The sequence below is a fragment of the Acinetobacter sp. YH16032 genome, assembly GCF_013417345.1.
Classification (GTDB): domain Bacteria; phylum Pseudomonadota; class Gammaproteobacteria; order Pseudomonadales; family Moraxellaceae; genus Acinetobacter.
This window is the reverse complement of sequence record NZ_VPEE01000006.1, coordinates 1-111,796: the sequence shown is the minus strand read 5'-3', so window position 1 is coordinate 111,796 and position 111,796 is coordinate 1. Positions and strand designations below refer to the sequence as shown.

Here is a 111,796-nt window from a genome sequence, read left to right as displayed (position 1 = left end):
CTCGCTGCCACAATCCTTGTTTAAAATGACGCTAAAAAACCTCTGGATGTATTGATGTCATGGCCTGAATCAATCAAGCCAAGACACTTAAAACTTAACGATCATCTTCACGGATAGAAGATGGGTGGCGATTTAACGCCATTACTTCGATATTCATATATGGGTAAAGCGGAAGACCTTGTAAAATTGAATGAAGCTCTTCATTGCTTTCCACATCAAAAATACTGATGTTTGAATACTGACCTGTGATTCGCCAGATATGACGCCACTTGCCTTGTTGCTGTAACTCTTGCGAATACGCCTTTTCAACAGCTTTAATCTCATTCGCTTTTTCAACTGGCATATCCAGTGGGATGTTCACATCCATTCGTACATGAAACAGCATGTCTCACTCCTGATGTATCACGTCGCTTATTTGCGGCGAAGGTTGTCAATCTTGTCTAAATCCAACTCAATACCTAAACCATTGCCTTGAGGCAGATGTAATTCGAAATCACGATATTGAAGCGGGGTCTTTAAAATTTCGTCAGTCAACAGCAATGGACCAAACAATTCAGTGCCATATGCCAAATTCTCAAAGGTCGAGAACAAATGTGCAGAAGCGATGGTGCCAACAGAACCTTCAAGCATCGTGCCACCATACAGATCTACACCAGCGAGGTTTGCAATGGTTGCTACATCACGACCTTCGAGTAGGCCACCAGACTGAGCAACTTTTACAGCAAACACAGAAGCAGCATTACGCTTCGCTAAACGATAAGCTGTACTTGGACCCATCAATGACTCATCCGCCATAATGGCAATATCAAAACGACGAGTTAAACGCTCCATGGCATCAATATTGTCAATCGCACATGGCTGTTCAATTAGATCCACACCGCCATCTTGCAGAAGCTGAATACCTTTGATCGCTTCTAACTCAGACCAAGCACGGTTCACATCGACACGGATAGAAATATCAGCACCTAACGCTTTTTTGATGGTGAGAACATGCTCAACATCTGCTTCTACAGCACGAGAACCAATTTTTAATTTAAAGAAGTTATGACGCTTAGCTTCGATCATCTTTTTCGCTTCAGCGATATCTTTATCCGTATCACCAGAAGCCAACACCCAAAGCACAGGGACGCTGTCACGCAGACGGCCACCTAGCACTTCAGACAGAGGCAAGCCTAAACGTTGAGCTTGAATATCGAGTAAAGCAGTTTGAATGGCACATTTTGCAAAACGGTTGCCATTAATATTCTTCTTCAACACTTGCATAATTTGAGCAACGTTGAGATCAGTAAAAGTTTTGAGTAGTGGAGCAAAATAAGTATCGATATTGGTTTTGATACTTTCAGGGCTTTCTTCACCATAGCCTAAGCCACCGATGGTGGTTGCTTCGCCCCAACCAATGAAACCATCCGAAGTTTCGATTTTAATGAGGACTAAGGTTTGAGTTTGCATCGTTGCGACCGCCATCTTGTGTGGGCGGATCGTCGGGATTTCAACGAGCAAGGTTTCAATATTTTTGTACATGCAGCAATATATTCCATTAATATATGCTAAATACCTTATTTGAAATAAAGTATTGAAAATAGAGGTTAAGTAGTATATTAAAATACTAAAAAAGTATGGATTAAGGAAATTTCAATGGAATTAAGAACATTAAAGTATTTTGCTACTGTGGTCGAAGAAAAAAGTATTACAAAAGCTGCTGAGAAGTTATGTATCGCACAACCACCACTTACACGACAAATCAAAAACTTAGAGTCAGAGTTAGGTGTCGTATTATTTGAAAGAGGCATGAGACCGATCAAAACAACTGAAGTTGGAGAGTTTTTTTACCAATATGCTGTACAGATACTGACCTTAACAGCACATGCTAAATCGATGGTAAATCGATATAAAGTGACAGATACTACGGTACGAATTGGATATGTTGGTTCGCTTTTTTATTGGAAATTACCTGAGATTATTGATTATTTAAGAAAGCATATTGCAAATATAAAAGTTGAATTGGTGGAATGCGGAACCAGGGATCAGGTAGAAGCTTTGAAATTGGGAAAAATTGATATTGGGTTTGGTCGATTAGGAATTAGTGATCCTTCAATAAAAAGAATAGTGATCGAAAGAGAGCAACTTTTTTTAGCAGTGCACAAAGATCATACGTTAGTGACCCAAAATGTTAAGGAAGTACATTTATCACAATTGGTTAACGAACATATTTATATATATCCAAATACTCCTAAACCAAACTTCTCAACTTTTGTTCAAGGAATATTCTCTGAACTTGACTTAATTCCCCAAAATCTGATCGAGACGAGAGAAATCCATATGGCATTGGGGATGGTGTCATCTGGTGAGGGGGGGTGTATTATTCCAAAGAGTGCATGCTCTATAGGTATGAAAAATTTGAAGTTTATACCTATTCTAGATAATGAGGCTGAAAGTCCAATTACAGTTGCCTATAGAAGTATCGATAATAATGAATACATCAAACAAATATTAGATTATCTAGACGAATTGAAGAGTATGAACTAATTTTTTTAGATTAGATTAATATAAAATATCTATTTATATGTAATATTTAATGGAAAAATAAATAGAATAATAGTGTTAAAAATGATATTTATTTTATAAATCAGCATAAATTGGCATGGATTTGTCATAGGGATAGCGCTGATCTATAAAATATTTAGGATGATTTCGATGGAAAAAATTTCCGAGTTAAAGAGCAATGATGCAAAAAAGAAGGATATTTATGCTTGGTATGTTGTAATACTTTGCATGATTGCATATATATTTTCTTTTATCGATCGTCAAATTTTGGCTTTGATGATTGAACCGATAAAAGCAGATTTGAATTTAACAGACACGCAATTTAGTCTACTCCATGGACTAGCTTTTTCTTTATTTTATGCATTCATGGGGCTGCCGCTGGCTTATATCGCAGATCGATTCTCAAGACCAAAATTAATTGCTGCCGGGATTGTATTTTGGAGCATTGCAACAGCTTTATGTGGTTTAAGTAAGAACTTTATCCAGTTGTTTTTGAGCAGAATGGGTGTAGGAATTGGTGAAGCTGCTTTGTCACCTGCAGCCTATTCAATGTTTAGTGATATGTTTGCAAAAGATAAATTGGGTCGAGCTGTAGCTATTTATTCGATTGGATCTTTTGTTGGTGGGGGAATCGCATTCTTAGTAGGTGGTTTTGTCATTGGATTACTCAAGGACATGTCTCTTATCGCTGTACCCTTATTTGGAATGTTAAAGGCATGGCAAGTGGCGTTTATTTTAGTAGGTTTACCAGGAGTCATTATTGGCATATTGGTACTTTTAACTGTTAAAGATCCTAAGCGTAAAGGGCAGATGGTCGATGCGCAGGGGAACGTGGTAAAAGTAAAGCTTAGTGATACTTTTAAATTTTTGAAAAAGCATAAAAAAACATTTACATGTCATTATTTGGGATTTACTTTTTATGCCATGGCATTGTTTTGCTTAATTAGCTGGACACCTGCATTTTACATACGACATTACAATATGACAGCTACTGAAGTGGGCTATATGTTGGGTGCCGTGTTACTGATTTCAAATACTTTAGGTGTATTTGCGGCTGGTTGGATGAATGATTATTTTATTCAAAAAGGCAGAAAAGATTCGCCTATGTTTGTGGGTGTGATTGGAATCGTAGGTCTGATTATTCCAATGATTTTGTTTTCACAAGTTAATGAATTATGGCTATCAGTTACATTGTTGGTTGTTGCAATGTTTTTCGCTTCTTTCCCAATGCCGATTTCAACAACAGCAATGCAAATGCTTTCGCCAAATCAATTACGTGCCCAAATCTCATCTATCTTTTTACTCATCAGTAATTTGATTGCTTTAGGTATTGGTACCACATTAGTGGCTTTAATTACGGATCGTATTTTTGAAAATCCTTTTATGGTCGGTTCATCGATATCTATCGTTGGTGCAATATCATGCGTATTGTGCTTTGTATTATTGAAAGTGGGTTGTAAAGCCTTCGAAAATAGTTTGCGAGTTGAGTCTAAATAAATCATGTCTGAATAAAATAATGAGGGTACACCTATCATGTATTTATCGAATCTGAAACTTTTAAAGAAATTCAACTTATTGTCTTCAAAAGAATATTTTCAGATTAAAGATGTGATAGGACAATACTTGTGCCCTCATCAATTTGAAGTATTGAATGATGAATCTTTAGAAGTAAAATTAAGTGGGTTTTCATTTGGTCAAGTTGCACTATTTGAATTAAGTTACAATGCTCCAGTTCAAATTAGTTTTGGTGCTGAGTGTCAAAGTTATCTGTTTAGATTTAATTTGGAAGGGGAATGTAAAGTCAAATATGATCATTCAACTTATCAACAACGTCCTGGATTACTTACAGTTTCTCATCCTCATTTTGAAAATAGAATTGAACTCCAAGCCAAATGTAGAAATATCATATTAAAAATTGATCATGAGTTGATCAACACTGTTTTATATCGCTTGTTGGGATATATCCCTCAGAAAAATCTTATTTTCGATAGTGGCATTTCCTATACATCTGAAGAAAGAATTTCAATTTTAGAAACACTGAACTACTTATGCTTTGCATATTCAAATATTGAAAACTGGTGGCAAATTTCTGATAGCTTTAGTTCATATTTGACTGAGTTATTACTGATCAAAATTCCACATAATTTCAGTGAACGAATCGCAGATAAAAAATATCAACTCATCCCAAGTTATATCAAAAATGCAGCTCATTTGATTGAGCAACATTATATGGAAGCAATCTCGATTGAGGAAGTTGCGAGGCTTGTAAAAGTCTCGGTAAGAACGCTTCAAAAGGGATTTAATACCTATTTGAACCAAACGCCTCTCAGTTTCATGACATCAATCAAATTGGACCGAGTTCATCAAGAACTTAAACACACTCAGGTTGATCAGCCTATAATTGATATCTTCAATGCTCATGGTGTAAGAAGCTTTGGACACTTTACTCGGCTTTATAAAAAACGTTATGGATGCACGCCTTCAGAAACCGTGAAACAAAACAAATTAATAGAAATAAATTCGTAATTCGAATAGCAGTGCCGCTTTTTGACGCGAGCAAAAAGAAGAATCTTTCCTACTATCACAATACACAATAAATATGTAGGGGAAGAAAATGAAAATCACGGTTCTTGGCGGTGGACATGGATGTTATGCATCAGCAGTGGAGATGGCGGAAAAAAATCACGAAGTTAAATTATGGCGAAGAGATCGAGATTCACTAAAAGAATTAGCGAAATATGGTGAGCTTACTGTAAAAGACTTTCGTGGCACTAGAACAGTATCTGTTGGGGATGAACATCAAAAAATCCAACTTGAAACTGATTTATCCAAAGCTATTGAAAACGCTGAATTGATTATTATTCCTTTACCCGCAACAAGCCATGAAGATTTATCGATTGAAATAGCACCCTACTTAACATCTGGTCAAGTCGTATTTTTACCCCCAGGTACTTTTGGAACATACCTATTTGCTCAAGCAATGCTTAAAGTTGGAAATAAGTCTGACGTGGCTTTTGCTGAAACGGGTACTTTGCCATATTTAGTAAGAAAACATAGTCCGAATTCTATCGTGATTAGTGTATATGCGACGCGATTGCCTACTGGGGTCTATCCAGCAAAATTAAAAGATCATGCTATTAGAGTATTAAAGCAAGCTTATGACAGCATCGAAACTATAGAGGATGCTTTGAGTGGAGCTTTAATGAATGCAGGACCCATTATTCATCCTCCATTAATTATGCTCAATGCTGCGCCTTTAGAACATTTTGATGTATGGGATATTCATAATGAAGGTACTCAACCTTCAGTGAGGAGAGTAACGAGCTTATTAGATCAAGAGCGAATGAATATTCGTGAAGCATTGGGATACTCGAAACAGCATTTCCCACTCGCAGATCACTACAATAAAGAGGGTGAAGGAGATGAGTGGATGTATGGTAGGGGGGCACATGGTAAGTTGACTGACAGTGGCGATTGGCGCGAGAAAATAGATTTACATTCACATCGGTATATGCTCGAAGACACACGATTAGGCCTGTCATTTATTGTATCGGTTGGTAAGTATGTTGGAGTCAAAACGCCGATTGCTGAAGGGCTTCTGAATATCGCATCATCAATTACTGGTAGGGATTTGTATAGTGAGGGTCGCACTCTTGAAAATTTAGGGTTATTTGATTTAACACAGCAACAATTAAAACACCTATTGAACTCCGGAGAGCAATCTGCATGATTAAAAATATTATTATTGTAGGTGCAGGCAGAATGGGTAATGCGATTGCGATCGCATTCGCATATGCAGGAATTGAGATTGCACTTGTAGACGTAAAAGATCGAAACCCAGCAGAAAAAAATGAATTTCTGCAAAAATGGAATGACAGCCTCGAACAAGAGTTGCATCTCTTAGAACATATCGGGATGTTAGTGAATGATCAATGTAAAGTATTAAAAGAAAGAATTCATTTTTATTTCAAAGATAATCAAACTATTGATTGGAAAAATTGTGAATTAATTATTGAAGGTGTACCTGAAATAATGACTCATAAACAACACTGTTTTCGGTGGTTGGAACCCTTAATTTCTAAAAACTGTATTGTGGCATCAACGACTTCGACCTTTTTGGTCACTGATATAGCAAAATTAATTTCTCATCCAGAACGTATTGTTAATGCGCATTGGCTTAATCCTGGATATTTAATGCCTTTAGTTGAGCTAAGCCGATCAGAGCATACTGCTGATATAGTAGTAGAAAAACTAAAAACATTACTTGAGGCAATTGGTAAAGTCCCTGTGATTTGTAATGCAGTTGCTGGATACATTGTTCCAAGAATTCAAGCATTGGCAATGAATGAAGCAGCGAGAATGGTTGAAGAAAACGTAGCAAGTGCTGAGGATATTGATAAAGCGATTCGTACAGGTTTTGGTTTGCGTTTTTCAGTGTTAGGTATGCTAGAGTTTATCGATTGGGGAGGAGGAGATATTTTGTATCATGCTTCTGAGTATTTGAGAGAAGAACTTGGTGAGCGTTACAAAGCCCCTGATATTATCAAAAAAAATATGAGGGAAAATAGAAATGGTATTAGAGAGCTATCAGGTTTTTACAAATATGAAAGCATGGATATTTATCAATATAAACTAAATGTCATATCAAAATTCGCTGAAAATTTGCGATTTAATCAGCTTATTCCACAATATGAAATTATGAAATAAGCGTTAGTAGGTAAAAAGATTTTAGTCTTTTTACCTATTTGGCATTAAATTGAATATTTTCTTTAATTGTAAATTTAGTGACTCAAGTTCTTGTTCATCAAAAGAATTTAATATACCAGCTAAAGTAACACGATTGATCTGATTAATTTCATCCACAAGACCATATCCTTTTTCAGTGAGCTTCACCATAGAAATCCTTTCATCATGAGGGGATGAGAAAACTTCAACTATACCTTCTTCGACTAATCTATAGATTGCCTTAGTTGCAGTTGTTAATTTGATTGTTGCTAAATTTGCTATTTCAGTGATATTGGCTTCACCGAGAGCATTTGTACTCAAAATGATTTTTCTTTTTGTATTATCGAGACCTATTTTTTTTAAAGATTTATCAATCAATTGGGAATACTTACCATTAACTTGAGATATCCAAAAAAATGGGAAATTTTCCAAACTTTTGGGATCGTTATTTGGCAAATAATTTTCAAAATTTTTTAACATGAGCAGCAATTAAACTTAAAAAAATATAATTGATTATACAAGAAAAAAGACAAAGATTATTTTATTTCAAAATAACTTGACAAATACATTAATTTTTCAGATATTGATGTTGAGTATAAAAATACATGGAAAAGTGAATTGAATATTATATCTAGAAGTCTCTCTTTAGGAGATGGAAAAATTAGAGTCGTGGTTAAAGACTCAATTGATATACAAAATGAAGTGACGACACTTGGAACTCAGGCGCGCAGTGGAGCATGCCCTGCATTTTCACATGCTGAAATTATAAAAAATATACTCAGCAGTGATTGCAAAATTATTGGAAAAACTCATCTTCATGAACTCGCATTCGGTATAACTGGAATAAACAAAAACTTCGGAACACCTTTAAATGTTAAATATCCGCAACTTATTCCTGGAGGCTCTTCCAGTGGTTCGGCTGCAGCTATTGCGGCAGATCTAGCGGACTTCAGTATTGGTACGGATACAGGTGGCTCAATTCGTATGCCAGCCGCTTGCTGTGGAGTGTATGGATTAAAACCTTCATTTGGTCGTGTAAGTCGTGATGGTGTTTGGCCAAAAGATACCACTTTAGACTGCGTCGGACCATTCGCATCAGATATCAACAATCTGATTCTTGCTATGCAGATCATTGATCCTACATTTAACGAAATCCAAATCGATCTACAGCAGATTCAATTAGGAATATTACGTGTCGAAGCGGAATCTGAAATTTGGCGTGTCTTAGATGCTGAGTTAACAAAAATTGATTTACCTCAAAAAAATCTATTCATAGACAATATTGATGAAGCATATCAAGCAGGTATGTCGATCATTAATTACGAAACTTGGGGTGCATATCATGATCTTACTCAAACTGGACTTCTAGCCAATGATGTTCAGCAGCGTTTATTAAAAGCATCTGAAACCACTCAAAAAGATGTAGAAAATGCTGAATTAATAAGAACTCAATTCACAGAGCAGATCAATGATTTACTCAACAATGTTGATGTTTTGATACTGCCGACACTACCTCAATTTCCACCTAAATTAGACGAAGCTGAAAATACTGTTGCTTTCCTCAATTTAACTAAGCTCGTGCGACCATTCAATCTATCGGGCCATCCAGCGCTTACGATTCCATATGAAACATCAAATGGCTTACCTGTCGGTATGCAATTAATTGCTAAGCATGGTGAAGATGAAAAATTGTGTGCTATTGCACAACACATTGTCGATATTACGAAGCATTCACAAGGAGGTGGCAAATGAGCAATTTAGCCAAAGATCAAACAGAGAGCTTGATTGATCTTGAAGAATTATGTCAAGAGATTAGACATCGAGCGTGTTCAGGTGAATTTGACGAACAAGCATACGTGAGTCAAGACATTATTCAAAAACTGAAATCAATTGGGGTATATCGTGCTTTAGTTCCTAAACGTTTCGGTGGTGATGAGGTTTCACCGCGTACGTTTTGTGAACTTATTGAAAGGCTCTCTAAAGCAGATGGATCAGTAGGTTGGGTTGCAAGTTTTGGTATGAGTCCAGCTTATCTTGGGAGTTTACCTGAAGAGACACTTTCCGAACTTTATAAAAATGGTCCAGATATCGTTTTTGCTGGTGGAATTTTTCCACCGCAAGCTGCTCAAGTGACCAATGAGGGTTTAGTTGTAAAAGGCCGTTGGAAATTCTCAAGTGGTTGTAAAGGTGCAGATATCGTTGGTGTAGGCATTGCCCCGATCAAAGATAATGAATCTCATGGCTTACCACGTATGGCTGTTTTACCAGCGCATAAAGCACAAATTGAAATGACGTGGGATACAGTAGGTTTAAAAGGCACAGGTAGTCACGATCTCATTGTCGATAATGTACTTGTACCTGAGCATTGGACTTTTGTTCGGGGTGAGCCATCTAAACTCAGCGAACCATTTTTCAAATATCCATCCCTCTCTTTGGCGACTCAAGTCCTCACCGTAGTCGGAATTGGCGTAGCCTCGGCGTCATTGGAAGAATTTAGAAAATTAGCTCCAGGTAAGTCGTCGATTACTGGAGGTGCAGAAATTGCTAATCGACCTATCACTCAGTACGAATTTGCGAAAGCTGAAGCTGAGTTCCTAGCTGCAAGAACATGGTTCTACAACACCATGGATATTGTATGGGAAGAAGTACTCAACGGGCGAAAACCTGAACCACATTTAATTAGTGATATGCGTCTATCTTGTACACATGCGGCAAGAGTCTGTGCAAAGGTCACCCGCAAAATGCAAATGTTAGCTGGCATGACTGCCATTTATACCAACCATCCATTTAGTCGCTTTGTGAATGACACGAATGTCGTGACACAGCATGCATTTATGGGTGATGCAACTTTACAAAATGCTGGTGCGATGAGCTTTGGGCTTAATCCGACACCTGGATATTTATAAATGACCGAAAAGAAGGAAATCGAAATGGAAGCTAAAAAATCATTACGCGTATTGTTCTGTATGGGGATTAACCAAAACTTCTTTGATGCAGAGCCAGCAGAAGCAAAAGCAGTATGGGCAGCATTTGGTGAAATGTGGAATGGTATCCATGATTTACCTGGCGTTCATGTATACGGCAACTTAGATGATGATCAAAGCATGGTAGGTGCAAGTACGGGTTGGCCTTGGACAACCTATTTATTGGCTGATGTACCTGATATTGAAACAGTTCATGCTGCATGTAATTTATTCCGTACGACTGTGGTCGGAGAAGGTCCATATAAACTTTGGAAGTATTGCAAAGTTGAAGCAAGAGTTGGTCGTGAATTAATTATTCAACGATAAGGATATCGATATGGTCGACTCTAATGAACTCAAAAGCATTCTTCAACGTCTTCAACAGTTGGAAGCGCAGAATCAAATTCGTAATTGCCTAAATCGTTATATGGAAATTTGTGATGAACTTAATCAAAACACAAATTTAGAAGCGCTGATGGATTTATTTGATCGTGAGTGTATTTGGGAGGGGGTAGGGAAAAAATACGCCCAGTCATTTGGTCGGCTTGAGTCTTGGCAGGCAGTATATGACATGTTTAAAACATACACGCTGAAGGACTCGCATTTTGTTATGAATGCACATTTTGTGAATTCTGAACAAATTTATATTGAGGGTGATGTGGCTGTTGGTCACTGGTTGATGTTGCAAACATCAACTTTCAAAACGGGTGCAAGCCACTTGAATGCAGCCAAACTGACAATCCGTTTTAAGCAACAAAATAATGGCATTTGGAAAATCAAACACTTCCAAACAGAAAATATTTTCAGTCGACCAGTAACGCATTGGACCAGTGATGATGAGTTACCAGTACCGCAATCAAATTTAGTCGGTTGAGTTGCATAAACAGTTATAAGGGAATACATGATGAATAGTGCAATACCAGTTCAAAATATTGAAATTGATTACAATGAATTAGTTCAAAGTGACCGAGTGCATACCTCTTTATATAAAGATGCACAAATCTTTGAAGATGAAATGGAAAAAATTTTCTACAGCACTTGGGTTTGGGTTGCTCATGCAAGTGAAATTCCAGATGCTGGTAGTTATAAAACGATTAATATTGGTAAACAACCTGTAGTGGCTGTACGAGATCGTAAGAAAAAAGTCCACGTTTTACTCAACCGCTGTCGCCATCGTGCTGCTACAGTTTGTGAGCATAAAAAAGGCAAAACAAATAGCTTTGTATGTCCATATCATGGTTGGAGTTACGCTTTAGATGGTACATTGCGTGGCGTTCCTTCACCTGAAAGTTATGGCGAATGTTTAGATAAATCTGAATTTCCACTGATCAGCCTACGTGTAGAAGAATATAACGGCATGATCTTTGCGACCTTCAAAGACGATATTGAGCCATTAGAAGACTTTTTAGGTGCTGCGAAAAAGTGGATTGATCTATTCATGAAGCAAGGCGCAGGTTATCCAGTCAAAGTATTAGGTGAGCATCGTTTTACATTCCCAGGTAACTGGAAAATTCAGTTGGAAAATACAACTGACGCGTATCATTTCCCATTGGTTCATAAATCATTCTTAAGTTCTGTAGACGAAAAAACAGAAGAGCTTTTCAACTTTGAAAATCAACCAGGCTATGTTGAAGATCTAGGAAATGGTCACAGCGTGATGGTGATGATTCCAGAACTGGTAGATCTTGATGAAGAGTTGATGGAGCGACCAATCCAAGAGCGTTTTGAAGAACTTGCCCAAGCGCTACGTGAAGAAGGTCTTGAGGAACTTGAAGTTCGTCGAATTTGCCGTGCTGTCGGTGGTTCGGGCTTTAACTTAAATATTTTCCCTAACATTGCATGTTCTATGGCGTTCTTCCGTGTAATGCAACCATTAGCGGTAGATAAAACTGAAATTCACCACTCAGTGATTACGATGGATGGTGGACCACAAATTGCCAACCAATATCGCCTACGTCTACATGAACATTTCCAAGGTCCTTTCGGTTTTGGTACGCCAGATGATGCGGAAGCTTGGGAGCGTGTACAGCATGGTGCAAATGCGGGCAATGATCTTTGGATCATGTTGAACCGTGGTTTACCAGGAGAAGTCAAAACTGAAGATGGTCTGAAGAGTGACGTGAGTGCTGAAACAGGCATGCGTGGCGCTTACCAACAATGGAAAAAGTTGATGACGGCTTAAGGGGAAGAGCATGAAAATTAATTTAAATCTTTTGAACGAAGTAACAGCATTCATTTGGGCTGAAGCTGACATGTTAGATCATTCAGAGTATCAAGCATGGTTAAGTTTATGGAATGAAAATGGCAAATACATCATTCCAATTGATCCATCATTGACAGATTACGAAAACCATTTGAACTATGCATATGACAATCACCACATGCGTCAATTACGTGTAGAGCGTTTAGAAAATGGTGAAGCAATCTCGACAGCTCCTAAGGCCAATACTGTTCGAAGCTTGTCACGTGTGCGAATTATTGAAGAAACTGATCACAAGATAATTTTACGCTGTGCACAAAATTTAAGAGAGTTCCGAAAAGAGAATTTGCGTCATTACACTGCTGATGTGATTTATGAGCTAGTACGTCAAGAGAATGGCGAACTCAAAATAGACCGTAAAATTATCAATCTAGTCAATTCGACAGATACCTTAGCTGGTATCAGTTACATTCTATAGGAGGTGACCATGTCACATGTTGTTTTGGTTACTGGTGCTGCCTCTGGTTTAGGTAATGTGATTGCTGAATATTTTGCTAAACAAGGGCATCAAGTTATTTTAACTGCAAGTACCTTAGAAAAAGCGGAAAGCGCTAAAGCTGCGAGTCAGTATCCATCGCAGATGTATCCCTTAAAACTGGATATATCAGTAGAGCAGGACTTTAGAGATGCAGTGAGTTGGATTGAAACTCATTTCAACAAGTTGGATGTTTTAATCAATAACGCCACAGTAACTAAAGCAACTCCTGTCCTTGAAATCACTGCGAGTGATTTTGATTGGGTGACACAAGTCAACCAACGAGGAACCTTTCAGTCATGCCAAATTATTGGTCAATATATGGCATCTAAAGGCTTTGGTCGAATTATCAACATGGCTTCATTGGCTGGTCAGAATGGTGGTACTGCAACGGGAGCGCATTATGCAGCTTCAAAAGGGGCAATCGTAACTTTGACTAAAATTTTTGCAAAAGAATTTGCCGCTAAAGGTGTGACGGTAAATGCCGTAGCACCAGGACCAATGGAGTCTCCAATAGTACACAGCGTTGTTTCAGATGAAAAAATGGAAGCGTTTATCAATAACATTCCTGTCAAGGCTTTAGGCAGTATGAGTTTTATCGCTGAAACTTGTGCTTTGTTAGCATCCCCACAAGCAGCTTTTGTGACAGGAGCAACATGGGATATTAACGGAGGACTATTTATGCGCTAAGCATTGGCTTAGTCATAAAGGGGAAAACTATGAACGAAAAATACTCCGTAATAGTAAATAAAAGATCAGTAGAAGCGGAAAATGTTGTTGTCTTAGATTTAATTTCAGCAACTGAGTCTCCATTACCTGAAATTGAAGCTGGATCACATATCGATCTATTCCTGCCTAATGGGTTAATCCGTCAGTATTCTCTATGTCAAGATCCTAGTTTAAAAGGTGTTTTTCGACTAGGGATCTTAAAAGACGAAGCATCAAGAGGGGGGTCACTGTCGGCGTTTAATGACATCTTTGAAGGGATGAAACTACAAGTCAGCCATCCTAAAAATTTGTTCCCATTGTTAGATGCATCTCACAGCATTTTAGTTGGTGGTGGTATTGGGATTACACCGTTAATTACCATGGCTTATGATTTATTAAATAACGATAAGTCATTTGAATTGCATTATTGTGCAGCTTCCAAACAAACCGCTGCATTTGTAGATGAAATCAAGCAAGGTCCCTTAGCGAGTTATACAACTTTCCATTTTAAAGATGATGGTGCAAATCATCGTGAATTTTTTGATCACGCAATGAAAGATATTGCCAAAGATTCACATTTATATACCTGTGGTCCTAATGGATTTATGGATTGGATTATTAATCTTGCTGAGTCTAAGGGTTTTAGTTCCGATCAATTACATAAAGAATATTTTCAGGTAGATATTGATTTAGGTGGCGCTAGTTTTGAAGTTGTTGCACAACAAAGTGGTAAAACGATTCAAGTAGCTCCAGAGGAAACTATTCTGCAAGCTTTAGCGCGAGAAGGGATTAAAGTCGAGTTATCGTGCGAACAGGGCGTTTGTGGAACGTGTATGTGTGATGTGCTTGAAGGCGAACCCGATCATCGAGACGTCTACTTTACTGACGAAGAAAAAGAAAGTAATGAGCAGATTTTAGTGTGTTGTTCTCGATCAAAAACACCGAGATTAGTTTTAGATATTTAATAGTTGAATTGCCATCATGGAAGGTCATTTTGGGATTCAGGAGAAGGGAATGAATAGTTATCAAAAATCGGAAGAACAAGCTATTGATCCGATGAAATTCCGCAGAGCACTCGGTAATTTTGCAACTGGGGTTACTATTATTACAGCGCAAAATGCGCAAGGTGAAAAAGTGGGTGTAACTGCCAATAGTTTTAACTCAGTTTCATTAGACCCACCTTTAATCTTGTGGAGTATTGATAAAAAATCGACCAGTTTTGAAGTTTTTAAAAACTCTAGTCATTTTGCAGTCAATATTTTATCTGGATCACAAATCGAGGTATCGAATAAATTTGCTAAACGCAATATTGATAAATTCGAAGGAGCAAACTACCGTTTGGGTGTAGGTAATGCTCCAGTTCTGGAAAATTGCTCTGCTGTTTTTGAATGTGAATTATTTCAAATTGTAGAAGGCGGGGATCACTGGATTATTATTGGAAAGGTCGTTAATTTTCAAGATGAAGGTCGTAGTCCATTAGTATATCACCAGGGTGCGTACTCAGCAGTAACACCACACCCAATGTTAAGAATTAAAGATTCAAATCCGGTCCAAACTGATGATTTGGGTCAACTATATCAAGGTAACTTATATAATAATGTTGCCTATCTCATGAGTCGAGCATTCAAGTTTTATCAAAATGATTACATCCCAAAGCAATTAGTCACAGGTTTTAGAACGAGTGAAGCTCGAATGCTTTTAGTGCTAGGCAGTGGTGCAAGTTCATGCAAAGATGATTTGCCACGTGATATAGCAATGCCTATGCGAGAAATAGAAAGAGCAGCGGAAATCCTTAAGAAAGATGAGCTACTAGTCGAAACAGAAGAATTCTACCAATTAACGGATAAAGGTAAAAAAACCGCACATTATTTATTTGATATAGCTGATGAGCATCAAAATGAAGTATTTGCAAAATACAGTGATCAAGAAAAGAATACTTTTATCACCATTCTAAAAGATATTGCGGGTATTCATTAAATCAAATTGGGCTAAATGTTAGATCATTTGGCCTTTTTTTCAATCTATGAAGATTTAAAAGGGATTTAATTATTAATTAAGGTATATAAATATACTTAAAAGAAAATTGAATTTTCTATGGAATTGGAAAAGAATTGGGTTGAATATATGAAATTTCATATAGCTGAATAGAAAAAATTAAACAGGGTTGAGTGAGAAAATCAGTAAAAAACTAAGGGGAAGTTGAGTGAAAAAGTTACCTACATTTGCAATACTAGCAATTTGCTGTAATACAGCAGTTTATGCGGACTTGGTAAAAGATAGTCAAACGACAATAAATTTAAGAAATTTCTTTATTGATCGAAATAACACAACACAGCCTGATGTTGGTAGTTGGTCACAAGCATTAGGTCTAAAGTTTAGTTCAGGTTATACTAATACACCCGTTCAGGTGGGTTTTGACGTGACTTCAAGTTACGCACTAAGATTATCAAATCATAATGCTGAAAGGTCTGATTCGATCTTACCATTTGATCCCATAAAAAATGAGCAAGAACGTAGTTATAATAAATTTGGTGCAACCTTAAAGCTGAAATATAAAGATTCTGAGCTATTAGTTGGGGAACTTTCGCCAAGAACACCTGTTGCATTTATTGATGATTCACGTCAGTTGGTGACAACATATGCTGGTGCGGCATTTGAAACGAAAGCGATTCAAAATTTAAAATTTTCAGCTGGAAGAATCACTCATATAAACGCGCGTAATGATGATGAGTTTGAAAAACTAAGCTTGTTTGCACCAGGTAAAGCAAGAATAGAAAGTAATGGTTTAAGTTATGTTGGTTTAGACTATAATTTTAGCCCTAAAATTTCAGGCTCTTACTGGTTTGGTCAGCTCGAAGATATTTATAACCAACATTATTTAAATGCAGCATATAACACTCAAATTGGCGACTCTAAAATCAAATTAGATGCACGTTATTTCCATAACAGTGAAGCTGGTGACAAATACTATGGAAACATAGATAGCAAAACATTTGGCGTTCAGGCCAACATTCAAAATGGCTCACATAGTTTTGCTGCAGGTGTTCAAAAAAATTCCGGGGATACCAATTTTCCAACATTTGATGGATTCGCTCCTCAACCTTTCCTACATACTTGGTCAACTTTAGGTTTCATCAAACCTGAAGAACTTACTTATCATGCACTTTATTCTTATGACTTTAAAAATGTTGGTTTGCCGGGTTTAAGAACGACTTTGCGTTATTTATATGGTACGAACATAGAGCGTAATGGCCTACCAGATAATAAAGAAACTGAAGCTAATTTCATTGTCGGCTACACCGTTCCAGAAGGGTCTTTTAAAGGGTTGGGTATAGAATGGAGGTATATCGACACGACTACTAAATATGGTGCAGGAACAACCAATGGTAATGATTTTGTTGAAAATCGAATCATTACTACATATAGCTATAAATTCTAATTACATAAACAGTTAATGGACAAACTGGAGATTATATGATGTTTAAAAAATTATTATTATCAACAAGCTTAATCGCAATTGCCACTTATGCTCAAGCTGATATCACGATTGGAGTTGTGACATCATCATCCGGACCTGTAGCAATGGTAGGTATACCACAAAAAAATACAGTTGCTTTATTACCTAAAAAAATTGGTAATGAAAATGTTCGATATATTTCTCTTGATGATGCGAGTGATCCTACAGCATCTGTCAAAGCTGTCGAGAAACTAATTAAAGAAAACAAAGTTGATGCAATTATTGGTCCTTCTGGTTCACCAAATGCTTCTGCAGTGATAGGGACAATTGCTAAAGCGAAAGTACCTCTTCTTGCACCTGTTGGTACTTCTACGATAGTCATGCCAATGACGGATCAAAAAAAATGGGTGTTTAAGACCACTCAGAATGATGAAATCATCGCAGAAGCGCTTGTGCAAGATATGGTGAAGCGAAAAATTACAACTCTAGGATTTATCGGTACTGCTGATCCGTATGGAGAAAACTGGGGAAAAGTCTTAGCGAATTTAGCAAAGAAAAATGGGATTAAAATCGTTGCTCAAGAATCATTTCAACGTCAAGATACCTCTCTAACTGGTCAAGCGTTAAAACTCATAAGTAAAAAACCACAGGCAATTCTAGTTGCAGCACCAGGCAGTTCAGCAGTGCCTCCACAAACTGCTTTATATGATCGAGGCTATCGAGGGCAAATTTATCAAACGCATGGTGCGGCTTTAGATCAATATTTAAAAATGGGTGGCAAGAAAGTAGAAAATACGATTTTAGCTGCCAGTTTAATGCTTGTTTTAAATGAAGTATCTAATACACATCCTTCTAAGAAAATTGCTACTAAATATATCAATGATTATAAAGCAAAATATAAACAAACACCTGCAACTTTCGGGGCAAATGTGTATGACGCAGGTATTTTGCTTGAAAAAGCTGTACCGACTGCTTTGAAAAAAGCAAAGCCTGGCACCGTGCAATTCCGTGAAGCTCTACGTGATGCATTGGAATCTACAAAAGAAGTCGCAGGAACTCAAGGCGTGTATAACATGAGCCCATCTGATCATAGTGGATTTGACAAGCGTGGGCGTGAAATGATCATTGTTAAAAATGGTCAGTGGAAACTACTGAAGTAAATTTAGCTTTTCATCATAAATAAACTCAGAGCGATATGCATATATCGCTCTAGGTAAATTCATCCTCAAAAAAGGGTAGGAAGATGTTATGGATTTAAATATCGCGTTAATTTTGGGGCAGGATGGTATTACCAGTGGTGCTATTTATGCATTATTAGCGCTATGTATCATTTTAGTTTTTACTGTCACTCGGATATTACTTATTCCATTGGGTGAATTTGCTGTATTTGGTGCATTGACCTTGGCATCCATTCAAGCAGGTATTCCAAGCTTAATAGTTTGGCTGGTAGTTGCGTTTTTTATTGTCAATACAAGTCTGGATTTATACGCTAAATTTTTTAAAAATCAAATATTTAATATCAAAATTTTTATTGCGTCATTGATTTATATTTCTTTGATCGTTATCGCGATGTACACACTACCTTTAGCGACGCTTCCAATGCCAATTCAAGTTTTATTGACTTTGGCTGTGATTACACCGCTTGGTCCTCAAATGTATCGCACTTTTTTTCAACCTTTAGTCGCAGCCAAACCTTTAGTTTTATTGATCGTGTCGATAGCGGTTCATGTGGCATTAGTCGGTTTAGGACTCGTGATATTCGGTCCAAATGGTGCTCAAACACAACCATTTAGTGATAAAAGCTTTGAAATTGGGACTCTTGTTTTAAGCAGTCAAACTTTGATCATTATCGTTTCATTCTTTGTGATGATTTTAGTGCTTTGGTATTTCTTTGAAAAAACACTCTATGGCAAGGCATTGCATGCAACCGCTGTCAATCGAATCGGTGCACAGCTCATGGGTATTTCTCCAATCTTTGCGGGCAAACTGACTTTTGTTTTAGCTACATTTATCGGAACCTTATCAGGCATTTTAATTGCACCGATCACAACCCTGTATTACGACTCAGGATTTATTTTAAGTCTGAAGGGATTTGTAGGGGCAATCATTGGAGGACTAATCAGCTTCCCAGTCGCAGCAATTGGTGCCGTGATTGTTGGTGTTATTGAGTCTTTCTCCATGTTTTGGGCAAGTGATTACAAAGAAATCATCGTCTTTACATTAATTATTCCTTTCTTACTTTGGAAATCACTCACAACTCGTCATGTTGAGGAGGATGAAGAATGAAATCAAAAACTTATTTCTTTATATTTGCGCTAATTGTATTCATCAGCCCATTTTTTTTACCGACCTATCAAGTCACTTTATTGAACTATATTGGTCTAAATGCATTAGTCGTGTTAGGTCTTGTATTGGTGACAGGCGTTGGAGGCATGACTACATTTGGTCAAGCAGCCTTAGTTGGAATTGGCGCATACGCAACAGCTTACTTAACTGTGACTGAGCAATTACCAAGTTTCCTCGCATGGACAGGTGGTAATCCTTGGTTTGGACTTCTGCTCGGAATAGTCATTACAGTCGCATCTGCGATTTTGGTGGGTGGCTTAACACTAAAACTTTCAGGGCATTATCTGCCTTTAGGTACGATCGCTTGGGGCATTTCACTTTATTATTTCTTTTCGACCATTGAAACTTTAGGTGGGCATTCTGGAATTTCGAATATTCCCTCTATCTCTATCGCAGGATTTGCCTTTGATAATGGCAATAAAATGTTCTACCTCATTTGGCTCATTGTATTTATTGCCATTATTTTGACAAAAAATCTTTTAAATTCTCGAGAGGGTCGAGCAATCCGCGCTTTGAAAGGCGGACAAGTAATGGCTGAGTCTATGGGAGTAAATACGTTTAGAGCAAAAATGATCATCTTTGTGATTGCTGCAATTTTTGCATCAATTTCAGGGTGGCTTTATGCACACACGCAAACTTTTATTAACCCGACACCTTTTGGACTCCAAATGGGTATCGACTACTTGTTTATGGCGTTGTTAGGCGGTGTCGGTAGTATTTGGGGTGCAATATTAGGTGCAGGCATATTCACCATGGTACGCCAATGGTTGCAAGATGCTTTGCCTATTATTTTTGGCGGACAAGGTCATTATGAAACAATCGTATTTGGATTAATCATTGTTGTATTGATGCAAAAAGCACCATCAGGGATTTGGTCATTTATTACTAAGTTGATCCCAAATAAATATAAGCCTGTAGATTTATATCCTTCAATCCACCCCATTCCTCAAATGGACAAAGTAGAAAATCAAATCAACAAGGGTGAATTGATATTAGATGCGAAGAACATCACGAAAAAATTTGGTGGCTTGGTTGCGAACAATGAAATGAATCTGAAAATTCACGCTGGAGAGGTTCTCGCTTTAATTGGTCCGAATGGTGCTGGTAAAAGTACCATGTTCAATCAAATATCAGGTGTAGATGTTCCAACAAGTGGTGAAGTTTTATTTAAAGGTAAAAAAATAAATGGCATACCATCCAGAGAAATTGCCAAATTAGGATTAAGTCGCACATTCCAACACGTAAAAATATTGCCTGAAATGACTGTATTAGAAAATACAGCCATAGGTGCACATTTGCGCGGAGAAAAAAGTGTCATCTCATCCATGTTACTTCTTGATCGAGTTGAAGAAAATGAACTTCTCACTGAGGCTAAATATCAACTAGAACGTGTAGGGCTTGGAGAATATTTGTATGTCGAAGCTGGCAGTTTAGCACTCGGGCAGCAACGTATTTTAGAAATTGCACGTGCTTTATGTGCGAACCCAAGCTTATTACTACTTGATGAGCCCGCAGCAGGATTAAGATTTAAAGAGAAACAAGCCTTAGCTGAACTTCTAGCGAAATTACGTGCTGAAGGTATGGCAATTCTCTTGGTCGAGCATGATATGGACTTTGTCATGAATCTCGCAGACCGAATTGTGGTCATGGAGTTCGGTCAAAAAATTGCTGAAGGATTACCAGAAGAAATTCAAAAAAATGAAGCTGTATTGGAAGCTTATTTAGGAGGTGCTGCATGATCACAATGCTTGGAAATCAAGAGGGCACGCCTCTGCTAGAAGTAAATAATTTGAGTGTTGCTTACGGAAAAGTCGAAGCGCTTTCAAATTTTAATATGCGTGTTAATCAAGGCCAAATTGTTTCTGTTGTTGGTCCAAATGGTGCGGGTAAAACAACTTTATTGTCTGCAATTATGGGGGTGCTGGGTTCTAAAGGACACGTCGATTTCGATGGACATGTGGAGCAATGTCCACAGGTTGAGCAAATGGTCATTCGTGGGCTTGGATTAGTGCCTGAAAAACGAGAGTTATTTGGAACAATGTCTATTGAAGACAATCTTATGCTTGGCGCTTTTCAACGCTATCGCCAAAGAGACAAAGAAATTTTCAGCACTTTAGATGAAGTGTATGACATTTTTCCTCGTTTGAAAGAAAGACGATCTCAGCAAGCAGGAACACTTTCTGGTGGTGAACGACAAATGCTTGCAGTGGGTCGTGCACTCATGGCTAAACCTAAATTGTTGATGCTTGATGAGCCGAGTTTGGGATTAGCACCACTCATCACTCGAGAAATTTTTAAGGTCATTGACCAATTAAGAGGACATGGCGTGTCTATCTTGTTAGTTGAGCAGAATGCCAGAGCTGCTTTAAAACTTGCAGATTATGCTTATGTCCTTGAAATGGGAGAACTATCAATGGAAGGAAGGGGCTCTGATTTAGTTGAAGATCCAAGAATCATCGAAAGTTACTTAGGAATTAATAGTAAGCATCAAGACGTATTAGCTATATAGAACATAACAAATCATACGATTTTCAGGGATTTGAATGGATGTCAAAAAAAATTTTGGTATATGGTGCTGGAGCCATAGGCTGTGTAGTTGCTGCTAGATTAACGCTAGCAGGACACCAAGTCACTGTTCTAGCGAGAGGGGAAAAAGTCGAAACGCTAAAGCAAAAAGGGATTCATTTAAAAGATGTACTGGGTGAATTTCAAGTACATCCATCTCGAATTGTGGATACTGAAGAATGCATTGAAAAACAGGATTTTATATTTATAGCAACCAAGTTTAACGCTTTATATGAAATTTCAACTCAGCTGAAGCGTTATATGCATAACGCGACAGTCATCGTGCCGTTAATGAATGGAATACCCTTTTGGTATTTTTACGGTTTAGAGAATAACTCTGAACATTCAAGTATAAATTGTTTAGATCAACAGGGCGTTTTAAATGACCATTTTCCATTAGAACATTTAATTGGCGCTGTCGTATTTATTACAGCGCAAAGTGTCAATGGAAATGAGGTTAAATCAGACAATCCATATTTGTTGATCTTTGGTGAGCCGAGTCATCAAATGACTGAACGATTACATGCGCTTGTTGAATTGTTTGAAAATACAAGTATTGAAGCACGACCCGTAGAGAACATCCGAGATCAAATTTGGACCAAGGTTATGGCTAACTTGAGCTCCAATCCATTATCGGTTGTGGCTGATGCTCCGCTAAGTAAAATTTATGCTGATCAAAATTTAATTCGAATTACTCAACAAATTTTATATGAAGTTCGAGCTGTTGCGGCTTGCTATGGCGCTCGTATCAATATCGACCCAAACACATTTTTAAAGTTAGGTTCAGAGATGGGGGAAACATATACATCAATGTGGCATGACTACAAAAATCATCGCCCTTTAGAGTTAGCACCCATTGCAGAAGCTGTATTTGAATTGGCAGATGCTTATGAATGTCCGATGCCGACATCCAAACTTATATATGAATTAACGGTCTATTTAAGCGAACAAGCCAGAACAAGGAATAATGAAGATGAAAAATAATGTATTGAATGTGTCTGAAGCTGAATGGGCGCTCAGAGTTAAATTAGCGAATTGTTATCACCTTATTGATTATTTTGGTTGGACGGAAACAATTTTTAATCATGTCTCAGCGCGCTTACCAGGAGCTGAACACTATTATTTAGTAAATCCTTTCGGCTTGAACTATACGGAAATCACACCCGAAAATTTATTAAAAGTTGATTTAAACGGTAATAAAGTAATTCATTCTGAATATGATGCCAATCCTGCAGGATTTGCTTTACATAGTGCTGTTCATGGTGCTCGTGATGATATTCGATGTTTAATACATACACATACCACACCAATCAGTGCCATTGCACAAAAGAAAGATGGCTTTAAAAATGACAATTTTTATGGTGCGCAGTTATATGGTCGGGTAGGCTATCATGCCTTTGAAGGCATTACCCTATTCGAAGAAGAAAAACAAAGAATGATCAAAAGTTTAGGTGATCATCACATTCTGGTACTTAGAAATCATGGTGTAGCTGTGGGAGAGAGTACAATTGAAAAAGCTTTTTTCCTACTCTGGACAGTTCAACGAGCCGCAGAAATACAATGCCAAGCGGATTCAATGCGTGGTGACGATTTTGAATTAGATCATATTGTAAAACAGAAGTGTGCAGACTTAACTCAAATGTTAATTCAAGAAAGTGCTTTCGCAGATAAGTTTTTTAATGCGATGGTTCGAAAAATGCAGGAAAACAAACACTAGTTCAGGGATAGATTGCGATGAATACGATATTAAAAGAGAAAATCAGTCATAAGTCGGCATGGGTGGGCAAAGACCTAAAAAATCAGACAGATTGGATTTATTATTTAAGCGAAGAAATGCTTCATGAATTAAGCCAAAATTTGCAATTGATAGAACAACAAGATCTAGAAATTGATCAATTGAATAACACGCATTTAACGATTAATAATTCACAAGTTTTATCTGAATTTAAAAAATATGCCGATGAGCTTGAGAATGGATATGGTTTCTTTCTATTAAAAGGTTTGGATGTCTCTAAATTTAGTGAACGCCAATTGGCGATTATTTACTATTTAATAGGCATGTATATGGGTCAACCCGTTACCCAAAATCCTAAAGGCGATTTATTGGGTAAAGTAGAAAACGTTGGTGATCTTAACAACAAATCAACGCGAGTTTATGAAACAAACGCATATCTCCCTTACCACACTGACTTATCTGACGTAGTTGGATTGCTATCAATTAGAAAAGCAATGAGTGGAGGATTGAGTAGTCTCGTCAGTGCTGCCACAGTCTACAATAGAATTTTAGAAAATTATCCTGAATATCTAGGTTATTATTATCATCCGACTTATTGTGATCATCTTGGTGACTCAGAACCAACACTCACGCCTATATTTAGCTTTTATGACAATAAATTAAGTTGCCGATACTTAAGAGCATATATTGAACTAGGACATGAGCGAAAAGGAATACCTTTATCCAGAGTTCAAGTCGATGCGCTTGATATTTTCGATCAATACATACAAGATCCTGATCTCAGACTAGATATGATGCTTGAACCGGGTGATATGCAGTTCTGTAATAACTATTGTGTAATGCATTCACGATCGTCATTTATAGATGATGAAGACATCTCAAAGCGAAGAAAATTATTAAGATTATGGTTAAAAATGCCTAATGCCCGATCTTTAGCCAAGGATTTCCCAGGTAGAAATGGTATTCAAAAAGTAAATCTTTCTTAAAAAATGCTCAATATTTGACTACAACCTGACTCGGACTTTTAAGTCCGAGTCTTTTTTTTGCGATTACTCAAAAGTTGTAAGACTGAATCTGATTTAGAGATGAGTATAAATAATAATTACGCACTCATCTGATTGATCACCTAAACAATATTCTTTTTTTTGTTAACGCGCTATATGGTTCGTGATTATATCGTCTAACAATATTCACACTTTGAATGAGTTAAGTTAAATCAGCTTCTGGAAGTGAGTTTTCCTCATTCAGCAGTCCTGAACGCATTTTATTAAATTTGAGAGTGATTTCTATTCAAGTAGGGAGAATAATCTGCTCTTCAAACGAAAAATGTTGAAAGCCTAGACCTGACAGGGAATACGTCGTTTATCTTTATTTAATCGGGCATCGGACATGGGTATTCATCATAATGCGGCTTTGGCTTGCAACAAGTAGACTTTGATTATTTTTTTCTACCTTTGATTAGTTTAATCATTATTGACTCTCAGTTGAGAAAAAAGAACTCGAACAGATGTTCGAGTTCTTTTTCTAAAATAAACTAAATATGAGCTTAGATTTTAGAAAATGCTTTATGTAATTTTGCACAAATCACTTCTTATCTGACCATTTCATCTTTTTCTACATCTAGACTTTTCACAAAATGTTTACATCCTGTTTTGAGTAAAATAATAGTCAATAACGCTGAGAATCCACCTACGATTGAAATTGAATAACCCACCATGTTGGTATCCCCGAATACTTTATCGGTAATTAATGCGACTAAAGTTGTTCCAATACCTAAACCAATTAAGCTACTGATTAACAAGAAAATTGCAGAAATTTGAGCTCGTAATTGATTTGGAGCTAAAATTTGCATAGCTGCTGTTGAGGTTGGCATTGGGAAAGATGCAAAGAACATAGCCACTGTAAAAATAGCAACAGATAACCACAGTGAGTCTACTAATGTATAGCTAATAATCGGTAAGATAATTCCTAAACCACCTAAATAACCAGCATACATTGCAGCATCACGTCGACCTTTACTTGTCAGATAGTCAGTTAACCAGCCTGCAAAGAAAACGCCAGATGTGTTTGCGATAAGTAGAATCGTTCCTAACATATAACCTGTTTCAACAGGACTTAGACCAAAGTTACGCATATAAAATGCAGGTGACCAGCTCATGACACAAAACAATGCCATTGCATAGAATGTGAAGCCCATGTAGTGACAAGTAAATGTCTTACTGTGCTTTTTTAAGAATTTAAACGAATCCGTAAATTTAACTTTTACGACATTACCTGAGGCATCGAGTTTTTGTCCTGTTCGTTGCGGATCTCTTACTGTTAAAATAAATAAAAGACCAATAAAAACGCCTGGCAATCCAACGAGAATAAAGGCAACTTGCCAAGCCTTCATCATGCCGAGTAAAGGAATATCAATAAACGTTGCATCTTTTAATAAGCTGATCACATAGCCGCCAACGAGAAAAGCCATCCCTCCACCGATAAAAGAACCAATGGAGTAAATACCAACGGCTTTACCTAATTTGTCTTTACTGAACATATCACTAAACATGGAATATGCTGCGGGTGATAATGCTGCTTCACCAATGCCAATCCCCATTCTTGAAAGAAAAAGTTGAATGAAGTTTTTACTTAGACCACAAGCCGCTGTTGCTAAGCTCCAAAAAATAATGCCAATTGCAATAATTTTTGGTCGGGAAAATCGGTCTGCTAAATAAGCGATAGGCAATCCCATAAATGCGTAAAATAGGGAAAAAGCTAAACCGTGCAATAGACTAAACTGAGTATCAGTTAAATTTAAATCTGCTTTGATCGGTTCAATCATCAAGACTAAAATTTGTCGATCAATATAAGAAAATATATAAGCCAACATACATAGTGTGACTACGTACCAAGCGTATCTCGTATTTTTTTTGACCGAAGCGGGTTCTTCAGCATTTAGAGTATTCTGCATTTTCGTATCCTATATCCTTAAGGGTTTGATTTTTATTCCATTATTTTTTTAGCTAAACTGTGACTAGGTATTCAAATTTAAGCAGCATTAGTCATATATAATGCAAAGTTAAACTCAAATACTTTTTTATCAGCATACTGATAATATTTATGATTTTATAAAAGGGCAATAGGTATGTTTAAAAAAAATACGAATTCACCTGAAATATTTGATAATGAATCGGGTTACCTTGGATTTTTATTAAGAAAGACATCCCATGTATATCGTTTAAAAATGGAGCGTGTACTTGCTGAATATTCAATCACTCCACCACAGTTCACAATTTTGAAAATTATTTTGACTTACCCAGGTTTCACAAATGCGGAAATAGCACGTTTTGCTTCATTAACACCGCAAACAGTAAATTTGATGATCTCAAAATTAGAAAAACAAAATATTCTCTATAAAACTTCTCATTCTACGAATAAGAAAATTCAATTAATTGAGATATCAGATTTAGGGAAAAAACTTATGGAAGATTGTGGTGATGCTATTGATCGTTTAGAAGATTCTCTAGTCGATGGTTTTAGTGAAAGTGAAATAAGAATCGTCAGGAATTGGATGAAAAAAATTAATGAAGAATAATTTTCTAAATTATTTGGTTTTTGAACTTGCATAATTATCAGCACACTGATAATTTTTAAGTGCATTAAAAAAACTGAATGGATTTAGAGGAAAATAAAATGATCAAACCTTATGGTGTAGTAGGATTAGTTCCAACAATATGGGGCACAAGTTGTAGAGCAGATATTATGAAAAATATCTCTCATTTAGAGGAACTTACATCCGGTGCATTATGGTTGAGTTCTTTAGATATTCCAGTAAGACTGTTGGTTCTCCCAGAGGGGGCATTACAGGGCTTCAACGATGAAGCACTCGATGTTGATATTCAAGAATTCTTGGATGATGGTGCGATCGATATACCAGGCCCTGAAACAGATCGTTTAGGTGAGTTAGCTAAAAAACATAATGTTTTTATCATGGCGCAAGCCAAAGCTAAAAATGAGGATTGGCCAGGCATTATGTTTAATGTCGGATTTATTATAAATCCTCAAGGCGAAATTATTTTAAAACACCACAAAATGTCTGCTTTATTGCCATGCGAGCGTTCAGCATCACCTCATGATTTGTATGATGAGTGGGTAAAAAAATATGGTGAAGAGCTTCAATCATTTTGGCCAGTAGTTGATACGGAAATTGGTCGATTGGGCATCATGATGGCAATGGAAGGTAATTTTCCAGAAAATGGTCGAGGCCTAGCGATGAATGGTGCTGAAGTCGTCTATCGTGCATCTTTACCAGCTTCATTTACTGAAAATGATGTATTTGAAATCTCCAATCGTGCTCGTGCTTTAGAAAATAATATGTACGTAGTAGCACCTAATATTGGGGGGATGTATCTTGATGAAAATACATTAGCACCGATCGATTGTGGTGGTGGTCTTTCTATGATTGTGGACCATAAAGGTAAAATAGTGGGTAAACAGCATGATACCAATGGATCTACCTATGTCACTGGTGTAGTTGATATAGAGGCACTTCGTTATCATCGTACACACGCTCAGGTGACCAATTGGATGAAAGATATACGTGCAGAATGCGCACAATTAATTTATAAAAATAATATATATCCTAAAAATTTGTATTTGCAGCAAAAACAGGGACATCACGACGAATATAAAGCGGAAGTGATTGATAAGCAAATTCAGAAGCTTATTGATATGGGTGTCTGGAAAAAAAGCGCATATGATGAGTCTTAATCAATGCACTAGCTTAAAAACCCAATAATGTATTGGGTTTTTTTGGGTTTATATATTTTTTAAATGATCTTTTTTTACATAAATCAAAGCGCCAGAACCACCTGCTTTGATTTCAATACGATGTTGAATCGGAAACCTTATCCACGAACCGGCTGAATAATTTCGTTCATTCATCACCAATTTACCTTTGATAATGAAAATTTCAATACCGTTATGATGTGTTGATTCTAAAACCTGTTGGCTTTCGAGTTTTTCGAGAAAGGTGTCTTCATACTCAGATTGAAATAGTTGGCAAATCTTTCTGTTGTTAAAATAGGTCCAGTTTCGCTCGTCACGAGTATCAATTCGTGTAGCTAATTTTTCTTCTTCAGACATTTGCATGAGTTTCACCAAGATCAGACATCCATCTACGCTCGAGACAATATGTTTAGAAAGGTGAGGATTTCGCATATACCATCCAGATGGATAGTGCTGATGATCATCTTCAGTAAAGGTCCCTTTTAACACTAGAACTTCTTCACCGAAGGGGTGTTGATGCTCTCGGAACTGAGAATTTGAAGGGAACTCAACTAGGCTGGTTGCTCTTGCTTGTTCTAAGCCAACACGATCAAACATCATTCGTTTAACTTCGCCTCTTGGGGATTGAATCCATTGATAATCCTCTGGAGTAATTATTACAGGTTGAGAGAAGTCAGCATTTAATCTCATGCTTTTAGCCTAAAAAAGAGCATTAAAGTAATTAATATTATCAAAAAAAGCGTGAATTTAAGATGAAAACCTGTTCAAGTTCGAGAGTGATTGGGTGTGGAGCAACTTTGACTTTGGTCGGCTAGCTTCTCTTTTCTCTTTCGAATAATTTAATCTAGGTCGACTTTATTTGAGAATCTAAGTCAATAAAAAAAGCCTCAATCTTTCGACTGAAGCTTTTAAAATTTTGGAGCGGGAAACGAGACTCGAACTCGCGACCCCAACCTTGGCAAGGTTGTGCTCTACCAACTGAGCTATTCCCGCAATATGGTGTGAATTATAGTGATTTTGCACACCCTGTCAACACTTCCAAAATTTAATTGATGAATTAATCAGCACGTCGCCATAAAGTTCCTTGACGCGTATCTTCAAGTACAATGCCTTGATCAAGAAGATTTTGGCGAATCTCATCTGCACGTGCAAAGTTTTTCTCTTTCTTGGCATCTTTGCGTTGTTGAATGAGATCTTCAATTTCATCATTACTCAAAGATAAGCTTTCTTGACCAATATCTGATTTTAGGAATTCATCAACATTATGTTGAACAAGACCTAAGATATTGGTCAGATAGCGCAAGGTGGCATAATATATGGCCGCCTGTTCAGCAAGTTCGTCTTTTACGGCACGATTTAATTCTTTATTGATTTCAAAAAGTACGGCAATCGCTTCTGATGTGTTGAAATCATCCCGCATTGCTGCATTAAACTTTTCAACGAGTGCTTCATCGTATTGCGAATTAATTTCGGCACCATATATCTGTTGATATGCTTTAAATGAATGATAAAAACGACTTAATGTGTTTTTAGCTTCTTTAAGCGCAGTATCAGAAAAATTCACAGGGCTACGATAGTGTGATGAAACGATAAAGTAACGAATAACTTCAGGATGGAATTTTTCCATGACATCGCGAATCGTGAAAAAATTGCCTAAAGATTTAGACATTTTTTCACCATCGACATTGATAAAGCCTACGTGCATCCAATAGTTTACATATTGTTCGCCAGTTGCAGCTTCACTTTGTGCGATTTCATTTTCGTGATGGGGGAAGGTTAAGTCAGAACCACCACCATGAATATCAAAATGATTACCAAGGCAACATGTAGACATTGCTGAACATTCGATATGCCAACCTGGACGCCCATTACCCCAAGGTGATTTCCAAGAAGGTTCATTTTCTTTTGCGTGCTTCCATAGCACAAAATCAAAAGGATGTTTCTTTTCAACTTCAACATCGACTCGTTCCGAAGCACCTGCTTGCATGTCTTCGAGTTTACGACCAGATAGACGACCGTATTTTTTAAATTTTTCAACTTCGAAGTACACATCACCGTTTGACGCAGGATACGCAGTGCCATTATTGACCAAAGTACCAATCATATTTTGCATTTGATTAATATACTCTGTCGCACGAGGTGCTTCATCAGGTGCCAAGCATCCTAAATTGGCAGCATCTTCATTCATTGCCTGAATAAAGCGATCAGTGAGTGCTGTAATGCTTTCACCATTTTCATTCGCACGTGCAATAATTTTGTCATCAATGTCAGTAATATTGCGAATATATTTAACTTTCCAACCTTGGCTACGAAGAAAACGAATAATATAGTCAAATGCAACCATAACCCGAGCATGACCGATATGACAGTAGTCGTAAACTGTCATTCCACAGACATACATATCAATATGTCCTTCTTTGCGTGGTACAAACTCAACTTTTTTTCGTTGCTCTGAGTTATATAGAACAAATGGTTGCATAGGTCTTCAAAAAGCTAAAAAAATGGTGGTTCATCTTAACCTAAGGCTTATCTTTCACAAAGTTTTATGCGTAAAAAATCTATGCAAATGAAATTTATACATTTAAGAAAAAGATACTTGCATGCTTATGTTAATATATGAAGAATAATTTTATAATTGAAATTGTGGCTGAATCCAGCCTCAAGGTGCCCAGATTTGAATTCTGAAAATACTACATATCTAATTGATTTTCAAAAGGTTGCAAAAGAAACCTTGGAGATTGAGCGTCAAGCTTTATCGGTACTAACCAGTCAGATTGATGATCGTTTTACCAAAGCATGTCAAATTATCCTGCAGTGCCAAGGTCGTTTAGTGGTCACAGGTATGGGAAAATCTGGTCATATCGGTCGAAAAATGGCTGCAACATTTGCATCAACAGGAACGCCGTCTTTTTTTATGCATCCAGGTGAAGCAGGCCATGGTGATCTCGGGATGTTGGTGCGTGGAGATGTGCTGATCGCGATTTCGAACTCTGGTAAAAGTGATGAAATCATGATGTTAATGCCACTCATCAAACATTTGGGTGTGCCATTGATAACAATTTCAGGTGATGACCGTGGACCAATGCCACAGAACGCTGATGTTGCGCTTACACTTGGTCATATTCAAGAGGCATGCCCATTAGGTTTGGCACCAACTTCAAGCACGACAGCGACTTTAGCTTTAGGTGATGCTTTGGCTGTTGCTTTACTTGAAGCGCGTGGATTTACTGCAAATGATTTTGCCATGTCACATCCAGCTGGTGCACTCGGTAAGCGATTACTGTTGCATGTTAAACATCTGATGCACGTGGGTGACTCTCTACCAAAAGTTTCACCAGATACACCAATGAATAAAGTTTTATACGAAATATCAAACAAACGTCTCGGATTAACCACAATTGTGGATGAAAATGATGTTCTGTTAGGTATATTTACGGATGGTGACTTACGACGTCTCATTGATAAGCAACAAGGTTTTGATGTTAATCTTGCTGTATCAAAGGTTATGATTGAAAATCCTCTAACCATTTCACAAGAAGCAAGAGCGGTTGAAGCGCTAGAGCAAATGAATGCTAAAAAAATCAATCAATTTGTAGTAGTCAATGATGCCAAACAAGTGATTGGTGTGATTAGCATGCACGATTTAATTCAAGCTGGGGTAAATTAATTCATGGCATCTTATGTATTGTTAGAACAAGCACGACATATCGAAGCGTTGGTTTTGGATGTGGATGGTATTCTAAGTGATGGTTTTGTAACGTTGACGAACTCAGGTGATGAAATTAAGTCATTTGATATTCGTGATGGACTTGGGATGAAACTTGTTCAGCAAGCTGGAATTAAAGTTGTCATTATTACAGGTCGCCAAAGCAATATTGTGACAAAGCGTATGAATGATCTAGGTGTAGACTTAGTTTATCAGGGGCGTGAAGACAAAGGGACTGCCTTACAGCAAGCTTGTACGCAACTGGGTTTAAAACCAGAAGATTGCTTGTATATGGGGGATGATTGGCCAGATTTATCAGCTTTTGCGATTGTGGGAATGAAAGTAACAGTGCCAAATGGTCATGTTGAAGTTCGTCGTCGTGCAGACCTTGTAACCCAAGCTTATGGTGGTCGTGGCGCTGTGCGTGAAATTTGTGACATGTTATTGTTGTCAAAAGGGGTTTACCATGAACTTCTTGAAAAATATTTGGCTGTAACGCACTAATACGCAGTTGATATGAACGCTGAATATAGTTGATGATTTATGGATACTAAAGTTTTATATATTACTGCTGTTATTGTCGCTGCTATAAGTGGTGGCTATTATTATTACAGCGGTAAAGGGAAAAAATTAGAGGGTTCATCCGCTCAATCGATGACATATTCAGCAAAGAATATTAATCTTTTGCAAACTGATGAAAAAGGCATGCTTTATGTTAAGGCTACAGTGGATGAGCTGAACCAAGATATGAAACAGAAAACATCAAGCTTGCAGAATTTAAATGCCAGCATGTTTACTAATAATGTAGAAGACGCTACGTTTTATGCTAAACAAGCACATGGTTTCAATGACAATGAGAAGATTGTGTTATCTGGAGATGTTGTTGCAACCAAGCAAGGAGAAATGGGCAAAATGGTTTTTCGAACCGATGCGCTTACAGGATATCCAAAAACAAGAAAGCTTGAAACATCTGAGCAAGTTACTGTACAAACACCAAATGCAGATTTTGTCAGCCAAGGCTTAGAAGCAGATTTGAATGAAGGTCAGTACGATTTTAAAAATATTCGAGGAAAGTATGCACCAAACTAAACCTTCTTATTTATCAGGTTCAAAAATGCTTAAAGCAATAGCAATGGTGGCACTCAGTTCTATTTCTGTTATGGCATTTGCATTGCCAAGTGATCGTAATCAACCCATCATGCTTTTAGCTGATCGTGCGACCTATAATGACAAAACAGGTATAACGACCTATGTGGGGAATGTTTCTGTTGAACAAGGTACTTTCAAGTTAAATGCAGCCTCTATAGTTGCTAATCTCAATGCCAATCGCCAAATTAGCTCAGTAAATGCGTCAGGTTCCCCTGCAAAATTCCAACAGCAATTAGAGTCTAAACGTGGCATTGCACGTGGTGAAGCCTCTAAAATTGTATATAACGCTGATACAGGCATTATTACTTTGTCGGGTAATGCATACTTGTATCAAGATGGCGCAAGTATTCGTGGGAACACTTTGCGTTACAGTATGAATAAGGGTGATATCGAAGTTGTAGGCGGTGGCAGTAGTGGCACAGGCAGTTCGAAAGGTCGTGTACAAATTATCATTCCACCTTCTGCCTCAAAATCATTCTCTGGAGTACGTGATTAATGAGTGTCAATGAATCACAAATCCAAACATTAAAAATTAAACATCTTGCCAAAGTTTATAGTAAACGCTGGGTGGTGAAAGATGTTTCATTTAGCATGCAAAGTGGTCAAATTGTGGGTTTGCTTGGACCGAACGGGGCGGGAAAAACGACAAGCTTTTACATGGTAGTCGGACTGGTTCGAATGGATAAAGGTGAAATTCATTTAGACAATCTTGATCTTTCGGACCTTGCAATGCATGAGCGTGCTCGTCATGGAATTGGTTATTTGCCACAAGAGGCTTCAATTTTTCGTAAATTGAGTATTTCAGATAATATTATGGCGATTCTTGAAACGCGCAAGGATCTTAATAAGCAACAACGCAAAGAGAGACTTCAAGAGTTATTAGAAGACTTTAAAATTACACATATTAAAGATTCATTGGGGATGAGTGTGTCAGGGGGGGAGCGTCGCCGTGCTGAAATCGCTCGAGCATTAGCCGCCGATCCTAAGTTTATGCTCCTTGATGAGCCTTTTGCTGGGGTAGATCCAATTTCTGTAGGTGATATCAAAGACATTATTCGCAATTTAAAAGAACGTGGTATCGGTGTGCTCATTACAGACCATAACGTTCGCGAAACGCTCGCGATTTGTGAGCATGCTTATATTGTCAGCGAAGGATCTGTCATTGCGGAAGGAACACCAGATCAAGTACTTATGGATGAAACTGTCCGTAAAGTTTATTTAGGTAATGATTTCACAGTTTAAAAAAATAGTGTGATATCTATAAAATAATGTTGTTTTATAGATATTTAGACTGTAAATTAACTCAAACAAATCGTAAGTTTACAATTGACGCAGAAATAATATAAAAATCATTGTAGAATACGATTGATTTTATGTGACGTAGTTCACACTTTTTAATAGAGATTACAAGTGGCTAAACATCAATTAAGTCAGAAGGATATGGGGTATATCACGCTGTTTGCGATCAGTTTATGTACGACACAAGTACATGCTGAAGATGCAATCGCTCCTCTAGCAATTGACGATACCCAACGTGCACTATCAGCAGAATTACAAAAACCCAAAATCAATTTTAGTTTGGAAAAAAAGACTGTTGAAGATATACCTGAACAGCTTGAAAAGCCACGTTTTAAATTATTCCAATCGAAATCCAAAATCTCGAAAGAGCAAGTGAAAGAACAGGTTCTTGTTCCTAAAGTTATTGAACAAGTTCCTGATTTAGACGACATAGTCGAAAATGAAATTGCTCAAGTTAACACTACACCTTTATCTAGTTCGCAGTCTCAGAATGAGTCGAAGGAAAAGACTCAAAAGAAATCTTTCTTTGCATTTGTTAAGCGTGAAAAAGCGGCATCTGAACCAAAAGTATTGCTGCCAAAGGTAAAGCAGGATATTGAAGAAGCTTCAGCGTCAAGTGTGCTAAAACCTACTATTTCATCTACTGTACAACCCGCTACTAAAGACACTCGTCAGGTTTTAAAACCGCTTAAACCAAAGATCCAAAATCAACCAACAGAATCTTTAATTGAGGCGCAACACGCAAAATTACTAGAAAATGAAACATCAGGTTCAGAAGACAAAACAGAAAAACCAAAAAGTAAACTCTTTACATTTATTGGGAATATAGGCAAAGATAAAACTAAGCTGGGTGAGGGGCATTACCAAGCTGCTGGCAATGTTTCAAATACAAAAATTTTGACACCGTCTTTACAAAAATCGGTGAGTGAATCTTCATTGAAAGTGTCTAGTACACCAAAACCGAAGATTGTTAATGATCAACAAATTAACAGCCAAAACAACTTGCTACAAGCTCCACCTTCAACTGTAGCGAAAGTTGAACATCGTCAAAGTCTTTTATCTAAAGCCAAAGCTTTTTGGCCTTTTAAATCAGGTTCTCATAATAAGTTAGAAACACAGAATGTAATTGAGCGTCCAAACTTGATCGTTCAGCAACCGACTAGTGCTTTGGCTGTAAATAAACCTACAATTGTTTATTCAAAACCAATAGAGCAGAAAGCGAAAATATCTGAACAATCGCAGTCGATTAAGCCAGTTGTAAATATTAAGCCTAAAGCTGATCAAGTCGTCTCTGAACAAAAATACAATACGGTGAATGCTGAACCTCAAGCAAAGAAAAAATTCAGTTTAACTGCATTAAAATCAAATATGGATCAGTTTTTTAAACCTAAAGCTGATGATGACTTTAGACAAGTTAAGTTAAATGAACTGAGTGATTTTAGCTTTGATCCTAAACAGGTCGAACAATTGCCTGTGATAACGACACAAGCTTCGCCTAGTGCTCCAGCATCTTTGATGCCACTTGTGAATGGTACGGCTGATAAACAAACGTTAAGTTTATACGATGCGATCAAGATCGCAGTAGCTAGACATCCTGAAGTGACACAAAGTGTTTCTTCACTCGCATCACAAAATGCATTTATTGATGTTGCTAAAGCAGGTTATTACCCACAGTTGAGTGCAGGTGTTTCAACTGGAGATATGACTTCAGGAGAAAGAGGGCGTCAATTATTTAATGTCAATGCGACACAACTACTTTTTGACTTTGGTAAACAAAAATCACTAGTGAGTACAGAAGAAGCCAAGTTACAGTTTAGCCAAGCTCAAGTTCTTGTCACAATTGACCAAATTGCTCTTGAAGTGGCTTCTGCCATTGTGAACATTAAGCGATATGAAGAAATTACACGTATTGCACGTGAGCAAATTGCTGGTATATCACGAATCCGAGAAATTGCTAACTTACGTGCAGAGGCAGGTATCAGCAGTCAGGCCGATCCAATTCAAGCGCAATCATATTATGAATCTGCACAATCAAATTTAATTCTGCAAGAAACACAGCTCAATGTATTTAAACAACGTCTTAGAACTTTGATGGGAACAGATATATCAAAATATAACTGGGAAATTCCTGAGAGTTTAATTAAGGCTTCAGATATTTATTCAGAGCCAAAGTTTAACGAAATTCCGAAAATGATGGCTGCCAAAGCTGAAGTTGATGTTGCAGAATTAGAAAAAAAACAAACTCAATTGAGTCGTTATCCTACGTTAAATGTTAAAGGTACATTAAGTCAAGCAGTCAACGGACGTAATCCAAATAACAATCAAGACGATGGAACAGATAGCTCTATTATGCTTGAAGCAAATAGTACTTTCTTCCAAGGTGGTGCAATTAGTTCACGTAGTCGTGCGGCATCGTTTGCAGAAGAAGCTGCTAAAGCAAAAGTAAATGCAATTTATTTAGAAACAATTGATGAAATACGTCGTGCTCAAGAGCAAGTAGAAAATAAACAGCGACAAATGAAAGTATTGATTGATCAACAAGCGACATCAGTCAGTACGAAAGAGTTATATCAAGAACAATATAAACTTGGCACTCGTACAGCTGTTGATCTTTTAAATGCTGAGCAAGCGATTCACCGTTCAAATTCAGATATTGAAACGGCACGTTATGATATTTATGAAAACTTAGTTCAATATATTGCCGCTTCTGGTAAGAGCCGCGATGTATATCAACTTAATAATTTGACCATTCAAGGGGTAGAATTGAAACCATGAATACAAGAATAAATTATCAACCATGGTTACAAGGTGTCCTGACGGTTGCACGTCATTATCGAATTGAAACCTCTGCTGAACGTATTCGCTTAGAACTAAATTGGAATCAGAACCAGTCAGTCGACGACATCTTGGCAATTATGACGCGCCAAGTAGGTTTACATGTCCGTAAAGTGGATTTTAGCCCTGATATTTTAAATCCGTGGCGTTTACCGGTATTGGTCGGATTTAAAGATGGGCAAGTTGGCGTCATTGATCGTGCAGATGCACAAGGTAACGCAAGTGTTCAACTGAGCGGTGATGAAGGGTTAGCACAGACATTTTCAGTAGATACATTATTAGATGTCATCGACTCAGTCTATATTTTAAGACCAGAAACCTCAGTACCTGATGCGCGTATTGACGAATACATTAAACCGTACGAAAAAAATTGGTTTTGGGAAATTGTATTACGCGATTGGAAACGCTATATCGATATTATGTTTGCATCATTGCTTGCAAACGTATTAGCACTCGCGACAATCGTATTCTCGATGAATGTGTATGACCGTGTTATTCCAGCACAATCTATTCCAACCTTGTGGGTGCTGGCAGGTGGTGTATTACTTGCTGCAATCTTTGAATTCGCATTGAAATACTCACGATTAATTCTTTCAGATATGATTGGTAAGCGTGCGGATTTAAGAGTCTCGGATCGGGTCTTTGGTCATGCTTTACGTATTAAAAATAGTGAACGATCTAAATCCACGGGAACGTTTATTTCACAAATTCGTGAACTAGAAGGTGTGCGTGAGCTTGTAACATCTACAACAATTACCGCCTTTGCTGATTTACCATTCTTCTTCCTGTTTCTTGGTATTTTTTGGCTTATTGGTGGCAATCTTTTCTGGGTAATTTTGGTGGTTGTACCGCTGATGATTATTCCAGGGCTTTTGGCGCAAAAAAAATTAGCGCAATTGGCTAAAGAGGGTATGCGTGAGTCATCAATACGAAATGCGATTCTTGTTGAAGCCGTTCAAGGTATTGAAGATATTAAACTGTTACGTGCAGAGTCTCGTTTTCAAAATCAGTGGAATCACATGAATGATGTTTCAGCTTCTATCAGCATGAAACAACGTAAAATAGTAGGCGTATTGAATCTCTGGACTCAAAAATTACAGGGGTTGACCTTTGCAATTGTAGTATTGGTGGGTTGTTTTGCGGTAATGGATGGAGAAATGACCACTGGTGCGTTAGTGGCATGTTCGATTCTATCTTCACGTATGTTAGCGCCAATTGCACAGGTAACTGGTGTTCTTGGTCGTTATCAGCAAGCCAAAACGGCGAAAGAAAGTCTTGATGAATTAATGAGTAAACAGGTTGACCATCCTGAGCGTTCACAATTGATTCAGCGATCAGTACTCAATGGTCATTATGAATTAAATGGTGTGGTCTTTAAATACGGCGAAGAAGATCCTAAACCAAGTGTTGTGATTCCTAAACTTGAAATTAAACCAGGTGAAAAAATTGCGATTCTTGGGCGTAACGGTGCAGGTAAATCGACCATTCTTCAATTACTTTCTGGTATGCAAACCGCAGTTCAAGGTAAAGTTCAATTAGATAATATTGATATTACCTTGTTGGACCCATCGGACGTTCGTCGTGACGTAGGTTTGTTGAATCAAAATGCGCACCTATTCTTTGGTACAGTCAGAGAAAACTTAACGTTAGGTGCACCATTAGCTACCGATGATGATTTATTAAAAGCACTTGCTGTAACCGGTGCACTTAACTTCATTCAAGAAAAGAAAGAAGGATTGGATCATATTATTTTAGAAGGTGGTGTAGGCTTCTCAGGTGGACAGCGTCAGGCACTTTTATTGTCAAGACTACTCATTTGTCAGCCGAATATTCTGTTGTTAGATGAGCCTACAGCTGCGATTGATGATGTATCTGAAAAACAATTAATTGATCATATGAAGAACTGGCTTGGACATCGCACATTGGTTGTGGCAACCCACCGCCGTGCAGTATTAGAGTTAGTGGATCGAATTATCGTGGTGAATGATGGTCGTATCGTTATGGATGGCCCACGTGATCAAATTTTAAATAATTCTGGCCAGCAACAAGCAAATTCAGGGGCTAAATCATGAGCGAAGAATTAAAACAACAACGTTCATTAAAAGTGTCTCAGTTAGAGCCACCATTACCGAAGGTTAGTATTACGATTTGGATTATTGGTCTGGGTTTGCTTGCACTCATTATTTGGGCAGCTATTTTCAAACTTGAAGAAGTTTCTAATGGTACAGGTAAAGTGGTTCCAACTTCTAAAGAACAAGTGATTCAATCTTTAGAGGGCGGGATTCTAACCAAACTTGAAGTTAAAGAAGGTGATATTGTTGAAAAAGGGCAAACCCTTGCTCAACTTGATCCGACACGATTTGCTTCAAATGTGGGTGAATCAGAATCTTTACTACTGTCATCGCAAGCAACAGCTGCGCGTTTACGTGCGGAAGTGAATGGTGGTCCACTGGTATTTCCAGAGTCAGTTCAAAAAATTCCAAAATTGGTTGCTGAAGAAACTCAGCTTTATCGTTCTAGACGTGCCAATATGGAAGAATCTATTGCTGGCTTAACGCAAGCACTTACGTTAGTTCAGCAAGAATTGAGAATGACAGAACCGCTTGTTGCCAAAGGTGCTGCGAGTGAAGTTGAAGTTTTACGTTTAAAACGTCAAGCAAATGAATTGACCAACCAAATTAACGATATTCGTAACCAGTACTATGTGCAGGCACGCGAAGAGTTATCTAAGGCGAGCACTGATGTCGAAACTCAACAACAAGTGATCAAAGGTAAATCTGATAGTCTGAATCGTACAATCTTTAAAGCACCAGTCCGCGGTGTGGTAAAAGAAATTGATGTGATGACTTTGGGTGGTGTTATTCCTCAGAATGGTAAGTTGATGACCATTGTCCCTTTAGATGAACAACTTTTAATTGAGGCGCGAATTTCACCGCGTGATATTGCATTTATTCATCCTGGACAGGAAGCTTTAGTTAAAATCACTGCTTACGATTATTCAATCTACGGTGGCTTGAAAGGAGAGGTAACAGTTATTTCTCCTGATACGCTACGTGATGAAGTTAAACAAGATCAATTCTATTATCGTGTGTATATTCGTACTGATTCAGACAAGCTTTATAACAAAGCTGGGCAAGCTTTCCCAATCACGCCGGGTATGGTATCAACGGTTGATATTAAGACAGGTCAAAAAACGATTCTTGAATACCTGTTGAAACCATTCAATAAGGCGAAAGAAGCGTTACGCGAACGATAATCTCTATTTTTTCAGTCTGTTTAAAACCCAATCAATGATGTTTTGATTGGGTTTTTTAATATGATTGAATCACGCATAATGTATTTGAGTTCAACCTTTGTAATTTACCATGCCATTTACTCTTGCTCAGACTTATATCTATGAAGAAGATATTAAGAAAAGCCGTTTTCAGGCGATCACCGGACCTGTGGAAAATGAACAGGATGTAAAAGAATTTTTAAACCAGTACTTTGATGCCTCGACGACCCATCAATGCTGGGCATGGAAAATTGGGCATCAAGTCCGTTTTAGTGATGATGGAGAACCTTCAGGAACAGCTGGAAGACCCATACTCGCAACGATTGAAGGGAATGAGTTGACTAATATTATTGTATTGGTGAACCGCTGGTATGGTGGTATCAAACTCGGAACTGGAGGCTTGGTACGAGCATACGGAGGTGTAGCAGGGCAATGCTTATTACAGGTCGAAAAAATTGAACTCATCGAAAAGAAATCTGTAAATTTTAAATGTCAATTTAATGAGTGGTCTATTTTTCAATATGAGTTAAATCAACAAAAAATTGAATATATTGAAGAATATGTTGACTCTGGAGTATTGATTACTGCGCGTATGCAAATTCATGAAATTGAGCCGTTTAAACTGAAAATCCAAGATGTGACTCGTGGACGTGAACAATTGAATATAGAGGATGTCGAACGTGACGGAACATGATCCTTTACTCAAGTACCGAGAACAGCATAAACATCGTTTGAATTACATGCCTTGGTTATATTGGTCACTCAAGGCAAAGCATCGTGAATGGGCAGAAGCTTGGCAAAAAGATTATCAAGCCTATTTAATGGATATGGAGACTGTTGAAATTGGAAAAAATTGTTTTATTTCTCCTTTAGCCCATATTTTTGCTGAGCGTGGTCGAAAGATTATTATTGGGGATAATACTTTTATTGCCGCGGATTGTACCTTGCATGGTCCTCTAGAAATTGGGTCTGAAGTCGCCATTAATCATCATTGTATTTTAGATGGTGGACGCGTTGGGATTAAGATTCATGACCAAGTACGGATCGCAGCTTATTGTCATCTTTATGCCTTTGATCATGGCATGAGTTTAGATCAACCTATTTACCAGCAAGCAGTACGCTCACAAGGCATTGAGATTCATCGTGATGTTTGGTTAGGGGCGCATGTGGGCATTAAAGATGGCGTGACCATACATGAACAGGTGATTGTAGGTATGAATAGTATGGTGACTCAAGATATTCAGGCAAGAGAAGTTGTTGCAGGGAATCCAGCTCAATTTATACGAATGCGTGAATAATTCGTAACGCGAAAGATTGAATTAAATTACATAAACCATGTTCATTTGCCCGAAAGCTATGATAGTTTAAAGAAAAGAACAATCAGACATCATGTCAAAGTGAGGCAATCATGAACCGTGTAATTGCGTGTATTGATTCATCCCCATGTATTCATGCCTTAGCTGAAGCAGCAGCCTGGATTGCGGATCGAACTAAACGTGAGTTAGTCCTTTTACAGGTTTTAGATTACTATCCTGCAAGTTATCATCTGGGTGAAATCAGTGGTGTGATTGGATTTGAAAGTAATGCGATGCTCTTAAAAGAGCTCGCGGAATTAGAACAAAAACAAAGTGAATTAGCCTTAGATTATAGTAATAATCTTCTTTCACATATTTCAGAAGTGATCGAAGAAAAATATGGTATTACGCCGATAAAAATTCAAGAAAAAGGCGATTTCCTCGAACAGAGTTTCAATGTTTTAAATGAAAATGACATTGCGATTATTGGTCGAGTAGGTGAGCGCTCTGCAGAAAAACACAAAAGCTTAGGGAGTAATGTAGAGAATTTTATTCGTGGTGCTCGTTGTACGGTTCTAACTGTTGGTGAAACCTTTAAGCCACCAACACGTTTTATTTTCGCCTATGAAGATTCTCAGACTTGTAAAGAGATGATGTATCGTGTTGCTAAAAGTGATTTATTAAGAACACTTCAGTGTCATTTGCTTTATGTGGGTGATCATCCTGAAATTCTTGATATCCCAGCTCAGTATTTACGTGAAGCTGGATTGGATGTGGTTGTTGAATACCGTTTTGGAGATGTCGCTGAGAATATTTTAGATTATCAGCAACAACATCAAATTCAATTAATTGTGCTAGGCGCTTATAGTCGCAGTAAAGTAAAACAATTTTTCTTGGGCAGTATTACGACCAATATATTTAGAAATTCAGTCGTTCCATTGTTGGTTGCGAAATGATCAGTCAGTTTTGATTAATTTTACTTGATAAATATTCGGTCAACTTTACTGGTAGAAGGTGGATAAATTTTTAGAACAGTAGGGTTTTATGGTTTGATTATTTTATAATCTTTTGATTAAAGCTTATGAAAATCAGGTGTTTGCCATAATATTTTATTTTTATCCACAGGAATACAAACAGGAATCGGGGATAACTTTTTCAGGGCTTTAGTGCAAGAAAAAGGAGTATTCAAATTGATGAATACTCCTTTAAGTGATACTAATGACTAGTATTAAGATTTATTTGACAATCGCCAGTGCAAAACCATCATGTCCTTTACTGCCGACGGTTTGTAAGGCTGTACTCGACAATAGTCTAGGATGATTCTGCATAAGGCGGTACATTTCACGAATACCTTCGATGCTTGGTTTGACATTTTTTTCATCCAAAATATCACCAGCGCGAATCACATTATCTAAAAAAATAATGGTACCTGAGCGTGAAAATTTAAGTGATAGTTCTAAATACTCTGGGTAACTTTGTTTATCAGCATCAATAAATATAAAGTCAAATGGCTCAAAATTTTCAGGTAAAGATTTGAGAATATCCGCAGCGCGACCAACTTTTAATTCAACCATTTGCTTTAATTTCGCATTGTCGATATTTTCTTGACCGAGTGCTGCATGTGTATCACGACCCTCGATCGTCAGAATATATCCATCCTCAGGAAGAGCTCTTGCTAGCCACATGGTGCTATAAGCCGCAAAGGTTCCAAGCTCTAACACACGCTTACACTGATTCATTTGAATCAACATTTGTAATAACATGCCTTGGTTAGCAGCAACTGCTAGATGGTCAGGAAAACCCTTATCAGCTGTATTTTGTAGAGTCTGAGTTAAAATTGGATCTTCTGGCATCAGATGAGATTCAATATAAGCATCAATATCTGACCATTGTTGTTGCATAACTGAGTACCTGTAGGGAGTTCAGTGCATTGTAATCGTTTCGAATGAATGTGCAAATTTCTGATGCTTTGATGCTGAAAAATCAGTCAAAAAAAAAGAGGTCAAAGACCTCTTAATTAAATGTGATCATCTAAAATTAGTAATGGCATAAAGATGTATTTCGAGTCAGATCGGGTCCCCAAGTTCGGTAACCTTGAGTATCAATATGTATTTGACCAGTCGCATACAAACCTAAGCCCATATTTAAGCTTTGACCATAATTTTGCCAAAATTGGCACAATTTAAATTTAGAATTTTCGATGAAGGCATAATCTTCAGCCTGAGGAAATTCAGGACCGATTCTGAAATCAATGGCTGAGTTATACAAGTGTCGAGACGAACCTGCGCCACCAGCACACTGATTTAATGGAAGGTCACGATATACAGATGTAACCTCAAAATCAGTTAAAATCCTTGCTGCAACGAGATATTTAAATACCTTCAGTGTCGGTAACTGATTCGACCATAACTCACGGTTCGGAACCATATATTCAGATTTACCACATTTTTGCCAAGCACGTGCTGATTTAAAGAGTTCAAAACTTGGGATAATATTGCCAACATTATTACGTTCTAAGTATTGTTCATATTCTCGTGCTTGAGCTTGGTTATTACCTTGCATCAGCCAAACACGATAAGAATTCGGCATGACTTTTGGTCGCGCTGGACGTTCATAGGTTATTTTTTCTTGTGGAATATATATGCGTTGACCATCATTGGTGACGATTGTTCGTCCTTTTTGAGGGGAGGACGTACATCCAATCAATATCAACGATATTGCACTGATTGAGCACAAGCCCTTCAAAATTAATTTCATTATAAATAAATTTTACTAAAGCAAATAAGTTTCTATTTTATGCTAATTGATTATCAAGAATGCGTATAAATTGCAAATAAATGTACCAATTGGGTATAAAAAAGATCAGCCGAAGCTGATCTCTCATTGGATTATTTTTCTAAATATTGCAATTTATTTGGTTTGCCATTCCATTCTTCACGGTCAGCTGGTTGATCACCAATCTGCGTAATGTTTGGCCATTTTTCTGCAAGTTCAGCATTGAGTTCGATAAAGACTTCTTGACCTTCAGGTAGTTCATCTTCCGAGAAAATGGCATTTGCAGGGCATTCAGGCTCACATAACGCGCAGTCAATACACTCATCTGGATTAATGACTAGAAAGTTTGGACCTTCATAGAAACAGTCAACTGGGCAAACTTCTACGCAGTCTTGATACTTACATTTAATACAATTTTCAGTGACAACAAAGGTCATGGCGTCAGCTACCTAAAAAATATGGTTCTAATAACGAATGCTGTATTTTAGGCAAATTGAACGAAACTAACAATTCCTTTTCTTGATATTTAATATAGGGGATGCTACTAAATCAATAATATTTATGATGAGATCGTACTAATTTGCAAATTCTCAGGCATTCTGCCTCTGATTTCAAAAATCGTGATTAAAAAAAGCCAGCAGATCGCTGGCTTATTGATTGAGTGTGCTTGAACTAAGATTTTTGGAGTAATTGTTTGAGTTGGTAGAGTTGGTCTAAAGCCTGTCTTGGACTTAAGTCATCTACAATAATTTCTGAAAGAAGTTGTTCAACTTGAGAAGGTTGATGAATTTCAACCACATTTTCAACTTCAATAATTTTTTCTACAGGTTCACTATTTGAAAATAAATCTTGAGAGAACAGATCTTTTTGCACAGGTTGAGTTTGCAGTTGGAGTTTCTCCAGTTTTTTAAGTTTAGCTTGAGCCTCTTTAATCACGTTTTGAGGAATACCTGTTAGTTTAGCGACCTGTAAACCATGACTCTGACTTGCAGGACCTTTTTGAACCTTATGCAATAAGATGAGATGACCATTCACTTCTTGCGCAGTGACATGATAATTATCAATACACGGATCCATGCCTAATTCTGTTAATTCAAAATAGTGCGTTGCAAAAAGACATAAACATTTAATGCGATGCGTCAAATCAAGAACACACGCCCAAGCTAATGACAAACCATCATAAGTGCTTGTGCCACGACCTACTTCGTCCATCAATACCAAAGATTGTTGAGTGGCATGATGTAAAATTTGAGAAGTTTCCGTCATTTCCACCATAAATGTAGATTTGCCAGAAGAAAGATCGTCTGCTGAACCGATACGCGTAAAGATCCGATCAATAGGTCCCAATTTTGCAGATTTCGCTGGAACGAAACTACCGCAATATGCCAATAGCGTAATTAACGCCGTCTGACGCATGAATGTAGATTTACCACCCATATTTGGGCCTGTGATAATCGACATACGATGCTGCACATCTAGATAAGTATCATTTGGGGTGTAAGGCGTTTTAATCAGTGATTCAACAACGGGATGGCGTCCTGCTTGAATGTGTATTCCAATTTCAGGGCTAAATTCCGGACGATTCCAATTATATAATCTTGATAGATGTGCGAAGTTTGTAAGAACATCCAGTTGAGCAATAGCGCTCGCCATCATTTGAAGATTGGCGATATCTTGACGTAATTCATCCAATAACATTTCAAACAAAAGTTTTTCACGAGCCAATGCACGTGATTCGCTTGAAAGCACTTTATCTTCGAAAGACTTCAATTCAGGGGTGATATAACGTTCAGCATTTTTTAATGTTTGACGACGAATATAATGGGCAGGAGCTTGTTCTGCTTGCGCTCTGGTTAATTCAATATAGTAGCCACTCACTCGGTTATAACCGATTTTTAGTGTGTTTATACCTGTTGTTTCTCTTTCTTTGATTTCTAAATCAATTAAAAATTGTCCTGCATGATCGCGTATTTGACGAAGTTCATCCAATTCATGATCAAAACCATTTGCAATGACATTACCATCTCTGAGTAGAACAGGTGGGTTTTCCACAATGGCTGACATGAGGCGATGATGTAAACCATTAAAGTCACCCAATTCCTCATTCAGTTGATTGATTAAAGCGGATTGCGGTGTTGAGGTCATTGGTGCTAATGCATGGCGTAAATACGGGATCTGAGCACATGCTTGACGTAGTTGCACTAAATCACGTGGTCGCGCACTTCCTAATGCCACACGGCTGAGTACGCGTTCGATATCACTGATTTCTTTTAATACCAGACGAATTGGAGCTTCATGATAGCCAGATAATATGGTTTGTATCGCATCTAGACGCTGATCCAACAACGCAGTATCACGAATCGGTTGCATTAACGTTCGACTAAGCAGTCGGCTACCCATAGCCGTTTGGCATTGGTTGGTTAAATCAAATAATGAAGTGCCATGCTCAAACAAAGGATCAATAATCTCTAGATTTCGTCGCGTCACAGGATCAAGTGCAATAAAGTCGGAGCTTTGTTCAAGTCGAATTGAACGAATATGTGGCAATGCCGTCTTTTGGGTATCTTTGGCATAATGAATTAAAGCTGCCGCAGCTGCTTTCGCCAACTCAAGATGTTCAATTCCAAAACCAGATAAAGTACTTACGGCGAATTGATCACATAAAGTTTTTTGCGCATTATTCAGATTGAAGTCTACGTTTGGGCGTTTTGTAACGGGACAATCAAGAATTTGCTTAATCTGTTCAACCACTTCTGGATGCTTGAAATCCTCATCAATCAAAAGTTCACTTGGCATAAGACGCGCAAGTTCCAGAGGAAGTTGTTCAGCTTGAAAACTTTGTTGTTGGACTTTAAAAATACCTGCACTGAGATCTAATAGGGCGATACCAATTTCATCAGATTTAATACAGATGGATACTAAATTTGAACTCTGATGGGCATTCAGCAATGCGTCGTCTGTCAATGTACCCGGTGTAATAATTCTGACTACACCACGTTCAACAGGTCCTTTACCAGTGACTTCCCCAAGTTGTTCACAAATAACAACGGTTTCACCTTTTTTAACTAAACGCGCTAAGTATCCTTCTGCTGCATGATACGGAACTCCAGCCATTGGTATCGGTTGTCCATTCGCTTTACCACGGTGGGTTAACGTAATCCCTAAAATTTTGGCGGCTTTATGCGCATCGTCAAAAAATAACTCGTAGAAATCACCCATACGATAGAACATTAACGAATGCGGGTGCTGTAATTTCACCGTCATATATTGCTGCATCATTGGCGTCAATGTTGAAAGATCGATATTGGATTGATCTAAAGTCATCTTTGAAAAAAACCTGTAGTTAAATTTTGAAACGAAGAAGTACCGCTCAAGCTTAGCATGAGAAAAAATGCGTAAATCGATTATAAGATCTATTTTTAGCAAAAGATAAATGAGTCGAACCAATATTATAACCAACGACTCAATTTCGTTCATTGAATAATTAAATTCGATATCCATTTATGCAAATTCTTTGTGTAAAGAATCAGCAGTCTCTGGATAGTCTTCGCATCTTTTGGACAGTTTGTTATCGCATTTCATTTCATGATCAGATCATATTCGATGTCTTAGGGAAGAAAAAATGACAGGTCAAACGATTGAGATCACTACCAAATCGGGGAATCGCTATTCAGGGTATTTGGCAGTCCCAGAAGCAAAGAAAGGTCCTGGGATTGTATTGTGTCATGAAATATTTGGTATCAATGCAGCGATGCGAGCAAAAGCTGACTTTCTCGCAGAGGAAGGCTATACCGTTTTAGTCCCTGATCTATTTTGGCGTACTGCACCAAACATTGATTTAGGTTATACACCTGAGGATTTTGAAAAAGCTTTTCAACTTTATCAGCAATATGATGAAGATCAGGGTGTAAATGATATTCGTGAAAGTTTAGATTTTTTAACGACTTTAGATGCGTGTGACACGACTACGGGTCAGTCAGTGGTTGGATATTGTCTTGGTGGAAAACTTGCATATTTGGCTGCATGCCGTATTGATAACTTAGCGTGTTCGGTTGCTTACTACGGTGTAGGCATTGAAAAAGCGCTCGATGAACTCTCGAATGTGAAGGGTAAGCTTGTGCTACACATGGCTGAACTTGATCAATTCTGTCCAGCTGAAGCGCGAAATCAAATTACTGAAGCATGCGCACAATTTAAACATATTCATGCTTATGTTTATGAAGGTGTTGATCACGCATTTGCACGACCGAACAGCGATCATTATCACAAACCATCGGCGCGATTTGCCCATGAACGTACCGTAACAGCATTACATGAAACGGTTGGCCCTCACTATGACTTAGTTGCATTGTGGGAAGAGCATATCAGACATGAGTTCGACACGCGCGATGTACCAGCAACCATGGCAACGATGGTCGCTCAACCATATGTGAATCACATTCCAACGTTGACAGGTGGTGTGGGATATAGCCAGTTAGCGCGATTCTATCGATATCATTTTGTACATCAAAACCCTCAAGATATGAAAATCACCTCAATTTCTAGAACTGTGGGATCTACTCAGGTTGTGGATGAATTCATCATGAGTTTCACTCACGACACTGAAATTGATTGGTTATTACCAGGTATAAAACCGACTGGAAAATATGTCGAAATTCCAATGTTGGGGGTCATTCAGTTTAGAGGTCCAAAACTTTGTCACGAACATATTTATTGGGATCAAGCTTCTGTACTTGTCCAAATCGGATTACTTAATCCAGAAGGATTGCCTGTTGCAGGTGTAGAAACAGCGAAAAAACTTTTAGATGAAGATATTCCTTCAAATGGCTTGATGCCAAGTTGGGAGTCGAGTGCTGGTAAGCCAATCGAATAATCAAAATATATGGGGCAAAAAATGGAATTAAATATTAAAGATAAAGTTGCCATTGTCAGTGGAGGATCAACGTTGATTGGACAGGCTGTGGTTCAAAGTCTCGTGAATTTAGGGGCTAAAGTTGCCATTTTAGACATTGATGACTACGGAAAAACCATAGCTGCGCAACATCCTTATGAAGTGATGTTTATACAAACTGATCTAACTTCAGACATCGCAATTCATGAAGCGGTGAACAGCATTAGAAATCATCTAGGTGAAGTCAGTTATTTAGTGAACTTGGCATGTACCTATCTTGATGATGGTTTCAAATCACCACGATCAGATTGGTTAAAAGCATTAGATATCAATTTGGTATCTATTGTTGAGCTAACGCGTGCCGTATATGAAGATTTGCAAAAAAATAAAGGGTCAGTGGTGAATTTCACCTCGATTTCAGCGCAATGTGCTCAAACGGGACGTTGGTTATATCCAGTTTCTAAAGCGGCAATTTTACAACTGACCAAAGCGATGGCAATGGATTTTGCGCTAGATGGTATCCGTGTCAACTCAGTTTCACCAGGTTGGACTTGGTCGAGAGTGATTTCTGAAGTGAGTGGACAAAATCGTGCGAAAGCTGATGCTGTAGCAAGTGATTATCATCTCTTGGGACGTTTGGGTAATCCGGCAGAAGTGGCAAATGTAGTGACATTCTTATTGTCGGATGCTGCAAGTTTTGTGACTGGCGCAGATTATGCGGTAGATGGTGGGTATTCAGTCATGGGGCCTGAAACGAATCAACCCGCAATACCACGTTTAGCAGAATAAATTAAATATTGGAGCATAAAGATGAGAAAAATTGCAATTGTTGGTGCAGGTCAGTCAGGACTTCAACTTGGATTAGGACTGCTGGATAAGGGATATGACATCACGATTTTATCGAATAAAACTCCTGATGAGATTCGTCAAGGTAAAGTCATGTCTAGTCAATGTATGTTCCATACTGCGTTACAGACTGAGCGTGATTTAGGACTAAATTTTTGGGAAGAGCATTGTCCATCGGTAGAAGGTATTAGTTTTGCTTTGGTTGATCCAGCAAGTGGTGAAAGAGCATTTAAATGGAGTGCGCGATTAGAGCGTTATGCTCAATCTGTTGATCAACGTGTCAAGATGCCTTATTGGCTTGAAGAGTTTCAGCGCCGTGGAGGCAAGTTTGTACTCCAAGACGTTGGTCTAAACGAATTAGAACATTTGGCTGACGAGTATGAATTAGTGCTCTTGGCTGCGGGTAAAGGTGAAGTGGTTAAAGAGTTTGTACGTGACGCAGAACGAAGTACTTTTGACAAACCTCAGCGTGCATTGGCTTTGACTTATGTGAATGGAATGAAGCCAATTTCGCCATACTCGAGAGTGAGCTTTAATATTATTCCTGGGGTGGGTGAGTATTTTTGTTTTCCTGCGCTTACAGTAAATGGTCCATGTGACATTATGGTTTTTGAAGGGATTCCTAATGGTCCTATGGATTGCTGGGCTGAAGTTAAAACACCAGAAGAACATTTAAATAAAAGCTTAGAAATTCTGAAACAACATTTGCCGTGGGAATATGAGCGTTGTAAAGACGTAACGCTGACAGATAATGGCGGATATTTAGCAGGACGTTTCCCACCAACGGTACGTAAACCTGTCATGACATTGGCTTCTGGTAAAAAAATATTTGGTATGGCAGATGCATTGGTGGTGAATGATCCAATCACAGGTCAAGGATCAAATAATGCAGCTAAGTGTAGCAAGGTTTATTTCGATGCGATCTTAGCACACGGTAATCAAGCGTTTACTGAAGATTGGATGGAGTCAACGTTTGAGAAATATTGGTCATATGCTGAAAAAGTCGTGAGCTGGACAAATAGTTTATTGGTTCCACCTCGACCTCATGTTGTTGAGCTACTAGGTGCAGCCTCTCAAAATCACAATTTAGCTTCTCAGATCGTTAATAATTTTGATGATCCACGTAACTTTTCACCGTGGTGGTTTGACGAAAACGCAGCGAAAGAATTATTAGAAACAGATCAAGTTTCTCAAGTGGCTTGATGGAACTGAGGTGTTAAAAATGGATGTATTAGATAAAATTAATCTGCAAGAGATTGACATCAGTAATCCTCGCGAGATTCGTAATCTTCTTGGTCAGTTTGCCACAGGTGTTACCGTAATCACCACACGTGGAACGGATGGACGAAAAGTGGGTATGACAGCCAATTCATTTTCTTCGTTGTCATTAGATCCACCGCTTGTGTTGTGGAGCTTGTCGAAAACAGCACCAAGTTTGCCCGATTTTGTTGCAGCTGAGCACTTTGCAGTTCATATGTTAACGAAGGAGCAGCATCAGCTTTCTACCCATTTTGCCCGTGGTGCACAAGATAAGTTTGCCACAGTTGATCATGGTGAATGTGATACAGGTGTTCCATTACTGAACGAAGCACTTGCTACACTTGTCTGTAAAAATGTACAGCAATACGAAGGTGGCGATCACTTGATTTTTATCGGTGAAATTCAAAAATATCAACAAACTGCTGGTGAGCCCTTAGTGTTTCATGCTGGTCGTTACCAAATTGCAGCGAGCCATCCAGACCTTTAATCATTGCTTTAAAAACCACGATGAACAATCGTGGTTTTTTTATGGGAAATACACATGAAAAATAAAATTATATTAAGTACTTTAACCTTGTTTACTACAGCAAATTCATCACATGTTTTTGCTTATGATTTACCGACTGTGAATTTGGGTATGACCAGCTTTCTAGATGGTGGACTACCAGCTGGACCTGGTTGGTATTCGCAAACGTATTTTCAACATTATGACAGTGATAAGTTGAGAGATACGAATGGACAAAAGCTTCCGCTGCCCAAAACAGATTTAAATTATCAAGTGATTGTCGAGCAATTAAGTTACATGTCGACCTATAAACCGACTGCTCATTCAAGTCTAGGTCTGAATTTACTTATCCCTTATTTAAGTAAAATAAGTGTTGACGATGGTTTAAATAATCAAGCCTTAAAAGCTAAAAGTGGATTTGGAGATTTGATGATTGGTCCATTTCTCCAGTTTGATCCAGTCATGGGTGAACAGGGACCAAAATTTGTCCATCGAATTGAATTACAGCTAAATCTGCCGACAGGGGAATATCAGCAAAACCGTGATATTAATCCGGGTAATAATGCATTATCCTTCAATCCATATTGGGCTGCAACGTATTGGTTCAATCCGAAATGGACAGCTTCAACACGCGCTCATTATTTGTATAATTTTAAAAATGATGATCCAACTTATGGTTTTGGTGCTGCTGATGAAATCCAAGCGGGGCAAGCAGTACACATTAACCTAGCATCTGAATATGCTGTACATGATCAGATTCGATTGGGTTTAAGTGGGTACTATTTAAAACAGCTTACCGATACTAAAGTCGATGGTGTAAAAGTCGATGGTCGCAAAGAAAGTGTGTGGGCAGTTGGACCTGGACTTATGTATAGTCACTCGCCAAAAAATCATGTCATCGCAAATGCATATTTTGAGCATGATGCAAAAAATAGAACTGAAGGCGATCGATTCCAAATTCGATACATTCATCATTTCTAATCAAAAAAGCCTGTGATTTCACAGGCTTTTTTATTGACAGACATAAAATTAAGAGAAGAGTGAATTTTGTGTAATCTTACGCGTTGATGATGGTAGCTCGCCATAACGACGTTTGTACTCTTGTGAAAAACGACCTAAATGAGTAAAGCCCCACTTAAATGCAACATCAGTGACCGTGGCATGTTCATTATTCATCAGTTCAAGATGAGCTTGTTCAAAGCGAAGCTCACGTAAATATGCCATAGGGGTAATGCCAAAATGGTTTTTGAATCCTGCAAAGAGTGTTCGTGCACTTACACCTGATTGTTCCGCCAAGACTTCTATGTTGAGTGGTTCATGTAAGTGGTGGTGAATGTATGCTTCAGCACGTTTGATAAAGTAGGGCGCTAATTTTTTCTCATGATGAGAATTTGCTTTAAAAAAAGCATTATTTGGTTGTCCATAAATAAGCGCATTAAATAGATTTGATTCAAACTGCTTAAATGCAAGTGGGTGGTGGAGAGGATGATGCTCACATTTAAGTGCATCCATCATGGTTCTCAAAAGTTGCAGAAAATAACCACCAGATTGAGTGGTAAAATCAAGTCGAGGATTAAAAATTACATTTTTTTGTTCAGATTTCACGATATGTTGCTGACAATGATGTGCAAAATCATCTTTTGAAATTTTGAGAATGAGTTGAGGGGAGTGAGCACGCCAGCGCATTCTGAGTGATTGGTCAGGTGAGATAATTGACGCTACTTCTGAGTATGAAATAAATTTATCTTGACCAAATTCAATTTCAGCATAGCCTCGAGTAGGAATCTGAATAAGATAAAACTTTTCAAGTTGATCTGGTTCGATCAATACATCTGCACCATATTCCAAGCGGCTGATAGAAAGAGCCCCAGTTTGAACATGATGCATGCTTGCACTAAAATTTTTAGCTGATTTTAACACTTTTAGAGCATGAGGCTTAAAAATTTGCCCTACATTTTTACAAGTTTCGCTCAAATCTGCTTGATTGAAGACCAAGTTTTGACTGTTGAAAATTGATTCATTACTAAAATTTTGCCCAGTTAGCTGAGAGGAATGAAGCTGGTTCATTGTGAATCCTTTTGGCTCATTAGTAGTCCGTACCATGACAGTAGTGTTAAATTGGTATCATGGAATGAGATTTACGATATAAATAAATGAAGCAATATTCAGACCAGAAATAATAATTTTAAAATTTAATAGCTATAGTGGTAATTGAAAAAAATTACATTTATTTATATCAGCCCTATCCTTAGGACGTTATTTAAAAATCTATCTCTATAATCGCTGAATGTCAAATAAAACCGAATTTTTTATCATTGTGATTTTAATATAAATTAATGAAAAATAATAAAAAATTAAAATACCTATTAAGTAATATAAGATACCAAATTAGTATTTTTTAATTTACTAATCTGTGTTCAAAAATATATTTAAATATTTAGTCGAAGCGAAGAGACTTTATTTCGACATTATTATTAAAATTGTTTTATAGTATTTATCATGATTCAAAATAGCTAGGTGAACAGGATGATCACACTCAGCCAACATAAGGATCTTAGTCACGCATCGCGTGAATTGAACGTTGCTCAACGATTAATGAGCCTTATTTGTGGTTCACATCAATTAGAAACTGCTCGTAAAGATCAGCTTGATTTTCATTATTCAGGTATACGCTTGCCGAGTAAAAAAATGGCAATTGGCTGTATCAGTTATGGCACAGATGTGTCTATTCAAATTCAGCAGCTAGGTGCATACAGTATCAGTTTGCCTATTCATGGACAGCAAACATTGCGTATGAATGGAGAAACTCATTTATCACACAGTAATAATGGAATCATTGTTTCTAGTCAGGATCAGCAAGAACTCATCATTCACCGTAATTGTAAAAAATTTCAAGTGGTGATTCCTGAAGAAAGTGTCAAATCTGTACTTTCCAATTTGCTTTCTAAACCTGTTAAAGAGCGGGTGATTTTTGAGCCAGATATGCCATTTAGTGAAGATAACTTCCTAAGATTGTGGTGGAATAATATTCAACAATGTTTATCGCTCAGGCAAGATTATTCTCGTTTTGATGGTTTAAATCTGCTTTCTCAAGATTATGAAAGTTTTTTGATTAAGGCTTTGCTTTTAACCCAGCACAATAATTATTCCAATGAATTAAGATCGCTCCAAGAGTATCAGCTTCCGAAGCCAGTCATGGTGGTCAGAGAGTTTATCCATCGTTTTGCTGATCAAGAGTTGGATGCATCAGATTTAGTCATGATATCGGGGACTTCAAAATCGACTTTATACCGTGAGTTTCAACAAGCGCTGCATATGAGTCCTATGGATTATTTAAAAAACTATAGACTTGAACAGATTCATCATGCTTTGCTGCAGAACAATGCAAATATTTCCATTTCAAGATTGGCTTATGACTGGGGATTCAGACATTTAGGACGATTTTCTCAAGAATACAAAGCCAAATATGGGGTTCTCCCGAGTGAAACTCTTAAAATTATGTTTTAAAAAAAGCCCCTTTATTGGGGCTTTTTAATGACTGAGTTGAGATTACTGCGTTACCTCTGCAGTTGCAGTATTGGCTGATTCAGGTTGTTTTAGTCCTTTTAATGCGAGCGCAATAAACGAAATAAATGTCGGAATTGCTAGGACATAGAAAATACCTGCAAGAGATAATTCAAAAGTAAAAATCAGTGATCCGTAGAACGCACCTAAGATCGCACCGATACGACCAATACCATGCATCCATGAAACACCTACACCGCGGCACACTGAAGGGTAGAACAGTGCTGTTAATGGAAGTAGTGATGATTGAGCACCCACTAATAATGCGCCAATTAAGAAAATTGCAATACCGAGTAAAACAATACTTTGGCTTACGAATGCTGCAACGAAGAACAATACAAATGCTGCGAGATAAGAATATTTAATCACAGTATTTGGATTAACTTTATCCATATACCACCCCATAAAGCATGCACCTATTACACCGCCGAATGGGAAAATCGCTGCAATTAAACTAAACTGTTCTGTTGTGAATCCAGCGGTTTTAAGAATAGTCGGCATCCAGCTGGTTAACAGATAAAATACCATTAGGCTGGTAAAGCAACACAGCCAAAGCATTGCTGAACCCCAAAAGTATTTGCTAAACAAAATTTTAACAGGGCTTTGTTTAGGATCTAATACTTCTGCTTCAGGTAGAACAAATACAGTACTTTGATCAAATGTTTGACCGTGAATCTTCTCAAGAATTGGTTTTGCTTTTTCTTGACGATTTTGTTTGATGAGGTATTGAGGTGATTCAGGTAACTTGGTAATCAAAAATACCAATACAATCAGTGGGATTACACCGCCGATAATAATGACATTTGCCCACCCTTGATTCTCTAATAAGAACGCAGATAAGACACCGCCACTTGAGATCCCTAACATAAATCCGCAACCTGCTAATCCGGTCAGGAATGCTTTACGTTTTAGAGGCATGTATTCGGATACCATTGTGCTGATATTCGGCATAGCCGCACCAAGTCCGACCCCTGTAATAAAACGATAGATCATAAGTTCTTGGGTGTTAGAAGCAAATCCACACATGATGGTGAAAATTGAAAACAACAAAGTCGTCATTACGATGACACCCTTGCGTCCAAATTTATCTGATAATGGTCCTGAGATAATAGCGCCGATCGACATGCCTACTAAGGCCGCACTGAGCACAGGTGCTAGATCTGGTTTTGAAATCCCCCAATCATCTAACAATGCTGGTGCAATAAAGCCTAAGATGCCAGTGTCTAATCCATCACAGAAAAAAACCAGAAACCCCAGAAAGAAAACTGTCCATTGTAAAGGGGACATTTTTTCCCGATCAATAACGTCATTTACAATTATTTTTTGCATTTAAAATTTCCATATATTCAAACGTTAGAACAAAAAAGGACTATCGTTTGCAAAGAATATTAACGATAGTCCTTAGTGATTGTCATCAGCTCATTTAATTATCTTGAGCTATGACTTTGAATAAACTTCTCACTGTAAACACGTCCGTTGTCTATCTGGTGATCAGCTAACCAATTTTTGACAGCATCGATCATTGGTGGCGGACCACACAAATACATATCGAATGCTGATTCGCTTAATTGCGATTGATCTAAATGTTCGTGGATAAATCCTTTTTTTCCAGTCCAATCATTAGAAGGTTGTCCGATTACGGGATGATACTCAAAGTGTGGAATCTTAGCTGAGTATGCTTTTAACCTTTCTTGTTCACACAAATCTTGCTCTTTGTTTACACCATAATACAGATGTACTGGTGGAATTTGAGGTTGTTTCACAATTTGATCTAGCATTCCTAAAAATGCTGACAATCCAGTACCTCCTGCGACAAAGACCAACGGCTTTTCTTTTTCCACTTCGCGAAGATAAAAACTACCTAGAGGGGCTTCGAGTAAAATGGTATCGCCAACTTTTGCCCGATCTCGCAAATAATCACTCATGAGACCTTGCGGCAGTAAGCGAATTAAAAACTGTAATTGATTACCTTCATTCGGTAGATTGGCGAAAGAATATGAACGCCAATCATTTGCACCAGGAATTTTTAATCGAGCATATTGACCCGGTAAATAATCAATTTTCTGCGTATGTTGACTGGCATCTACATGAATGATTGCCGTAGTTTCAGAGACTAATTCTACGTGAGTCACTTTGGTTTCGAGTTGAAGTGTTTCACCAGCATTACAGAAACTTGAGTCATGATCGAAATAGAATGCAGCATTCGATTGCACTCGTGTTTGACAAGCTAAAATTTTACGCTCTGCCAGATCACGTTCGGTTAATGCTTCTTCATCGACATAATCTTGAGTGTAATTGCCACTTTCACATTGCCCTTGACAGGTTGCGCAAACGCCTTCACGGCAGTCTAAAGGCAATGTGATACCTTGACGGAACGCAGCATCAAGTAAAAGCTCATCATTATTCACAGAGATAAAGAACGTTTTACCATCTGCAAAGTTGAGTGCAACAGAATGACTCATTCTTTTACTCCTTAAACGTGATAGAAGTCGAGCACAGAATCAATTTTGTCATTCAACAAAATGGTGTGCTGTTTACGAATGCGGAAAGTGTCTTCATGTTGACGAAGGATATAAGTGACATGACCGTAAAAATAGCCTTCTAAACCTTGGCGGTTATAGAATGTCGACCAACCCGCTTTAACTTCTAATAATCCGTCTTCAAGTGTTTTTACACGGATGTTGTGAATCGCATGCATGAGACGCGGAAGGGGTGTAGCTGATGCAGCTTTACCAGTTCCTATACGGAATACGCGATCTTCAAGGCCAGCACGGTTTTCATAATAGATATATGAAAGCCCTTGGTTTGGATCAGTGACGTATTCATGGTCACTAATCCATTGTGGAATGTGGTATTCGCTGTCTTCGTCATAGAGTTCTAGATATGCGTCCCATTCATAGTTGTCACAAAGCGCAGATTTTTCATATAAAAATTGAGAAACTTGATGTACAAGAGCTTGTGTCATGATTAAGCCTCCTCAGTTGTCGCTTGTGATGCAGGGCATTCGTGTGGTTCAGAAGTATCTTCAGTGAGTTTAAGTGCTTTATTTTTTAAGCCTTTTAACATGAGATCGCGCCAAACTTGGTGTTGATTGACATATAAACCTTCTTGAGTGATTTCAGTACCCGTGATGACTGGTTTGATCCCTAATGTTTGAGCATTCGGGCTGTCGCCATAATTCCACTTGTGATAACCGCGCGAAATGTCACTCCAGCGTTCTAAACGAGCTTGGAAACCACGCTGTTGTTCACGGAATTCGACTAAATCGTCAGGTGTGCCTAAGCCCGATACGTTGAAGAAATCTTCGAATTGACGAATACGGTTACGACGTGCTTCAGCCGACTCACCTTTAACACCAATACACTGGCTAATGACTTCAGTTTTATTCCACGCAACTGGACGAATAATACGAAGTTGCGAACTGATTTGATCCATAAAGAAAAGGCTTGGGTATAAGTTCAAGTTTCTGAGACGATGCATTGCCCATTCAGCACGTTTTTGACCATATTTTTCAACCAGATATGGCATCACAGTTGCGTAACCAGGACGTACAGTTGGGTTAGGCATGTCACTAAACAAAACGTTATGACCATTTTTAAATGAGAACCAACCATCATCAGTTGTGTCATCACCAGCACCTAATTTACTGTAATCAAGTGTGTCCTTTGGTCCTGTCCCTTTTTGTGCATTCAGTTGCTGACGATATTGAACTGTAGAGACATAGTTATAGTGAACAGTACTTACGTGGTAGCCATCTACACCATTTTCATTTTGTAGCTTCCAGTTTCCAGCAAAGGTATATGCTGATTTACCCGGTAAAACTTCTAATTCACCTGTAGGTGATTGTTCAACCATAAGATCAAGGAAAACACGTGTATCACCTAAATAATCTTCTAAGGTGTCTGTAGCTGTTGTATCTAAACTAACGAAGACAAATCCTTTATAACTTGCAATACGTGCTTTTTTTAGACCTCGTGATGATTTATCAAAGTCATCACAATACTCACCAGGAGCTTTAACTTTTACGAGGCGACCATCCGATTTGTAACACCAAGCATGGAACGGGCAGGTAAATGTGGATTGATTACCTTTAGCAACTCGGGTCAATGTAGCACCACGGTGCTCGCAGGCATTGACCATTGCATTTAAATTACCTTGACCATCACGGTTAATGATGAGCGGTTGGCGACCAATTTGAACAGTGACAAAGTCATTTGGTTTTGGAATTTCACTTTCATGACACGCGTAGATCCACACCTTTTCAAAGATCATTTCCATTTCTAGATCAAAAAGTTCTGGTTCAGTAAACATGTCACGTGCGATACGATAGACGCCATCCTCTGGTCGAAAATCGATACATCCTTCAATAAAATCATGCCATTCGATGCTGCTACGAGATCCCATGGTCTAACTCCTTATATCACTTGATTTCATTTATCTTTGAATCTATTGAACAGTGATTAACGGAGTCAGGCTATCCAGTTTGTTCTAATCGTTATCCATTTTTTCTCAAATATTTTATGGAGAAGGTAGTTAAAAATATGAGTGGGATTCAAAAGTCGTCCTTTGGGACTATAAAAACAAAAAGTCGATGCATCTTTGATACATCGGCAGATAAAAGCTAAAGGAAATCGTTATTTGGCAATTCCAAGCTCTGTCAAATGAAGTCTTAGGATTCGTCTTAATTCCAAAACAGCTTCAGGCGTTTCCTGAATTGAGTGACCACCTTTGATAATAATCTCAGATTGTGCCCCTTTAAGATGCGCACTCTGATAAGGCACGATCCCATCTGACATAACAGTAGGATCTTTACTCTCAGTCACATTCCCCATGATGGAGTGAAATTTAAATCCTTTAATTGGCGTCACAGGTGAGGTTAATTTGGTGAAAGGAGAGTTGTGACTCAGATCACTCGGACCATTTTGAATCAATCCATGACTTAAGTCTTTGACAAAATGTTTAATATTAATATCTTTATCTGAGAGCGATTCAGCAAATGCACCCAAAAATGCACCTGGCAATTTGATCATTTTACGCGCAGCTCGTGTAAACCAACGATCAGCATAATCTGTGCCTCTATGAGGTGCTGCTAAGAAAATAGCACGATTAAATTGTGGCACAGGTTTGATTTGTAAACGAGCTTTAAATAAAGGTTCATTCTTAAAACGGCTAATTTGAGAATTTTTTAATTGAGACAATGCAGGTTGTGTTAAATCAGCTTGGCTCACCAATAATCTTGAAATAATACCACCCATACTATGTCCAATCAGAACTGCATCTTTAGCTGACGCCGTAGATTGATCAAGTGAATTAAATGCTTGTTGAATGATCGCATTCACCTGAAAGCGACTTTCTAAAATTGGCATATTGGTTGAGTAAAATACTTGCCAAACTTGATAATGCTCTCTTAGAACATTATCTCCCATAATGTCATTGGTTAATGCAATCCAAGCTTCTGGACTGCTTGCAAGTCCATGCACCAAAACAATAATTTTTTTGTTTGGATTATAGGGTTCGAGCATAAAGAGATGGGGCATTGTGATTGTATTGTCACGATCAATCAAACTCAAATATGCAGCAGCACCTAAGTTATTTTCGGCAAGCCACAAACCATAAGGTGCAGAGTAATTCGCAGCTAAGGGATAAACTTTTCCACCTACTTTTAATTGATCTAATCCATAAGGATCATAAATATTCAGGGTGAAATGCGGGTCATTCAGAATATCCTCTACATTACTTTGACGCGCAGGCTCAGCGGTCATCGTGACTGAAAGATAACGTGGTGGATGAATGTTAGGATTACGACCATTTTTATAAGCGTGATTTAATGGATCTACAATATATTTACCTGAATCGCTATTTCGCTCTGGCGCTGGAAGCGTTGCGACAAATTCCGCACCGAAACCATCCCGACGGTTAATCGAACGCAAGCCACTAAAATTGAGATTGTAGCTTGAAAGCAGGCTATCTAATTTTTGATTAGCAATCTGAGGGTAATGGTCATAGTTGATGGTATAAATGCTTTCACCAATTTTTATTTGTTTGGGAACTTTTTCACCCGTATAGCGCATACCATAGGTCATCACCATTTTTGCCAAGGCTTGATTGTAGAAATCTCGTATTTGAACTTGTCTATTATCGAAAATACGGTCGCTTGGTTGGCGTTTTGTCTTGAATAGATAGGCATAACTATAACGAATACTTTTATCAAGCATTGCTAACTGTTGGTCAAGACATTGACTATAGTTTTCTTGATGAATTTTTTTCTTTTCTTCTGACTGATATTTATTAATTAAACTGGTATTACAAGCAGAAGAATTACTGAGGGCTAATGCCCGTGTCAAATATGCTTCACTTGCAGTTGAATAAAGTTGTTCATCTTGAATTTGTTTAATTTTTTTTAGATCAGATACACATTTATCGGGATCATTAGAACAACTTTCAGCCTCACTGCCTGTCATTGAGAGGACATTCAGACTCGCTTCACTCATTTTTTTACGCGTTAATATGCTATCTCGTTCATTCGCGATCGAGACATTAAGCGCTTGATTTTTTACACTGACGACTTGGCAACCTGTCATAAATAGTGGTGTTGCGATCAGTAGGGCGCCAATGTATTTATTGTTCATCATAAATATATTTTCAACTGTCAGCATGAATCATTAACGCTGAGCATACGTTATTTTTAGGGAGATAAAAATAAGTGCTAAAAAAAATAGACTGAATAATCAGTCTATTTTTTGTGAAATAAGATTATGATTTCGCTGGATTGTTTAAAATTTGCCAAACATTGTAACGACCTTGTTTCTCAATTTCTTGAATCAAGCGGTCAGCAACTTCAGTTTCTTCAGGATATTTCACTTTGTAATTTTTTAAAGTTGTGATTGCATTTTTCTTTTGGCTCAATGCGAGGTAGTTATTAACAGCTACGAGATAAGCTTCTTGAACACCCGCTTTGATGGCTTTATCGATATATGGAATAGCTTCTTTTTGACCACCACCTTCAGACAAAGAGAAACCAAACCAGAAGTTCGCTTCAGCGTCTTCTTTGTTGATCTTCAGGATTTGTTGTGCATATTTTAATGATTTAGTGGTGTAAGCAGAACCAAGATCAAGGTTACGACCCAATATACTTGCTTTAAATGCACGAATTAAGATATCGAATGACGCGTTATCTTTCGCTGCTAAAGTATCTAGTTGAGCTGAAACTTCACGTAATTTAGCTTCAAAACCGCGACGTTCTTGACGATCTGTAAAGCGAGGAGGATAGTGACGTGCTTTACCTTCAACCATCTGAAGGAAGTCATCAATTTCTGTAATGTCGATTTCATTTTGACCCGCTAAAACTGTGTATTTCATCGCACGTTGTGAACTATTCACAGTCGGTACGATTAATTTGTTTTGTTCGAGGATCATCTTTCTGTTTGGATTATTTGGATCAGTCACCTCAAGTTTTTGAAGTGGTGCAGCAGCAGCTTTTTTTAGTTCAAGCTCGAATACTGGTGGTTGGCTATAATTAAAAGGATTTAATGCATAAAATGGCGCACTTAAATCAGGCTCAGAAAAGACGATTGGATCGTTTGTTTTAGATTGTTTTTTAACTGCTGGAGAGCTACAAGCACTCAATAATGAAACAGCGATCATGGTGGCAATGAGGGGCTTAATCGTCATATTTTCTTCCAATATTATGTTTTTAAATTCTAGTTCAGGTTGTATCTGAGTCTATGAAAAGACGAAACAACATGCAACTCAGATTCACCTAACTTAGTCAAACTTATACATTAAGCTTTTGATTGTGCAGTTTGAGCTTCGCACTCACGACGAACTTCGTCAATGATTTTTAACTCTTCAGCACTAAATGGTTGTCCATTACTTTGAGCGTTATTAAATGTTGGATCAAGTAATGAAAGTCGCTGACATAGAGTGTTCATGCGCTTTTCATTGTGCTGTATACGATCCAATAATACTCGCATACCTTCTAACATAGGATCTGATTGATCTTGGGTTGTCGCATAAGGCTGAAAACCGATGCTTTCTGCATAATTGCGTCGTTCGGATTCTTTGTCCAAATCTTTTTGCTGATTTTTAATAATAAATCGCGCTGGGTTACCTACGGCAGTAGCACCTTCAGGTACTTCTTTAGTGACCACAGCATTCGAACCCACCTTCGCATTCTTATGCACGGTAAATGGTCCTAAAATTTTCGCACCTGCGCCAACGACTACACCATCTTCTAAAGTTGGGTGACGTTTGCCTTTATTCCAAGTCGTGCCACCTAATGTCACGCCATGATAGAGCGTCACATCATCACCAATTTCAGCTGTTTCCCCAATGACCACACCCATACCGTGATCAATAAAAAAACGTTTGCCAATTTTGGCACCTGGGTGAATTTCGATACCAGTTGCAAAACGACTAAAAGAAGACAGCATGCGGGCTGAAGTTTTACACTCTTTTTTCCAAAGCTCATGCGCAACACGATGCATAATCAGTGCGTGAATTCCTGGATAAGTGGTTAAAACTTCAAATGTGTTGCGCGCCGCAGGATCGCGGGCAAACACAGCTTGAATATCTTCTTTAAGCTGTTTAAGCATCTTTTGATTTCTCTTTAGAATCTGACTTTTTCCATGTGCCATTGTTCAATGCCTGAACACGACTGAAAATACCTCTAAGAAGATGGTACTCCATACGATCTAATTGTATACGTCCGAATAAGCGACGCAAGCGTAAAGGCAATAATCGTGGGTTTTCTGGGTCTAAAAACTCGATTTCGTGCAACATTTTTTCAAAATGAGGATAAAATTGTTCCATCTGTTGATGTGTTACCAACGGCTCATCCCAATGCATAGAATCTTCATCAGTCACTTTCATAACTGCTTGAGGATCTTCAACTTGTTCCATGAGAGCCGTGGTCGCCATTCGCATTTCATAGCAAATAATTTGAATGGCTTGAGCGACATTGAGTACCCCATAGTCTGTATTCACAGGGATGGTCACATGGTAATTCGCCAAGGCCAACTCTTCATTGGTTAATCCGCGATCTTCACGCCCAAATATTACGGCAATTTCTTGTTGTTCTTTGATCACCGCTTGCATCGATTTATCAGCAGCAGGCCGAGCATCTAATAAAGGCCATGGAATAGTTCGGCTACGAGCACTTGTACCAAAGACTAAATGACAATCTGCGATGGCTTCTTCAAGCGTTTCTACAATCTGAATTTGATCAATTAAATCGGTTGCACCGGCTGCAAGTGCATCAATATCAGGGTGAGGATAAGTTTTAGGTGCAACTAAAACCAATTTTGAAAGCCCCATGGTTTTCATTGCTCTAAGTGCGCTACCGATATTCGCAGGCAGGGTAGTATTCACCATAACAATACGCACATGAGACAAATGCGCTGAGACAGCAGCATTATCAATTAAATTCATAAATCTTCCAAAATTAAGAGTATTGACTGACTTCCGTCATGTATTGATCCATTGCTTCATCCATACTGATCTGATCAGGTGGAGAGGCATGTGATGTGATGACTGGTTCTGATTTTGGTTCTACGGCGTGGGAACGTGCAGCTTTTGACTTGACATGATACTCCACATGTAAGGCCTCTTTACCAAAATAGTCGCGCAGTTTGAACAATAAGTCATCGAGTGGTGCGACATTCCATTGCGGTGGTAAATGAAAATCAGCCGTTGCATATGGAAAGTCGAGTTGTACTTGTAATGGCACATGCTGACACATATCTACATTACAAAATGGTTGAATGATCTGCGAAAGCTCTTGACCAAGATTTGGCTGAATATGCTCAGGTTGTAATTTGATGAGGATGTGATTCGCACGTTTTTGACGAATTTCATTTAATGTAAACGCTTTTGTAAGACGTCCCATCGGACGGTCGAAGCCTTCACGCTCATAAATTTCACCTTCAATCACGATCACTCTTTCATTCACAATAATGTCTTTAAAACGTTGGAAGCGTTCATGATTTGCTGAGACTTCAATTCGAGCAGTACCATCATCGAGTGTGATCATCATGCGGTTAGGGAAATTTGCGACATCCACAACCAAGCCTGCAAATACAGTAGTTACTCCACGACGTGTTGGAGTCAGCTCATTAATTTTGTTAGAAATAAACGCTTTTAATTCAGGGCGATATACATCGATCGGGTGTCCCGTTAAATATAAACCTAAGGTGTCTTTTTCACCTTTTAAACGGACTTCATCAGACCAAGGTTTTACAGGTTTAGTAGGTTTACGTTGAACTTCTTCAACTTCACCAAATAAATCCATAATGCCAGTTTCGCGGTTTGAACGAGCTTGTTCGGCAGCTTGTACAGCTTCAGGCAATTGAGCCATTAAAGTCGCGCGTTCAAGTCCGAGACAATCTAATGCACCTGAGCGAATCAAAGCTTCAAGTGTACGTTTATTGATTTTCTTCAGATCAATGCGATGGCAGAAATCAAATAAATCTTTATAAGGTCCAAGTTGCTTACGTGAATCAATCACGGATTGCATTGCTGCTTCACCAACACCCTTGATTGCACCTAGACCATATACAATGGTTTTTTCATCAATTGCATGGAATTGATAAATCGACATATTGACGGAAGGTGGTAACACGTCGAGACCATTGTTACGACAGTCATCAATCAAGAATACAATACTGTCTGTGTTTTGCATTTCCGAAGTCAGTACAGCGGACATAAACTCAGAAGGATAGTGTGCTTTTAACCAAGCCGTCTGATAAGCCACCAATGCATAGGCTGCAGCATGTGATTTGTTGAAACCATAGCCTGCAAATTTTTCCATATAGTCGAAGATATGGTTCGCCGTTTGCTCATCGATATCTTTTTTTGCAGCACCTTCAATAAAGATTTGGCGTTGTTTAACCATCTCTTCAGGTTTCTTTTTACCCATCGCACGACGAAGTAAGTCCGCACCACCTAGACTATATCCAGCACAATACTGAGCTGCTTGCATAACCTGTTCTTGATATACCATAATCCCATAGGTAGGTTCTAAGACACCTTCTAATAGGGGATGTAAGTATTCGAACTCTCCACCATGCATACGATGAATAAAGTCTGGAATTAGATCCATTGGGCCCGGGCGGTACAATGACACGAAGGCAATAATTTCTTCAAATTTACTTGGGCGTGCTTCCTTGAGCATTTTTTTCATGCCCACGGATTCAAATTGGAATACCGCAGTGGTATTTGCTTCGGCAAATATCGAATATGCAGCTTTGTCGTTTAGCGGAATATTCTCAATCTTTAGAGGTATTTCAAACTTTAATCGTTGGTTAATGTGCTGAATAGCATCTTCAATTACAGTAAGATTTCGCAACCCCAAGAAGTCAAATTTAACAAGTCCTGCCGCCTCAACATCGTCTTTATCAAATTGAGCGACACGACCGGTACCATCTTCGTCACACAGTACAGCTGAGAAGTCCGTAATCTTGGTCGGTGCGATTACAACACCACCTGCGTGCTTACCAGTGTTACGCGTTATTCCTTCAAGTTTAAGCGCCATTTCCCAGATTTCTGATGCATCTTCATAATCTGGGTTGGATGGGTTGGTTACAATATCTTTAAGTTGTGGTTCTGCTTCTAAAGATTCTTCTAAACTTAAACCCAAAGGTTTAGTCGGGATCATTTTAGAAATACGATCTGCTAAGCCGTAAGACTTACCTAAAACTCGTGCAACATCTCGAATTGCACCTTTCGCTGCCATCGTACCAAATGTTGCAATTTGAGATACAGCGTCACGCCCATAAGTTCGTGCTACATAATCAATTACACGATCACGACCTGCGATACAAAAATCCACGTCAAAGTCTGGCATCGAAACACGTTCAGGGTTTAAGAAACGTTCGAAAAGAAGTCCGTATGGTAGTGGATCTAAATCTGTAATTTTTAAACTGTATGCAACTAATGAGCCTGCACCTGAACCACGGCCCGGGCCTACAGGTACGCCATTGTTCTTGGACCACTGAATGAAGTCCATGACAATCAAGAAGTAACCTGGGAATCCCATCGAGTTAATGATCTTGATTTCGAAATCTAATCGATCGTCATATTCTTTGCGAATTTCAGGCCAGTCTTCTCCACGTTTCTCCACAGGATAGAGGTGATTAAGACGTTCTTCTAATCCTTCTTTAGACAAATGGGCAAAGAAGGTATCAATTGTATGACCTTCAGGAATTGGATAGTCAGGTAAAAAGTATTTACCTAAGCGAAGTGTCACATTACAGCGTTTAGCAATTTCAACTGTATTTTGAATAGCACTGGGGATATCAGCAAATAACTCCACCATTTGCGCTGTTGTTTTGAAATATTGCTCAGGGCTGTAAGTACGTGGACGACGATTATCACCTAAAACATAGCCATCTGCGATGCAGACGCGCGCTTCATGGGCTTCAAAGTCTTCTTCTCTAATAAAATGAACATCATTATGAGCGACAACACCGATTTGATATTTTGCGGCTAATTTAACAGCTTCAATAATAAAATCTTCTTCTTGTGGGCGATTGGTGCGCGTGAGTGCTAAATAGACACGATTGCCAAATTTTTCTATCCAAGCTTCAAGTAAGGGTTCAGCTTTTTCAGGGCTACTTGAACACAGCATTTCTCCAACATCACTTTTAATCCCTAAAAGTGCAATCATGCCCGGCGCTTGTTCTAACACCCATTCTTTTTTTACACACGGGATACTGAGTTGTTGTCCTTCAATAAAGCCGCGCGATACTACTTCAGTTAAACTACGCCAACCCTCATTATTCATCGCCAGTAAAGTCATACGATGTGATTCATCATTCAAACGAATCACACTTCCTAAAATAGGTTTAATCCCTTTTTTAAGACACGAGGTATAAAACTTCACTGCTGCATGTAAGTTCGATAAATCTGTCATCGCGAGTGCAGGCATAGAATCCTGTACAGCAGACTTCATTAGATCAGGTATACGTACGATTGATTCAGTAATAGAAAATTCTGTATGAACACCGAGATGAACAAACTGCATAGATGAGTCCTTTACAAGAGCAGAGCGTATTTTATCATGCAAAGTGATTTAGAGCTGAGAATCCACGATATTTTATATGATTCGCACAAATTAACTTCGATTTGAATAAAGGCGATTTTATATCAATCAAAAAAAGTGCCATTCGGCACTTTTTTATAACATGAAAATTGGGCTTAATATTCCCAGAACATGCGTTGTATTTCTTTTGCATCTTTGGTTTTGGTTAAAGCAAGCGCGGTTAAAATTTTAGCTTTTTGAGGGTTGAAGTCATGTGCAACTACCCAACCATATTTGTCATCTGGCTGTTCGGCATTACGGAGAACGAATCCTTGTGGCACTCGTGAAGAACGTACAATTTGTATACCACTTTGCTGAAGTTGATTCAGCGTGGGAACAATATTTTTCGCGACTGAGCCGTTTCCTGTACCTGCATGGACAATGGCTTTAACCCCAGCCTTGGCATACGCTTGATAAGCATCAGGAATCATGTTGCCAGAGCCATAGACAATTTGAACTAATGGGAGTGTATCACCCTTAATATTCTCGATATTAAATTCTGACCGCTGATTAAATCGCTTAACAGAACTTCGGAACCAATAAGGTTTAGATTCTACCAACGTCCCTAAAGCTCCCCATTGGCTTACAAAGGCATTGGTATGAATATTAATGCCTTTAGTCACATCTCGAGCTGCAAAAATACTATCGTTCATAAGGACGAACACCCCCTTATTTTTTGCACTCGGGTCTGCTGCCAGAGCAACTGCACTATATAAATTTAGTGGGCCATCCGCAGATAAAGCCGTCGATGGGCGCATTGAGCCGACAACAACAATAGGTTTTTCCGTTTGTACGACTAGATTAAGAAAAAAAGCGGTTTCTTCTAAAGTATCTGTGCCATGTGTAATGACAACGCCATTTACATCTGACTTTTTAACCAAATCATTGACTTGGCGGGCAAGGGAAAGTAATTCTTTGTCTGTAATGCTTTCAGAAGCAACCTGCATTGCTTGTACGCCGCTCACATTGGCTAAATCTTTAATTTGAGGAACGGCATTCAGTAAGTCATCCACTGGAACTTTTGCGGCAGTGTAAGTGGCGCTGTTGGTTGAGCTTGCACCAGCACCCGCAATCGTTCCCCCAGTTGCAACGACGACAACGTTATTTTTAGCAAAGCTCGTTAGGGGTAATAACAAGCCAATCGATAGAGTCAGTGCGGTTAGCGTCTTTTTCATCTTTTTCCCTAAATGTTTTTTATAGTATTGTGCATGGATAATGCTTAATCACGATAAAGGAAAAGAAGGGTGCTTGTATATAATAAAAATGAAATTCATATCATGAAATAATCAAAATATTAAATATAAAACCCCCACATTGAAATCTGGGGGTTTTAAATACATCATTCACATAAAACGACTGAATTAACGCATTTTCGCCAAGAATCTTCCTAGACGGTTAATCGCTTCACGAAGTTCATTTTCAGCAGGCAAGAACACCACACGGAAATGATCAGGGGTAGGCCAGTTGAATCCTGTACCTTGAACCAATAACACTTTTTCTGCTTTGAGGAAGTCAAGCATAAACTGTTCATCATCCTGAATCGGATAAATTTCAGGATCAAGTTTAGGGAAACAATACATTGCACCTTCAGGTTTAACACAGCTTACACCTGGGATTTCATTCAACATTTGCCAAGCAATATTGCGTTGCTCATACAAACGACCACCTGGACGAATTAAATCGTTGATAGACTGGTAGCCACCCAATGCAGTTTGAATAGCATATTGAGCTTGATGGTTAGCACACAGGCGCATTGACGCGAGCATGTCTAGACCTTCAATATAATCTGCTGCACGTGTCTTATCACCCGTAATTGCCATCCAGCCTGAACGGTATCCAGCAATTCGATAGGATTTAGATAATCCGTTAAATGAAATACACAGTTGATTACCCGCAAGGGCAGCGACCGATACATGTTCGATTCCATCGTAAACGATCTTATCGTAGATCTCATCAGCAAATAAAATCAGGTCATATTTTTTTGCAAGAGCGACAATTTTTTCTAAGACATGGCGTGGATAAACAGCACCCGTTGGATTGTTCGGATTGATAATCACGATCCCACGAGTATTAGGCGTAATTTTGTTTTCCATATCCTGAATATCAGGATACCAATTGTCTTCCTCATCACATTTATAATGAATTGCTGTACCACCAGAAAGATTAACGGCGGCAGTCCATAATGGATAATCTGGCATTGGCACCAGCATTTCATCGCCGTCATCTAACAGGCCTTGCATAGCCATTACAATCAGCTCAGAAACACCATTCCCAATATACACATCATTAACATGCATATTGAAAATACCTTTTTGTTGATAATACTGACAAACCGCTTTGCGGGCAGGGAAAATCCCTTTTGAGTCTGTATAACCAATTGCATTTGGTAAGTTCAACGCAACATCATTGATAATTTCTTGAGGTGCTTCAAAACCGAAGGGCGCTGGGTTGCCGATATTGAGTTTAATTATCTTATGTCCGGCTTCTTCCATTTCGTTGGCGGCGCGTAACACAGGTCCACGAATGTCATAGCATACATGCTCGAGCTTAGACGATTTCTTAATTTCGCGTGGAGTAGTGTTACCTAAAACGGACATATTCCCATCCAATTATTTTTGAGTGAATAAAAATAGATTACTAAATATCACAATCTATGTAGAAATTTAGCTAGAAATTTTTCAAGCTCTAGCGTAAATATGAAGGTACTGAAGCATGACATTGAATGTCAAAGATTTAAAGGAGTTAATCATGGGAAAACTCAATAAAACAGACCGAGAATGGCAAAGAGAGTTATCACCAGAGGAGTATCGCATTACCCGTCAAAAGGGAACTGAGCCTGCTTTCACAGGGCGATATTGGAATACCAAACAAGAAGGAACTTATGTTTGTCGTTGCTGTGGCGAACCTTTATTTACTTCAGAAACCAAATATGACAGTGGCTGTGGATGGCCTAGTTTTTATCGTCCAATCAACCAAACAGTCATTGAAGAACATGACGATCACTCACATGGCATGATTCGTACTGAGATTGTTTGTCATCATTGTGACGCACATCTAGGTCATGTTTTTGAGGATGGACCTGAACCTACAGGTCTTCGTTATTGCGTAAACTCAGCTTCATTAGAATTAAAAACCCAAGAAAAAAATGATGAGGAAACCTATCCATGACTAATATTTATCAATTTGAGGCAGAATTGCTAGAAGGGGAAAATAAGCAATTTTCGGACTATGAAGGTAAAGTGCTATTGATAGTCAACACAGCCAGCAAATGTGGATTTACGCCACAATTTGCAGGGTTGGAAGCGCTGTATGAAAAGTATAAAGATCAAGGTTTTGAGGTACTAGGATTTCCGTGTAATCAATTTGGTGGGCAAGATCCGGGTACGCATGAAGAAATTGGTAGTTTTTGCCAGAGAAATTACGGTGTATCCTTTCCGATGTTCGCTAAAGTGGATGTAAAAGGTCCTGAAGCCCATGTGATTTTTCGGTATCTCACCAACAACAGCAAAGGAATTTTAGGAAGTGGAATTAAGTGGAACTTTACCAAATTTTTGATTGGAAAAGATGGCAAAGTGCTTAATCGATATGCACCTACAACTAAACCAGAAAGCATCGAAGATGATATTCAAAAAGCACTGGCTCAGTAAAAAAAATCAGCTCAATTGAGCTGATTTTTTTATTCATTTAATTCAAGAAACGATAATCGGCTAGATTTGCATTTTTGGTTTCTAGCCAATACTTCCATGTATAACTCGGCCAAAGTGAAAAATTCTTTCCGCCTTCTTGCTGATACCAACTCACACAGCCAGATTGCCAAACTGTGCCTGCAAATTTTTCTTGGATTTTACGGTTGAATTCTTCTTGGACTACATCTTTGACCACGATTGCTTTGGTTTTGGATTTTTCTACAGCTTCAATCAGTTGTAGAATGTAATTCACTTGAGATTCGATCATAAAAATTACAGAGTTATGACCTAAAACAGTATTCGGGCCTAAAAGTTGAAAGAGATTTGGAAATCCTTTGGTAGAAATTCCATAGTAGCTTTCAGCACCCTCTTTCCATGCTTCTTTCAACTCAATACCATTTTCGCCATAACATTTAAAATCTTTTAAATAAATTCGTGGATCAGTAATAAAACCAGTACCGTAAATTAAGCAATCTATTTCTCGTACTTGACCATCTTTGGTAACAATCGCATTTTCAGTAATTTCTTGAATGCTGTCCGTCACGAGCTCTACATTCTTGCGATTAAATGTTGGGAAATATCGATTTGATACCAAAATTCTTTTACACCCCATGGTGTAATCTGGTGTCAGTTTTTTTGCTATTTCTTTATCTTTGACTTGGAAGCGAATGAAAGCTTCTGCAAGTTTTTGACCCAGTCGCATCATTTGAGGTTTTACAATCGGAACTACGCGTGATTCGTTAGACCAATATAAGCGTGCTCGATGCAATTTTCTAAACCAGTCGTATTGGGCAAATAGTTTTTTGTCTAAAGCATTATAAGCTCGTTCATCGCGCGGTATTACCCATGCAGCCGTTCTTTGAAACACGTATAACTGTTTGGTTTTTGGTGCAATCTCAGGAATATATTGAATTGCACTTCCACCTGTGCCGATACTGGCTACACGTTTACCATTCAGGTCATAAGCATGATTCCAAGATGATGAGTGGAATACTTCGCCTTTAAATTTTTCGATTCCTTTAATCTTTGGAATTTGAGGAATATGCAATGGACCAGAGGCAAAAATAAGGAATTGACTGTGTAGAGCACTTTGATTCTTGATGGAGATTTCCCACACATGAGCTTGCTCATCGAAGCGTGTCGAAATGACTTCGGTATCAAATTGAATAAATTTTTTTAAATCATATTCTTGAATAAGGTCTTGAATATATTGGAAAATTTCAGGTGCTTCAGCATATCGTTTTGTCCAGTCAGATTTTGGTGCAAAAGATAATGAATACATATGAGACTGCACATCACATGCAGCACCCGGGTATTGATTTTCACGCCAAGTACCACCTACATCTGAAGCTTTTTCAAGAATAACAAAATCTTTAATACCGCGTTTAAGAAGTTGAATAGCTGTGGCTAATCCTCCAAATCCGGCGCCGATAATCGCAATTTTAGTATTTTTCTTGATGAATTGCGTTTCAGTTAAGTCGACTGAATTTGTATCTAGCTGATCTGATGTAACTTCCATTTTAATACTCGTTTATATTATTTGAAGCTATCATAATCAGTCTGGACTGAAACTGACATGATTTCATTGACATTTAATATTGATATTTTCGGCAATATTCTTTCCCTTTTTTTTAGGGTAAAACATATGCAACTTTAATTTTAAAATTCTGATTTATGAAAAGGTCGATTCTCGGTTTGTTGTATCTCATACAGGGTATGCGACAAATCGGAATAAATGTGGACGAAAGATTGGAAGCTGTCGGTTTAAAGGCGGATGCTTTAGATCCGAGTTCAACGATTCAACCTGAATTAGAACAAATCATTCAAAGAATTATTGCTAAAGGGGTTAACCCGTTGCTCGGTTTAGATGTCGGTCAACATTATGCGCTCGCAGGCTATGGTCCGCTTCTTATGCTGTTGGTCACAAGCCCGAATGTCGGTGCGGCTCTCACAAATGGAATACGCTATCAAGCGCTTACCCATTTATCGGGTAGACTTACATTAGAGCAGACGAGTGTCTATGCGGCTTTATGTTATGAGCCTCTCAATTTACAAAGTGAAGTTGATGAGTTCAGGGCTCAATGTGAAATTTCAGGTACGGTTAAATTCGTGCAAGATATCTACAAAATGATAGGATTGCCTTTTCCTGAAGTGCAGGTTGAATTGCCGTTTTCACGACCGAAAGAATCCATTTTTTTGAACAAGTATTTGAATTATTTCGGTGCGCAAGTTCGGTTTGAACATGATAAATTTCGACTGATTTTTGATGCAGAAATTTTAGAATTGAAGTTGCCTTCAGCTGATCAAATCACATTTAATGTCTACCAACAAAGATGTAATGCTGAGATCGAAAGATTAAATGCGCAACAATTGAATCAACACCAGTTGATTCAAAGAATTCACGATTATTTGGATTTACAAACGGGGCAGATTCCAACAATGGCAGAAACTGCTCAAGCTTTGAATATTCCAGAGCGTACTTTGCGACATCAGCTTAACCAATTGAATACAAGCTATAAGCAAATACGGGAGCAACTCATTCGAGAGAAAGCGCTTCGATTAATTGAGTACAAAGAGTATTCGATAGAAGTAATAGCTGAAATGCTTGGATATTCAGAACCTGCAGCATTTAACCATGCTTTTAAAAGATGGTTTGGACAAAGTCCACGACAGTATGGGAAATAACCTCAGCATGTATGCTCAAATGGTATATGCCAAAGTGTTATTTATCATTTTTTTAAATATTCGTTATACTTCCGACGGCCTAAAAAAGTAATCAATATCTATGTTCCATTCTCATTCTTCGCAAAATAGTTTAAGTCACACTCCGCAATCACCTGCAGAACGTTATGCTCACGCAATTTCGTCAGGACAATTTATGCCTGATGATGCTCAAGCTCAAGCTGTACATGAACTTAATCGTGTTTGGGAAGAACTGATCTTACGATATAAAGCTTCTAAAAAAGCGTTTCGACGTTTTCGCCGTCAAACAGCCCCTAAGGGTGTTTATATGTGGGGTGGTGTTGGGCGTGGAAAAACTTGGTTGATGGACCAGTTTTACGATGCGATACCATTCCGTCGTAAGACGCGTATGCATTTCCATCATTTTATGCAATATGTGCATAAAGAGTTAAATAAAAATTCAGGACAGCAAAATCCACTCGACATCGTTGCTGATCAAATTTACAAAGATGCGGTTGTGATCTGTTTTGATGAATTCTTTGTATCAAATGTCACGGATGCGATGATTTTAAGTGATTTATTCCAAAAGCTATTTGTACGTGGAATTACACTTGTTGCAACATCAAACATTGCACCAGATGGTTTATACAAGAACGGCATACATCGCGACCGCTTTATTCCAACGATTGAAATGGTAAAAAAGAACTGTGTCATTTTGAATGTGGATGCAGGTGTTGACTATCGTTTGCGTGTACTGAAACAAGCGCAATTGTTCAAATCACCTTTAAGCCATGATAATCAGGTATGGATGGCACAACGTTTTTCAGCATTAACCAGTGCTCAAAATGTGAGTGAAGAACCGATTATCATTAATGGACGTAATGTCGATACGATTGGTCATACTGAAGATGTATTGTGGTGTGAGTTTTCTGAACTCTGTATGAAGCCACGAAGTCCTGCGGACTTTATCGAAATTGCGAACACTTATAACACTGTCCTAGTCAGTAATGTTCCCGATCTGAATGATTATTTATCAGAAGGAACACGCCGATTCATTTATTTAGTCGACGAGTTCTATGATCGTGGTGTTAAATTATTACTGACCTCACATGCCAGTATCATTGATATATATAGTGGCGAAAAATTAGCGTTTGAAATCGAACGTACACGTTCACGTTTACTTGAAATGCAATCAGATGACTATTTACAATCTGCGCATCGACAAATTGATAAGCCCGCTGAATAAATGTGAGAATTCACAAATGAACCCAAACAGATGATGTTTGGGTTTTTTTTATTTGGAGTGGAATAAATTTGAAATCGTTCCTTAAAAGCGTAGAGAAAATAGACATATTGGTTTAAATTAAATCAGATTTGATGGAAATTGGCACTTAAGTCTAATTTCTACCTTTATAAAACTTTATACACTGTAATTAGATTGTTGAATTAAAACGACTCAATAAGTAATAGATCAAAAGTCTCATCTGATTGGTGTCTATAATAAATGATCACTATTTAGCAATGTGATATTACTATTCAGCAATTTATAAATGGGTATACTAGATTCTCTTGTATAAAAAGTAGCAATATCAGGAAAGACAATGACTGCACGTATTCAGAAAGGCAAGTTAGCGATTGCTAAAGAACTCTACGATTTCATCGAAAATGAAGCACTACCAGGTTCTGGTTTAGACAGTGAAACTTACTGGAAAAACTTTGAACAAGTCGTTGTTGATCTTAGCCCAAAAAATAAAGCACTCTTGGCTAAGCGTGATGACATTCAAGCGAAAATTGATGAATGGCACCGCAATAATAAATTTGAATTAGGAGCTTACAAAGCTTTCCTGACAGAAATTGGCTACTTATTACCAGAAGTAGAAGATTTTCAAATTACAACTGAAAATGTAGATGAAGAAATCGCACTATTGGCGGGTGCACAATTGGTTGTGCCTGTACGTAATGCACGTTACTGCTTGAACGCTGCAAATGCTCGTTGGGGCTCTTTATATGACGCATTGTATGGTTTCGATGTCATCTCGGAAGAAGGCGGTGCGGAAAAAGGTAAGGGGTATAACCCTGTTCGTGGCGAAAAAGTTATCGCTTTTGCTAAAAATTTCTTAAATGAAACTTTCCCTTTAGCAAATGGATCACATGCGGATGCTACGAAATACGCTGTTGAAGCAAAAAAATTAGTGGTAACGCTTAAAGATGGCAGCACAACGAATTTGGCTAAAGAAGCTCAATTTGTAGGTTTTAATGGTGAAGAGTCTGCGCCGACAGAAATCGTTTTATTAAATAATGGTTTGCATGTCATCATTGAAATCGATGCGACAAGCCCAATTGGTCAAACGGATGCTGCTGGCGTAAAAGATCTTGTTTTAGAATCTGCGGTAACAACGATTCAAGATTTGGAAGACTCAATTGCTGCGGTTGATGCTGAAGAAAAAGTTGAAGGCTACCGTAACTGGTTAGGTTTGATGAAGGGTACTTTGGAAGAGAAAATCGAGAAAAATGGTAAAATCATTACTCGTGCTTTAAACAAAGACCGTACCCACAAGAATCTGATCGGTGGCGAAACAACTTTACACGGTCGTTCATTGATGCTTCTTCGTAACGTTGGTCATTTGATGACAAACCCGGCGATCCTTGTGGATGGTCAAGAAATCTATGAAGGTATCATGGATGCATTGATCACACCGTTGTTAACGTTTGCTGACATCAAAGGTCAAAACGAAATTAAGAATTCTCGTAAAGGTTCTATGTATATCGTTAAACCTAAGATGCATGGCCCTGAAGAAGTTGCATTTGCAGTTGAACTATTTGAGCGTGCAGAACAAGCTCTAGGTTTGCCAGCAAAAACGCTTAAAATCGGGATCATGGATGAAGAGCGCCGTACTTCTGTAAACTTGAAAAACTGTATTGCTCAAGCGAAAGATCGTACCATCTTCATTAACACAGGATTTATGGACCGTACAGGTGACGAAATCCATACCTTTATGGAAGCAGGTCCATTCGTTCGTAAGGGTGAAGTTAAATCTCAAATTTGGTTCCCTGCATATGAAAACCGTAACGTGATGGTTGGTTTACAAGCAGGCTTACGTGGCAAAGCACAAATTGGTAAAGGCATGTGGCCTAAACCAGATATGCTTTTAGATATGTATAAAACCAAAATTGAGCATCCTGAAGCTGGTGCGAGCTGTGCTTGGGTTCCATCACCATCTGGTGCTGTAATTCATGCGATTCACTATCACCAATGTAATGTTTCAGCGCGTCAACAAGAGTTGTTAAAAACTGAAGCATTACCTTTAGATGATTTATTAACTCCACCATTAGCGACTGATACGAATTGGACTGATGAAGAGAAAACCAAAGAGTTAGAAAATAACCTTCAGGGTATTCTTGGTTATGTTGTTCGTTGGGTTGATTTGGGTGTTGGTTGTTCTAAAGTTCCAGACATCAACAACGTTGGTTTGATGGAAGACCGTGCAACTTTACGTATTTCATCTCAACACGTTGCTAATTGGTTACGTCACGGTATCGTAACTAAAGAGCAAGTTGAAGAAGTAATGCAACGTATGGCTAAAATTGTAGATGAGCAAAATGCGAACGATCCAGCGTACACACCAATGGCGCCTGGGTTTGACGGTTATGCTTACCAAGCAGCATATGATTTAGTGTTTAAAGGTGCTGAACAACCATCAGGTTATACAGAACCATTACTTCATGCTTACCGCTTGAAGCTTAAAGGTTACACTGGTGACTAATTAAAATAAAAAAGCCTCTCCGGAGGCTTTTTTTACGATTGTGTAAAATAGTTGACCATTGGGTAAAAAGTGGCATGTAGAGGGACATAAAATGACGCAATATTCAAATTTAAATCAACAGTTTATTAACGGTTCTTGGTTAAAAGGCTCTTCAGAGCGTGTCGTACAAAATTTAAATCCATTTGATTTAAAAGAAATACACCAAATTCAAGCGGCGAATCAGTCTGATGTTGATCTCGCTTTTTCTGCAGCACAACAAGCATTTGATCTTGGCTTAATTACCTCTGCTGTAGATCGCAAGAAAATCATTCAGAAGCTGCATGACATTATACAATTACGTAAAGACGAAATTATAGATTGGCTGATTACCGAGTCTGGAAGTACGCGTCTCAAAGCAAATATTGAAGTGGGTGCTGCGCTTGGTATTATCTCAGAATCATTCACTTTTCCTGATCAAATCCAAACTGTTCAGCTAGAAAGTAAAGATCCTGCGAGAAAAAGTTTTTATCAACGCAAAGCGTTGGGTGTTATTGCTGTCATTAGCCCTTGGAATTTTCCATTTCATTTGTCAATGCGATCGGTTGTTTGCGCAATCGCATGTGGAAATACAGTGGTACTTAAACCTGCGAGTGACACACCTGTTACAGGTGGAACATTATTAGGGAAATTGTTTGAAGAGGCGGGTGTGCCCGCTGGTGTACTGAATGTCATTGTGGGTAGTGGTAGTGAAATAGGGGATTATTTTGTCGAGCATCCTATTCCGAAGATGATTTCATTCACTGGTTCTACAGAAGTAGGAAAAAATGTTGGTGCTAAAGCGATGGCTAGCTCTAGAATCAAACGACTTGCTTTAGAGCTTGGGGGGAATGCGCCATTATTAATTCTTAAAGATGCAGATTTAGATTTGGCAGTCGATTTGACGATCAAGGGGCGCTTCCTTCACCAAGGCCAAATCTGTATGAGCACTAATCGTGTCATCGTAGATCAATCGATTCACAATGAATATGTTGAAAAGCTGTTAAACAAAGTAAAAGATATTCCTGTGGGTGATCCTAATCTTGATGAGACGCTCATAGGGCCTATTATCAATAATACACAAGTGAAGCAGCATCAACGAATCATTGATCAGGCTCAAATAGAAGGTGCTAAGTTGGTCTATGCTGGGGGTATTGAAAATAATTTGGTTTCACCTCATGTGTTTATCGATGTGTTGCCGACATATGCAATTGCTCAAGAGGAAAGCTTCGGACCAATTCTGCCGATCATCAGAGCAGATGATGAGGTACATGCAATTCAAATCGCCAATGACACACCGTTTGGTTTATCTGGTGCTGTATGTACATCTGATATAGAGCGCGGAGTAGAAATCGCTTCAAAACTCGATATTGGAATGACACATATTAATGGTATAAGTGTCGCGGACCATGCTAATGCACCATTCGGTGGAGAAAAGAACTCTGGATTAGGGCGCTTTAATGGGCATTGGATTATGGATGAATTCACGCGTACACACTGGATGACAGTACCAATATCATCATAATGAACTGAATTGGATCGGCTATAATAGCCTAAGTTTTTTATAGTATTGAAAATTATGCTATGTGTGCCAACTTTAAGCCAATACAAGCGCATCAAATCCAAGCATTAGAACTTCCACATATTCCATTTGAATATGTGGAAGAGGTTTATCCAAGCTACGAAACCCCGTTGTTATTTAAATCTGATCATGGCTACGAGTGGAGGTTAGTTAATTTTGGTTTTATACCAAAATGGGCAACTGATACAGAAATAGCGAAGAAAACCTATAATGCACGCAATGAAACATTAAGCGAAAAAAGAAGTTTTCAAGAAGCATTTGAAAAATGTAAATTTGGTGTAATTCCAGTCACTGAGTTTTATGAAGCAAAATATATTAATGGACGACCGCAACGATGGGGTGTGAGAAGAAAAGATGGTCAGGCATTTTTTATCGCAGCGTTATATGAAATCACGAAAATTGATCAAAGCATTTATCGCTCAGCAACGATGATTACCATGGATGCTATTCATCACGAAATGATGAGGGAATTTCATGAGCCTGGAGATGTTAAACGGTCAGTAATTGTTATTCCGCACCATAAATTAGATCAGTGGTTGAGTTTAAAATCCCCCGACATTCAGAACTTTGTTGAAGGCTTTCCAGTAGAGGAATTTGAATGTTTTTATTGTCCAAAACCACGGCAGAACAATACAGCCCAACTCAATATGTTTGATGATGGGCTTTAATCTAAAGTTTAGGAAAATTAATGCGCTAAATTTTTGAAAATATGCTTTAAGCTTTCCATTAGTTTTTCAATTTGAAGTGGGGTTAATCCCTCAAATGTTTGTTCAAGAACCACACTCATCAGGTCATTAATTTTTTTTGTCATTTCCAAACCTTTTGGTGTTAGTACCACACGTGTAATACGGGCATCGTTTTCACACGAGTAAGTATCAACCATTCCTTCATCTTTTAAACGGTAAACGATTTTTGTAGTCGTCGACATTTTTGACACAATCATGTCAGAGAGTTCTGAAACACTTGCATCTGGCTTAGTAGACAATGCGACAAGCAAACGTCGACGAGAATTATCAACGCCATACTTTTTGAGCACATGGTCAACATTCAGTACATACTGAGAATGGACTTGAGTGATCCAATAGAATGGAAAATTTTCGAGTTCAAAATTTTCAGATGAAGGTAAAAATTTTGCATATTTTTTTGACATCGCTACGTCCTTGTCAGTGTAACTTAATTGTTTTTATTGATTTAAATATTACATGAAGCATAACCTATATTAAAAGAACTTTGTTCAAATAATCAACTTATGTTCAAGCGCTTACCTTAAATCAGACAAAAGGCATGATACCTATAGGCTTCAGTTTTATAAAACATATTTCAATGATCTTTAAATATCTTTATATATATCAAAACAGAAGATTCTAAAAATACAGCTCTTCTGATCTTCGTGATTATATCTTTATGTCAATTCCACGCTGACCAAATTCTATTGAAAAATAGAGGAACTATAACTTGGCACTGATATTTTTTTTTGTGTCGAAAATGTCAAAGACTATTCAAGGATGGCAATTACGACTAAAGATATGATCTAAATTTACATAAAAATTGTTTTGAACATAAAAAAAGTAATTACAAAATAAAATTCTTATGCATAATAGTTTCATCATTTCTGAAAAGGTAACTTTATATATGGACCCGTCGCCGTGTTGGCCTAATTTAGCTTCTTACATTATCTTAAATAATAAGAACCAGGAGATCTAATATGGAATTTTTATTGGATCCTGGCATTTGGATAGGGTTAATTACCCTTATCATTCTTGAAATCGTTTTAGGTATTGATAACTTAGTATTTATTGCGATACTTGCAGAAAAACTTCCTCCAGAACAACGTGATAAAGCCCGTGTAATCGGTTTATCCCTCGCATTATTAATGCGTCTAGGTCTACTTTTTGCGATCTCGTGGTTAGTGACTTTAACTCAACCATTGATTGAAATTTTTGGAAAAACATTCTCAGGTCGAGATTTGATATTACTATTTGGTGGTCTATTCCTTGTGTATAAGGCTGTCAATGAACTCCATGAAAAAATGGAGGGTAAACCCGAGATTAAAACAAATAACAATGTCGTATACGCTGGTTTTGCTGCAGTTGTGGCTCAGATCGTCGTGCTTGATGCGGTATTTTCACTCGACTCAGTGATCACTGCGATTGGTATGGTAGATAATATTTACGTGATGATGGCTGCGATGATTGTGGCTATGGTTGTTATGTTAATTGCATCAAAACCGTTAACTACGTTTGTTAACCGCCATCCTACGGTGGTTATCCTTTGTTTAAGTTTCTTGTTATTGATCGGTGTAAGTTTAATCGCTGAAGGTTTTGGATTCCATATCCCTAAAGGTTATATTTATTCAGGTATTGGTGTTGCAATTCTAATTGAAGCATTCAATCAATTTTCGAATCGTAATCTTGAAAAAAATCAAGCGAAGATCCCATTACGTCATCGAACTGCAGATTCAATTTTGAAATTGATGGGCAGTAAATTGGATGCCGATATTGCAACATCCAAAGAAGTTGAAGAAATTCAACAAGCTTTTGGTGATGAAGAACGTTATATGGTTGGTGGTGTGCTATCACTTGCTGAACGTTCAGTTGCTTCAATTATGACACCTCGAAATCAAATTTCTTGGGTAAATATTGAAGACGATGCCGAAGCAATTCGCGAACAGGTTTTAGCTGTACCTCATAGTCTTTTCCCTGTTTGCCGTGGACAATTAGATAAAGTCATCACGATTGTACGTGCAAAAGAATTGATTGATGCATTAGATGATCCAGATCAACTGAAAGATTTGATGAAACGTGTGCGTCCTATTTTCATTTATGAAAAAATGAAAGTGATTGATGCAATTAATACATTAAGAACTTCAAAAGGTTCATTGGTACTTGTTACAAATGAATATGGCAATATTCAAGGTTTAATTTCACCGTTGGATGTTTTTGAAGCAATTGCTGGTGAATTCCCAGATGCTGATGAACAGCTTGAATTGGTCAAAATCGACGATACCACTTGGAAGGCATCTGGTATGTTGGATCTATATCAATTAGAGCTGGCTCTTGATATTTTAGATTTAGTTCTGGTGCAAGAAGACTCTGGTTATTTCAGTGTTGCAGGACTAATTTTAGATAAAACGAGTGGGGCGGTTGATGTTGGTATGGTGATCGAACATCAAGGGGTTAATTTTGAAATTCTAGAAATGGAAGATAATCGAATTAAAACCGTTAAAATTACGCTTTAGTGTCTGATAAAAAAAGCTCCGTAAAGGAGCTTTTTTTTGGCTTAAATCTCTATATAAAGCATGTATATAGCCAAGTCATAATTTGAAATATGAGATAAGATGCTATACATATTGCAATGTGTATTCTAGCGAAGGAATGTAAGATCATGGTTGATCAAATGGAATTATCGGTACGACTCGCTATATTTTTTAGTGGTATTTTTTTATTGACCGGTATGCTTACTGGCGTTTGGAAGTATGTGCAAATCAGCTTATCTAAACAAGCTCGAGCACATTATTATGTTGATATTGCGCATAGAAGTAGTTTGCTATATGCACCTGCAACGTTAATTCTAGCGGTTATGGCATATTTTTCAGCATTGAATGAATCAATCAATTTGCTCTTTATTTTGATTAATATTTTCTTTTTTGCATTCTCAATTTTAAGTTATATTTTGCATGGCTTATTGAAAGATACGACAAATCAGTTCAAAGAACCACATCAATTAGGGCGTATTGAATTACCAAAATTGCTCATGAGAGGTGCGATGGTACTATTGGTCGTAGGTGAGGTTGGGGCGACCTTAGGTTTGCTTTATGGTTTGTATATTGGGTTATTCTAAGTAAATCAGTAGAAGCGCAGAATTGAAAAATTTGTTATTTTGATAGTGTGATTTGAATGATGACATTGACTTTAAGATGGATGCTTTGGCATCCATCTCTTAGTCTAAATGTGCTTCTTGATCAGAAAGCTTTTGAGTACGATATTTCGTGTCAATAAAGGCCCACACGTAAAATGCTAGCGTCGCAGCAAGTGCATAAGCAAAATATTCAAGCTTCAACGTGCCTTGAATTGTACCTTGCACAACAAGTGTCAGCATGAGAGCAAACATTGTGCTTAAAAAAACGACAGCATTGTTGTTCGCTTTAAGAGTATTAATGAAGACTTGCTTGTTGAAATGTAATGATAACATCTCCATCCCTCCTGATAATTCATGACAAATCTGAATGATTTAGTCGACTTTGTTTACATACTTGTACAGGGGATTGAAGAATAAAGCAAGTTTTTAACACTCTATTATGTAAATAAATTATGACATTAATATGACAAAAGTCGAAATATTTGAAGTTAAAATATTATTTGAGCTAAATGCTAGAATTATTTCGATAAATCGTGATGAGATGAATAGAGTTTCTTGTAATTCTTTAATCTATTTACTTTTTAGCATCTTGCAAAACAAATAAATAGTAGCAAAAGTCATTCCAAATCTGACTGATGAGGTCAAAGTTAAGGTGGGTAAGCAATAATAGTCTGTTGGATAAACGAGACAATTATTGATTACAGAACAAATACGGCTTGGGTAAAACAATATTTATTGATAAATCACCTGAATTTACTTCTTCAGTCTATCCAGTGTGTAGACAATGACAAATACAACTAAAGAAGGAATCAACCATGCTAAATTTTGTTCAGCCAATGGTAGATTGTTCATAAATGCTGGCAAGAAATGATCTAATTCTGCAACCTTAAGTCCATCAATAATACCGAATATGAAAGCAACCGCTGTAACAGGCGCAATGACGCGTGGAGCGGAATTAAAGAACTTCCACATAAATCCCATCATGATCACCACAATCGCTGGTGGGTAGATTGCACTTAATACAGGTACAGAGAAGGCGATTAACTTGGTTAAACCTAAGTTGGAAATGACAAATGAGAAACCAACAAGAATGAAAACCCATTTTTTGTAAGTAATCTTCGTGATTTGTGAGAAATATTCTGCACATGCACAAGTCAAACCAATTGCCGTAACCATGCATGCGATAAAAATCATCGCCCCTAGAAAATATGAGCCAAAGTCACCAAAGGCATGCTGAACATAGCCATGGAGAATAATGGCACCATTTGCAGCGTTAGGTGCAGCCTCGTGACTACTCAGTCCAAGTTTAAATAGGCTAATGTAAACCAGTGTAAGGCCAATACCTGAAATTAAACTTGCGATCACTGCATATTTGGTAATTAACTTTTGATCATTTACACCACGTGAACGTATCGCATTAATAATGACAATACCAAATACTAAAGCTCCTAAAGTGTCCATGGTTAAATAACCATTAACAAAACCTTCTGAAACAGGACTATTGATATAGTTTCCAACAGGTGCAGGGATATAATCTGCAGAAACTAAAAAGGCACTACCACCTAAAATGATCAAAGAGAGAATTTTGAGTGGAGATAAAACATAGCCGACAGTATCCAAAATTTTATTCGGATAAAGTGAGATTAACGTTACAAATGCAAAATAAATAGCACTGTAGATCAACAAGGTCGATGAAGACGTTCCAAAATAACTCGAAAAACCAATTTCAAAAGAAACTGTAGCTGTCCGAGGTGTCGCGAAAAGTGGTCCAACAGCAAGATAGCATGATACGGTTAAGATTAAACTTGCAATCTTACCCAGTGGAGAGCTTAAAAGTTGAATAGAGCCTTCAACACGCGATAGCGCAATGATCGTGATAACAGGAAGGCCAACAGCAGTAATTAAGAAGCCAAAAGCAGCTAACCAAACATGTTCACCCGCTTGTTGAGCAACAATAGGTGGGAAGATAATATTGCCTGCACCGATAAATAGTGCAAAGGTCATAAAACCTAAGGCAATAATGTCCCGTGTACGCAAATTGGTCATAAGGGAGATCGGTTCAAGAAAAAAGAAAGCGATTTTAGAGCAAATGTCAGTAAATAGGGAGGGCGGTCATCCATCGAATGGAATAGTAAAAAAGCAAGAAGCGAATAATTTTATTGGATGGGAAATTATGAGTTAAATTAAGTCTATGTATTTATAAAACTAATAAAATAAATTTATTTATTGAATTGAAATCAAGCAGAGCATAGATCTTGATTCGCAAAATAAAATAATGTACTGAATGGTTAAATAATAGTCGAAAATGATTAAGTTACAGATAGTCTATAGCGTTTGTGATCGATAAATGAAAGTCCTATAATGAATCCTGAATTAAAAAGGGGTTCATCATGAAGGCAACAGCTGTCACCATTAAAACTGAACAAGATATTGAAAAACTAAGAATATCGGGTCGGCTTGCGGCACAAGTGCTTGCAATGATTGGTGATTATGTGAAGCCAGGTGTGAGTACTGAGTATCTTGATGATATCTGTAATGATTACATCGTCAATACACTCAAGGTGACGCCAGCAAATGTGGGTTATTACGGATATACAAAAACAACCTGTATTTCGAAAAATGAAGTTGTATGTCATGGTATCCCTGCTTCCAATATTATCTTAGAGGATGGAGACATCATTAATATTGATGTTGCAATCATCAAGGATGGTTATTTTGGTGATACCAGTCGAATGTACTATGTAGGTACAATTAAACCTGAAGCAAAAAAATTAGTCGATACAACTTATGAAGCGATGCTTGCAGGTATTAAAACGGTTAAACCTGGCGCGACACTAGGTGACGTGGGTCATGCTATTCAACAAGTTGCGCAACGCGAAGGTTATACGATTGTACGTGAATATTGTGGTCACGGTATTGGAAAAACCTACCATGAGCAACCGAATGTATTGCATTACGGACAGCCTGGTCAGGGATTAGTATTAAGAAAAGGAATGGTGTTTACCATTGAGCCTATGGTGAATGCAGGCAAAGCCAAAGTTAAAGAATTAAAAGACGGATGGACAGTAGTTACAGCAGATAAATCTTGGTCTGCACAATGGGAACATATGGTTGCTGTGACTGATGAAGGATATGAATTATTAACACCTTGGCCTGAAGGTACGGGTGAATATCCTGTAATTTAATTCCCAAAAGCCTATTTTTTTAAATAGGCTTTTTAATTTGTATACGCATCAAATGATAAATAATAAATCCAATAACCAAACCCCAAAAAGCAGATCCAATGCCCAAAAACTGAACTCCAGATGCAGACATTAAAAAAGTGATTAAAGCAGCATCACGATCTAAATCTTCTTTAAATGCGATACTGATGTTATGTCCAATCGTGGCAAAAAGCGCGATCGCCGCCAAAGTGGTAATCATTTCTCTAGGGAATGACAGTAACAATCCCGTTAATGTCGCCGCAAAAATGCCCATAAAAATATAGAACACACCACAAGCAATACCTGCAATATAGCGTTTTGAAGGGTCTTGATGAACTTGTTCATCTAGGCTCACAGCTGCACTAATTGCCGCGATATTGGTTGAAAATGCTCCGAACGGAGCGAATATTGCTTGAGCAATTCCTGTCCAACTCACTAATTGGTTGACATGAGGTTTGTAACCATAGGATCTGATCATTGCTAAACCAGGTAAATATTGCGAAGCCATATTGATAATCAAGAGGGGGATAGCTAAACCCAAAATACTCGACCAGTGAAATTCAGGCTGAGTCCATACTGGGTACGTCATTCCGTAGTGAATTTTGGTTGCTGTATATTCAAAGAAAAAAGGTGTGGCGATAATGCAAGCTAACAATGTAATGACAATGGACTGACGGGGTAATGCTTTTTTACTTATAAAATATGTACTGATCAAGATTAAAACATAAATTAATTGGTCTTGCATGACCGTAAATAATGAAATGCCAAATTTTAACAACACTCCAGCTAACATGGCGCTTGTAAGTGATTGTGGTAAAAACTCAAGAATTCTTTGAAATATTCCAAAATAGCCCATTACAGCAGTCATAATTCCGCATATTAGAAACGCCCCAATCGCCTCATTCAAACTGTAACCTGATCCTGTAGCGATAATCAGTGCTAATCCTGCTGTCGACCATGATGTTGCAACTGGATATTTAAACTTCCAGCTTAAGATCAGTCCTGATAATCCTATACTCAAACCCAGTGCCCAAAACCATGAGCTAATCTGTGCTTGATTTGCACCTAATACTTGTCCAGCTTGAATAACCAGTACAGATGAAACGCTAATGCCAATTAAAAATGTAATAAAGCCAGCGAAAGCAGCAGGTAGACTAAAATCTTTTTTTATTCTTGTTATCACGTTTATGAGCATTTTTATATTATTTCCCTAATGAGTCTGTGATCTTAAGATTACATTGTTGATGTCGCAAGTTTGATCCCGAACAATCCAAATAAAATACCAATAGCGGCAACAGAAGCAGCAGCTACTTTATAATGTGTGTTGAAGTAATTTGAAATTTTGATACCTGTAAAGATCAACATACTTAAGTAAGCTATACTCATCAATTGTAAAATTACAGCAAGCATTAAAAAGCTTTGGGCTGGATAAGGATAAGCTGGATCTACAAATTGAACAAAAAAAGATAAAAAGAACAGTATTGCCTTTGGGTTAATTAGACTGATGAGTAATGCGGTACGAAAAGGATGAAATTTTTCTTGTTTTTGTTCAATAGAAACATTAGCTTGATCTTTACTTGGACGTTTCCAAGTTAAATAGGCTGCATATATTAAACGGATACCTAAATAACTAAGATATAAAGCACCAATAATTTTTAGGGCGAAAAAAATCCAGGGAAATTGATGCAATAATGTTGCGGCACCTAAGACAGTTAGCAAAATAAGGATGCTATCTCCACACAAAATACCGAAAGCACCTTGATAGCCCACTTTTATGCCAAAGCGAGTCGCAATAGACATGACATAGAGCGAGTTAGGTCCAGGTAATAAAATAATAAGTAATGTACCTATTAAATAGGTTGGAAGATCAGTTATACCAAACACTCATTTATCTCTTAAAAAATAATCGAGCTCCTAAGAGCTCGATTGAAAGAATGATGGATAGGTGCAATTAAGCTTTAATATCAGCATCTATGCCAAATGATTGTTTTAACAGGGAGCTGAGTTGATCTCTTGCCTTAATAAAGCCATCTATACCGCCTTGCAATAATTGCGATGCCATAAGATCTTTCTGAATTTGCGCTTTAAAATCTATTTCAGTGATTGGACTAAGCGATTCGATATTTGAGCTGTGTGCATTTGCATTTAACTGAATTTCAACTTGGCGATGATCTTGAGCCAATTCGTCAAGTAAATTCGGTGATACAGTTAAGAGGTCGCATCCAGCAAGTCCGAGAACCTGTTCTACGCTACGAAAGCTTGCACCCATAACTTCAGTTTTCACCTGATTTTGTTTGTAGAACTGGTAAATATGTTTAACGGATTGCACACCAGGATCTTGTTCAATTGGATAGTGATCCACATTTTCAGCTTTTTTATACCAATCGAGAATACGACCTACAAATGGTGAAATTAATGTGACCTGAGCATCCGCACATGCTTTTGCTTGATGTAAGCCAAACAACAAAGTTAAGTTGCAATGAATGCCTTCTGCTTCAAGAACCTTAGCAGCTTGAATACCTTCCCATGTTGAGGCGATTTTAATTAAAATTCGGTTTTGATCAACACCATAAGTCGCATAGAGAGCGAGTAATTCTTTAGCTTTAGCAATTGTCGCGGCTGTATCGTATGAAAGTGCTGCATCAACTTCTGTTGATACTCGACCTTCAACTACTTTTAGAATTTCCACACCTAATTTGACAGTCAGGATATCAATTGTTCTATCGATTAACTCATCTGACTGATAACCCTCTGACTTTGCTTGATCAAATGCAGCTTCAATCAGTTCTTTGTTTTCAGGGAATGAAGCTGCTGCCGTGATGAGTGAAGGGTTAGTGGTAGCATCCAATGGCTTAAATTTTTTTATAGCGTTTAAGTCACCTGTGTCTGCAACAATTGTAGTGAAGTTTTTTAATTGAGATAAAGCTGTTTCAGTCATTGCGATCTAATTCTTTGTTTCATTACTTATACCATCTTTATAACACATGATTATTTTGAAACATGCTACAAAAGTTTTAAATCAAGTTATTTTCCTACATTTTTCTTTTATTTCTGATGTGATGAATTAAAAATTGAGCAGCTTTGCCCAATGGTTGCTCTTTACTCCAAACCAGATCGATAAAATAATCAAATTTTGGAGTGAAATCTGAAAATCGTAGAACTTTAAGTTTTTTCTTTAATGTTGGTTGTTCGATAAGCATTTCAGTGGGTAAAACTCCCCATCCAAGTCCTTGTGAAATTAATCTACATGCAGAATGGTGATTGTCTGTACGCCATGCATCTTTGGAGAAGAGTAATTCAGGCTTAATGTTCCGATCGCGACTAGCGACTACAATCTGACGACTTTGAAAAATTTCTTCATAGCTCACTTTTTGATTTTGGCACAGCGGATGATGAACAGATGCAACTGGAATTAAACTTTCTTTCATTAATTCCACGAATTGTTCATTCGCCTCAATATGTTCACGCTCAAACATCAATGCTAAATGTGCTTTACCCGTTAAAATCATTTGTTGAGCATCTTCTTGTGGTGCGCTGAATATATTGATTTGTAGTTGAGGAAATTGTTGTTCTAATAAAACAATATAATCAGTCCATCTACTATGCAGTAACTCAGATACCACCACAATATTTAATTCGGTTTCGATGCCGCTACTCAAACCAAATGCATGTTGTTTCCATTGATTCATTTCAATCAATAAATGATTAGTACGTTCATACAAAACTTTGGCTTGAAGTGTTGGCTGTGGTTCACGTCCTACTCTTTCAAACAGTTGAAGATTCAGATCAATCTCTAAATTGGAAATCGCCATACTGACAGCAGAGGGGACCTTGCCTAACTGACGTGCGGCTGCGGAAAAAGAACCTGTTTCCATCACCGTTTTAAAAACGACCAATTGTTCTTGATTAATATTCATGTTTATTCTTTCAAAAATTTTGATAGATTCTAACTCGATCATTCAATATTATGAAAATAAAATGCGCTCATGAATAACAATGTTGATGAGTGAACGCATGTTTTTTTCAAAGAGAAGAATTATTCACGCAATAAGCTATGAAATCATTCTATTGGTGATCATCGCAATTTCTTTGAGTTTTATTTTTGAAGTTCCCCTGGAGATTGCAGGTTCATTAGGTGTGATTATGGCCGTACTTTCAGTGATCTGGAATATGATTTTCAATCATTATTTTGAAAAAATTGAAGCGCGCAATCAGTGGAAGCGTACTGTAAAAGTTCGTATATTGCATGCGCTAGGATTTGAAGGTGGCTTGATGTTAGTGACCATTCCAATTGTTGCATATATGATGGATATAACGCTCATACAAGCTTTTATCGTCGACTTAGCTTTGACGCTTAGTATTCTGGTGTATACGTTTATATTTCAATGGTTCTATGATGGGATCGAAGCTAAACTGGGTTATGCACCTGAGGCTTTAAATCACTAAAACTCAAAATAAAAAAGCATCTCTATTGAGATGCTTTTTTGTTGTCATAGAAATTATTTTTCAATAATTGCCGTTACACCTTGACCACCTGCAGCACAGATCGACACAAGTACACGACCTGAACCTTTTTCATTTAAAATTTTTGCAGCAGTTGCGATAATACGACCACCCGTTGCGGCAAATGGGTGACCCGCAGCCAACGAAGAGCCTTTAACGTTTAACTTCGCACGATCAATTGAACCTAAAGGCGCATCTAAGCCTAGACGTTCTTTACAGAATTTAGGATCTTCCCAAGCTTTTAATGTAGAAAGAACTTGAGATGCAAATGCTTCATGAATTTCATAGTAGTCAAAATCTTGAAGTTTTAAATTAGCACGCTCGAGCATACGTGGAACTGCGTAAGCAGGAGCCATTAACAAACCTTCTTTTTTACCAATGAAATCTACAGCAGCAGTTTCAGAGAAACTTAAATACGCTAAAATTTCGTGACCATTTGCTTTAGCCCATTCTTCTGATGCTAATAATACACAAGAAGCACCATCGGTAAGTGGAGTAGAGTTACCAGCAGTCATTGTACGAGCATCACCTTTACCAAACGCTGGCTTAAGTTTTGCAAGCTTTTCTACAGTTGAATCAGGACGTAAGTTGTTGTCGCGCTCAAGGCCAAGGAATGGCGTCATTAAATCGTCAAAGAATCCTGCTTCATAAGCTGCAGCCATTTTCTGATGAGACGATGCAGCAAGTTCATCTTGAGCTTCACGAGAAATGCCCCACTCAAGTGTTGTGATCGCTTGGTGATCGCCCATAGATAAGCCAGTACGAGGTTCACCATTTTTAGGAGCATCTAGCAAATCTTTTACGTTAATTTTAGTTAACGCTTTAAGACGATCTTTACCTGTTTTTGCAACGTTGAGTTCTAAGAGGGCTTTACGTAATCCATCACCAAATGCGATAGGAGCATCTGAAGTGGTATCTACTCCACCTGCAATACCCACCTCAATTTGACCTAATGCAATTTTGTTCGCTACGAGGAAAGCAGCTTGAAGCCCAGTACCACAAGCTTGTTGGATATCGTAAGCTGGAGTCTCAGGTGCAAGCTCTGTGCTTAACACACATTCACGCGTCATATTGAAATCACGGCTGTGTTTTAGTACAGCACCAGCAACGACTTCACCCAGACGTTGACCTTGAAGATTAAAACGCTCAACTAGACCATTCAATGCTGCTGTAAGCATATCCGTATTTGTGGCTGTGAAATAAGCACCATTAGAACGTGCGAAAGGAATACGATTACCACCGATAATTGCAACACGGCGTACAGTATTTTGAGTCATAGTTTTTTCCTGTTCAGCGGAAGATTGAGTCGTAGTTGCTGAAGTTTGATTTTCAGCTTTAGTTTTATTTGTTGCTGCTGTTTTTTTGCGAGTCGTCGACGTACGAGGGCGAGTCGCTTTTGGAGTATTTGCGTTGTTGGCACTGTTTGCATTACCACTACTCGCATTTGAACGAGCTTTTGATGTATTTGACACAGTCGCTTTCGCAGAATTCTCAGTTGTTGGATTTTCTTGAGTTGTTTTGCTCATAAGGCTTTTCCAAGCATATTTGGGATATTCTTGAGTGCTACATTAGCATAATCGCTAAGAGGTCGTATTGACTAAAATGACATTTAGCAATGCTTTCAGGTCAAGACATACATAGAGTAACTCAAGTATTATTTAACTGAAACGCAGGGATCGATTAATTTACTAAGTATCAGAGTTTGAACTGAACTTCATCTACATCATAGATCCTTCAAAAAATTATTCTATCGAGAGATCATATTCATGACTGACCAATATCAAGCTTTTGCAAAATCTCCAATTGGTAAATTTGTCATCAAAAATTTAGGTTTACCATCTCCAATTCACTTAGATCGCTTTGAATCAGCAACGCCTGTTGTTCAAGGCGCTGTTTTATTCGGTTCTGCGTCTAAAAGTCTTTTTAATGGTGAAATTGCGCAAGTTCTGAGTAATATTCATGCCAACAGCTATGCGGGAAACAATGCTGAGTTACAACAAGCTGCAGCTAAAGTAGGGTTGAACTTAGGTGCGTTTAATGAAGGCGATAAAGAGTCGAAATTCAAAGCAGTTGTGTTTGATGCTTCGGGTATTCAGGACTCTGAACAGTTAATTGAATTGTATAAATTCTTTAATCCAATTGCTCGCCAAATTCAAACTTCAGGTCGTGTAGTCGTCGTTGGCTTGACACCAGAATCAGCACCTACAGTGAAACAAGCGATTGCTCAACGTGCATTAGAAGGTTTCGTGAAATCTGTAGGTAAAGAATTTAAGAAAGGTATTGCTGCACAATTGGTTTATGTAGATCAAGATGCTGCTTTAAATCTTGAATCTACACTTCGTTTTGTACTTTCTCCGCGCTCAGCGTATGTATCAGGTCAAGTCATTCGTGTTTCAAAAGCAAATGTTGTTGATGTTGATTGGACTAAACCACTTGCGGGCAAAACTGCAGTGGTCACAGGTGCAAGTCGTGGTATTGGTGAAGCGATTGCGCATGTTTTGTCGCGTGATGGTGCTCATGTCATTTGCTTAGATGTACCACAACAACAAGCAGATCTTGATCGTGTTGCGAGTGAAATTGGTGGATCGACTTTAGCGATTGATATCACTGCACCAGATGCTGGAGAAAAAATCAAAGCTGCAGCGGCTGCTCAAGGCGGGCTAGATGTGATTGTCCATAATGCCGGTATTACACGTGATAAAACGCTTGCTAATATGAAGCCAGAGCTTTGGGATCTTGTGATTAACATTAACTTATCTGCGATTGAGCGTGTGAATGAATATTTGTTGTCTAATGAAGGCATCAATGAAAATGGTCGCATCGTTTGCGTATCTTCGATTTCAGGTATTGCGGGTAACCTCGGTCAAACGAACTACGCAGCTTCTAAAGCTGGTGTGATTGGTTTAGTGAAATTTACAGCACCAATTTTGAAAAATGGTGTAACGATTAATGCTGTTGCTCCTGGATTTATTGAAACTCAAATGACAGCAGCGATTCCATTCGCAATTCGTGAAGCGGGTCGCCGTATGAATTCGATGAGTCAAGGTGGTCAACCAGTTGATGTGGCTGAAACAATCGCATTATTTGCTTCATCTGCTTCAACGGGGCTGAATGGAAACATTGTACGTGTGTGCGGTCAAAGTTTATTAGGTGCTTAAGCTTTAGTGGTCATAGATTGTTAAATGAAAGAGAGTAATGTTCAGGCATTGCTCTCTTTATTGCTCGTATGATTTGTTATGATCGTTTTGTTGAGCTGCAAACTGTAAATTTTTTATAAAGATAAATGGGAATTTTTAACATGAAAACACGTCACTTTAGTCAATTGCCAAAAGCTTATTTAGCTTATCCTAAAGTCATTAAAGGTTTAATTTTTAAAAAACCGAAAGGCGAAAAGACACTTCCACAAGTGGATTACATCGTTGATGAATATCGTGTTGATCATGACCATTTAAAATCTTATAACGAAATTTGTGGTTATAAGAATAATGGATATGTACCATCGACTTACTTGGCAGTCATTTCTCAAAGTTTGCAGATGCAAATGATGACACAAGAACCTTTCCCATTTGCTTTGCTGGGTTTGGTTCATATTCGTAATCAAGTTAAGCAGTATCGCAAAATTGGAGTGAATGAAACTATCACGCTATCATGCAAATTTGGTGAGTTAAAACCACATGACAAAGGTTTGCAATTTGACTTCATTACGACTGCAAAAGTAGGAAATGATGTAGTGATGGAAGGTTTAACGACCTATCTTTCTCGTCAAAAAACAAATACTTCATCCGCTTCAAAGGCGAAAGAAGATCAGTTGCCTGAATTTAAATCACAGGGTAATTGGAAAGTCGCTGAAAACACGGGGCGTCGCTATGCGCTCGTTTCAGGTGATTTTAACCTTATTCATATTCATGCAGTTACAGCGAAAGCATTTGGTTTTAAACAAGCGATTGCACATGGCATGTGGAGTAAAGCTAAAGCATTAGCAAGTATTAGTTTACCGGATGCTTATGATGCTGATGTTTATTTTAAGTTGCCTATGTTTTTACCATCTGAGGTTGAATTTTTAACGGGTGAGCGAGATCAAGCGACATATTTGTTAGTTCGTAATGCAAAATCACAAAAACCTCATGTTTCTGGTGTTGTGAAACCACTTTAATAGATGCTGTAGGCCTAACATGTTTGTTAGGCTTTTTTATAACTATAAATCAAGGATAGAAGATGAAAATTCTAAAAGATTTAATTTACGCTGACACACATAATTATAAGGGTATCGTTCACCATCAGTTTGCAGATTTGGCACATTTATTTAGTCGTTTACAAGACTCTCGTACTGAACAAGGTGGTGCATCATTGGCTGTATATTATGGTCAAGAAAAAGTGGTTGATATTTATGTTGGAAAAAAGTCTTCGAGTGAAGAGTGGTCAGAAGACACGATGGCGATGTGCTATTCCACCGGAAAAGGGATCTTAGCGACTTTGTCGCATATTCTAGTGAGTGAAGGGAAATTAGACTATCGTCAACCCATAGCTGATTATTGGCCAGAATTTGCTGAACATGGAAAATCTAATATTACTTTGGCTGACGTATTGAGTCACCGTAGTGGTTTATATGATGTTAGAAATGTCATTGCTCAAGCATCTGAAATGGCAGACTGGGATCACATGCTCAATGTGATGGCTAGCGCGACACCACGTTTTAAACCCAATTCAAATTATGCATATCAAGCACTTACGTATGGCTGGTTATTAGGAGGGCTGATTGAAAAAGCGACTCAGCAAAATCTTTCTGAGCTGATGAATCAATATTTAGTAGAACCACTTCAATTAGATGGTGCCTATTTTGGTGTCCCTCAGGATCAACTTTCAAGAATAGCCAAACCTCTAGAAAAAACAAATATTGAAAGAAAGTCATCAACTACTCAAGTTGCACAACAAAAGAAGAAAAAACAGAAAGTTTCATTTCCGGATCGTATCATTCAATATTCTGGTCAAAATCCTGATGATTTTATAGATGCAATGATTCCAAAGGGAATGAAGGGTTTTAGCTTTTTTGATGATCGTGTTCTGACTCAACCCATTCCTGCTGCTAATGGTGTATTTACAGCCAGAAGTTTAGCGAAAATCTATGCCATGATGGCGCACTATGGTCAGTTCGAATCAAGACAATTTATCAAGCCACTTGTATTCAAACAACTTTCGCAAATTCAAAGTTATGATCGAGACAAGGTGATGCCAATACCTATGCATTGGCGTTTGGGTTATCACAGAGTTATCACGCTCGGTAAAAGTGCAAAAAATGGTTTTGGTCATATGGGCTACAACGGATCAGGAGCTTGGTGTGATCCTGAAAGAAAATTAAGTTTTGCCTATACCCATAATTATCCTGTTGGGTCAATTACAGGGGATTATCGTTTGTGGAGTTTATCGCAAGAGGCATTGAGATGTGTGGATCACATTAATAATGGTAAAAAGGGATGGTTTTAACATTTACAAAGGGGAATTTGTATTTATAATGTACACTAACTTTAACTAAAATAAACAAATAGTGACATGATGAATAAAAAAATTACCTTTTTACTAATGGGTTGTTTGATGAGTGGTGTTGTGGCAAGTACAGTACTTACACCAAACCAAAATCAGCAAAGCGGTCAGATTCCGAGCGGTTATGCTGAATTAGAATTTAAATTAGGTGATGGAAATTGGACGAAGCAAATCTATCTGCCAAACAATCCAAAAAATAATGACAAGATTAGAATTTCTTCATCGGCGGGATATACGGCATATCTAGATACTTCCAATATAGATATTCCACTTGAATCAATTCAAATCAATAGAGGAAACACATTCGACTTTATTTATAGTGAATCTTTAAAAAAATGGCGAATCAACAGTACACCTAGTGCCATTGTCGATAATTCAAGTGTACAAAATATTATATCTAATCAACAAATAATACAGCGAGTTCATCTAAAAGATGGCGCTTGGGCAAAGAAAATAGTATTGCCGAGCGATGTAACTAACAGTACGGTAATGTTGATTGAATCTGATGCAGGCTGGGATTCATCAATTGATACAACAAATCTTCTTTTTTCGAGTAATTTTAATTTAAAAAAAGGAGATCGCTATTGGTTTGTATTTAATCAAAAACTAAAAAAATGGGTTCCTGAATATATCAAGCCGAGGCAAATAAATGTTAGTTCAGTGGGTACTCAGTTAAATAAAACCGATAGCCCTTTAACTGAAATTATTTTTGGTGATGGAAACTGGGTGTCACAATTCACGTTACCAAGTTCAGCATATGACCGTGATCGTGTGATCGTGAAGTCGACTGCAACATGGGAAGCTACTATTTCAAATCAGAATATCAATACCTCAGCAACTTTAAAACTAAATAGAGGTGATCGATATGAATTTATGTTTGTAAAAGAATTAGCGAAGTGGATTTTAGTTTCTGCACCAGAACGTGTGATACAAGCGAAAGATTTAAATAATCAAAAAGTTCCTGATCCTAAACAACCAGTGACACGTGTTAAGTTGGCAAATGGAAATTGGCAATCAGTAATTAATTTACCTGATCGTGCTCAAATCAATGACAAGATAATCATAAGTTCTGGAGCGGCGTGGAGCAGCACAATTCAGGCATCCAATAATTTACGACAAACGATTCAAACTGGTGAAACACTACGTTTTGTCTATACATCTCAAGGATGGCAAGCTGATAGTTCAACGATTGACATGCTTTTGGTGAGTAGTCCTGCTGTTGCAGAGAAATTAGGTGCAAATGCAGCGAAAATTAGATTGATTGAAGGCTTTGACCTAACCAATGTGTCTGCAGAGAATTCAAATGCCAAGTTTTATCTACGCAACGTTGGTTATCTGCAATATAAAACACCAGGTTCTAAAACATTAAACAATGTCCTTGATATTGGTCGTGTGGACAAAGTTATTCAGAATGAGCGTAATCGCTTAAAAGCTGATGCTATATATTATGAAGGTGATGAAGAGGGCTGTGGTTTAGCGTACTTACTTGTAAACCCTAACTCCAATTATATGATCGGTAGTGGAAGTATTAACTGTGGAGTCACGGTTTTACGACATGAATTCGGTCATAATATGGGGGTGGATCATCATGATACCGCTGGACCAGCACGTGGTTTGGAGCATCCTTTGGGTAGTACGATTATGGGAGGTAATAGTATCTCTTATTTCTCAAGCCCAGATTTATTCCATCCAAAGTATGGATACCAATTAGGGGGTACGAATGATCGTGATGCTGTCACTATGATTAATAAAAATGCTAAAGCAGTGTCGCTATTCAAATAATTTATGAAAGTAATTTATATTTTATTGGGTGTAGCAGTTTTTGTGACTGCTACATTTACGTTATATCTAAAACCCGAAAAAGACAAACCATCTGCAAGCTTACAGCAGCATCAAGTTGAAAATGAACTGGGTCAAAATGTTTATGCTCATGACGAACGCCTTAAAAATAAGAATGAGTCATCGAGTTCTCATCTGATGGCTGAGCTTATGCCTGTACTAGAACAAAATGTTGAACGGCATATGATTCTTCCAGAAAGTTTTCAGCATCGGGCTGACACGGGTTATTTATTTAAGTTTAGCCCTGATCAAGTGGCGAGCATGAAAGAGGGCAGTAAATTTCCCTTGAAACTTTTGCAATTTGGTATCAATCGTGTGGCCGAAATTACTGAGATTGAACAAGTTGAGGATGGAATTGTGAGATATAAGGGGCAATTTGAGGATTATCCTGCTGATCTAAACTATTTTACGATTACTCAAAGTATTGAAGATCAATATGCAATTATTAAAGTTTATACAGATAAAGGGTCATATTTTGCTGAAGTAATTAAAGGGATTGGACTCGCTTACCCTGATCAAGTTTTACATGATGATGGGGTTCACGTGCACCAACATACGCATTGATTCATACGCAGACTTGAGATATGGTAATTTTCACAAAATTGTTAAAATTGATTTGTGATTATGCGCCGTAGTACTGTCATCCCATTCGTTTTGATATCGTCGATTCATATGGCTTCTTGCGATCAGTCCACGCAATCAAATCAACTCTTGAAACAGAATGATTCAATAAAAAATCAAGTAACACCTCAATATATTGGTTTATATCAAGGTACTACGCCATGTATGGGGTGTTTTTCGCGTTGTGATGATTGTCCTGGTATGGCTGTAGATTTACAACTTAACGCAGACCAAACGTATGTGTTGTCACGATTAAGTCTAAGCGGTCATAACCAAGCAGAAGAAATCAAAGGTCAGTTCAAATTAATTAATACTGAGAAGTCTTTGATTCAATTAAACGGTGTTCCAACCAGAAATATCATTCTTGTCGATTTGGTCAACAAAATGCTAGAAATTCGTATCGATGGGACTGGTGAGGAATACGAAAATTTTGATGATTTTAGTTTGAATTTAACAGGTTAAATTTTCCCAAGAAAAAAGAGTTGGGTTTAAATTGTTTTTTGAATGTATGAATGATCTGTAACGCATTCACTCTTGCCAAAAAAAACAGTATGCTTAGTCCTGTAATTAGGGAGCATTCATGTATCAGGTTCTTGCGCGTAAATATCGTCCACGTAATTTTTTAGAATTGGTTGGTCAAAACCATGTGTCGCGTGCATTAACCAGTGCTTTAGAGCGTGGTCGACTGCATCATGCTTATCTTTTTACGGGGACGCGTGGCGTTGGTAAAACAACGATTGCAAGGATTCTTGCTAAATGTCTGAACTGTGAAACAGGTGTAACATCTACACCGTGTGAAGTATGCCCAACGTGTACCGCAGTCAATGAAGGTCGATTTATAGACTTAATTGAAATTGACGCAGCATCCCGAACCAAAGTTGAGGATACACGAGAATTATTGGATAACGTACCTTATGCACCAACGCAAGGTCGTTTTAAAGTGTATCTCATTGATGAAGTACACATGCTGTCCACACATTCTTTCAATGCTTTACTCAAGACACTTGAAGAACCGCCTGAACATGTCAAATTTTTATTTGCGACGACAGATCCTCAAAAACTTCCAATTACGGTTATTTCACGTTGTTTGCAATTTACTTTACGCCCATTGGCGGTTGATGAAATCACTTCACATCTCACACAAATTTTAACTAAAGAATCAATTAATGCGGAAGCTGATGCGATTTGGCAGATCGCTGAGTCAGCACAAGGTTCTTTACGTGATGCACTGTCGCTAACAGATCAAGCAATTGCATATGGGCAAGGTGCGATTCACCACCAAGATGTGAAAGAAATGCTGGGTTTGATTGATCGCACGATTATTTTCGACCTTATTTTGGCGATACATCAAAATCAACGTGCTAAAGTCAGTGCTTTATTACTCCAATTCCGTCAACAAGCACTTGATGTTTCTTTGGTGTTGGATCAACTCATTTCAACTTTACATGAGTTGGCTTTACTCCAATACTTACCAGACTTGAGTTTAAAATATAGTGCTGAGATTAATCAGAAAATTATGCAGCTTTCGAGCATTATTTCTGCTCAAGATCTACAATTGTATTATCAAATTGCATGTAAAGGTCGTGCTGAATTACAAATTGCAGTGACTCAAGAGCAAGGCTTTGAAATGTGTGTGCTCAGGTTGTTGGCATTCCGCCCGATGGTGAATAATGAGCAGCTGACCACTCAAGCACCTCCAGAACAATCAAATGTCTTAAAAGAAGCTGAAAATTTCAATCAGATTTCGACAGAGAATTCAGAATCTATATCGGCTGATCATCAAGAAGCAGGATCGAAAATCAGTTCGCCTGAGAATAATACGAGTTCGATTCAGCGTAGTCGTGATGTAAATGATGAGGAAAATACGGATCTAATCTTATTTCAGCAGATGATGGCATCTGATGATGAGGCTGTTCCTACGGAGTTAGTTCATCCTGAAAAATCTGAATCTGAAAACTTGCATTCAACAGAATTAAATCATGCGGATGATGTCGGTCAGTCTGTATCTGTTGATGTGAAACAAGAGAATTTAACCAACTCTGTGGTAGGCAGTGGGGGGATTGAGCTGACTTCATTTGGAGCAAGCTTTAATTCAGAGCCTGTTGAATCTTCTATTGTTGATCAAGACAATATTTTCTTTTTAGAGCCTAAGCCAAGTGAACATTCTGCTGAAAGCGCTGAATTGTCAGTTCAAGAAGAAGGATCATCGAATGGCACTCATTGCCCAAGTCTAGATCTACTTGATGAGAATAAAAATGTTGTCGCAGATGCTGGCTTAAAAGGTTTAATGCCTCAAGATATTTTAAGGCTTGAGCCTGTCGAATTGGTAGGTGAATGGGATACTCAAAAGTGGGAATATTGGTTCAGAAATAGTCCATTAACACCTGCGGTACAAGAATTAGCACAACAAGGTCTTATGCAAGGTCAAATTGATGGAACATGTGAATTCTATATCCCTGCAAAATACGAAGCTTTATTGCACTCACTCATTCCGAGTTTAGAAGCAGTACTCAAGCAATCATTTTCAAAATCTCAATTAATCGTAAAATACAACGAACCAAACGGTGAGACGCCTTTCGATCTGCAGGAAAAGCGTAAGCAAAAGGCATATCGACGTGCTGAAGAATTGATTCATCAAGAACCCGTCGTGGAAGACTTGTTAAAAATTTTCGGCGGTGAGCTACATAATATTCAGCTTAAGTCTTAAGTTGATTTCGTCATAAACGTAGTTAAGGCTTCGCGTATTGAGTTTGGTAATTCAATACTTTTACGAGAGTCACGGTCGACAAATACATGCACAAAATAACCTTGAGCAGCAGGCTCTGATTGATTTTTCTTAAATATTGAAATGCTATACGTCACTGAAGATCGTCCAATCTTTTCGATAGCGACAGCAACATCAATCACTTCGGGGTAGGATAGTTCAGAAAAATATGTACATTTTGATTCAACAACGAGTCCAATGATAGGCGATGTTTTAAAGTCAAATAGTGCGTGTTGAATAAGTAGCGCATTTGCGGCGGTGTCAAAGTAGCTGTAATAAGTGACGTTATTGACATGCCCATACACGTCATTATCAGCCCAACGGGTTTGGATGGGAAAAAAGAATTGATAGTCTGCTCTAGTTTTTTTTGAAATAGTTGTCATATTTTATTCAGAAAGTTGATTAAAGATTTCGAGTCATTTAATGATAAATTGCTTGGTAGATGCTTAAAGCATCAGCATAGCTTAGAGCTCTAGGATTGTTTTGTAAGAGGCGCGTTTGTTGCATCGCATCATTAGCTAACATCTCTAAATCTGATTCTTGTACACCTAGCTCATTGAGTTTTAAGCTCAACCCACTCTGGCTAACATGCCTTTCCATATGATCAATAAATAAATCACATAAGCCATCAGTATTGCCTTTGCTATATGGGTCAATCCATTGCATCAGTTCAGCATAGTATTTCTTCGCTTGAGGTGCATTGAATTTCAGTGTTTCAACAAGCACGATTGCATTGGTATGACCATGCGATAAGTGATAATGCCCGCCCAAAGGATAGGCAAGCGCATGAACAGCTCCAACAGGAGCATTTGCAAATGCTTGTCCAGCCAACATAGAGCCTAAGAGCATTTTTTGGCGCGCTTCTAGGTTTTGGGGTTGCTCTAGAACAAGTTTTAAATTTTGATTCAATAAATCCAATGCTTGTTTAGCGAGCAAATCAGAATAGAAATTTTTCTTTAGTTTTGAGGTGTAGGCTTCAATTGCATGCACCATTGCATCAATTCCTGTTGCTGCAGTGATGTGAGCCGGAAGACCTTGAGTAAAAGTTGCATCTAAAATGGCAGTATCCGCATACAGAACGGGTGAAACAATTCCTGTTTTTGTTGTTTTGCCTGTAGTGACAATAGAGATTGGTGTAACTTCAGAACCCGTACCTGCAGTTGTAGGCACTAAGATAAGTGGTAATCGTGGCGATTGAGCTTGATTGACGCCATATAACTCAGAAATCGTTTGGGTTTGATTGGGGTGTGCAAGTACGGCAATAATTTTTGCCACGTCTAAGGAGCTACCACCGCCAAAACCAATGACTGCATCAATGTGTAAACGTTTTGCTTCATCTACTGCATTTAAGATGACTTCCTCAGGAGGGTCTGCAACGACATCGGAAAAAATACTGAACTCAGTCCCAGTAGCGTTGAAAATGTGAAGAATAGGTTGGTGGAGGTGATGATCAATAATTCCTTGATCTGTGACGAGAAGAACTTTATTAAATCGATGTTGTTTTAAAATTGAGCCAAGCTGTTGAATACTCCCTAAACCAGAAATAATATTCCCGACAGTTTGAAATTGAAATTGGCTCATCACACATCCTTTTTGCGCTTTAAATAAGATTATTGTTTTACAGTTCTATAGGATTCACTCCTTAAATAACTTAACATATGCACTGCGAAAGTATATGTATTTTTGAGGCGAAGATGACGACGAAAATGCCATACAAAATTTTATGTGTATGTTTAGGAAATATTTGTCGTTCCCCAACAGCAGAAGTGGTAATGAAACACTTTGCGGATTTAGAAAAATTAAATATTCAAGTTGATTCAGCTGGAACCAGTAACTACCACCCAAACAAAGCGCCTGATCATCGAAGTCAAAAGCACGCATTGAAACGAGGGTATTATTTATCTTCATTACGTGCGAGACAGATTCGTATTGAAGACTTTAAGGAATTCGATTTAATCTTGGCGATGGATCATGAAAATCTAGTAAATATTCAGAAACTGCAAGTTGAAGCAGCGCAGATATTTCAAAACCATGAATTGCGAGCAAAAATAGAGCTCATGAGTGCCAAAGATCCTTCATATTTAAATCAACCCGTACCAGATCCTTACTATGGTGGAGATGATGGCTTTGAGTTGGTCTTAGATCAATGTGAGTCGAATAGTAAAGCATGGATTAGTTACTTAAAACCAATGTTGCAGCAGTCAAACGTTGAGTAAGATAAAAATATGATTGATATTCAAACTAATATACAACTCCAGTCTTTCAATACGTTGAATTTAAATGCTGTTGCATCTCATTATTGTATTGTGCGATCTCTTCAAGATTTGCGTGAAGCAATTGAATTTGCTGAGCAAGCTCAATTAAACATGATGATACTTTCAGGGGGGAGTAATATGTTGCTCCCTGAGCATCTAGATGCTTTAGTTGTTCAATTACATTTAAATGATCTTGTCCTGCTTGCTGAAGATGATACCAATGTAACAATTCGAGTAGGTGCTGGACGTCACTGGCATGAGTTCGTGCTATGGACAACAGAGCAAGGTTTCTATGGATTGCAAAATCTCGCATTGATTCCAGGGTGGGTGGGTGCTGCACCTGTTCAGAACATTGGTGCCTATGGCGTTGAAGTCGGTGAATTTATTGAATTTGTAGAGGCTTTTGATCGTACTAAAAATGAAATCGTTCAAATCCAAGCGAGTGATTGTCATTTTTCATATCGACACAGCATTTTTAAAGTTCAGCCTGAGCGGTTTGTTATTACTGCGGTCATCTTTAAATTACTTAAACAGCCACAACTCAAAATGAATTATGGCGATTTAAAAGCTGCGATGGGCGATGACATCACACCATATAATTTACAGCAACAAGTGATCAAAATTCGTCAAAGTAAACTCCCAGATCCTGCAGAATATCCAAATGCAGGGAGCTTTTTTAAAAATCCGATTTTAATTAAAACGAAGTTTGAGGAAGTTTTACAGCTTCATCCCTCGATTCCACACTATCCACAAGCGGATGGTTCTGTAAAAGTTGCAGCAGGTTGGTTGATTGACCAAACAGGCTGGAAAGGAAAAAAATTAGGAAAAGTGGGAATGTTTGATCGACAGGCTTTAGTTTTAGTCAATTACGCTGATGCATCTCTTACAGATGTGCAAGCAACCTATCGCTCTGTGCAGCAAGATGTGTTAAATAAGTTTGGTATTTTATTAGAACCTGAGCCTGTTTTGTTCGATCAAAAAGGTTCTATTCAATCTCATTTGGTTTAAAAAGGACAGTATGTCTAGAAAACATTGGATGGTGACAACGGTGCGTATGATGGCGATCATATTCGCACTTTTGAGCTGTCTCATGGTTTTCTGGTATACACCATTTTATTCAGCACTTGTTGTGAAATCACTTCACGCATTTGTCCCTATCAAAGTTGACGAAATTGCGGCCAAGAGCCAGCAAATGGCAGCGTTAACTGATAAGGAGGATTTGGAGCCTGGTTCAAGGTTGTGGATTGCAAGACAAGCTTATCTCAAACTTATTGAAGAACAATTGAATGATCAAGGGGCTGAACAGCTTGCTGAAATTCAAACTCGCTATGTGTTATTAAAACAAAAAATTAAAGATGAATTGCTTACAGATATAAATACAAAGAATGAAACTAAAGAGGATGTTGTCTTCTCAATTGATCAGCCTGATTTAGCCAGTGATGTTGCCATAAGCCAAACTGATTCAACAAATTCATCCATCAATGAAGAAAAAAATCAGCGCTTGGCTTTGATGGAAAAATATGAATTTTTCCTTAGAAATCATCCCTTAGAAGATGATGAGGTTCAAACATTAGATCCGCAAATCTATAAAGATATCGCGTTGATTCAAAATGAAAATAAAACTTTATCAAATCAACAAGATAAACCTTATGCGATAGTAGTGTTGGGTGGTGGGTTGACGCTAGGGGATAATAAAATTGATATCGTAGTTAATGATTACACACGCTCTAGACTAGAAAAAACACTTGAGATTGAGAAGCAAACGGATTTACCTATTGTGTTGAGTGGTGTTGAAGCACCGTACATGCAATCTTGGCTAGCATCGCGTGGCGTAGAAGCGAATCTATTAGAGCAACGCAGCATGAATACCTGTGAGAATACACGCTTTAGTTCATTATTATTACAAAAAAAAGGAGGAGCGCCGACAGTGATTCTGATTACCGATCGTTATCATATGACACGTACACGACGTCTTTTTGCTTTGAACGGTATCAAGACAATTCCTGTTGAAGCGCCTATGCCTACAATGCTGACAACATGGCGTCCTAGCCAATTAAATTACGATCACAGTCGTCGTGCAAATTATGAATTACTTGCCACGATCAGAGATGTAATGTTTGGCTCTAGCGGTTGTCGGGAGGTTCCATAATGTCTGATATTCCATTTCTGAATCCAAATGTGTTGAAACAACTCGATTTACCCATTCCGAATCGAGAACAAACACCTTTAAGATTGGAACCATTAAATTTAAATCGACCTTATTCTCCTTCGAAAGAGATTCAAGCTTATCGTCATCTTTACGCACTTGATCGTCTTGAAGCGAATTATTGGCAGGGTTATATCAAAATGCCTTTGTTCAAACTTCATGTGCAGGTGTATCAACCTCGCATAGAGCAGGTGAAAGGTACTGTATTCTTATTGCATGGCTATTTGGAACACAGTGGGATTTACCAACCAATTATTGGTGAATTGCTGGATCAAGGTTTTAGTGTTTTGACCTATGATTTGCCAGGACATGGGTTAAGTGATGGCAATGCTGCCAGCATTCAGAATTTTGATCATTATCAGCAAGTACTCCATGCGGTTCACCAATATGTAAAACAAGCTGATCAATTGCCTAAACCATGGCTAGGTATTGGACAGAGTACTGGTGGTGCAATTTGGATGCATCATTTGTTGGAGTTTGCTGAACAACGTAAAAATCCAATTGTAGAACGTGTATTACTCTTGTCGCCATTAGTCAGACCTGCAAAAACAGCATGGTGGCATAATCCAGTAGGCTTGGGCATCATTCGCCGTATCAAACGTGAAGTTCCAAGACATTTTAAACGCAATAATCACAATCCTGAATTTTTAAGATTTGTACGTCTAAAAGACCCACTACAACCGCGCATGATGGGGATGGATTGGATATTAGCAATGTCAAAGTGGATGTTGGAAATGGAAAATCGACCTGCATGCCGAATTCCAGTTTGGCTCGCTCAAGGTGCCCAAGATCAAACTGTAGACTGGCGTTATAATATCGAATTTATACGCAGAAAGTTTCGCCTTCAGACCTTGCTCATGTTAGAGGAGGGATCTCATCAGTTGATCAATGAGCGTGCGGATATACGGGCAGCATTAACGGGTTTAATCCCAGCGTTCTTGCATGCTCAAAGTCACAAAGGATACTTTTAAAATAAAGGTGCTGATTTCAGCACCTTTTTGATGAAACTAGAATTTGCTGGCATCTGCCAAATTCCACATTCTGAAATAGAAATTTTCTTCGTCTTTATCTTTACAGTTCAATAGTTGACCCGATTCTAACCAAAAATGTAATTGAGCATAATTTTTGATTTCACGATCATTTATACGTTGCGCGAGATGATGAGCTTTAATTTCACTCGGATGATTTAAACCTGCAGCTGCTATCATTTCCGACAGTGAATGCAATGTATTTTTGTGGAAATTATAAACACGTTCTGCTTTCGTTGGTACATGTACTGCTTTTTGGCGCTCAGCATCTTGTGTTGCTACCCCAACAGGACACTGATTGGTATGGCAACTTTGAGCTTGGATACAACCGACAGCAAACATAAATCCACGAGCTGAATTCACCCAATCTGCACCTAAGGCAAAGGTACTTGCAATATCAAAAGCACTGATGATTTTACCACTTGCACCAATTTTTACTTTATCTCTTAATCCAGCACCTACTAAGGTATTGTGTGCAAATAAGAGCGCTTCACGCAGTGGCGTTCCGATATTATCGCTAAATTCAATCGGTGCAGCACCGGTTCCACCTTCTGATCCATCTACGACGATAAAATCAGGAACAATATTGGTTTCAAGCATCGCTTTGACAATACTCATAAATTGCCAAGGCTGTCCGATACATAATTTGAATCCAACAGGTTTACCACCTGATAGTTCACGTAACTTTTGAATAAAATGCATCATTTCAATCGGTGTATTAAAGCTAGGGTGGCTTGGCGGGGAAATACAATCGCGATCACGAGGAACACCACGAATCTTCGAAATTTCTTCTGTAATCTTATGTTTGGGTAAAATACCGCCGTGACCTGGTTTTGCACCTTGAGACAGTTTTAGCTCAATCATTTTGATATTGGGATGTTTGGCTTGAGCTTTAAATTTTTCAGGATCAAATAGACCGTCTTCAGTTCGACAACCAAAATATCCACTGGCGATTTGCCAAACAATATCTCCATTATTTTCAAGATGGTAGGGGCTTAGGCTTCCTTCGCCAGTATCATGATAGAACTGACCCATGTGGGCACCGAGATTAAGTGCGCGTATTGCATTAGCACTTAAACTCCCAAAACTCATTGCTGAAATATTCATGATTGATGCACTATAAGGTTGAGCGCACTGATCATTACCCACTTTAATACGGAAGGTGCTGGTATCAGCTGGGAGTTTCGGTGCAAGAGAGTGAGTAATGAAACGATAGTCATCTTGATATACATCAATAATTGAACCAAAAGGCTTATCAGCATTTTCATTCTTTGCACGCTGATAAACTAAGCTACGTTGCATTCTTGAAAAGGGTAAAGCGTCTTGGTCTGATTCAATAAAATATTGACGAATTTCGGGTCTGAAATCTTCAAATAAGAAGCGAAAATGCCCCATGATTGGGTAGTTCTTTAAAATCGAATGTTTATTTTGAAGTACATCATATAGGCCTAAGACACTGAGTAAACTGGTCAGTAGCCAAATAATATTAATGACACTGTCGGATAGAAAATAATAAATATAATGGGGGCTGTAAAATAGCCTAAGCCATGTAATACTCAGGGCGATGATAATACATGCGAACCATACAGAATGCCTTGAAAAAAAAGTGTTCAGTAATTTATGTCTTATTGCTTGAGCAGGACTTGCCATTTTTATTTTCCATCGTTCTTTACTGCAATTACCATACGAACTTCTATGGAATCAGACAAGTAGTGAATTGTTAGCTTACAGCTGTAAGCTAACAATTTATATTTATGGGTTTAGTTTTCTTCCGAAGGAAGCAACATAATGATCGAATTATTCAAGAGTTCCGCGAGATCTTCAAGAATGTGTTGATCATATAAATTTTCATCTAAAGCGATCATTTCACCATCAGCGATACGTTTTAAATGGGGTTTAAATTCTTCGGAGATGCATAAGCGTTCTCCATTTGCCCAAAAGGTAAGTTCATCATTGAAGTTGCTATAAAGCAAACGTGAAGCAGGTTCGATTTTTAATAAATAACCTTCTTCAAGAGCTTCTTCTAAATCACCTGTTCCAATTTCGTCATTTTCAGGAATATTGTTTGGGTAACCTGGTTGCGAAGCGAGACACATGATGGCTTCATTAAGCATCTCAGGATTTTGCAGTTGAGCTAAAAGTTGTTCTCGCAGATAACTAAGCTCATGATCAGTAATTTCGCCGACAGCAGTGCTGACAGAGCGTGTAATATCTAATAACGGTTTTTTCAGTTGTTCTTGTTCTGAAAAAGAATCACCAAGACTATCCATCATGTCTGAGATATTTGGCATGCGGAAACCGAAAGAATAGGTTAAACACTCATCTTCAGCTACGCCATAATGAGAAAGACTAGGTGGGACATATAGTAAATCTCCTGGCGCCAAAATTTCATCAAAATGAACTTCCATTTCTTGCAAAAGTTTTAAAGGCTGACCTGCAACGAGTGCTGTCTGTTCATCACACATTTGCCCTAATTGCCAACGGCGATGTCCGTAACCTTGAACTAAAAATACATCATAAAAATCGAAGTGCTTACCGACAGAGCCACCTTGTGGTGCGTAAGATACCATAATATCTTCACGACGCCATTGAGGAATAAAAGGAAATTTTTTCCATAACTCAGCAAGATCAAACGAATAGTGATCGACCGCTTGAACGAGTAGTGTCCATAATTTTGGCATTTTTTGGAAGTCTGCTTTGAGCAGTGGCGATGACTTCACATTCCATTGATTAGGGTCACGATCTTTTTGTTTGATCAAACGTGCAGTCACGTTTTCATCGAGTGCAAGCTCCATAACATCATTGGGTTCAAGTAAACCCACAATTTCAGGAGCTGCATTACGAACGAGGAGAGGTTTTTTTTGCCAATATTCCGTAAGGAATTGTTCAGCGCTAATACCGCCGAGAACGTCTAAAGTTTGGGACATAATAAGGACTACAATTTAGTTTGGCTTATTGTCCCTTGAACGATGCAAGTTCTGCAAGTGACACGGTTTTAAAAGCGCATGTTTTCTTACTTATGGATGATACAAATGAATATGAAAAAAATGAATATAGCTATTTTAAAGAAATAATTAATTTACACTTTGAGGGGAATTTCTGTTATTCCTAAGTAGAAATGTCCTACCTAATAACCAAATAGAAATGTCCTATACAGACATTTCCAAGTCAAGCACAGGATTCAGATTTCGTTCTTTGATTACTGTTTTCTGTGCACGTCTGCTTGG

98 protein-coding genes and 1 tRNA gene are annotated in these 111,796 nt (G+C 38.0%); 63 read left to right on the top strand and 36 right to left on the bottom strand.

The annotated features are described in order from the left end of the window. Window positions 1-94 precede the first annotated feature (94 nt). Together catC and FTV32_RS06375 are read right to left on the bottom strand one after the other, a co-directional pair. The gene (catC, locus tag FTV32_RS06380; RefSeq protein ID WP_092766278.1) at window positions 95-385 is read right to left on the bottom strand and encodes a muconolactone Delta-isomerase; all 291 of its coding nucleotides are present in this window, start codon (window positions 383-385) and stop codon (window positions 95-97) included. 26 nt (window positions 386-411) lie between these two features. Further along, on the bottom strand, window positions 412-1,521 hold the full coding sequence (locus FTV32_RS06375; protein ID WP_092767668.1) for a muconate/chloromuconate family cycloisomerase: 1,110 nt from the start codon (window positions 1,519-1,521) through the stop codon (window positions 412-414). Between the two features lie 114 nt (window positions 1,522-1,635). Here FTV32_RS06375 and FTV32_RS06370 point away from each other — a divergent pair, with 114 nt between their 5' ends. The 5 genes from FTV32_RS06370 to FTV32_RS06350 all read left to right on the top strand — a co-directional run bounded on the left by FTV32_RS06370 (window position 1,636) and on the right by FTV32_RS06350 (window position 7,251). Then, a complete protein-coding gene (locus FTV32_RS06370) occupies window positions 1,636-2,526 on the top strand; it encodes a LysR family transcriptional regulator (RefSeq protein WP_035266330.1) in 891 nt (296 codons plus the stop codon). A 168-nt stretch (window positions 2,527-2,694) separates the two neighbouring features. Continuing rightward, window positions 2,695-4,041 carry an MFS transporter gene (locus tag FTV32_RS06365; RefSeq protein ID WP_180028240.1) on the top strand — a complete coding sequence of 449 codons (1,347 nt, stop codon included), beginning with the start codon at window positions 2,695-2,697 and terminating at the stop codon, window positions 4,039-4,041. 36 nt (window positions 4,042-4,077) lie between these two features. Continuing rightward, window positions 4,078-5,070, top strand: coding sequence for an AraC family transcriptional regulator (locus FTV32_RS06360; RefSeq protein ID WP_180028239.1), 993 nt, complete (start codon window positions 4,078-4,080; stop codon window positions 5,068-5,070). A gap of 88 nt (window positions 5,071-5,158) precedes the next feature. After that, window positions 5,159-6,274 carry an NAD/NADP-dependent octopine/nopaline dehydrogenase family protein gene (locus FTV32_RS06355; RefSeq protein WP_092767674.1) on the top strand — a complete coding sequence of 372 codons (1,116 nt, stop codon included), beginning with the start codon at window positions 5,159-5,161 and terminating at the stop codon, window positions 6,272-6,274. Continuing rightward, complete coding sequence (locus tag FTV32_RS06350; protein WP_171260716.1) at window positions 6,265-7,251, top strand: 3-hydroxybutyryl-CoA dehydrogenase; 987 nt, start codon at window positions 6,265-6,267, stop codon at window positions 7,249-7,251. The genes FTV32_RS06355 and FTV32_RS06350 overlap by 10 nt, the downstream gene beginning before the upstream one ends. 30 nt (window positions 7,252-7,281) lie before the next feature. On the opposite strand, the gene FTV32_RS06345 is transcribed toward FTV32_RS06350, so the two are convergent. Further along, window positions 7,282-7,749, bottom strand: coding sequence for a MarR family winged helix-turn-helix transcriptional regulator (locus tag FTV32_RS06345; protein ID WP_092767678.1), 468 nt, complete (start codon window positions 7,747-7,749; stop codon window positions 7,282-7,284). A gap of 138 nt (window positions 7,750-7,887) precedes the next feature. Between FTV32_RS06345 and FTV32_RS06340 the strand changes: the two genes are divergently transcribed. From FTV32_RS06340 to FTV32_RS06260, 17 genes are all read left to right on the top strand, one after another. Continuing rightward, window positions 7,888-9,021, top strand: coding sequence for an amidase (locus tag FTV32_RS06340; protein WP_180028238.1), 1,134 nt, complete (start codon window positions 7,888-7,890; stop codon window positions 9,019-9,021). Next, window positions 9,018-10,175: an acyl-CoA dehydrogenase family protein gene (locus FTV32_RS06335; RefSeq protein WP_180028237.1), complete on the top strand. Its 1,158-nt coding sequence runs from the start codon at window positions 9,018-9,020 to the stop codon at window positions 10,173-10,175. Before FTV32_RS06340 ends, FTV32_RS06335 begins: the two co-directional genes overlap by 4 nt. A 24-nt stretch (window positions 10,176-10,199) precedes the next feature. Beyond that, window positions 10,200-10,559, top strand: a complete 360-nt coding sequence (locus tag FTV32_RS06330; protein ID WP_035266405.1) for a hypothetical protein — start codon at window positions 10,200-10,202, stop codon at window positions 10,557-10,559. A 10-nt stretch (window positions 10,560-10,569) separates the two neighbouring features. Continuing rightward, the gene (locus tag FTV32_RS06325) at window positions 10,570-11,106 is read left to right on the top strand and encodes a nuclear transport factor 2 family protein (RefSeq protein ID WP_180028236.1); all 537 of its coding nucleotides are present in this window, start codon (window positions 10,570-10,572) and stop codon (window positions 11,104-11,106) included. Between the two features lie 30 nt (window positions 11,107-11,136). After that, window positions 11,137-12,414, top strand: coding sequence for a Rieske 2Fe-2S domain-containing protein (locus FTV32_RS06320; RefSeq protein WP_180028235.1), 1,278 nt, complete (start codon window positions 11,137-11,139; stop codon window positions 12,412-12,414). Between the two features lie 10 nt (window positions 12,415-12,424). Then, on the top strand, window positions 12,425-12,910 hold the full coding sequence (locus FTV32_RS06315) for an aromatic-ring-hydroxylating dioxygenase subunit beta (RefSeq protein ID WP_035266341.1): 486 nt from the start codon (window positions 12,425-12,427) through the stop codon (window positions 12,908-12,910). Between the two features lie 9 nt (window positions 12,911-12,919). Beyond that, window positions 12,920-13,657 (top strand): SDR family NAD(P)-dependent oxidoreductase, encoded by a 738-nt coding sequence (locus tag FTV32_RS06310; protein WP_035266343.1) that lies wholly within the window; start codon window positions 12,920-12,922, stop codon window positions 13,655-13,657. Between the two features lie 29 nt (window positions 13,658-13,686). Then, the gene (locus tag FTV32_RS06305; RefSeq protein ID WP_092767691.1) at window positions 13,687-14,640 is read left to right on the top strand and encodes a PDR/VanB family oxidoreductase; all 954 of its coding nucleotides are present in this window, start codon (window positions 13,687-13,689) and stop codon (window positions 14,638-14,640) included. A 49-nt stretch (window positions 14,641-14,689) separates the two neighbouring features. Beyond that, the gene (locus FTV32_RS06300; RefSeq protein ID WP_180028234.1) at window positions 14,690-15,652 is read left to right on the top strand and encodes a p-hydroxyphenylacetate 3-hydroxylase reductase component; all 963 of its coding nucleotides are present in this window, start codon (window positions 14,690-14,692) and stop codon (window positions 15,650-15,652) included. Between the two features lie 226 nt (window positions 15,653-15,878). Then, window positions 15,879-17,114: an OprD family outer membrane porin gene (locus tag FTV32_RS06295; RefSeq protein WP_035266345.1), complete on the top strand. Its 1,236-nt coding sequence runs from the start codon at window positions 15,879-15,881 to the stop codon at window positions 17,112-17,114. A 35-nt stretch (window positions 17,115-17,149) separates the two neighbouring features. Then, window positions 17,150-18,292, top strand: coding sequence for an ABC transporter substrate-binding protein (locus tag FTV32_RS06290; protein ID WP_180028233.1), 1,143 nt, complete (start codon window positions 17,150-17,152; stop codon window positions 18,290-18,292). 88 nt (window positions 18,293-18,380) lie between these two features. Beyond that, window positions 18,381-19,418 carry a branched-chain amino acid ABC transporter permease gene (locus FTV32_RS06285; protein ID WP_180028232.1) on the top strand — a complete coding sequence of 346 codons (1,038 nt, stop codon included), beginning with the start codon at window positions 18,381-18,383 and terminating at the stop codon, window positions 19,416-19,418. After that, complete coding sequence (locus FTV32_RS06280) at window positions 19,415-21,217, top strand: ATP-binding cassette domain-containing protein (RefSeq protein ID WP_180028231.1); 1,803 nt, start codon at window positions 19,415-19,417, stop codon at window positions 21,215-21,217. The genes FTV32_RS06285 and FTV32_RS06280 overlap by 4 nt, the downstream gene beginning before the upstream one ends. Next, window positions 21,214-21,987: an ABC transporter ATP-binding protein gene (locus FTV32_RS06275; protein ID WP_180028230.1), complete on the top strand. Its 774-nt coding sequence runs from the start codon at window positions 21,214-21,216 to the stop codon at window positions 21,985-21,987. The genes FTV32_RS06280 and FTV32_RS06275 overlap by 4 nt, the downstream gene beginning before the upstream one ends. Before the next feature lie 38 nt (window positions 21,988-22,025). Beyond that, window positions 22,026-23,027: a ketopantoate reductase family protein gene (locus tag FTV32_RS06270; protein WP_180028229.1), complete on the top strand. Its 1,002-nt coding sequence runs from the start codon at window positions 22,026-22,028 to the stop codon at window positions 23,025-23,027. Beyond that, window positions 23,017-23,760 carry a class II aldolase/adducin family protein gene (locus tag FTV32_RS06265; RefSeq protein WP_257227598.1) on the top strand — a complete coding sequence of 248 codons (744 nt, stop codon included), beginning with the start codon at window positions 23,017-23,019 and terminating at the stop codon, window positions 23,758-23,760. The genes FTV32_RS06270 and FTV32_RS06265 overlap by 11 nt, the downstream gene beginning before the upstream one ends. Before the next feature lie 17 nt (window positions 23,761-23,777). Continuing rightward, window positions 23,778-24,764: a TauD/TfdA family dioxygenase gene (locus FTV32_RS06260; RefSeq protein ID WP_092767703.1), complete on the top strand. Its 987-nt coding sequence runs from the start codon at window positions 23,778-23,780 to the stop codon at window positions 24,762-24,764. Window positions 24,765-25,369: 605 nt separating this feature from the next. Here FTV32_RS06260 and FTV32_RS06255 read toward each other — a convergent pair. Beyond that, window positions 25,370-26,731: an MFS transporter gene (locus FTV32_RS06255; RefSeq protein ID WP_180028227.1), complete on the bottom strand. Its 1,362-nt coding sequence runs from the start codon at window positions 26,729-26,731 to the stop codon at window positions 25,370-25,372. Window positions 26,732-26,905: 174 nt separating this feature from the next. On the opposite strand from FTV32_RS06255, the gene FTV32_RS06250 reads away from it, so the two are divergent. After that, on the top strand, window positions 26,906-27,355 hold the full coding sequence (locus FTV32_RS06250; protein ID WP_092767707.1) for a MarR family winged helix-turn-helix transcriptional regulator: 450 nt from the start codon (window positions 26,906-26,908) through the stop codon (window positions 27,353-27,355). 98 nt (window positions 27,356-27,453) lie between these two features. Next, a complete protein-coding gene (locus FTV32_RS06245; protein ID WP_180028226.1) occupies window positions 27,454-28,530 on the top strand; it encodes a nitrilase-related carbon-nitrogen hydrolase in 1,077 nt (358 codons plus the stop codon). Window positions 28,531-28,578: 48 nt separating this feature from the next. Here FTV32_RS06245 and FTV32_RS06240 read toward each other — a convergent pair whose 3' ends face one another. The 3 genes from FTV32_RS06240 to cysS all read right to left on the bottom strand — a co-directional run bounded on the left by FTV32_RS06240 (window position 28,579) and on the right by cysS (window position 31,027). Next, window positions 28,579-29,238: a cupin domain-containing protein gene (locus FTV32_RS06240; protein WP_180028225.1), complete on the bottom strand. Its 660-nt coding sequence runs from the start codon at window positions 29,236-29,238 to the stop codon at window positions 28,579-28,581. 227 nt (window positions 29,239-29,465) lie between these two features. Beyond that, window positions 29,466-29,541 (bottom strand) — tRNA-Gly (locus FTV32_RS06235). Between the two features lie 64 nt (window positions 29,542-29,605). Next, entirely contained in the window at window positions 29,606-31,027 is a 1,422-nt protein-coding gene (cysS, locus tag FTV32_RS06230; protein WP_180028224.1) for a cysteine--tRNA ligase, read from the bottom strand. Between the two features lie 222 nt (window positions 31,028-31,249). On the opposite strand from cysS, the gene FTV32_RS06225 reads away from it, so the two are divergent. The 11 genes from FTV32_RS06225 to FTV32_RS06175 all read left to right on the top strand — a co-directional run bounded on the left by FTV32_RS06225 (window position 31,250) and on the right by FTV32_RS06175 (window position 43,062). Beyond that, window positions 31,250-32,215, top strand: a complete 966-nt coding sequence (locus tag FTV32_RS06225) for a KpsF/GutQ family sugar-phosphate isomerase (protein WP_373683314.1) — start codon at window positions 31,250-31,252, stop codon at window positions 32,213-32,215. Window positions 32,216-32,218: 3 nt separating this feature from the next. After that, window positions 32,219-32,758, top strand: coding sequence for an HAD family hydrolase (locus FTV32_RS06220; RefSeq protein ID WP_180028222.1), 540 nt, complete (start codon window positions 32,219-32,221; stop codon window positions 32,756-32,758). A gap of 39 nt (window positions 32,759-32,797) precedes the next feature. After that, complete coding sequence (lptC, locus tag FTV32_RS06215) at window positions 32,798-33,343, top strand: LPS export ABC transporter periplasmic protein LptC (RefSeq protein WP_180028221.1); 546 nt, start codon at window positions 32,798-32,800, stop codon at window positions 33,341-33,343. A gap of 25 nt (window positions 33,344-33,368) precedes the next feature. Further along, entirely contained in the window at window positions 33,369-33,899 is a 531-nt protein-coding gene (gene lptA, locus FTV32_RS06210; protein WP_373683313.1) for a lipopolysaccharide transport periplasmic protein LptA, read from the top strand. After that, on the top strand, window positions 33,899-34,645 hold the full coding sequence (lptB, locus tag FTV32_RS06205; protein WP_180028219.1) for an LPS export ABC transporter ATP-binding protein: 747 nt from the start codon (window positions 33,899-33,901) through the stop codon (window positions 34,643-34,645). The genes lptA and lptB overlap by 1 nt, the downstream gene beginning before the upstream one ends. A gap of 1,425 nt (window positions 34,646-36,070) precedes the next feature. Next, the gene (locus FTV32_RS17740) at window positions 36,071-37,477 is read left to right on the top strand and encodes a TolC family outer membrane protein (protein WP_180028245.1); all 1,407 of its coding nucleotides are present in this window, start codon (window positions 36,071-36,073) and stop codon (window positions 37,475-37,477) included. Continuing rightward, window positions 37,474-39,609 (top strand): type I secretion system permease/ATPase, encoded by a 2,136-nt coding sequence (locus tag FTV32_RS06195; protein WP_180028218.1) that lies wholly within the window; start codon window positions 37,474-37,476, stop codon window positions 39,607-39,609. The genes FTV32_RS17740 and FTV32_RS06195 overlap by 4 nt, the downstream gene beginning before the upstream one ends. Continuing rightward, window positions 39,606-40,793 carry an HlyD family type I secretion periplasmic adaptor subunit gene (locus tag FTV32_RS06190; protein WP_035266373.1) on the top strand — a complete coding sequence of 396 codons (1,188 nt, stop codon included), beginning with the start codon at window positions 39,606-39,608 and terminating at the stop codon, window positions 40,791-40,793. Before FTV32_RS06195 ends, FTV32_RS06190 begins: the two co-directional genes overlap by 4 nt. A gap of 109 nt (window positions 40,794-40,902) precedes the next feature. Next, window positions 40,903-41,505 (top strand): YigZ family protein, encoded by a 603-nt coding sequence (locus FTV32_RS06185; RefSeq protein WP_180028217.1) that lies wholly within the window; start codon window positions 40,903-40,905, stop codon window positions 41,503-41,505. Further along, window positions 41,492-42,109, top strand: a complete 618-nt coding sequence (locus tag FTV32_RS06180; RefSeq protein ID WP_180028244.1) for an acyltransferase — start codon at window positions 41,492-41,494, stop codon at window positions 42,107-42,109. The genes FTV32_RS06185 and FTV32_RS06180 overlap by 14 nt, the downstream gene beginning before the upstream one ends. 110 nt (window positions 42,110-42,219) lie before the next feature. Then, window positions 42,220-43,062: a universal stress protein gene (locus FTV32_RS06175; protein WP_180028216.1), complete on the top strand. Its 843-nt coding sequence runs from the start codon at window positions 42,220-42,222 to the stop codon at window positions 43,060-43,062. Between the two features lie 279 nt (window positions 43,063-43,341). Here FTV32_RS06175 and FTV32_RS06170 read toward each other — a convergent pair whose 3' ends face one another. From FTV32_RS06170 to mutS, 4 genes are all read right to left on the bottom strand, one after another. Next, entirely contained in the window at window positions 43,342-44,007 is a 666-nt protein-coding gene (locus FTV32_RS06170; RefSeq protein ID WP_180028215.1) for an O-methyltransferase, read from the bottom strand. 136 nt (window positions 44,008-44,143) lie between these two features. Continuing rightward, window positions 44,144-44,863 carry a D-Ala-D-Ala carboxypeptidase family metallohydrolase gene (locus FTV32_RS06165; RefSeq protein ID WP_035266384.1) on the bottom strand — a complete coding sequence of 240 codons (720 nt, stop codon included), beginning with the start codon at window positions 44,861-44,863 and terminating at the stop codon, window positions 44,144-44,146. Between the two features lie 131 nt (window positions 44,864-44,994). Then, window positions 44,995-45,318, bottom strand: a complete 324-nt coding sequence (fdxA, locus tag FTV32_RS06160) for a ferredoxin FdxA (protein ID WP_035266386.1) — start codon at window positions 45,316-45,318, stop codon at window positions 44,995-44,997. Between the two features lie 235 nt (window positions 45,319-45,553). Further along, on the bottom strand, window positions 45,554-48,205 hold the full coding sequence (gene mutS, locus FTV32_RS06155) for a DNA mismatch repair protein MutS (RefSeq protein WP_180028214.1): 2,652 nt from the start codon (window positions 48,203-48,205) through the stop codon (window positions 45,554-45,556). A 298-nt stretch (window positions 48,206-48,503) separates the two neighbouring features. On the opposite strand from mutS, the gene FTV32_RS06150 reads away from it, so the two are divergent. From FTV32_RS06150 to FTV32_RS06130, 5 genes are read left to right on the top strand one after another with little or no spacing between them, the layout of a single operon-like run. Continuing rightward, window positions 48,504-49,754: a dienelactone hydrolase family protein gene (locus FTV32_RS06150; protein ID WP_180028213.1), complete on the top strand. Its 1,251-nt coding sequence runs from the start codon at window positions 48,504-48,506 to the stop codon at window positions 49,752-49,754. Window positions 49,755-49,775: 21 nt separating this feature from the next. Then, window positions 49,776-50,561 carry an SDR family oxidoreductase gene (locus tag FTV32_RS06145; RefSeq protein WP_180028212.1) on the top strand — a complete coding sequence of 262 codons (786 nt, stop codon included), beginning with the start codon at window positions 49,776-49,778 and terminating at the stop codon, window positions 50,559-50,561. A 21-nt stretch (window positions 50,562-50,582) separates the two neighbouring features. After that, window positions 50,583-51,821 carry a styrene monooxygenase/indole monooxygenase family protein gene (locus FTV32_RS06140; RefSeq protein ID WP_180028211.1) on the top strand — a complete coding sequence of 413 codons (1,239 nt, stop codon included), beginning with the start codon at window positions 50,583-50,585 and terminating at the stop codon, window positions 51,819-51,821. 19 nt (window positions 51,822-51,840) lie between these two features. Beyond that, window positions 51,841-52,365, top strand: a complete 525-nt coding sequence (locus FTV32_RS06135; RefSeq protein WP_180028210.1) for a flavin reductase family protein — start codon at window positions 51,841-51,843, stop codon at window positions 52,363-52,365. 54 nt (window positions 52,366-52,419) lie between these two features. Continuing rightward, window positions 52,420-53,364 (top strand): transporter, encoded by a 945-nt coding sequence (locus tag FTV32_RS06130; protein ID WP_180028209.1) that lies wholly within the window; start codon window positions 52,420-52,422, stop codon window positions 53,362-53,364. A 48-nt stretch (window positions 53,365-53,412) separates the two neighbouring features. Here FTV32_RS06130 and FTV32_RS06125 read toward each other — a convergent pair whose 3' ends face one another. Next, a complete protein-coding gene (locus FTV32_RS06125; RefSeq protein ID WP_092767742.1) occupies window positions 53,413-54,450 on the bottom strand; it encodes an AraC family transcriptional regulator in 1,038 nt (345 codons plus the stop codon). A gap of 459 nt (window positions 54,451-54,909) precedes the next feature. Between FTV32_RS06125 and FTV32_RS06120 the strand changes: the two genes are divergently transcribed. Next, window positions 54,910-55,890, top strand: a complete 981-nt coding sequence (locus FTV32_RS06120) for an AraC family transcriptional regulator (RefSeq protein ID WP_180028208.1) — start codon at window positions 54,910-54,912, stop codon at window positions 55,888-55,890. A gap of 42 nt (window positions 55,891-55,932) precedes the next feature. Here FTV32_RS06120 and FTV32_RS06115 read toward each other — a convergent pair whose 3' ends face one another. From FTV32_RS06115 to FTV32_RS06065, 11 genes are all read right to left on the bottom strand, one after another. Then, complete coding sequence (locus FTV32_RS06115) at window positions 55,933-57,276, bottom strand: MFS transporter (RefSeq protein ID WP_092767747.1); 1,344 nt, start codon at window positions 57,274-57,276, stop codon at window positions 55,933-55,935. 98 nt (window positions 57,277-57,374) lie between these two features. After that, window positions 57,375-58,409 (bottom strand): anthranilate 1,2-dioxygenase electron transfer component AntC, encoded by a 1,035-nt coding sequence (gene antC / locus FTV32_RS06110; protein WP_180028207.1) that lies wholly within the window; start codon window positions 58,407-58,409, stop codon window positions 57,375-57,377. Window positions 58,410-58,420: 11 nt separating this feature from the next. After that, complete coding sequence (gene antB, locus FTV32_RS06105; protein WP_035266119.1) at window positions 58,421-58,912, bottom strand: anthranilate 1,2-dioxygenase small subunit; 492 nt, start codon at window positions 58,910-58,912, stop codon at window positions 58,421-58,423. 2 nt (window positions 58,913-58,914) lie between these two features. Beyond that, window positions 58,915-60,351 carry an anthranilate 1,2-dioxygenase large subunit gene (gene antA, locus FTV32_RS06100; RefSeq protein WP_035266117.1) on the bottom strand — a complete coding sequence of 479 codons (1,437 nt, stop codon included), beginning with the start codon at window positions 60,349-60,351 and terminating at the stop codon, window positions 58,915-58,917. Window positions 60,352-60,581: 230 nt separating this feature from the next. Further along, window positions 60,582-62,579: an alpha/beta fold hydrolase gene (locus FTV32_RS06095; protein WP_180028206.1), complete on the bottom strand. Its 1,998-nt coding sequence runs from the start codon at window positions 62,577-62,579 to the stop codon at window positions 60,582-60,584. Between the two features lie 121 nt (window positions 62,580-62,700). Further along, a complete protein-coding gene (locus FTV32_RS06090) occupies window positions 62,701-63,618 on the bottom strand; it encodes an ABUW_2363 family tetratricopeptide repeat lipoprotein (protein ID WP_035266116.1) in 918 nt (305 codons plus the stop codon). A 110-nt stretch (window positions 63,619-63,728) separates the two neighbouring features. Next, complete coding sequence (cysE, locus tag FTV32_RS06085; RefSeq protein WP_035266113.1) at window positions 63,729-64,541, bottom strand: serine O-acetyltransferase; 813 nt, start codon at window positions 64,539-64,541, stop codon at window positions 63,729-63,731. Next, window positions 64,534-65,376 (bottom strand): RNA methyltransferase, encoded by an 843-nt coding sequence (locus tag FTV32_RS06080; RefSeq protein ID WP_092767753.1) that lies wholly within the window; start codon window positions 65,374-65,376, stop codon window positions 64,534-64,536. Before FTV32_RS06080 ends, cysE begins: the two co-directional genes overlap by 8 nt. Window positions 65,377-65,389: 13 nt before the next feature. After that, on the bottom strand, window positions 65,390-68,968 hold the full coding sequence (gene dnaE / locus FTV32_RS06075; protein ID WP_180028205.1) for a DNA polymerase III subunit alpha: 3,579 nt from the start codon (window positions 68,966-68,968) through the stop codon (window positions 65,390-65,392). Window positions 68,969-69,141: 173 nt separating this feature from the next. After that, entirely contained in the window at window positions 69,142-70,200 is a 1,059-nt protein-coding gene (locus tag FTV32_RS06070; RefSeq protein ID WP_035266107.1) for a type II asparaginase, read from the bottom strand. A gap of 186 nt (window positions 70,201-70,386) precedes the next feature. Then, entirely contained in the window at window positions 70,387-71,622 is a 1,236-nt protein-coding gene (locus FTV32_RS06065; RefSeq protein ID WP_035266106.1) for a pyridoxal phosphate-dependent aminotransferase, read from the bottom strand. A 151-nt stretch (window positions 71,623-71,773) separates the two neighbouring features. On the opposite strand from FTV32_RS06065, the gene msrB reads away from it, so the two are divergent. Together msrB and FTV32_RS06055 are read left to right on the top strand one after the other, a co-directional pair. Then, window positions 71,774-72,193 (top strand): peptide-methionine (R)-S-oxide reductase MsrB, encoded by a 420-nt coding sequence (gene msrB / locus FTV32_RS06060; RefSeq protein ID WP_035266138.1) that lies wholly within the window; start codon window positions 71,774-71,776, stop codon window positions 72,191-72,193. Then, complete coding sequence (locus FTV32_RS06055) at window positions 72,190-72,672, top strand: glutathione peroxidase (RefSeq protein WP_035266096.1); 483 nt, start codon at window positions 72,190-72,192, stop codon at window positions 72,670-72,672. Before msrB ends, FTV32_RS06055 begins: the two co-directional genes overlap by 4 nt. Window positions 72,673-72,709: 37 nt before the next feature. Here FTV32_RS06055 and FTV32_RS06050 read toward each other — a convergent pair whose 3' ends face one another. Continuing rightward, entirely contained in the window at window positions 72,710-74,230 is a 1,521-nt protein-coding gene (locus FTV32_RS06050) for an NAD(P)/FAD-dependent oxidoreductase (protein ID WP_180028204.1), read from the bottom strand. Between the two features lie 155 nt (window positions 74,231-74,385). Between FTV32_RS06050 and FTV32_RS06045 the strand changes: the two genes are divergently transcribed. The 5 genes from FTV32_RS06045 to FTV32_RS06025 all read left to right on the top strand — a co-directional run bounded on the left by FTV32_RS06045 (window position 74,386) and on the right by FTV32_RS06025 (window position 81,422). Beyond that, window positions 74,386-75,396: an AraC family transcriptional regulator gene (locus FTV32_RS06045; RefSeq protein WP_180028203.1), complete on the top strand. Its 1,011-nt coding sequence runs from the start codon at window positions 74,386-74,388 to the stop codon at window positions 75,394-75,396. Between the two features lie 100 nt (window positions 75,397-75,496). Next, window positions 75,497-76,639, top strand: a complete 1,143-nt coding sequence (gene zapE / locus FTV32_RS06040; RefSeq protein ID WP_092767765.1) for a cell division protein ZapE — start codon at window positions 75,497-75,499, stop codon at window positions 76,637-76,639. A gap of 355 nt (window positions 76,640-76,994) precedes the next feature. Further along, window positions 76,995-79,157, top strand: coding sequence for a malate synthase G (locus FTV32_RS06035; protein WP_180028202.1), 2,163 nt, complete (start codon window positions 76,995-76,997; stop codon window positions 79,155-79,157). 91 nt (window positions 79,158-79,248) lie between these two features. Next, window positions 79,249-80,697, top strand: coding sequence for an aldehyde dehydrogenase family protein (locus FTV32_RS06030; protein WP_180028201.1), 1,449 nt, complete (start codon window positions 79,249-79,251; stop codon window positions 80,695-80,697). Between the two features lie 59 nt (window positions 80,698-80,756). After that, window positions 80,757-81,422, top strand: a complete 666-nt coding sequence (locus FTV32_RS06025; RefSeq protein WP_180028200.1) for an SOS response-associated peptidase — start codon at window positions 80,757-80,759, stop codon at window positions 81,420-81,422. A gap of 17 nt (window positions 81,423-81,439) precedes the next feature. Here the strand turns inward: FTV32_RS06025 and FTV32_RS06020 are convergent, their stop codons facing one another. Further along, on the bottom strand, window positions 81,440-81,904 hold the full coding sequence (locus FTV32_RS06020) for a MarR family winged helix-turn-helix transcriptional regulator (RefSeq protein WP_035266085.1): 465 nt from the start codon (window positions 81,902-81,904) through the stop codon (window positions 81,440-81,442). 555 nt (window positions 81,905-82,459) lie between these two features. Here FTV32_RS06020 and FTV32_RS06015 point away from each other — a divergent pair. Both FTV32_RS06015 and FTV32_RS06010 read left to right on the top strand, forming a co-directional pair. After that, window positions 82,460-83,992 (top strand): TerC family protein, encoded by a 1,533-nt coding sequence (locus FTV32_RS06015; RefSeq protein ID WP_179999510.1) that lies wholly within the window; start codon window positions 82,460-82,462, stop codon window positions 83,990-83,992. Between the two features lie 146 nt (window positions 83,993-84,138). Continuing rightward, complete coding sequence (locus FTV32_RS06010) at window positions 84,139-84,594, top strand: hypothetical protein (RefSeq protein ID WP_257227597.1); 456 nt, start codon at window positions 84,139-84,141, stop codon at window positions 84,592-84,594. Between the two features lie 99 nt (window positions 84,595-84,693). Here FTV32_RS06010 and FTV32_RS06005 read toward each other — a convergent pair whose 3' ends face one another. Both FTV32_RS06005 and brnQ read right to left on the bottom strand, forming a co-directional pair. Continuing rightward, entirely contained in the window at window positions 84,694-84,945 is a 252-nt protein-coding gene (locus FTV32_RS06005; RefSeq protein ID WP_035266079.1) for a hypothetical protein, read from the bottom strand. A gap of 420 nt (window positions 84,946-85,365) precedes the next feature. Beyond that, window positions 85,366-86,658 carry a branched-chain amino acid transport system II carrier protein gene (gene brnQ, locus FTV32_RS06000; protein ID WP_180028199.1) on the bottom strand — a complete coding sequence of 431 codons (1,293 nt, stop codon included), beginning with the start codon at window positions 86,656-86,658 and terminating at the stop codon, window positions 85,366-85,368. Between the two features lie 344 nt (window positions 86,659-87,002). On the opposite strand from brnQ, the gene map reads away from it, so the two are divergent. Next, window positions 87,003-87,797, top strand: a complete 795-nt coding sequence (map, locus tag FTV32_RS05995) for a type I methionyl aminopeptidase (RefSeq protein WP_035266073.1) — start codon at window positions 87,003-87,005, stop codon at window positions 87,795-87,797. 19 nt (window positions 87,798-87,816) lie between these two features. Here map and FTV32_RS05990 read toward each other — a convergent pair whose 3' ends face one another. From FTV32_RS05990 to FTV32_RS05975, 4 genes are all read right to left on the bottom strand, one after another. After that, complete coding sequence (locus FTV32_RS05990) at window positions 87,817-88,995, bottom strand: benzoate/H(+) symporter BenE family transporter (RefSeq protein ID WP_180028242.1); 1,179 nt, start codon at window positions 88,993-88,995, stop codon at window positions 87,817-87,819. 53 nt (window positions 88,996-89,048) lie between these two features. Beyond that, window positions 89,049-89,699 (bottom strand): leucine efflux protein LeuE, encoded by a 651-nt coding sequence (gene leuE, locus FTV32_RS05985; protein WP_180028198.1) that lies wholly within the window; start codon window positions 89,697-89,699, stop codon window positions 89,049-89,051. A gap of 67 nt (window positions 89,700-89,766) precedes the next feature. Beyond that, window positions 89,767-90,753 carry a transaldolase gene (gene tal, locus FTV32_RS05980; RefSeq protein ID WP_180028197.1) on the bottom strand — a complete coding sequence of 329 codons (987 nt, stop codon included), beginning with the start codon at window positions 90,751-90,753 and terminating at the stop codon, window positions 89,767-89,769. Between the two features lie 94 nt (window positions 90,754-90,847). Continuing rightward, window positions 90,848-91,732: a LysR family transcriptional regulator gene (locus FTV32_RS05975; RefSeq protein ID WP_092767852.1), complete on the bottom strand. Its 885-nt coding sequence runs from the start codon at window positions 91,730-91,732 to the stop codon at window positions 90,848-90,850. Between the two features lie 97 nt (window positions 91,733-91,829). Between FTV32_RS05975 and aceI the strand changes: the two genes are divergently transcribed. Beyond that, entirely contained in the window at window positions 91,830-92,261 is a 432-nt protein-coding gene (aceI, locus tag FTV32_RS05970; RefSeq protein ID WP_180028196.1) for a chlorhexidine efflux PACE transporter AceI, read from the top strand. 53 nt (window positions 92,262-92,314) lie between these two features. Here aceI and FTV32_RS05965 read toward each other — a convergent pair whose 3' ends face one another. Then, window positions 92,315-93,844 carry an acetyl-CoA C-acetyltransferase gene (locus tag FTV32_RS05965; RefSeq protein ID WP_180028195.1) on the bottom strand — a complete coding sequence of 510 codons (1,530 nt, stop codon included), beginning with the start codon at window positions 93,842-93,844 and terminating at the stop codon, window positions 92,315-92,317. 240 nt (window positions 93,845-94,084) lie between these two features. Here FTV32_RS05965 and FTV32_RS05960 point away from each other — a divergent pair, with 240 nt between their 5' ends. The 7 genes from FTV32_RS05960 to dnaX all read left to right on the top strand — a co-directional run bounded on the left by FTV32_RS05960 (window position 94,085) and on the right by dnaX (window position 103,023). Beyond that, a complete protein-coding gene (locus FTV32_RS05960) occupies window positions 94,085-95,476 on the top strand; it encodes a 3-oxoacyl-ACP reductase (RefSeq protein WP_092767789.1) in 1,392 nt (463 codons plus the stop codon). 140 nt (window positions 95,477-95,616) lie between these two features. Continuing rightward, window positions 95,617-96,471, top strand: coding sequence for a MaoC/PaaZ C-terminal domain-containing protein (locus FTV32_RS05955; RefSeq protein WP_092767854.1), 855 nt, complete (start codon window positions 95,617-95,619; stop codon window positions 96,469-96,471). A 68-nt stretch (window positions 96,472-96,539) separates the two neighbouring features. Then, complete coding sequence (locus FTV32_RS05950) at window positions 96,540-97,799, top strand: serine hydrolase domain-containing protein (RefSeq protein ID WP_373683312.1); 1,260 nt, start codon at window positions 96,540-96,542, stop codon at window positions 97,797-97,799. A 69-nt stretch (window positions 97,800-97,868) separates the two neighbouring features. Further along, on the top strand, window positions 97,869-99,638 hold the full coding sequence (gene cpaA / locus FTV32_RS05945; protein ID WP_180028193.1) for a metalloendopeptidase CpaA: 1,770 nt from the start codon (window positions 97,869-97,871) through the stop codon (window positions 99,636-99,638). A 3-nt stretch (window positions 99,639-99,641) separates the two neighbouring features. Beyond that, the gene (gene cpaB / locus FTV32_RS05940) at window positions 99,642-100,259 is read left to right on the top strand and encodes a metalloprotease secretion chaperone CpaB (protein WP_180028192.1); all 618 of its coding nucleotides are present in this window, start codon (window positions 99,642-99,644) and stop codon (window positions 100,257-100,259) included. 60 nt (window positions 100,260-100,319) lie between these two features. Then, on the top strand, window positions 100,320-100,778 hold the full coding sequence (locus tag FTV32_RS05935) for a copper resistance protein NlpE N-terminal domain-containing protein (RefSeq protein WP_180028191.1): 459 nt from the start codon (window positions 100,320-100,322) through the stop codon (window positions 100,776-100,778). 118 nt (window positions 100,779-100,896) lie between these two features. Next, window positions 100,897-103,023, top strand: a complete 2,127-nt coding sequence (gene dnaX, locus FTV32_RS05930) for a DNA polymerase III subunit gamma/tau (RefSeq protein ID WP_180028190.1) — start codon at window positions 100,897-100,899, stop codon at window positions 103,021-103,023. On the opposite strand, the gene FTV32_RS05925 is transcribed toward dnaX, so the two are convergent. Both FTV32_RS05925 and FTV32_RS05920 read right to left on the bottom strand, forming a co-directional pair. Then, window positions 103,020-103,463 (bottom strand): thioesterase family protein, encoded by a 444-nt coding sequence (locus tag FTV32_RS05925; protein ID WP_092767801.1) that lies wholly within the window; start codon window positions 103,461-103,463, stop codon window positions 103,020-103,022. The two genes, dnaX and FTV32_RS05925, sit on opposite strands and share 4 nt — an antisense overlap. Before the next feature lie 37 nt (window positions 103,464-103,500). Beyond that, entirely contained in the window at window positions 103,501-104,661 is a 1,161-nt protein-coding gene (locus FTV32_RS05920; protein WP_180028189.1) for an iron-containing alcohol dehydrogenase, read from the bottom strand. A gap of 113 nt (window positions 104,662-104,774) precedes the next feature. On the opposite strand from FTV32_RS05920, the gene FTV32_RS05915 reads away from it, so the two are divergent. The 4 genes from FTV32_RS05915 to FTV32_RS05900 are packed head-to-tail and all read left to right on the top strand — an operon-like array spanning window position 104,775 to window position 108,512. Beyond that, window positions 104,775-105,296, top strand: coding sequence for a low molecular weight protein-tyrosine-phosphatase (locus FTV32_RS05915; protein WP_180028188.1), 522 nt, complete (start codon window positions 104,775-104,777; stop codon window positions 105,294-105,296). A gap of 12 nt (window positions 105,297-105,308) precedes the next feature. Next, window positions 105,309-106,343, top strand: coding sequence for a UDP-N-acetylmuramate dehydrogenase (murB, locus tag FTV32_RS05910; protein WP_180028241.1), 1,035 nt, complete (start codon window positions 105,309-105,311; stop codon window positions 106,341-106,343). 10 nt (window positions 106,344-106,353) lie between these two features. Continuing rightward, on the top strand, window positions 106,354-107,484 hold the full coding sequence (locus FTV32_RS05905) for a YdcF family protein (protein WP_180028187.1): 1,131 nt from the start codon (window positions 106,354-106,356) through the stop codon (window positions 107,482-107,484). Further along, a complete protein-coding gene (locus FTV32_RS05900; RefSeq protein WP_035266046.1) occupies window positions 107,484-108,512 on the top strand; it encodes an alpha/beta hydrolase in 1,029 nt (342 codons plus the stop codon). The genes FTV32_RS05905 and FTV32_RS05900 overlap by 1 nt, the downstream gene beginning before the upstream one ends. Window positions 108,513-108,548: 36 nt before the next feature. On the opposite strand, the gene FTV32_RS05895 is transcribed toward FTV32_RS05900, so the two are convergent. Next, on the bottom strand, window positions 108,549-110,219 hold the full coding sequence (locus tag FTV32_RS05895; RefSeq protein ID WP_180028186.1) for an FMN-binding glutamate synthase family protein: 1,671 nt from the start codon (window positions 110,217-110,219) through the stop codon (window positions 108,549-108,551). Window positions 110,220-110,329: 110 nt separating this feature from the next. Beyond that, a complete protein-coding gene (locus FTV32_RS05890; protein WP_180028185.1) occupies window positions 110,330-111,496 on the bottom strand; it encodes a cupin domain-containing protein in 1,167 nt (388 codons plus the stop codon). Between the last annotated feature and the right edge of the window lie 300 nt (window positions 111,497-111,796).

Excerpts from the sequence above, each read along its gene's own strand:
- catC (WP_092766278.1), bottom strand. The coding sequence starts at position 385 with ATGCTGTTTCATGTACGAATGGATGTGAACATCCCACTGGATATGCCA.
- FTV32_RS06375 (WP_092767668.1), bottom strand. The coding sequence starts at position 1,521 with ATGTACAAAAATATTGAAACCTTGCTCGTTGAAATCCCGACGATCCGC.
- FTV32_RS06370 (WP_035266330.1), top strand. The coding sequence starts at position 1,636 with ATGGAATTAAGAACATTAAAGTATTTTGCTACTGTGGTCGAAGAAAAA.
- FTV32_RS06365 (WP_180028240.1), top strand. The coding sequence starts at position 2,695 with ATGGAAAAAATTTCCGAGTTAAAGAGCAATGATGCAAAAAAGAAGGAT.
- FTV32_RS06360 (WP_180028239.1), top strand. The coding sequence starts at position 4,078 with ATGTATTTATCGAATCTGAAACTTTTAAAGAAATTCAACTTATTGTCT.
- FTV32_RS06355 (WP_092767674.1), top strand. The coding sequence starts at position 5,159 with ATGAAAATCACGGTTCTTGGCGGTGGACATGGATGTTATGCATCAGCA.
- FTV32_RS06345 (WP_092767678.1), bottom strand. The coding sequence starts at position 7,749 with ATGTTAAAAAATTTTGAAAATTATTTGCCAAATAACGATCCCAAAAGT.
- FTV32_RS06335 (WP_180028237.1), top strand. The coding sequence starts at position 9,018 with ATGAGCAATTTAGCCAAAGATCAAACAGAGAGCTTGATTGATCTTGAA.
- FTV32_RS06330 (WP_035266405.1), top strand. The coding sequence starts at position 10,200 with ATGGAAGCTAAAAAATCATTACGCGTATTGTTCTGTATGGGGATTAAC.
- FTV32_RS06325 (WP_180028236.1), top strand. The coding sequence starts at position 10,570 with ATGGTCGACTCTAATGAACTCAAAAGCATTCTTCAACGTCTTCAACAG.
- FTV32_RS06320 (WP_180028235.1), top strand. The coding sequence starts at position 11,137 with ATGAATAGTGCAATACCAGTTCAAAATATTGAAATTGATTACAATGAA.
- FTV32_RS06315 (WP_035266341.1), top strand. The coding sequence starts at position 12,425 with ATGAAAATTAATTTAAATCTTTTGAACGAAGTAACAGCATTCATTTGG.
- FTV32_RS06310 (WP_035266343.1), top strand. The coding sequence starts at position 12,920 with ATGTCACATGTTGTTTTGGTTACTGGTGCTGCCTCTGGTTTAGGTAAT.
- FTV32_RS06305 (WP_092767691.1), top strand. The coding sequence starts at position 13,687 with ATGAACGAAAAATACTCCGTAATAGTAAATAAAAGATCAGTAGAAGCG.
- FTV32_RS06300 (WP_180028234.1), top strand. The coding sequence starts at position 14,690 with ATGAATAGTTATCAAAAATCGGAAGAACAAGCTATTGATCCGATGAAA.
- FTV32_RS06290 (WP_180028233.1), top strand. The coding sequence starts at position 17,150 with ATGATGTTTAAAAAATTATTATTATCAACAAGCTTAATCGCAATTGCC.
- FTV32_RS06285 (WP_180028232.1), top strand. The coding sequence starts at position 18,381 with ATGGATTTAAATATCGCGTTAATTTTGGGGCAGGATGGTATTACCAGT.
- FTV32_RS06280 (WP_180028231.1), top strand. The coding sequence starts at position 19,415 with ATGAAATCAAAAACTTATTTCTTTATATTTGCGCTAATTGTATTCATC.
- FTV32_RS06275 (WP_180028230.1), top strand. The coding sequence starts at position 21,214 with ATGATCACAATGCTTGGAAATCAAGAGGGCACGCCTCTGCTAGAAGTA.
- FTV32_RS06270 (WP_180028229.1), top strand. The coding sequence starts at position 22,026 with ATGTCAAAAAAAATTTTGGTATATGGTGCTGGAGCCATAGGCTGTGTA.
- FTV32_RS06265 (WP_257227598.1), top strand. The coding sequence starts at position 23,017 with ATGAAAAATAATGTATTGAATGTGTCTGAAGCTGAATGGGCGCTCAGA.
- FTV32_RS06260 (WP_092767703.1), top strand. The coding sequence starts at position 23,778 with ATGAATACGATATTAAAAGAGAAAATCAGTCATAAGTCGGCATGGGTG.
- FTV32_RS06255 (WP_180028227.1), bottom strand. The coding sequence starts at position 26,731 with ATGCAGAATACTCTAAATGCTGAAGAACCCGCTTCGGTCAAAAAAAAT.
- FTV32_RS06250 (WP_092767707.1), top strand. The coding sequence starts at position 26,906 with ATGTTTAAAAAAAATACGAATTCACCTGAAATATTTGATAATGAATCG.
- FTV32_RS06245 (WP_180028226.1), top strand. The coding sequence starts at position 27,454 with ATGATCAAACCTTATGGTGTAGTAGGATTAGTTCCAACAATATGGGGC.
- FTV32_RS06240 (WP_180028225.1), bottom strand. The coding sequence starts at position 29,238 with ATGAGATTAAATGCTGACTTCTCTCAACCTGTAATAATTACTCCAGAG.
- cysS (WP_180028224.1), bottom strand. The coding sequence starts at position 31,027 with ATGCAACCATTTGTTCTATATAACTCAGAGCAACGAAAAAAAGTTGAG.
- FTV32_RS06220 (WP_180028222.1), top strand. The coding sequence starts at position 32,219 with ATGGCATCTTATGTATTGTTAGAACAAGCACGACATATCGAAGCGTTG.
- lptC (WP_180028221.1), top strand. The coding sequence starts at position 32,798 with ATGGATACTAAAGTTTTATATATTACTGCTGTTATTGTCGCTGCTATA.
- lptA (WP_373683313.1), top strand. The coding sequence starts at position 33,369 with ATGCTTAAAGCAATAGCAATGGTGGCACTCAGTTCTATTTCTGTTATG.
- lptB (WP_180028219.1), top strand. The coding sequence starts at position 33,899 with ATGAGTGTCAATGAATCACAAATCCAAACATTAAAAATTAAACATCTT.
- FTV32_RS17740 (WP_180028245.1), top strand. The coding sequence starts at position 36,071 with ATGGATCAGTTTTTTAAACCTAAAGCTGATGATGACTTTAGACAAGTT.
- FTV32_RS06195 (WP_180028218.1), top strand. The coding sequence starts at position 37,474 with ATGAATACAAGAATAAATTATCAACCATGGTTACAAGGTGTCCTGACG.
- FTV32_RS06190 (WP_035266373.1), top strand. The coding sequence starts at position 39,606 with ATGAGCGAAGAATTAAAACAACAACGTTCATTAAAAGTGTCTCAGTTA.
- FTV32_RS06185 (WP_180028217.1), top strand. The coding sequence starts at position 40,903 with ATGCCATTTACTCTTGCTCAGACTTATATCTATGAAGAAGATATTAAG.
- FTV32_RS06175 (WP_180028216.1), top strand. The coding sequence starts at position 42,220 with ATGAACCGTGTAATTGCGTGTATTGATTCATCCCCATGTATTCATGCC.
- FTV32_RS06170 (WP_180028215.1), bottom strand. The coding sequence starts at position 44,007 with ATGCAACAACAATGGTCAGATATTGATGCTTATATTGAATCTCATCTG.
- FTV32_RS06165 (WP_035266384.1), bottom strand. The coding sequence starts at position 44,863 with ATGAAATTAATTTTGAAGGGCTTGTGCTCAATCAGTGCAATATCGTTG.
- fdxA (WP_035266386.1), bottom strand. The coding sequence starts at position 45,318 with ATGACCTTTGTTGTCACTGAAAATTGTATTAAATGTAAGTATCAAGAC.
- mutS (WP_180028214.1), bottom strand. The coding sequence starts at position 48,205 with ATGACTTTAGATCAATCCAATATCGATCTTTCAACATTGACGCCAATG.
- FTV32_RS06150 (WP_180028213.1), top strand. The coding sequence starts at position 48,504 with ATGACAGGTCAAACGATTGAGATCACTACCAAATCGGGGAATCGCTAT.
- FTV32_RS06145 (WP_180028212.1), top strand. The coding sequence starts at position 49,776 with ATGGAATTAAATATTAAAGATAAAGTTGCCATTGTCAGTGGAGGATCA.
- FTV32_RS06140 (WP_180028211.1), top strand. The coding sequence starts at position 50,583 with ATGAGAAAAATTGCAATTGTTGGTGCAGGTCAGTCAGGACTTCAACTT.
- FTV32_RS06135 (WP_180028210.1), top strand. The coding sequence starts at position 51,841 with ATGGATGTATTAGATAAAATTAATCTGCAAGAGATTGACATCAGTAAT.
- FTV32_RS06130 (WP_180028209.1), top strand. The coding sequence starts at position 52,420 with ATGAAAAATAAAATTATATTAAGTACTTTAACCTTGTTTACTACAGCA.
- FTV32_RS06125 (WP_092767742.1), bottom strand. The coding sequence starts at position 54,450 with ATGAACCAGCTTCATTCCTCTCAGCTAACTGGGCAAAATTTTAGTAAT.
- FTV32_RS06120 (WP_180028208.1), top strand. The coding sequence starts at position 54,910 with ATGATCACACTCAGCCAACATAAGGATCTTAGTCACGCATCGCGTGAA.
- FTV32_RS06115 (WP_092767747.1), bottom strand. The coding sequence starts at position 57,276 with ATGCAAAAAATAATTGTAAATGACGTTATTGATCGGGAAAAAATGTCC.
- antC (WP_180028207.1), bottom strand. The coding sequence starts at position 58,409 with ATGAGTCATTCTGTTGCACTCAACTTTGCAGATGGTAAAACGTTCTTT.
- antB (WP_035266119.1), bottom strand. The coding sequence starts at position 58,912 with ATGACACAAGCTCTTGTACATCAAGTTTCTCAATTTTTATATGAAAAA.
- antA (WP_035266117.1), bottom strand. The coding sequence starts at position 60,351 with ATGGGATCTCGTAGCAGCATCGAATGGCATGATTTTATTGAAGGATGT.
- FTV32_RS06095 (WP_180028206.1), bottom strand. The coding sequence starts at position 62,579 with ATGATGAACAATAAATACATTGGCGCCCTACTGATCGCAACACCACTA.
- FTV32_RS06090 (WP_035266116.1), bottom strand. The coding sequence starts at position 63,618 with ATGACGATTAAGCCCCTCATTGCCACCATGATCGCTGTTTCATTATTG.
- cysE (WP_035266113.1), bottom strand. The coding sequence starts at position 64,541 with ATGCTTAAACAGCTTAAAGAAGATATTCAAGCTGTGTTTGCCCGCGAT.
- FTV32_RS06080 (WP_092767753.1), bottom strand. The coding sequence starts at position 65,376 with ATGAATTTAATTGATAATGCTGCTGTCTCAGCGCATTTGTCTCATGTG.
- dnaE (WP_180028205.1), bottom strand. The coding sequence starts at position 68,968 with ATGCAGTTTGTTCATCTCGGTGTTCATACAGAATTTTCTATTACTGAA.
- FTV32_RS06070 (WP_035266107.1), bottom strand. The coding sequence starts at position 70,200 with ATGAAAAAGACGCTAACCGCACTGACTCTATCGATTGGCTTGTTATTA.
- FTV32_RS06065 (WP_035266106.1), bottom strand. The coding sequence starts at position 71,622 with ATGTCCGTTTTAGGTAACACTACTCCACGCGAAATTAAGAAATCGTCT.
- msrB (WP_035266138.1), top strand. The coding sequence starts at position 71,774 with ATGGGAAAACTCAATAAAACAGACCGAGAATGGCAAAGAGAGTTATCA.
- FTV32_RS06055 (WP_035266096.1), top strand. The coding sequence starts at position 72,190 with ATGACTAATATTTATCAATTTGAGGCAGAATTGCTAGAAGGGGAAAAT.
- FTV32_RS06050 (WP_180028204.1), bottom strand. The coding sequence starts at position 74,230 with ATGGAAGTTACATCAGATCAGCTAGATACAAATTCAGTCGACTTAACT.
- FTV32_RS06045 (WP_180028203.1), top strand. The coding sequence starts at position 74,386 with ATGAAAAGGTCGATTCTCGGTTTGTTGTATCTCATACAGGGTATGCGA.
- zapE (WP_092767765.1), top strand. The coding sequence starts at position 75,497 with ATGTTCCATTCTCATTCTTCGCAAAATAGTTTAAGTCACACTCCGCAA.
- FTV32_RS06035 (WP_180028202.1), top strand. The coding sequence starts at position 76,995 with ATGACTGCACGTATTCAGAAAGGCAAGTTAGCGATTGCTAAAGAACTC.
- FTV32_RS06030 (WP_180028201.1), top strand. The coding sequence starts at position 79,249 with ATGACGCAATATTCAAATTTAAATCAACAGTTTATTAACGGTTCTTGG.
- FTV32_RS06025 (WP_180028200.1), top strand. The coding sequence starts at position 80,757 with ATGTGTGCCAACTTTAAGCCAATACAAGCGCATCAAATCCAAGCATTA.
- FTV32_RS06020 (WP_035266085.1), bottom strand. The coding sequence starts at position 81,904 with ATGTCAAAAAAATATGCAAAATTTTTACCTTCATCTGAAAATTTTGAA.
- FTV32_RS06015 (WP_179999510.1), top strand. The coding sequence starts at position 82,460 with ATGGAATTTTTATTGGATCCTGGCATTTGGATAGGGTTAATTACCCTT.
- FTV32_RS06010 (WP_257227597.1), top strand. The coding sequence starts at position 84,139 with ATGGTTGATCAAATGGAATTATCGGTACGACTCGCTATATTTTTTAGT.
- FTV32_RS06005 (WP_035266079.1), bottom strand. The coding sequence starts at position 84,945 with ATGTTATCATTACATTTCAACAAGCAAGTCTTCATTAATACTCTTAAA.
- brnQ (WP_180028199.1), bottom strand. The coding sequence starts at position 86,658 with ATGACCAATTTGCGTACACGGGACATTATTGCCTTAGGTTTTATGACC.
- map (WP_035266073.1), top strand. The coding sequence starts at position 87,003 with ATGAAGGCAACAGCTGTCACCATTAAAACTGAACAAGATATTGAAAAA.
- tal (WP_180028197.1), bottom strand. The coding sequence starts at position 90,753 with ATGACTGAAACAGCTTTATCTCAATTAAAAAACTTCACTACAATTGTT.
- FTV32_RS05975 (WP_092767852.1), bottom strand. The coding sequence starts at position 91,732 with ATGAATATTAATCAAGAACAATTGGTCGTTTTTAAAACGGTGATGGAA.
- aceI (WP_180028196.1), top strand. The coding sequence starts at position 91,830 with ATGTTTTTTTCAAAGAGAAGAATTATTCACGCAATAAGCTATGAAATC.
- FTV32_RS05965 (WP_180028195.1), bottom strand. The coding sequence starts at position 93,844 with ATGAGCAAAACAACTCAAGAAAATCCAACAACTGAGAATTCTGCGAAA.
- FTV32_RS05960 (WP_092767789.1), top strand. The coding sequence starts at position 94,085 with ATGACTGACCAATATCAAGCTTTTGCAAAATCTCCAATTGGTAAATTT.
- FTV32_RS05955 (WP_092767854.1), top strand. The coding sequence starts at position 95,617 with ATGAAAACACGTCACTTTAGTCAATTGCCAAAAGCTTATTTAGCTTAT.
- cpaA (WP_180028193.1), top strand. The coding sequence starts at position 97,869 with ATGAATAAAAAAATTACCTTTTTACTAATGGGTTGTTTGATGAGTGGT.
- cpaB (WP_180028192.1), top strand. The coding sequence starts at position 99,642 with ATGAAAGTAATTTATATTTTATTGGGTGTAGCAGTTTTTGTGACTGCT.
- FTV32_RS05935 (WP_180028191.1), top strand. The coding sequence starts at position 100,320 with ATGCGCCGTAGTACTGTCATCCCATTCGTTTTGATATCGTCGATTCAT.
- dnaX (WP_180028190.1), top strand. The coding sequence starts at position 100,897 with ATGTATCAGGTTCTTGCGCGTAAATATCGTCCACGTAATTTTTTAGAA.
- FTV32_RS05925 (WP_092767801.1), bottom strand. The coding sequence starts at position 103,463 with ATGACAACTATTTCAAAAAAAACTAGAGCAGACTATCAATTCTTTTTT.
- FTV32_RS05920 (WP_180028189.1), bottom strand. The coding sequence starts at position 104,661 with ATGAGCCAATTTCAATTTCAAACTGTCGGGAATATTATTTCTGGTTTA.
- FTV32_RS05915 (WP_180028188.1), top strand. The coding sequence starts at position 104,775 with ATGACGACGAAAATGCCATACAAAATTTTATGTGTATGTTTAGGAAAT.
- FTV32_RS05905 (WP_180028187.1), top strand. The coding sequence starts at position 106,354 with ATGTCTAGAAAACATTGGATGGTGACAACGGTGCGTATGATGGCGATC.
- FTV32_RS05900 (WP_035266046.1), top strand. The coding sequence starts at position 107,484 with ATGTCTGATATTCCATTTCTGAATCCAAATGTGTTGAAACAACTCGAT.
- FTV32_RS05895 (WP_180028186.1), bottom strand. The coding sequence starts at position 110,219 with ATGGCAAGTCCTGCTCAAGCAATAAGACATAAATTACTGAACACTTTT.
- FTV32_RS05890 (WP_180028185.1), bottom strand. The coding sequence starts at position 111,496 with ATGTCCCAAACTTTAGACGTTCTCGGCGGTATTAGCGCTGAACAATTC.